Origin of the sequence: Pectobacterium carotovorum (assembly GCF_033898505.1) — a bacterium.
GTDB classification, from domain to species: Bacteria; Pseudomonadota; Gammaproteobacteria; order Enterobacterales; family Enterobacteriaceae; genus Pectobacterium; species Pectobacterium carotovorum_J.
In genome coordinates, this window is record NZ_JAXAFK010000002.1 from 114878 (window position 1) to 230220 (window position 115343).

General features: G+C 52.8%; 92 protein-coding genes, 1 tRNA gene and 2 pseudogenes (2 of these 95 running past the window's edge). 45 read left to right on the forward strand and 50 right to left on the reverse strand.

Annotated elements, in window-relative coordinates; all coding sequences use genetic code 11:
- The 6 genes from R9X49_RS12555 to R9X49_RS12580 all read left to right on the forward strand — a co-directional run.
- Nucleotides 1-515, forward strand: partial view of a hypothetical protein gene (locus R9X49_RS12555; RefSeq protein ID WP_319848725.1) — the 3' portion only. Its footprint begins 136 nt before the window's first position; the window shows 515 of its 651 coding nt (coding positions 137-651); its start codon lies beyond the left edge, outside the window; its stop codon occupies nt 513-515.
- A gap of 35 nt (nt 516-550) precedes the next feature.
- Nucleotides 551-1054, forward strand: a complete 504-nt coding sequence (locus R9X49_RS12560) for an SUKH-3 domain-containing protein (protein WP_319848727.1) — start codon at nt 551-553, stop codon at nt 1052-1054.
- Nucleotides 1055-1243: 189 nt separating this feature from the next.
- Nucleotides 1244-3514 (forward strand): DNA topoisomerase IV subunit A, encoded by a 2271-nt coding sequence (gene parC / locus R9X49_RS12565; protein ID WP_319848729.1) that lies wholly within the window; start codon nt 1244-1246, stop codon nt 3512-3514.
- Nucleotides 3515-3664: 150 nt separating this feature from the next.
- Entirely contained in the window at nt 3665-4402 is a 738-nt protein-coding gene (locus tag R9X49_RS12570; protein WP_319848730.1) for a 1-acylglycerol-3-phosphate O-acyltransferase, read from the forward strand.
- 100 nt (nt 4403-4502) lie between these two features.
- Nucleotides 4503-5918, forward strand: a complete 1416-nt coding sequence (gene ftsP, locus R9X49_RS12575; RefSeq protein WP_319848732.1) for a cell division protein FtsP — start codon at nt 4503-4505, stop codon at nt 5916-5918.
- A 334-nt stretch (nt 5919-6252) separates the two neighbouring features.
- Nucleotides 6253-6990: a GntR family transcriptional regulator gene (locus tag R9X49_RS12580; protein WP_319848733.1), complete on the forward strand. Its 738-nt coding sequence runs from the start codon at nt 6253-6255 to the stop codon at nt 6988-6990.
- 67 nt (nt 6991-7057) lie between these two features.
- On the opposite strand, the gene dkgA is transcribed toward R9X49_RS12580, so the two are convergent.
- From dkgA to R9X49_RS12595, 3 genes are all read right to left on the reverse strand, one after another.
- On the reverse strand, nt 7058-7885 hold the full coding sequence (dkgA, locus tag R9X49_RS12585; protein WP_319848735.1) for a 2,5-didehydrogluconate reductase DkgA: 828 nt from the start codon (nt 7883-7885) through the stop codon (nt 7058-7060).
- A gap of 393 nt (nt 7886-8278) precedes the next feature.
- Nucleotides 8279-9442, reverse strand: coding sequence for an alcohol dehydrogenase (gene yqhD / locus R9X49_RS12590; RefSeq protein WP_319848736.1), 1164 nt, complete (start codon nt 9440-9442; stop codon nt 8279-8281).
- Nucleotides 9443-9445: 3 nt separating this feature from the next.
- Nucleotides 9446-10186 (reverse strand): NADPH-dependent oxidoreductase, encoded by a 741-nt coding sequence (locus tag R9X49_RS12595; RefSeq protein ID WP_319848737.1) that lies wholly within the window; start codon nt 10184-10186, stop codon nt 9446-9448.
- 211 nt (nt 10187-10397) lie between these two features.
- Here R9X49_RS12595 and R9X49_RS12600 point away from each other — a divergent pair, with 211 nt between their 5' ends.
- Nucleotides 10398-11405, forward strand: a complete 1008-nt coding sequence (locus R9X49_RS12600; RefSeq protein ID WP_319848739.1) for an AraC family transcriptional regulator — start codon at nt 10398-10400, stop codon at nt 11403-11405.
- Between the two features lie 28 nt (nt 11406-11433).
- On the opposite strand, the gene R9X49_RS12605 is transcribed toward R9X49_RS12600, so the two are convergent.
- From R9X49_RS12605 to R9X49_RS12615, 3 genes are all read right to left on the reverse strand, one after another.
- A complete protein-coding gene (locus R9X49_RS12605; protein WP_039354736.1) occupies nt 11434-12093 on the reverse strand; it encodes a DedA family protein in 660 nt (219 codons plus the stop codon).
- A gap of 543 nt (nt 12094-12636) precedes the next feature.
- Nucleotides 12637-13827, reverse strand: coding sequence for a cystathionine beta-lyase (gene metC / locus R9X49_RS12610; protein WP_319848740.1), 1191 nt, complete (start codon nt 13825-13827; stop codon nt 12637-12639).
- Nucleotides 13828-14145: 318 nt separating this feature from the next.
- Nucleotides 14146-15597, reverse strand: coding sequence for a carotenoid oxygenase family protein (locus tag R9X49_RS12615; RefSeq protein ID WP_319848742.1), 1452 nt, complete (start codon nt 15595-15597; stop codon nt 14146-14148).
- 258 nt (nt 15598-15855) lie between these two features.
- On the opposite strand from R9X49_RS12615, the gene R9X49_RS12620 reads away from it, so the two are divergent.
- Nucleotides 15856-16464 carry a TetR/AcrR family transcriptional regulator gene (locus R9X49_RS12620; RefSeq protein ID WP_319848743.1) on the forward strand — a complete coding sequence of 203 codons (609 nt, stop codon included), beginning with the start codon at nt 15856-15858 and terminating at the stop codon, nt 16462-16464.
- A gap of 131 nt (nt 16465-16595) precedes the next feature.
- On the opposite strand, the gene R9X49_RS12625 is transcribed toward R9X49_RS12620, so the two are convergent.
- The 3 genes from R9X49_RS12625 to R9X49_RS12635 form a co-directional block, all read right to left on the reverse strand.
- Nucleotides 16596-17888: a TRAP transporter large permease gene (locus tag R9X49_RS12625; RefSeq protein ID WP_319848744.1), complete on the reverse strand. Its 1293-nt coding sequence runs from the start codon at nt 17886-17888 to the stop codon at nt 16596-16598.
- A 15-nt stretch (nt 17889-17903) separates the two neighbouring features.
- Nucleotides 17904-18410 carry a TRAP transporter small permease gene (locus R9X49_RS12630; protein WP_225086621.1) on the reverse strand — a complete coding sequence of 169 codons (507 nt, stop codon included), beginning with the start codon at nt 18408-18410 and terminating at the stop codon, nt 17904-17906.
- 114 nt (nt 18411-18524) lie between these two features.
- Nucleotides 18525-19502 carry a TRAP transporter substrate-binding protein gene (locus tag R9X49_RS12635; RefSeq protein ID WP_319848745.1) on the reverse strand — a complete coding sequence of 326 codons (978 nt, stop codon included), beginning with the start codon at nt 19500-19502 and terminating at the stop codon, nt 18525-18527.
- Between the two features lie 716 nt (nt 19503-20218).
- Between R9X49_RS12635 and exbB the strand changes: the two genes are divergently transcribed.
- Together exbB and exbD are read left to right on the forward strand one after the other, a co-directional pair.
- The gene (gene exbB, locus R9X49_RS12640) at nt 20219-21229 is read left to right on the forward strand and encodes a tol-pal system-associated acyl-CoA thioesterase (RefSeq protein ID WP_319848746.1); all 1011 of its coding nucleotides are present in this window, start codon (nt 20219-20221) and stop codon (nt 21227-21229) included.
- A 3-nt stretch (nt 21230-21232) separates the two neighbouring features.
- Nucleotides 21233-21658, forward strand: coding sequence for a TonB system transport protein ExbD (gene exbD, locus R9X49_RS12645; RefSeq protein ID WP_010280259.1), 426 nt, complete (start codon nt 21233-21235; stop codon nt 21656-21658).
- Between the two features lie 113 nt (nt 21659-21771).
- On the opposite strand, the gene R9X49_RS12650 is transcribed toward exbD, so the two are convergent.
- The 5 genes from R9X49_RS12650 to R9X49_RS12670 form a co-directional block, all read right to left on the reverse strand.
- Entirely contained in the window at nt 21772-22791 is a 1020-nt protein-coding gene (locus R9X49_RS12650; RefSeq protein ID WP_319848747.1) for a substrate-binding domain-containing protein, read from the reverse strand.
- Between the two features lie 30 nt (nt 22792-22821).
- Entirely contained in the window at nt 22822-24231 is a 1410-nt protein-coding gene (locus R9X49_RS12655; RefSeq protein WP_319848748.1) for a sucrose-6-phosphate hydrolase, read from the reverse strand.
- Nucleotides 24231-25601, reverse strand: a complete 1371-nt coding sequence (locus R9X49_RS12660) for a sucrose-specific PTS transporter subunit IIBC (protein WP_319848749.1) — start codon at nt 25599-25601, stop codon at nt 24231-24233. Before R9X49_RS12660 ends, R9X49_RS12655 begins: the two co-directional genes overlap by 1 nt.
- 79 nt (nt 25602-25680) lie before the next feature.
- Nucleotides 25681-27216: a carbohydrate porin gene (locus R9X49_RS12665; protein WP_319848750.1), complete on the reverse strand. Its 1536-nt coding sequence runs from the start codon at nt 27214-27216 to the stop codon at nt 25681-25683.
- 199 nt (nt 27217-27415) lie between these two features.
- On the reverse strand, nt 27416-28339 hold the full coding sequence (locus R9X49_RS12670) for an aminoimidazole riboside kinase (RefSeq protein WP_319848752.1): 924 nt from the start codon (nt 28337-28339) through the stop codon (nt 27416-27418).
- 470 nt (nt 28340-28809) lie between these two features.
- Between R9X49_RS12670 and R9X49_RS12675 the strand changes: the two genes are divergently transcribed.
- Both R9X49_RS12675 and R9X49_RS12680 read left to right on the forward strand, forming a co-directional pair.
- Nucleotides 28810-29361 carry a polymer-forming cytoskeletal protein gene (locus R9X49_RS12675; protein WP_319848753.1) on the forward strand — a complete coding sequence of 184 codons (552 nt, stop codon included), beginning with the start codon at nt 28810-28812 and terminating at the stop codon, nt 29359-29361.
- Between the two features lie 179 nt (nt 29362-29540).
- Entirely contained in the window at nt 29541-29999 is a 459-nt protein-coding gene (locus R9X49_RS12680; RefSeq protein ID WP_319848754.1) for a hypothetical protein, read from the forward strand.
- A gap of 84 nt (nt 30000-30083) precedes the next feature.
- On the opposite strand, the gene R9X49_RS12685 is transcribed toward R9X49_RS12680, so the two are convergent.
- A complete protein-coding gene (locus R9X49_RS12685; RefSeq protein WP_319848755.1) occupies nt 30084-31436 on the reverse strand; it encodes a pyridoxal phosphate-dependent decarboxylase family protein in 1353 nt (450 codons plus the stop codon).
- A gap of 279 nt (nt 31437-31715) precedes the next feature.
- On the opposite strand from R9X49_RS12685, the gene R9X49_RS12690 reads away from it, so the two are divergent.
- The 3 genes from R9X49_RS12690 (at nt 31716) to R9X49_RS12700 (ending at nt 33397) form a co-directional block, all read left to right on the forward strand.
- On the forward strand, nt 31716-32162 hold the full coding sequence (locus tag R9X49_RS12690; RefSeq protein ID WP_319848756.1) for a helix-turn-helix domain-containing protein: 447 nt from the start codon (nt 31716-31718) through the stop codon (nt 32160-32162).
- A 9-nt stretch (nt 32163-32171) separates the two neighbouring features.
- Complete coding sequence (locus tag R9X49_RS12695; protein WP_319848757.1) at nt 32172-32639, forward strand: YhbP family protein; 468 nt, start codon at nt 32172-32174, stop codon at nt 32637-32639.
- 104 nt (nt 32640-32743) lie between these two features.
- A complete protein-coding gene (locus R9X49_RS12700) occupies nt 32744-33397 on the forward strand; it encodes a hypothetical protein (protein ID WP_319849099.1) in 654 nt (217 codons plus the stop codon).
- A 10-nt stretch (nt 33398-33407) separates the two neighbouring features.
- Here R9X49_RS12700 and nrdG read toward each other — a convergent pair whose 3' ends face one another.
- The 5 genes from nrdG to pyrB all read right to left on the reverse strand — a co-directional run bounded on the left by nrdG (nt 33408) and on the right by pyrB (nt 38515).
- Complete coding sequence (gene nrdG / locus R9X49_RS12705; RefSeq protein ID WP_319848758.1) at nt 33408-33872, reverse strand: anaerobic ribonucleoside-triphosphate reductase-activating protein; 465 nt, start codon at nt 33870-33872, stop codon at nt 33408-33410.
- 81 nt (nt 33873-33953) lie between these two features.
- Nucleotides 33954-36092: an anaerobic ribonucleoside-triphosphate reductase gene (nrdD, locus tag R9X49_RS12710; RefSeq protein ID WP_319848759.1), complete on the reverse strand. Its 2139-nt coding sequence runs from the start codon at nt 36090-36092 to the stop codon at nt 33954-33956.
- A gap of 400 nt (nt 36093-36492) precedes the next feature.
- Nucleotides 36493-36879, reverse strand: coding sequence for a 2-iminobutanoate/2-iminopropanoate deaminase (gene ridA / locus R9X49_RS12715; protein WP_012773081.1), 387 nt, complete (start codon nt 36877-36879; stop codon nt 36493-36495).
- Between the two features lie 220 nt (nt 36880-37099).
- Entirely contained in the window at nt 37100-37564 is a 465-nt protein-coding gene (gene pyrI, locus R9X49_RS12720) for an aspartate carbamoyltransferase regulatory subunit (RefSeq protein WP_039482089.1), read from the reverse strand.
- Nucleotides 37565-37579: 15 nt separating this feature from the next.
- The gene (gene pyrB / locus R9X49_RS12725; protein WP_319849100.1) at nt 37580-38515 is read right to left on the reverse strand and encodes an aspartate carbamoyltransferase; all 936 of its coding nucleotides are present in this window, start codon (nt 38513-38515) and stop codon (nt 37580-37582) included.
- 522 nt (nt 38516-39037) lie between these two features.
- Between pyrB and R9X49_RS12730 the strand changes: the two genes are divergently transcribed.
- On the forward strand, nt 39038-39505 hold the full coding sequence (locus tag R9X49_RS12730; RefSeq protein WP_319848761.1) for a YhcH/YjgK/YiaL family protein: 468 nt from the start codon (nt 39038-39040) through the stop codon (nt 39503-39505).
- A 182-nt stretch (nt 39506-39687) separates the two neighbouring features.
- Here the strand turns inward: R9X49_RS12730 and R9X49_RS12735 are convergent, their stop codons facing one another.
- Nucleotides 39688-41151 carry an MFS transporter gene (locus R9X49_RS12735; RefSeq protein ID WP_319848762.1) on the reverse strand — a complete coding sequence of 488 codons (1464 nt, stop codon included), beginning with the start codon at nt 41149-41151 and terminating at the stop codon, nt 39688-39690.
- 117 nt (nt 41152-41268) lie between these two features.
- Between R9X49_RS12735 and R9X49_RS12740 the strand changes: the two genes are divergently transcribed.
- Nucleotides 41269-42294 carry a helix-turn-helix domain-containing protein gene (locus tag R9X49_RS12740; RefSeq protein ID WP_319848763.1) on the forward strand — a complete coding sequence of 342 codons (1026 nt, stop codon included), beginning with the start codon at nt 41269-41271 and terminating at the stop codon, nt 42292-42294.
- A gap of 96 nt (nt 42295-42390) precedes the next feature.
- Here R9X49_RS12740 and argF read toward each other — a convergent pair whose 3' ends face one another.
- Nucleotides 42391-43398, reverse strand: coding sequence for an ornithine carbamoyltransferase (gene argF / locus R9X49_RS12745; RefSeq protein WP_319848764.1), 1008 nt, complete (start codon nt 43396-43398; stop codon nt 42391-42393).
- Between the two features lie 161 nt (nt 43399-43559).
- Here argF and rraB point away from each other — a divergent pair, with 161 nt between their 5' ends.
- Nucleotides 43560-43985, forward strand: coding sequence for a ribonuclease E inhibitor RraB (rraB, locus tag R9X49_RS12750; protein WP_012773090.1), 426 nt, complete (start codon nt 43560-43562; stop codon nt 43983-43985).
- Between the two features lie 102 nt (nt 43986-44087).
- On the opposite strand, the gene R9X49_RS12755 is transcribed toward rraB, so the two are convergent.
- The gene (locus tag R9X49_RS12755) at nt 44088-44591 is read right to left on the reverse strand and encodes a GNAT family N-acetyltransferase (RefSeq protein WP_319848765.1); all 504 of its coding nucleotides are present in this window, start codon (nt 44589-44591) and stop codon (nt 44088-44090) included.
- A gap of 419 nt (nt 44592-45010) precedes the next feature.
- Here R9X49_RS12755 and R9X49_RS12760 point away from each other — a divergent pair, with 419 nt between their 5' ends.
- The 5 genes from R9X49_RS12760 (at nt 45011) to R9X49_RS12780 (ending at nt 51022) form a co-directional block, all read left to right on the forward strand.
- Nucleotides 45011-46192, forward strand: coding sequence for a YjgN family protein (locus tag R9X49_RS12760; protein WP_319848766.1), 1182 nt, complete (start codon nt 45011-45013; stop codon nt 46190-46192).
- A 16-nt stretch (nt 46193-46208) separates the two neighbouring features.
- Nucleotides 46209-47246: a M48 family metallopeptidase gene (locus R9X49_RS12765; RefSeq protein WP_319848767.1), complete on the forward strand. Its 1038-nt coding sequence runs from the start codon at nt 46209-46211 to the stop codon at nt 47244-47246.
- Nucleotides 47247-47597: 351 nt separating this feature from the next.
- Nucleotides 47598-48677: an alpha/beta fold hydrolase gene (locus R9X49_RS12770; RefSeq protein ID WP_319848768.1), complete on the forward strand. Its 1080-nt coding sequence runs from the start codon at nt 47598-47600 to the stop codon at nt 48675-48677.
- Between the two features lie 219 nt (nt 48678-48896).
- Entirely contained in the window at nt 48897-50516 is a 1620-nt protein-coding gene (locus R9X49_RS12775) for a methyl-accepting chemotaxis protein (RefSeq protein ID WP_319848769.1), read from the forward strand.
- Between the two features lie 194 nt (nt 50517-50710).
- Nucleotides 50711-51022 (forward strand): RidA family protein, encoded by a 312-nt coding sequence (locus R9X49_RS12780; RefSeq protein WP_319849101.1) that lies wholly within the window; start codon nt 50711-50713, stop codon nt 51020-51022.
- 99 nt (nt 51023-51121) lie between these two features.
- Here the strand turns inward: R9X49_RS12780 and R9X49_RS12785 are convergent, their stop codons facing one another.
- From R9X49_RS12785 to pepA, 3 genes are all read right to left on the reverse strand, one after another.
- Entirely contained in the window at nt 51122-53977 is a 2856-nt protein-coding gene (locus R9X49_RS12785) for a valine--tRNA ligase (protein ID WP_319848770.1), read from the reverse strand.
- Between the two features lie 12 nt (nt 53978-53989).
- Complete coding sequence (locus R9X49_RS12790; RefSeq protein ID WP_005973664.1) at nt 53990-54439, reverse strand: DNA polymerase III subunit chi; 450 nt, start codon at nt 54437-54439, stop codon at nt 53990-53992.
- A 104-nt stretch (nt 54440-54543) separates the two neighbouring features.
- Nucleotides 54544-56055, reverse strand: a complete 1512-nt coding sequence (gene pepA / locus R9X49_RS12795; RefSeq protein ID WP_010284628.1) for a leucyl aminopeptidase — start codon at nt 56053-56055, stop codon at nt 54544-54546.
- Nucleotides 56056-56338: 283 nt separating this feature from the next.
- On the opposite strand from pepA, the gene lptF reads away from it, so the two are divergent.
- The 13 genes and pseudogenes from lptF to R9X49_RS12860 all read left to right on the forward strand — a co-directional run bounded on the left by lptF (nt 56339) and on the right by R9X49_RS12860 (nt 72568).
- The gene (gene lptF, locus R9X49_RS12800; protein ID WP_319848771.1) at nt 56339-57454 is read left to right on the forward strand and encodes an LPS export ABC transporter permease LptF; all 1116 of its coding nucleotides are present in this window, start codon (nt 56339-56341) and stop codon (nt 57452-57454) included.
- The gene (gene lptG, locus R9X49_RS12805) at nt 57454-58530 is read left to right on the forward strand and encodes an LPS export ABC transporter permease LptG (protein ID WP_119880592.1); all 1077 of its coding nucleotides are present in this window, start codon (nt 57454-57456) and stop codon (nt 58528-58530) included. Before lptF ends, lptG begins: the two co-directional genes overlap by 1 nt.
- 231 nt (nt 58531-58761) lie before the next feature.
- Nucleotides 58762-58846 (forward strand) — tRNA-Leu (locus tag R9X49_RS12810).
- Nucleotides 58847-59120: 274 nt separating this feature from the next.
- Nucleotides 59121-61484, forward strand: coding sequence for a class I SAM-dependent DNA methyltransferase (locus R9X49_RS12815; protein ID WP_319848772.1), 2364 nt, complete (start codon nt 59121-59123; stop codon nt 61482-61484).
- Nucleotides 61484-62854, forward strand: coding sequence for a restriction endonuclease subunit S (locus R9X49_RS12820; protein ID WP_319848774.1), 1371 nt, complete (start codon nt 61484-61486; stop codon nt 62852-62854). The genes R9X49_RS12815 and R9X49_RS12820 overlap by 1 nt, the downstream gene beginning before the upstream one ends.
- Nucleotides 62851-66099 (forward strand): type I restriction endonuclease subunit R, encoded by a 3249-nt coding sequence (locus tag R9X49_RS12825; RefSeq protein WP_319848775.1) that lies wholly within the window; start codon nt 62851-62853, stop codon nt 66097-66099. Before R9X49_RS12820 ends, R9X49_RS12825 begins: the two co-directional genes overlap by 4 nt.
- A 57-nt stretch (nt 66100-66156) precedes the next feature.
- Nucleotides 66157-67257: pseudogene (locus tag R9X49_RS12830) on the forward strand (virulence RhuM family protein).
- Between the two features lie 321 nt (nt 67258-67578).
- Complete coding sequence (locus R9X49_RS12835) at nt 67579-67827, forward strand: ribbon-helix-helix domain-containing protein (protein WP_319848776.1); 249 nt, start codon at nt 67579-67581, stop codon at nt 67825-67827.
- Between the two features lie 3 nt (nt 67828-67830).
- Nucleotides 67831-68106: a type II toxin-antitoxin system RelE/ParE family toxin gene (locus R9X49_RS12840; RefSeq protein ID WP_319848777.1), complete on the forward strand. Its 276-nt coding sequence runs from the start codon at nt 67831-67833 to the stop codon at nt 68104-68106.
- A gap of 224 nt (nt 68107-68330) precedes the next feature.
- Nucleotides 68331-69137 (forward strand): helix-turn-helix transcriptional regulator, encoded by an 807-nt coding sequence (locus R9X49_RS12845; protein ID WP_319848779.1) that lies wholly within the window; start codon nt 68331-68333, stop codon nt 69135-69137.
- A gap of 456 nt (nt 69138-69593) precedes the next feature.
- Nucleotides 69594-70022 carry a GNAT family N-acetyltransferase gene (locus R9X49_RS12850; RefSeq protein WP_319848781.1) on the forward strand — a complete coding sequence of 143 codons (429 nt, stop codon included), beginning with the start codon at nt 69594-69596 and terminating at the stop codon, nt 70020-70022.
- A gap of 90 nt (nt 70023-70112) precedes the next feature.
- Nucleotides 70113-71234, forward strand: a complete 1122-nt coding sequence (locus tag R9X49_RS12855; RefSeq protein ID WP_319848782.1) for a cupin domain-containing protein — start codon at nt 70113-70115, stop codon at nt 71232-71234.
- Nucleotides 71235-71407: 173 nt separating this feature from the next.
- Nucleotides 71408-72568 carry a lipase family protein gene (locus tag R9X49_RS12860; protein WP_319848783.1) on the forward strand — a complete coding sequence of 387 codons (1161 nt, stop codon included), beginning with the start codon at nt 71408-71410 and terminating at the stop codon, nt 72566-72568.
- A 76-nt stretch (nt 72569-72644) separates the two neighbouring features.
- Here the strand turns inward: R9X49_RS12860 and R9X49_RS12865 are convergent, their stop codons facing one another.
- The 7 genes from R9X49_RS12865 to R9X49_RS12895 all read right to left on the reverse strand — a co-directional run bounded on the left by R9X49_RS12865 (nt 72645) and on the right by R9X49_RS12895 (nt 81475).
- Complete coding sequence (locus tag R9X49_RS12865; protein WP_319848784.1) at nt 72645-73838, reverse strand: ABC transporter permease; 1194 nt, start codon at nt 73836-73838, stop codon at nt 72645-72647.
- Entirely contained in the window at nt 73832-74947 is a 1116-nt protein-coding gene (locus tag R9X49_RS12870) for an ABC transporter permease (RefSeq protein WP_319848785.1), read from the reverse strand. Before R9X49_RS12870 ends, R9X49_RS12865 begins: the two co-directional genes overlap by 7 nt.
- Nucleotides 74947-75948: an HlyD family secretion protein gene (locus R9X49_RS12875; protein ID WP_319848786.1), complete on the reverse strand. Its 1002-nt coding sequence runs from the start codon at nt 75946-75948 to the stop codon at nt 74947-74949. Before R9X49_RS12875 ends, R9X49_RS12870 begins: the two co-directional genes overlap by 1 nt.
- On the reverse strand, nt 75945-77366 hold the full coding sequence (locus R9X49_RS12880) for a TolC family protein (RefSeq protein WP_319848787.1): 1422 nt from the start codon (nt 77364-77366) through the stop codon (nt 75945-75947). Before R9X49_RS12880 ends, R9X49_RS12875 begins: the two co-directional genes overlap by 4 nt.
- A gap of 367 nt (nt 77367-77733) precedes the next feature.
- On the reverse strand, nt 77734-79173 hold the full coding sequence (gene aspA, locus R9X49_RS12885; RefSeq protein ID WP_319848788.1) for an aspartate ammonia-lyase: 1440 nt from the start codon (nt 79171-79173) through the stop codon (nt 77734-77736).
- Between the two features lie 377 nt (nt 79174-79550).
- Nucleotides 79551-80546, reverse strand: a complete 996-nt coding sequence (locus tag R9X49_RS12890; protein ID WP_271875876.1) for a LysR family transcriptional regulator — start codon at nt 80544-80546, stop codon at nt 79551-79553.
- Between the two features lie 593 nt (nt 80547-81139).
- Entirely contained in the window at nt 81140-81475 is a 336-nt protein-coding gene (locus R9X49_RS12895; protein ID WP_319848789.1) for a hypothetical protein, read from the reverse strand.
- A gap of 616 nt (nt 81476-82091) precedes the next feature.
- Between R9X49_RS12895 and R9X49_RS12900 the strand changes: the two genes are divergently transcribed.
- The 3 genes from R9X49_RS12900 to R9X49_RS12910 are packed head-to-tail and all read left to right on the forward strand — an operon-like array spanning nt 82092 to nt 85695.
- A complete protein-coding gene (locus R9X49_RS12900) occupies nt 82092-84179 on the forward strand; it encodes an McrB family protein (RefSeq protein WP_319848790.1) in 2088 nt (695 codons plus the stop codon).
- Nucleotides 84172-85485: an McrC family protein gene (locus R9X49_RS12905; RefSeq protein ID WP_319848791.1), complete on the forward strand. Its 1314-nt coding sequence runs from the start codon at nt 84172-84174 to the stop codon at nt 85483-85485. Before R9X49_RS12900 ends, R9X49_RS12905 begins: the two co-directional genes overlap by 8 nt.
- Before the next feature lie 15 nt (nt 85486-85500).
- On the forward strand, nt 85501-85695 hold the full coding sequence (locus R9X49_RS12910; protein WP_319848792.1) for a CPCC family cysteine-rich protein: 195 nt from the start codon (nt 85501-85503) through the stop codon (nt 85693-85695).
- Between the two features lie 79 nt (nt 85696-85774).
- On the opposite strand, the gene rtcR is transcribed toward R9X49_RS12910, so the two are convergent.
- Nucleotides 85775-87376, reverse strand: coding sequence for an RNA repair transcriptional activator RtcR (gene rtcR, locus R9X49_RS12915; RefSeq protein ID WP_319848793.1), 1602 nt, complete (start codon nt 87374-87376; stop codon nt 85775-85777).
- Between the two features lie 189 nt (nt 87377-87565).
- On the opposite strand from rtcR, the gene R9X49_RS12920 reads away from it, so the two are divergent.
- From R9X49_RS12920 to R9X49_RS12930, 3 genes and pseudogenes are all read left to right on the forward strand, one after another.
- Nucleotides 87566-88801 (forward strand): RtcB family protein, encoded by a 1236-nt coding sequence (locus R9X49_RS12920; protein ID WP_413775890.1) that lies wholly within the window; start codon nt 87566-87568, stop codon nt 88799-88801.
- A gap of 37 nt (nt 88802-88838) precedes the next feature.
- A pseudogene (locus tag R9X49_RS12925) lies at nt 88839-89597 on the forward strand (nucleotidyltransferase domain-containing protein).
- 44 nt (nt 89598-89641) lie between these two features.
- Nucleotides 89642-91243 carry a hypothetical protein gene (locus R9X49_RS12930; RefSeq protein ID WP_319848795.1) on the forward strand — a complete coding sequence of 534 codons (1602 nt, stop codon included), beginning with the start codon at nt 89642-89644 and terminating at the stop codon, nt 91241-91243.
- 11 nt (nt 91244-91254) lie between these two features.
- Here the strand turns inward: R9X49_RS12930 and R9X49_RS12935 are convergent, their stop codons facing one another.
- A complete protein-coding gene (locus R9X49_RS12935; RefSeq protein WP_319848796.1) occupies nt 91255-92046 on the reverse strand; it encodes an HNH endonuclease in 792 nt (263 codons plus the stop codon).
- A 153-nt stretch (nt 92047-92199) separates the two neighbouring features.
- Between R9X49_RS12935 and R9X49_RS12940 the strand changes: the two genes are divergently transcribed.
- Nucleotides 92200-93297: a DUF1615 domain-containing protein gene (locus tag R9X49_RS12940; RefSeq protein ID WP_319848797.1), complete on the forward strand. Its 1098-nt coding sequence runs from the start codon at nt 92200-92202 to the stop codon at nt 93295-93297.
- A 49-nt stretch (nt 93298-93346) separates the two neighbouring features.
- Here R9X49_RS12940 and R9X49_RS12945 read toward each other — a convergent pair whose 3' ends face one another.
- The 9 genes from R9X49_RS12945 to rhaB all read right to left on the reverse strand — a co-directional run bounded on the left by R9X49_RS12945 (nt 93347) and on the right by rhaB (nt 107720).
- Nucleotides 93347-94816 carry a SulP family inorganic anion transporter gene (locus R9X49_RS12945; RefSeq protein ID WP_319848798.1) on the reverse strand — a complete coding sequence of 490 codons (1470 nt, stop codon included), beginning with the start codon at nt 94814-94816 and terminating at the stop codon, nt 93347-93349.
- Nucleotides 94813-95448, reverse strand: coding sequence for a carbonic anhydrase (locus R9X49_RS12950; protein ID WP_319848799.1), 636 nt, complete (start codon nt 95446-95448; stop codon nt 94813-94815). Before R9X49_RS12950 ends, R9X49_RS12945 begins: the two co-directional genes overlap by 4 nt.
- Before the next feature lie 584 nt (nt 95449-96032).
- On the reverse strand, nt 96033-97994 hold the full coding sequence (locus R9X49_RS12955) for a nitrate- and nitrite sensing domain-containing protein (RefSeq protein ID WP_319848800.1): 1962 nt from the start codon (nt 97992-97994) through the stop codon (nt 96033-96035).
- 438 nt (nt 97995-98432) lie between these two features.
- The gene (gene mgtA / locus R9X49_RS12960) at nt 98433-101144 is read right to left on the reverse strand and encodes a magnesium-translocating P-type ATPase (RefSeq protein WP_319848801.1); all 2712 of its coding nucleotides are present in this window, start codon (nt 101142-101144) and stop codon (nt 98433-98435) included.
- A gap of 437 nt (nt 101145-101581) precedes the next feature.
- Nucleotides 101582-103159, reverse strand: a complete 1578-nt coding sequence (locus tag R9X49_RS12965; RefSeq protein ID WP_319848802.1) for a methyl-accepting chemotaxis protein — start codon at nt 103157-103159, stop codon at nt 101582-101584.
- A 563-nt stretch (nt 103160-103722) separates the two neighbouring features.
- On the reverse strand, nt 103723-104037 hold the full coding sequence (rhaM, locus tag R9X49_RS12970; RefSeq protein ID WP_319848803.1) for an L-rhamnose mutarotase: 315 nt from the start codon (nt 104035-104037) through the stop codon (nt 103723-103725).
- Between the two features lie 104 nt (nt 104038-104141).
- Nucleotides 104142-104966, reverse strand: coding sequence for a rhamnulose-1-phosphate aldolase (gene rhaD, locus R9X49_RS12975; RefSeq protein WP_010285281.1), 825 nt, complete (start codon nt 104964-104966; stop codon nt 104142-104144).
- A 4-nt stretch (nt 104967-104970) separates the two neighbouring features.
- Nucleotides 104971-106233 carry an L-rhamnose isomerase gene (locus tag R9X49_RS12980; RefSeq protein ID WP_319848804.1) on the reverse strand — a complete coding sequence of 421 codons (1263 nt, stop codon included), beginning with the start codon at nt 106231-106233 and terminating at the stop codon, nt 104971-104973.
- Complete coding sequence (rhaB, locus tag R9X49_RS12985; RefSeq protein ID WP_319848805.1) at nt 106230-107720, reverse strand: rhamnulokinase; 1491 nt, start codon at nt 107718-107720, stop codon at nt 106230-106232. The genes R9X49_RS12980 and rhaB overlap by 4 nt, the downstream gene beginning before the upstream one ends.
- A 335-nt stretch (nt 107721-108055) precedes the next feature.
- On the opposite strand from rhaB, the gene rhaS reads away from it, so the two are divergent.
- Both rhaS and R9X49_RS12995 read left to right on the forward strand, forming a co-directional pair.
- Nucleotides 108056-108895: an HTH-type transcriptional activator RhaS gene (rhaS, locus tag R9X49_RS12990; RefSeq protein WP_180743131.1), complete on the forward strand. Its 840-nt coding sequence runs from the start codon at nt 108056-108058 to the stop codon at nt 108893-108895.
- 24 nt (nt 108896-108919) lie between these two features.
- On the forward strand, nt 108920-109774 hold the full coding sequence (locus R9X49_RS12995; RefSeq protein WP_319848806.1) for a helix-turn-helix domain-containing protein: 855 nt from the start codon (nt 108920-108922) through the stop codon (nt 109772-109774).
- 41 nt (nt 109775-109815) lie between these two features.
- Here R9X49_RS12995 and R9X49_RS13000 read toward each other — a convergent pair whose 3' ends face one another.
- From R9X49_RS13000 to R9X49_RS13025, 6 genes are all read right to left on the reverse strand, one after another.
- Nucleotides 109816-110070 carry a Txe/YoeB family addiction module toxin gene (locus R9X49_RS13000; protein ID WP_319848807.1) on the reverse strand — a complete coding sequence of 85 codons (255 nt, stop codon included), beginning with the start codon at nt 110068-110070 and terminating at the stop codon, nt 109816-109818.
- Entirely contained in the window at nt 110067-110318 is a 252-nt protein-coding gene (gene yefM / locus R9X49_RS13005; RefSeq protein ID WP_039324900.1) for a YoeB-YefM toxin-antitoxin system antitoxin YefM, read from the reverse strand. Before yefM ends, R9X49_RS13000 begins: the two co-directional genes overlap by 4 nt.
- Before the next feature lie 75 nt (nt 110319-110393).
- A complete protein-coding gene (locus R9X49_RS13010; protein WP_319848808.1) occupies nt 110394-112103 on the reverse strand; it encodes an ABC transporter ATP-binding protein in 1710 nt (569 codons plus the stop codon).
- Nucleotides 112100-112966 (reverse strand): ABC transporter permease, encoded by an 867-nt coding sequence (locus R9X49_RS13015; protein WP_180743127.1) that lies wholly within the window; start codon nt 112964-112966, stop codon nt 112100-112102. Before R9X49_RS13015 ends, R9X49_RS13010 begins: the two co-directional genes overlap by 4 nt.
- Nucleotides 112959-113918 carry an ABC transporter permease gene (locus R9X49_RS13020; RefSeq protein WP_319848809.1) on the reverse strand — a complete coding sequence of 320 codons (960 nt, stop codon included), beginning with the start codon at nt 113916-113918 and terminating at the stop codon, nt 112959-112961. Before R9X49_RS13020 ends, R9X49_RS13015 begins: the two co-directional genes overlap by 8 nt.
- A protein-coding gene (locus tag R9X49_RS13025; RefSeq protein WP_319848810.1) for an ABC transporter substrate-binding protein crosses the window boundary here: on the reverse strand, nt 113896-115343 show its 3' portion. 166 nt of this gene lie beyond the right edge of the window; 1448 of the gene's 1614 nt are visible here — the last part of the coding sequence; its start codon lies off the right edge, out of view — the gene reads right to left on this strand; it ends in the stop codon at nt 113896-113898. Before R9X49_RS13025 ends, R9X49_RS13020 begins: the two co-directional genes overlap by 23 nt.

A 115343-nucleotide genomic window follows, 5' to 3' on the forward strand; every position in this document is an offset into this window, starting at 1 on the left:
AATCACCCTATTTGCCCGATGGCACACACGTTGTGCCGTTAGCGAAATGGGCTGACATTGCGGGCGTTTATGCTGACGATGGGATTGAGGCGCTGGGTGTGCTGGCTGCTGAACCCGATAATGCTGCGTATGTGATCGGCCTGCTTGAAGCGCTTCAATCACATGCTGCGGTGAATGCGTTGATAGCTTTCTTTCCTGCCGTTATGCAGGCACCTGAGCACGCGCTGGAAACGGCATGGCGCCTTACCTCCACCTATAACTCGCTCTTGAGTTTCAAAGGCGGCGTTGTGGCGACGGACGAGCAGGCAACGGCGGTGCGCACTTTTCTGATGCGGCTTTTACCGCTGGCAACGTCGGAACATCATATCCTCCTGATATTCTGTGCGCTGCGTGGCGTTGGCGATTCATCCTCTCTGGAACTGCTGGCAGGCCAACGCGATCTGGCTCCACCCAATGACACAATCAGAGCAAGTGTTATACGCGCGATTCGCCAGCGACTGAAAGATCAACGCTGACTTTTCCCTTAGCCGCAACTGCGAGATGACTCACGATGTCGATTGAAATCCCCGAATCCGTGCTTCCACTGTTTCAGGCGGCGGGCTGGCCGAATGTCGCACCACAATCAGTCCCGCCGTTTATGCCTGAGAATCATCCGGCTTTTGCTATCCTGCACGCGTTTGGCGGGCTGACGGTTGGGCAGTGTGGCGCAGGAGAAGAGTGCGCTAGCGGCGATATTATTTTTGGCTGCAACGAGGATATGCAGGAGGATGAAACGCTGCTGGAGTGGCAGGGCATTCTGAATACGACGCTGATTCTGATCGGCGAAACCCATCATTCACACGGTGCTCTGCTGATGGATAGCGAGGGAGTCTGCTACGGAATGAGCTTTATACATGAGGCATTCTGGTTTGAAGGGGCCGCTTTCGGTGCTGCCGTTGAACGCATTCTGCTTGGCCGTAAGGGGAAACCGATGCTGCGGCCAGACGAACCGTCAATATCCGTATATGGCGAAACGATTACCGCCGATCATCCGAGCGTCTATCACTACCGCTAGCCCTCTTTTCTCGCCGAAGCCGGATTCACCTCAGTCATTATCGGCGTGGAGCCGCGACACGGTTCTCTGCGAGATTGTTCCCTGTGACAGCACCTCATCAGATAAGGTACTATTCCCGCCAAACATACCGCCGCTATGGCGTGCCGGAAAGCGTAACCATCGCGCCGCGATGTGAGGGAAATGAGATAAATGAGTGAGATGACTCATGACGGCGCAGAAAGCCTTGCGCTGCGCACGTTTACCGAAAATGCATACCTGAATTATTCCATGTACGTCATCATGGACAGGGCACTGCCGTTCATTGGCGATGGCCTGAAGCCTGTGCAGCGTCGCATTGTGTATGCGATGTCCGAACTGGGGCTGAATGCCAGCGCCAAATTTAAAAAGTCCGCCCGTACCGTGGGGGACGTGCTGGGTAAATACCACCCGCACGGCGACAGCGCCTGCTATGAAGCAATGGTGCTGATGGCGCAGCCGTTCTCGTACCGCTATCCGCTGGTGGATGGTCAGGGGAACTGGGGCGCGCCGGACGATCCGAAATCCTTCGCCGCCATGCGTTATACCGAATCGCGGCTGTCCAAATACGCTGAAATCCTGCTGTCGGAGTTAGGGCAGGGCACGGTCGATTACACCCCGAACTTTGACGGGACGATGCAGGAGCCGAAGATGCTGCCTGCGCGTCTGCCGAATATTCTGCTGAACGGCACCACCGGTATCGCCGTTGGTATGGCCACGGACATACCGCCGCACAACGTGCGCGAAGTCGCTGCCGCCGCGGTGATGCTGCTGGAAAAACCGAACGCCTCGCTGGACGATTTATTGCAGCATGTCCAGGGGCCGGATTTCCCGACGGAAGCCGAAATCATTACGCCGCGCGAGGAAGTGCGCAAACTCTACCAGAATGGCCGCGGCTCGGTGCGTATGCGCGCCGTCTGGAAAAAAGAAGACGGTGAAGTGGTGATTACCGCGCTGCCGCATCAGGTTTCTGGTGCCAAAGTGCTGGAGCAGATTGCCAGCCAGATGCGCGCGAAGAAACTGCCGATGATCGACGATCTGCGCGATGAATCCGATCACGAGAATCCAACCCGTTTGGTGCTGGTGCCGCGTTCGAACCGCATCGATCTGGATCAGGTGATGAACCATCTGTTCGCCACCACCGATCTGGAAAAGAGCTACCGCGTTAACATGAACATGATCGGTCTGGATGGTCGTCCTAGCGTGAAAGGGCTGGTCGAGATCCTGAGCGAATGGCTGGTATTCCGTCGCGACACCGTGTGCCGCCGACTGAACTACCGCCTCGAAAAAGTGCTCAAGCGCCTGCATATCCTTGAAGGTTTGCTGACTGCGTTCCTGAATATTGATGAAGTCATTCATATCATCCGCACGGAAGATGAGCCGAAGCCGGTACTGATGCGCCAGTTCAGCCTGAGTGAGACGCAGGCTGAAGCGATCCTGGAACTGAAATTACGCCATTTGGCCAAGCTGGAAGAGATGAAAATCCGCGGCGAGCAGGACGATCTGGCAAAAGAACGCGATCGGCTTCAGGACCTGCTGGCGTCAGATCGTAAGCTCAGCAATCTGATTAAGAAAGAAATTCAGGCGGATGCGCAAACCTATGGCGACGATCGTCGTTCGCCGCTGCATGAACGCAGCGAAGCGAAAGCGATGAGCGAACATGACTTTGTGCCGTCCGAACCGGTCACCATCGTGCTGTCGGAAATGGGCTGGGTACGTAGCGCCAAAGGGCATGACATCGATCCTGCCGGACTGAGTTACAAAGCGGGCGATAGCTTCCGCGCTGCCGCGAAAGGCAAGAGCAATCAGCCTGTGGTGTTTATTGACTCCACCGGCCGCAGCTACGCGCTGGACCCTATCACGCTGCCTTCCGCACGTGGTCAGGGCGAGCCGCTGACGGGCAAACTCACGCCGCCGCCGGGCGCGACGATTGAGCAGGTGCTGATGGCTGCAGACGATCAGCCGCTGCTGATGGCATCGGATGCAGGCTACGGCTTCGTGTGTACCTTCAACGATCTGGTCGCGCGCAACCGTGCGGGTAAAGCGATTATTACGCTGCCGGATAATGCGAAGGCGCTGGCGCCTATCGAGATCCACGGTGACGATAACCTGCTGATGGCGATCACCGCCGCTGGCAGAATGCTATTGTTCCCTGTCTCCGATCTGCCACAGCTGTCAAAAGGCAAAGGCAACAAGATTGTGTCCATCTCTTCGGCAGATTTTGCTGAAGGTAAAGACCGTCTGACCTGGCTGTATCTGCTGCCACCACAGGCTTCAGTCACGCTCTATTTCGGTAAGCGTAAGCTGGTGCTGCGTCCAAACGAGCTTCAGAAGTATCAAGGGGAGCGCGGGCGGAAAGGCACGTTGCTGCGTGGGCTACAGCGCATCGACCGGATTGAGGTGGATGCACCGCAGCAGATTAGCACTGGCAGCAGCGAAGAATAACCCCTCCGTATTGTCCTGTGCAGGTTGAGAAAGGCGGTGTAATACCGCCTTTCTTTAGTTTCCGGTTGCCATCTTGCAGCAAATTGAATCACCGTGTGTTTTAGCGCGAAATCGCTATACTAGCGGCGGCTGTCGGCTAATGAGGTTGCTATGTTATCCATTTTGCGTTTTTTTATTGTCGTTATATTTTCGATTTTGGTCTGTGTTTTTGGCTTGTTTTATTGCCTGTTCAGCCCTAGAAATCCCCGTCATGTGGCGACCTTCGGCCATCTTTTTGGACGCTTGTCCACGGTGTTTGGCCTGAAAGTAGAAATGCGGATACCGGAAGAAGCCGCGCATTACGGCAACTGCATCTATATCGCGAATCATCAGAATAATTACGATATGGTCACGGTATCCAAAGCCGTCCAGCCTCGTACGGTTACCGTGGGTAAGAAAAGCCTGCTGTGGATCCCGTTCTTCGGACCGCTCTACTGGCTGACGGGTAATTTGCTGATTGATCGCGAAAACCGCGCGAAAGCGCACGGCACCATCGCTCAGGTGGTGAAACACATTAAAGAACGAAACACGTCTATCTGGATGTTCCCCGAAGGTACGCGCAGCCGTGGACGCGGCCTGCTGCCATTCAAAACCGGTGCTTTTCATGCCGCGATTAGCGCAGAAGTGCCGATTGTGCCGATTTGCGTTTCTACGACCAGCAATAAAGTAAAATTGAACCGCTGGAATAACGGCCTCGTTATCGTAGAAATGTTGCCGCCCATTGATACCCGCGCGTATACCAAAGATCAGGTTCGCGAGCTGGCTTCACACTGCCATGATGTGATGGCGGCCAAGATTGCCGAGCTGGATGCGGAAGTGGCGGCGCGCGAAGCGGCAGACAAAAAATAAACTTACCCATCGGGTTACGTGATTATTTCTTCCGATTGTCTATTCAAGAACGAATCGGAAGTTAAACTTTGCTTACGGTTAATGGATTTACGGAGTCATTATGTCACTCAGCCGACGTCAGTTTATTCAGGCATCGGGCCTTGCGTTATGTGCGGGTATGACGCCACTGGCGGCTAAAGCCAGTGGGAATTCCGCCGCATTGCCGATACCGCCATTACTGGAGTCGCGCCGAGGCCAGCCTCTTTTTCTGACCATGCAGCGTGCCCATTGGGCATTTTCCGGCGATCGTAAGACAGCCATTTGGGGCATCAACGGCCACTATTTGGGGCCGACGGTGCGGGTGTATGACGGCGATGACGTTAAGCTGATTTACAGCAACCGACTGAACGAGCCTGTTGCGATGACGATCGGTGGGTTGCAGGTGCCGGGTCCGCTGATGGGCGGGGCTGCCCGCATCATTTCTCCGGGAACCGACTGGTCGCCGGTATTGCCTATTCGTCAGCCGTCGGCGACCTGCTGGTATCATGCGAATACGCCGAACCGCATGGCGCCACATATCTATAACGGGCTGGCTGGACTATGGCTGGTGGAAGACCGAGCCAGTAAAGCCTTGCCGCTGCCCAATCACTACGGTGTTGATGATTTCCCATTGATTATTCAGGATAAACGACTGGATAACTTTGGTGTCCCTATTTATAACCCGCCTTCTAGCGGCGGCTTCGTGGGGGATTCGCTATTAGTTAACGGCATCCAAAATCCCTTTGTTGAAGTGTCCCGCGGCTGGGTGCGCCTGAGATTGCTGAACGCGTCGAACTCCCGACGTTATGTGATGCGGTTGAGCGATGGCCGGGCGATGCATGTGATTGCCAGCGATCAAGGACTGCTGCCCGCGCCGATGGCGGTGAACCAGCTTTCTCTCGCGCCCGGTGAACGGCGTGAGATTCTGATCGACATGTCGCAGGGCGAAGAAGTCACGCTGACGGCCGGGGAGTCGGCTGGGATTATGGATCGCCTGCGCGGCTTATTTGAGCCTTCCAGCATCCTGATTTCTACGCAAATACTCACGCTTAAGCCGACGGGCCTGCTGCCATTGGTGACGGACAACCTGCCGATGCGCCTGCTGGCCGACAACATCATTGAAGGCAGCATCAGCCGCACGCGCGAATTCCGTCTGGGTGACAGCTTGCCCGGCATCAACGGTGCGATGTGGGACATGACACGTGCCGATGTACAAACTCAGCTTGGCCGCTGTGAACGCTGGATCATCCACGCCGATACGCCGCAGGCTTTCCATATTCAGGGTGTTAAATTCCTCGTGCGCAGCGCGAATGGCGGCCCTCCGGCCGTGGAAGACAGCGGCTGGAAAGATACGGTGTGGGTGGATAACGATGTCGAGCTGCTGGTTTATTTCATGCAGCCTTCCTCAATGGCGTTCCCTTTCCTGTATTACAGCCAGACGCTAGAATTGGCCGACCGTGGTTCAACGGGACAGCTCATCGTACAGCCTGCGATGTAAACCGCCTGCCATCCCCTTCCCCTCTGCCGTGACACGTGTGACGGCAGTGTTTCTGGTATCCACCTGTTTCTTAATGTGATCCACCTCTATTCAGACAAACCAAAATTAAAGATGCGAAGCCGCGCGGACGATACCTTATAGATTGATGTTGTTATGAATTAAGGGTGAATCACGTTTGAACCGCATGCTGTTCCGGATCTGACAGGTGCTAAAGAAACACGTTTTATTACAACAATTTCAGAGTCGGAGCGTTTCGTTTCGCGATGAAATCAGGTTCACTCCCTGTTTTAACCTGCACGCAGCCAGAATGCTGCGTCACTAAAAAGGCTGCACTATGCGGGAATTACTGCTTTGGGTCAGGGATCAGCTGGCTGAGGCGTCGTCGGCGCCTCGCTATATGCAGCTCGCGTCGTTGCTTGAATCAGAAATCGGCCGTCGGAAGGCGTTAGCAGGCCAATTCTTACCTGCGGAAAGATTGATTGCGCAACAGCTGGGATTATCGCGCGTAACGGTTTCCCGTTCCCTGTCGCTGTTGGAAGAAAAGGGGCTGATTGTTCGCCAGCAGGGAGTGGGAACCCGCGTCGCTCAACGGCTTCACTACGCGTTGAGCACCGAAGATGAAGGGTTCACCGCGCTGGTACTGAAACAGGGTGGCGTCGCTGGCAGCCTGTGGCTGGAGAAGACTATACAGGTTCCACCTGCTGCCATCGCGGCAAAAATGTCGCTGCCGGAAGGTGAGGCGGTTACCTATCTGCGGCGCGTGCGGCTGAGCAATGGCGAGCCTGTCTCGCTGGAAACGACCTGGATACCGCAAAAATTCCTGCCTGACCCGGAAGCGCTTGAACAGTCTCTCTATCAATATTGGATGACGGGCGGGATCACGCCGGACAAAAAGCGCTATCGTTTCAAAGCGATTGCCTGTGCGGCAGAGATCGCCGCGCGTCTTGGTATCGCGGTGGAAGCACCGATACTGTATTGCCAACTGCATGTTTATAACGAACAGGGTGAACTGCTGGAATACAGCGAAGCACATTGCCGTAGCGATGTGTATGAGATTCAGTTTGCCGATTAGAAGAAAAATGCCAGCACGGTGAATGCTGGCATTAAAGATGGAGTCGCTCTGAGTCGTGGATTAGTGCTTAGTCGTTTCTCGGTTCATCTGGGTCTGAGCCCAGTCGTTTTCCACTGTCCAACTTGGCTATTTCACCCAGCTCGTCTTTATCCAGACGGAAATCGAACACCTCAAAGTTTTCTTTGATGCGGGAAGGCGTCACTGATTTAGGAATCACCACCAGTCCGCTGTCCAGATGCCAGCGAATCACGATCTGTGCCGGCGTTTTTCCGTATTTTGTCGCCAGTTTACGGATAATTGGATGGTCAAAAACGCCCTCGCCGCCCTGCGCCAGTGGGCTCCAGGACTCGGTCTGGATATGATGCGTCGCATTCCAGGCGTGGAGCTGTCTTTGCTGGAGAAGAGGGTGCAGCTCGACCTGATCGATAACCGGCAATACGCCCGTTTCTTCTTTTAGCCGCTGTAAGTGGTGGATATGGAAATTACTGACGCCGATGCTTTTCGCCAGACCCTGTTCCTGGAGTTTGATGAGTCCACGCCAGGCATCCACAAAGGTGTTCTGTTGCGGGAGCGGCCAGTGAATCAGGTAGAGATCGATATAATCTAACCGAAGTTTTCTCAGGCTTTCTTCCAGCGCCTTCTGGGGATCGGTGTGATCGCCATTCCAGAGTTTGGTGGTGATGAAGACTTCTTCACGCGGTAGATTCGCGGAGCTTAGCGCCTGACCGACGGCTTCCTCGTTTTTATAAATAGCGGCGGTATCGATCGCCCGATAACCGATGGACAATGCTTCAGTCACGGCGATCACCGTGTCTTCACTGCTTGCTCGCCAGACACCAAGGCCCAACTGGGGCATGATATTGCCGTCCGCCAGCTTAACTTTCGGTTGCGTCATCTCATTCTCCTTTTATATCCGTTAATCCATAAAAATATCATAGAGTTAACTGGATGGACGACCTGTTCATATCACGAAAATAGCGGAACGTGATCCCTAGCAGGAACAGGCATATGATTTCATTCTAGTAGAAAAATGCAGCGGTTATGGATTGTCCGATGATAAAGGGAGCCGATTGGCTCCCTTTAACAGACACAGCATTGAGGGTATATACTCGTCATACTTCAAGTTGCATGTGCGTTGGCTGCGTTCACTCACCCGAATCACTTACTTGAGTAAGCTCATCGGGATTCCCTCGCTTGCCGCCTTCCTGAAACTTGAATTATTTAGAGTATCGATATGGTTTAAACGATAACGTTTTCTCCTGTCATTCGAATGATGGGGTGGAGAGGCTTAGCGCGCTGCTTCGTAAATCTTCTGACTTTCTTTCAGCGTAATGTCGCGGTGCTCGCCTAGCGCAGTCAGGCCATGTTCGTTGAGCTTGGCGACCAGTGTCGGAATGGAACTGCCATCCAACTGGTAGTCAGACATACGGGTCGGTACGCCCATTTTCTCGAAGAAGTCACGCGTAGCGGCAATTGCGCCGTCGATGCGCTGGTCTTCGCTGCCATCGCGCAGGTTCCAGACGCGCTCGGCGTATTGCAGCAGTTTGTCGCGCTTCTGGGCTTTTCTTGCTGTCAGCATGGCGGGCAGAACGATAGCCAGCGTCTGGGCATGGTCAAGACCGTGCAGCGCCGTTAATTCGTGTCCCAGCATGTGGGTTGACCAGTCCTGCGGCACGCCTGCGCCAATCAGGCCGTTCAAGGCCATGGTGGCGCTCCACATCACATTAGCTCTGACCTTGTAATTTTCTGGTTCTGCCAGCGCGCGCGGGCCTTCTTCAACCAGCGTCAGCAGCAAGCCTTCCGCAAAACGATCCTGTACTTTGGCATCGACGGAATACGTCAGGTACTGCTCAACGGTGTGAACGAAGGCATCAACCACGCCGTTCGCAATTTGACGAGCGGGCAGGGTGTACGTCACCACCGGGTCGAGTACGGCGAAAAGCGGCTGGGTGTAACGTGAACGGAAGGCGAGCTTATCGTTGGTCGATTTACGGGTGATGACCGCGCCGTTATTGGATTCCGAACCGGTCGCAGGCAGGGTGAGCACGGCTGCCATCGCGACACCGCGATCGATTTCCGCGCCGCCGGTTTGCAGGATATGCCACGGGTCTTGCGCGGCCTGATAATCTGCGGCGGCAGCGATAAATTTCGTACCATCAACCACAGATCCGCCGCCAACCGCCAGCAGGAAGTCAATCTTCTCCGCACGGACGACCTCGACGGCTTTCATCAGCGTTTCGTAAGTCGGGTTCGGCTCAATGCCGGAAAATTCGCGTACGTTGCGGCCTTCTAAGGCGCGATAGACCTGATCCAGCACGCCATTGTGCTTCACGCTGCCGCCGCCGTAGGTGATGAGAATACGGGCGTCGGCAGGAATTTCTTTGCCTAATTCAGCAATCTGGCCTTCGCCAAACAAAATCTTGGTAGGGGTATGAAGTGTGAAATTTAGCATAGGTTATTTGTCCAGTTTAAAGCCTTGTTGGAGGATCGCGGGTAAGACTTTCGGGAAATAAATGTGCTGATAGTAACTGGCGGTGTTATCACCCCAGTTGTCGCCGTCTGTGCGACCGGCTTGCTGCCAGTGTGCCACCAGCGTGTGGTTATATTGCTCAATCGCCGCAGGCAGAACGTCCTGATGATAGGTTTCATCATGGCGGAATGAATTCAGCGGCAGACGCGGTTTCTGATGCGCAGGGGTGTCCACGTAACCGATAGCGACGCCTGCAACGGGGAACGTCAGTTCAGGCAGCTCCAGAAAGTCGATCATCGCCTGCGGTTCGCGACGAATACCGCCAATCGGGACGATGCCCAGCCCAAATGAGCGTGCGGCGGCCATCAGCGTGCCGAGCGCAATACCGACATCCGTTGTGCCAGCGATCAGGCTTTCGAGGCTTTCATGCGCGTGCTGCTGCTTGTCGCTCATGGCAATCCCGACCTGCGTTTTATGCATGTCCAGCACCACGGTAATGAAGACGGGCGCCTGGGCAATCCACGGCTGGCCACCGGCCAATTCGGCGATACGCGCCCTACGTTCCGGGTCGCGAGTGACGATGAGCGAAACCTGCTGAGAGTTTACGGACGTGGGTGCCAAATGGGCGGACTGAATAATGGCATCCAGCACATCATCGGGAATCGCTTTATCAAGATAGCTACGTTCACTGCGGTGTGAAGTGAACAGTTCAATCGTTTTATTCATGTCTTTTCCCGGGGGATGAAGGGGCGAATGTATGCTTAGTATTGTCATCAACCCGCGAAAGCCGTTCAATGCACATTTCTGTTTGCTTATTGCCTATTCCTACAAAATACAGGAGAAAAGGGTGATAATAATTCGCAGGTATGTCATTTTGTTTCTTCTGTCAGGAGAGAGGCTTCGGGCAGGAAAAGCGAACCCGTAGCGAGATAACACCATGGTGACTCACACTCAAAGCATGTTGACGGAAAGCCAATCTGAGCCGCTTGTTCAACAACCAGCCGTTCAGGCACGATTCGCTCAGAAAGACCCAGAGCAGCAGACGGTGCGGCAACGCATCGTGCAGCAGGCTATCCGCTGTTCAACCAAAAGCTGGACCACGCCTTCGCTCGTGCCGCAGGTCAAAATTCTGTATACGGAACAGCATCATCCGCGTGTGCCAGTGATGTATGAGCCGACGATCGTCATCATTTTTCAGGGCCAGAAAATTGGCTATCTGGGCGGGAAAACCTTCCAGTATGACCCGGAAAACTACCTGTTGATGACCGTGCCGCTGCCGTTCGAATGTGAAACGATAGCCAGCGTTGAGCACCCGCTGGTGGGGATCGCGATCCGTATTGATATCCAGATGCTTCAGGATTTGCTGATCGACATTGGTGACGACGACAGCGCCGTCCGCCCTTGTTCCTGCTCGTGTGGGGTGAACAGCGCGCCGCTGACCGATGAGATTCTGTGTGCCGTGGAACGGCTGCTGGATGCGATGGATAATCCACGTGATGCCCGCGTGCTGGGCCCGACGATTGTGCGCGAGATTATCTATCATATGCTCTGCGGCGAACGCGGTGCGGCATTACAGGCGCTGGTCAATCGGCACACGCACTTCAGCCAGATTGCCAAGTCTCTGCGACGTATCGAAAACCACTATGCCGATAGCCTGAATGTGGAACAGCTGGCGGCGGAAGTGAACATGAGCGTCTCGGCATTTCACCATAACTTCAAAGCGGTCACCAATACATCGCCGTTGCAGTACCTGAAATCCTACCGCTTACATAAAGCGCGCGTGCTGATGATCAACGAGGGGCTGAGAGCGGGTGTGGCGGCCGTTCGCGTAGGGTATGAGAGCGTGTCGCAGTTTAGCCGGGAGTTTAAGCGCTATTTCGGCGCGACGCCGGGCGATGAAGTGGCGAGATTAAAGGCCAGCAATATGGCGGTTGAGGAAAGCTGAGGGCGTTAAGAAAACGTACGGCTGCCGACTAGGCGACGGCACGTTTTTTACGCCACACCACGACAGCCATGCCAATCAGGCCACTGACCAGCAAAATAATCGGGAGCAGGATCAGCGCAGTCATCACCTGATCTTCATAGCGTTTGACCAGCGGAATGTGGCTGAGCGCATAGCCGAGGGTGACAATTCCCCCAACCCACAGCAGCCCGCTGAGCCAGTTGAAAATTTGGAAGCGCGTATTATTTAACCCGGAAATGCCTGCCATCGTCGGCAGCAGCGTGCGGATAAACGCTAAAAAGCGGCCAACCAGCAGCGCCATCAGGCCGTGGCGGTGGAACAGGTGATGGGCGCGCTGGTGGTAATGAGCAGGAAGCTGCAACAGCCAGCCCTTTACCAGACGCGTATCGCTCAGCCAGCGCCCTTGGAGGTAGCTGAGCCAGCAGCCGAGGCTGGCGGCGACGGTGAGCAGAATCATCGTAGGGAAAAAGCTCATCACGCCTTTGGCAATCATGGCGCCAGTGAGCAACAGCAGGCTATCGCCGGGCAGAAAAGAGGCGGGCAGCAGGCCGTTCTCCAGAAACAGCGTCGTGAACAGAATGCCGTAAACCACCCAAATGACGTGGGGATCGGCCAGTGCACTAAAATCCTGCTGCCAGAGCGCCTGAATAATGTCGTGAACCACACTCATATTACTTCCCGCCAGTGACGATATTCACTATCTTTCAGGCAGCGGCGGTGGAACGCTGGGTTACCTGAAATCTACTGCCTATCAAGCCCTAAAATCAGTATGGGCAAAACGCTTTGCCGCATTGTTGTGAGAATACGATAAAGCTTAATGCTTAATTTTTGGTTAAGGTAACGCGGTTTTTTAGTAAGCGTTGACTCATGATTATCATAACGCATTACCCACCGCCCCGCAGGGGAAATGAAGATGTGGCGGTATTATGGCCGTCACACTTCCTATATTTTGTTTCCTGCCATACCCGTCATACTTCAAGCCGCATGTGCGTTGGCTACGTTCAAATACTCGGCCCGTCGTGGGCCTCGCCCTGAAGGGCCGCTGCAAGCAGCGTTCAAATCTGCTCCCGGCAGATTTGTCACCCGAATCACTTACCTGAGTAAGCTCATCGGGATTCTCTCTCTTGCCGCCTTCCTGCAACTCGAATTATTTAGGGTATATATTTTGTTTCCTGTCGTTTGGCTGCGGTGAGCGTGCTGATGCCTTGCCAGACTAAGCGCGCAGCCTGCTGAAACCCGCGGCCAGATCGTCGATCAGATCGTCACTGTCTTCAAGTCCAATATGTAACCGAATAAGTGTGCCGGAAAAATCCACGCCGCTCACCGGGCGGATCGCTGCGAGTTCTTCCGGCTGATTCGCCAGAATCAGAGACTCGAAGCCTCCCCAGGAATACGCCATGCTGAAGTGCTCAAAATGATCCAGATAGTGCGCCAGCGTTTCTTTGCTTAATTTCTCTTTCAGCACAAAGGAGAACAAGCCGTTGCAGCCATTAAAATCGCGCACGTAGAATTCATGCCCTTTGCATCCCGGCAGCGCAGGGTGATTAACGACGGCGACTTCCGGTCGTTCTGCCAGCCACTGCGCAATGCGAATGCTGCTTTCCTGATGCTGTTTGAGCCTGACGCCCAGGGTGCGCAAGCCACGGCTGGCGACATAGGCAGTATCGGCATCCACCATTTGCCCCATCAGATAAGAGTGCTCACGCAGTTGCGCCCAGCAGCGCTCATTCGCCACCGCCGTACCGAGCATGGCATCGGAATGGCCGACGATGTATTTCGTACCCGCCTGAATGGAGATATCAATATCGAAGTCGAGCGCTTTGAATAAAATGCCCGCTGCCCAGGTATTATCAATCATGATAACGATGTCGGGATTGATGCGGCGCACGGCTTGTACGATTGCCGGCACATCATGGACTTCCATGGTGATGGAACCCGGCGATTCGAGAAAGACGACTTTGGTATTAGGCTGGATCAGTTCGGCAATGCCGGCACCGATGAGCGGATCGAAATAGGTGGTGCTGACGTTCATTTTTTTGAGCACTTTCGTGCAGAAATCCTGTGTGGGTTCGTAGGCCGACTCCGTCACCAGAATATGATCGCCTGCCGCGACGAAAGAGAAGATCGCGTTAGAAACGGCAGCCGCTCCACAAGGATACAGCGCGCAGCCTGCGCCGCCTTCCAGCTCCACCATCGCTTCCTGAAATGAGAAATGGGTCAGCGTACCGCGGCGTCCGTAGAACAGCGCCCCTTTAGCCCGGTTAATGGTGGCATGTTTCTTATCCTGCACGGTATCGAATACCAGCGAGGAAGCGCGCTGAATAACGGGGTTGACGGAACCGTGGGTGAATTTCTTGCTGCGTCCTGCGGCGACTAACGCTGTTGCCGTTTTTTTGCTTGTCATAACCACTATTACCTTTTCTATTCAATCCTGCCGGATGACCCAATACGCCAGATATTCCCGATAGTGAAAGTGTGAGGAAACAAGGAGGCGTTATTCGATGTATTAACCCTACGTTATCACGGCTGGGGCGGCGTGTGGGTGGGTTTTGTGGCCGTCATGAACATTTCTCTTGTAGGGCTAAACAGGGAAAGGGAGGGGAATATTTGTTCAAAAAACGGCTATGACTGCTTCTCTGTGCTGTAAATCGCAGGAATGCCCCGGAAGCCCCGTGATGACATCGGGCTTTCGGGGCGGGCTACCCCATTACACGTTTTCGGTTCATTTTCCTGACCAGTTGCCGTGCAGAGACATCCGTAGACGGAAAGGAATTTTTACGCTAGCGATAGGCCCCTGAGTCCATTGGGCGGTATCGAGGACGATCAAATCCGATGTGCGTTTTCTGAGGTCGTTCATGACGCAGACGACCCATCCGTCACCTTCTGCTGCCTGAGCATGGCGTGGGATGAAGATGGGTTCCTGAAAACAGTGTGCGTCGCCTGGATACCACATTTCGCTTTCCCCTGTGACCACATTGATGCGGGCCAGTTGGTTGAAAAACTGGAATGGAGGTGCGCCAAGCGTCTCCGTATCAAATGGCAGTTGCGGATCGTAAGCCAGCGTGAAACCGTAATGATAAGGTTTACCGTTGTAGCGTTCATCGCAGCGCGGGAATTCACAGGGGAAAGGCGTGCGGGTCAGCAACTGCGGAACCACGTTCGTATCGTCCGCGTTCAGATCAAAGGTCCAGCGCATTAGTGCGGCTTTCAGCGCTTCCGGTGGTGGAACATAGCCGCCTTCTTCCGGGAAAAAGTAGAAGACATTACCGTTGGTCACGGGCATATCGACGAAAATTTTGCTGCCTTCTTCATAAGCGTTAAGCGTATGCCCCTGAAAGCCGTTTGCCGGCCCGTAGAACCAGCGTACATCATCGGCAGAACCGTCCCGCGGCACGATACCGAACAGCTGCTGTAGGTCCGGCTGCCACTGGAAGTGCTGTCCACCGCTTTTCATGCGATCAAGATCGGCAGTCAGCGGAATGATGGGGAAAACCACATAATTCTGTGTGACGGCAAAGTCGTGGATCATGGCCGCGTAGGGTGCCTGAAACCAGATCTCCCGCATCAACTTTCCTTCGGCGCTGATTTCGAAATAGGCAATATCGGGTGTGGCTTCGCCCTTGGCTTCATAGGCGAAGCAGAGCAGTGCGCCAGTATCCGGATCCACTTTCGGGTGGGCGGTGAAGGTTGCTGATGTGATCTGTCCGTGAAAATCCCATTCACCCAGCGTTTCCAGCGTATCCAGATCCATTGCCCACGGTAAGGCGTCTTCCTTCATTGCCAGCAGGACGCCGTTATGCTCGATCACTGTGGTATTGGCGGTGGTGTTATTGTCGGCGGCCAACGGATCGTTGGTATAAACATTGCGGTAAGTTCCGTTTAAGGAACGATGCTCACGTCGCTGTGCTTTCAGACGCTCGGTTTCGACATAGCGGCGTTGCAGGCTGACTCTGCCGTTCTCAAAACGAAAAGCGCTGACGATGCCATCGCCGTTGAAGAAAATATCCTTGCCCAACATCGGTGGATAGTGAGGATCGGGCGCAACCTGATAAAAGGTGCCGTTGATTGCATCGGGAAGCATGCCCTCGACTTCGAGATCGACGACGCTGACTTCAACACGACTCGGTTGATAAAGTCCGGTGAATTCGGGAATGTTTGGGAATTGCAGGCTCATATAGGTGCGCTCCATTATTATGGTTTGTCTCAGAATCAATGTGTTGCCTGCACCAGCAGCGCTGGCTCAGGCGATACGGTGCGTCATGCCTTTCATCGTTCAGTTCGTGGAAAAACGATGCGATGAATCGCGTTTCCAGTCTTTTTGGTATCCGATAAATCAATAACTGAACGATTCCGTACAATTAATCATGGCATGGATTAAAGATCAATATTTCCTGTACTATATCGTTCACAAAAAGTGCGGAAGAATAGAAACATGCGTAAAAAAACAGAGACCAGACGTTTGCAGTTCGTGATGGCGGCAGGGAAATTATTTATGAATCATGGGTTTGCTGCGGTGACGATGGAATCTATAGCGGCGGAGGCAACCAGTTCCAAAGTCACGCTGTACAACTACTTTTCCTCCAAAGAAGCACTGCTGGAAGCTTATATTCTTGAAGTGGGCAAAGGGATGGTCGAGCGCCTGCTGGATTCGTCGGTGAAGGGACAGACGCGTGAGGAAGTGCTACATCACTTAGGAAAATCCTATCTGGAGCTGGTAACTAAGCCCGATATTGTGGCGTTGAACCGCTTGACTATCGGCGAAGCGGGGCGTTTTCCTGCGCTCTCGCATCTGTTTTATGAGCTGGGCCCAAAGAGAACGCTCTCCAGTATTGATGAGGTCATGAGTCAGCTGATGGAAAAAGGGTGGCTACGTCAGGCTGAAATACGCAAGGTCTCACTGCACTTTAAAGCGCTGTGTGAGGCTGAAATGGTGGAAAGGATATTGTGGGGACTCGAACCGGTTGAGGTTGAAGCTGATACGCTGGAGGCTGCGGCGCTATCTGGCGTGGAAGCGTTTATTCAATTGTACGGTAAGGAATAGGGCAATGAAGGTACGATAGGATTGTGCAACGCTATGGTGATTAGTGCTTATCGTTCCCCTCGTCGAAGAGACGAGGGGATTGACGTAACGTATGACATCCCTATCTATAGACGCGTTCTCACCGCGGTGTGCTAACCCGTATGCACGCCGAAGAATTTGTGCAGCCAGAGCGAGATGGCCGGAATATAGGTGACCAGCATCAGCACAAAGAAGAGCCCGCAGTAGAAGGGCAGCATCGCTTTAACGACCTGTTCTATCTTCTGCTTACTCACCGCACTGGCGACGAAAAGCACTGACCCTACCGGTGGTGTAATTAGGCCGATCCCGAGGTTCACCAGCATGATCATGCCGAAATGCACCGGATCGATACCGAGCGAGAGGGCGACGGGTAGCAGAACGGGCGTCAGGATCAGGATCAGCGGTGCCATGTCCATCAGCGTGCCGATCAGCAGCAGCATGATGTTAATCCACATCAGGATGACGTATTTGTTATCCGAGATGGAGGTGAAAAACTCGGTAATGCGGGCAGGCAGCTGCATGTAGGTCATGATGGCGCCGAATGCGGCGGCGAAGCCGATCAGGATCATCACGATCGTCACGGTTTTGACCGTGCGGTACATCAGCTTGGGCAGTTCCGACCACTTGTAATCTTTATAGATAAACATGGTCACGAAGAAGGACCACAGGCAGGCGATGGCCGCAGACTCGGTCGCGGTAAAAATACCAGACAGAATCCCACCCATGATGATGACGACCGTCATCAGCCCCCATAAGGTATCGACAAAGATTTTCAGCGCCTGACGGAACGGTACGCGTTCACCTTTTGGATAACCGCGCCGATGGGCAAAGCCGACGCACATCACCATCATGGTCAGGCTGAGCAATAGGCCGGGCAGGATCCCTGCGATAAACAGCGACGCAATAGAAACCGTACCGCCAGTTGCCAGCGAATAGATCACGGAGTTGTGGCTCGGCGGTGTCAAAATGGCCTGCACGGATCCGCTGGCGGTGACGGCGGCGGAGAAGTCGCGCGGGTAACCTTTCTTCTCCATTTCCGGGATCATCACCGAACCGATTGAGGCCGTATCTGCGACGGAGGAACCGGATATCGCGCCGAAAAACGTTGATGCAACGATGTTAACCAGCGATAAACCGCCGCGAATAAAGCCGACAAAGATGTAAGCGAAGCTGACCAGCCGACGGGCGATGCCGCCTTCGGCCATGATTGCTCCGGCCAGAATAAAGAAAGGAATCGCCAGCAGCGAAAATTTGTTCACGCCGTTGGTAATCTGGATCATGACTGCTTCAAGCGGCAGATCGATCCAGAACGCGCCAACGATGGCACTCAACCCTACTGCGTAGGCAACGGGAACACCGACCGCCAGCAGCACGGCCAATGTAGCAACAAGAATAAATGCATCCATGGTATTGGCTCCGAATTAAGAACTGCCAAGCATTACCACAGGGCGTTTATCCTGCGGGCCGAAAAACATTTTTTCGATGATGAAGAGCACGGTGATTAACGAACCGATAGGCAGCGGTAAATAGCTTTCACCCGCGGTTAATAAGGGAAACTCCGCAACGGGCTGTTCCCATAATTCCAGGCAAAGCAACGTGCTGTAATAGAGAATAAACAGGCTGATTAAGAGCATCAGGAGGTTCGACAGATGAACGCAAATCTTCTTACCGGATTCTGGCAATCTGTCGGTTAACATGCTGACGGCAATATGTGAGTTGGAACGGTAACTGACTGCGGCACCGACAAAAGTAAACGTCACCATACAAATGATTGAAATGGGTTCTGGCCAGGATAATGCAGCATTTAATACATAGCGTGCGAATATTCCGACTGGAATCACGAGCGTCATAATTAATAACGCCAGACCAGAAACCCACATGGCAATACGATAGAGAACATCCATACTGGAAAGATAAGACTGTGCCATTGCGCCACCTATATTCACTTCGCTGAGTGAGCCGCGAAGGATAATTGTTAATATCGGGCAATTCATGGTGGCGGATAAATAGCAGGCTATTTATCCGCTGAGATGAGATATTGATTATTGGACGTCAGCGACGGCTTTAATCAGATCCTGATATTTGGCACCAAACTGATCGCGTACGGGCTGGGTGGCTTTGAAATAATATTCGGTATCAATATCATGGAATTGAACGCCGCCGGCCTTCATTTTATCCAGAGATTGCTGAGTATATTCATTCCACAGCACGCGCTGTTCTTGCTGCGCTTCTTTCGCCAGCTTCAGGATAAGGTCCTGATCCTCTTTAGAAAGTTTGTCCCATTTGGTTTTGGAATACAGGAACAGCTCAGGGATAATGAAGTGGCGGCTCCAGGTATAGTTTTTCACGACAGGCAGGTAGTTGTGTGCGACAAACGTTGGTGGGTTATTTTCGGTACCGTCGATCACGCCGGTTTGCATGCCGCTGAAGACTTCACTGACGCCCATTGCGATTGAGTTGGCGCCCATGGCTTTTAGCGTTGCCAGCGCGACCGGGCTACCCTGGACGCGAATTTTCATGCCCTTGAGGTCTTCTGGTTTCACCACTGGCTGCTTGGTGATTAGGTTACGCGTTCCCGCGTCCATCCAGCCCAGAAAAACCAATTTTGACTTACTGCTATGGGTAATCTTGTCACCAATTTCCTGGCCGATTTTTCCATCCAGCACTTTGTGCATATGATCTTCATCACGGAAAATATAGGGCAGCGTGAAGACTTCTATTTCCGGCAAAATAGCGGCAACGGGCGTCATGGATACGCGAATAATATCAATCGCGCCGAGCTGCGCCTGCTCAATCATTTGTTTCTCATCACCTAATACGCCGCCGGGGAAAGTTTTAATTTCCAGCCTGCCATTGGTGGCGGCTTTTAGTTTCTCTCCCATTTTCTGAACTGCGACGACATTAGGGTAACCTTCAGGGTGAACATCAGAGGCTTTAATTTGTTGTGCCTGAATCGCTTGGCTCATCAGGAGTGCAGTAGAACCCAGACAAACGCCGATCAATGTTTTCGACAGCTTCATTGAATTATCTCCAGAGGTGGGGTGACATTATCGATAATCAAATGGTGATTTAAAAATATAAACCCATGAAAAATAGAATAATGAAGAATGGGTTTAATGATGAGAATACGGCAGCCTACTAGGTATTATTGTGGCGCGCATCAGTATTCTCTGCGAGTTAAGCTAACCTATTATACAACTTCGTAGAATGACTCGTGTCACAAAAGAAAAAGCTAATATGAAATGCTGTTTTATATGGATTTTATTCCTGTTTACCTCACGGGAATATGCGTAACATGGTGTTTTTATTTATCTTATTGTGTGCTTATGTATCTATTTATTTCAGTAAACTTATCGCCCGCTATTGTGAAATGGTGTGATAACTTAATGTTGATCACAAAAAGCCGATCGTAAAAATTCGATTATAAAATCCGGGATATCACGCCGCGTTGAGGAGCGTTTTGCCTGAGATATTCCGGAATATGCCTCTTCTTTCTCGTTTTTATGCTTTTTCTGCCGATATGCAGGCAATACCCCCAAAAACCCTGTTAGAACGCAAGAAAAGTGCATTATCTTGTGTAAATAATAATGAGAACGACTATCAATTCGTTCAGGGTTTGGTATCATTTCACGCTGCGTTATTGCGGCATTATACCTGCGAATATGTGCGGATATTGTACAGAACCGATGATTGTACAGAACAGATGATTGTACAGAACGAATGGTGGAGGCACAGCGTGAAGACGGCTGTCAGTAATACAACTCAACAGGTGTTATCAACCTGGCAAAAAAAACGTGGCGCGTTCAGCGCATTTTCCCGTAGCGTGCTGGTTATCCTGCTGTGTACGGCGGGACTAAGTGGAAATGCGTTTGCGGCTCCCGCAACGGCACCGTTATCGACAGAGAATACCGCACCTGCCACTCAGCCTGCTGCGGCGTCTCCTTCTGCCCCTGTGGCGACTGATGCACTGGCGCCGACGTCAGCACTCGCATTGCCTGCCAGTGCGGCACCGGGCACCAATAACCTGATGAAAACCGATTTGTCCGTCTGGGGTATGTACCAGCACGCTGATGCCGTGGTGAAAACGGTGATGATCGGCTTGCTGCTGGCCTCCGTGATTACCTGGGCGATCTTCTTCAGTAAAAGCGTTGAGATGTCTGGTGCGAAACGCCGCCTGCGCCGCGAATATCTGGCGTTGGAACAGGCGAGAACGCTGGACGATGCGCTGGAAACGGCCGACGCGTTCAAAGCTGGCAGCGTCGCACAGCAGCTGCTGGTGGATGCGCAGAACGAACTGGAACTTTCCGCACGTTCTGATGACAACAACGGGATTAAAGAACGTACCGCATTTCGTCTGGAACGTCGCGTGGCGGCTACCGGTCGTCATATGGGACGTGGTAACGGCTATCTGGCCACGGTCGGCGCGGTCGCTCCGTTCGTGGGGCTGTTTGGTACGGTATGGGGCATCATGAACAGCTTCATCGGTATCGCACAGACGCAAACCACCAATCTGGCGGTAGTCGCACCGGGGATCGCAGAAGCCCTGCTGGCGACGGCGATTGGTCTGGTTGCCGCGATTCCTGCGGTAGTTATCTATAACGTCTTTGCTCGTTCGATTGCCAGCTACAAAGCGATGGTCGGCGATGTGGCTGCGCAAGTGCTGCTGTTGCAAAGTCGCGATCTCGACGTGGCTGCCAGCAACGATAACCGGGCGTCTTCAGCAGCGCATAAACTGCGGGTGGGTTAAGTCATGGCGATGCATTTGAAGGAGGACGTGAGTGATGACGGTGAAATGCATGACATTAACGTCACGCCGTTCATTGACGTCATGCTGGTTCTGCTGATTATCTTCATGGTGGCGGCACCGCTGGCAACGGTAGACATTCGTGTCGATCTGCCAGCCTCATCGGCAGCACCGCAGCCACGACCGGAAAAACCGCTCTATCTGACGGTAAAAGCAGATAAGCAAATGTTCCTGGGGGAAGAGGTGGTTAGCGAGCAGTCGCTGGCGCAGGTGCTGGACGCAAAAACCAGCGCTAACAAAGAAACGACCATCTTCTTTCAGGCAGATAAAAGCGTCGATTATGAAACCATCATGAGCGTGATGGATTCACTGCGTAAAGCGGGCTACCTCAAGGTTGGCTTGGTCGGTGCGGAAACCGCAGCCGCTAAATAACGGCTGAGGGTTGTGTTTCAAGAAGGAATGCGGGGTGAACATTCAAACCGCGTTCCTTTTTTTACGTCTGTAGATTTACGTCCCGATGATGGCAGGGCGCTTTGGGCGTTGGCCTACGCCCGCGAATCAGGATGACGCCAGTGAATCCGCGTTGGGATATAGCGCCGATCTTCTTCAAGCGGCTGCTGTGCAATCAGGCTGGTCACCATCTCAAAGCTGCTGCGCGCCAGGTTTTCACAATCCTGCGCCACGGTGTCGATCTTCAGCGGTAAACAATCAAACAGATAGTGATCGTCAAAGCAGCACAGTCGGATGCCGCTTTCCATCAGGTTATGCTGGTTCATGTAACGCAGCACGCCTTCCATCAGGCCACAGGCCGCGACAAACAGCGCTTTTGGCGGGCGACCCAGCGTGGCACACAGCTGAGCAAACATTTCATAACCCGCGCTGGGGTGATAGCTGCCGTGAATAATCCACTCCGGCTTGCAGTCTATGCCTGCGCGTGCCAGACCGAGCTGGAAGCCTTCCAGACGGTGGCGAGTCGGAGAAATACGCGGCTGGCCGCCAAGAAAATAGAACTCATCACGATGCTGGCGGGCGATACGCTCGACCATTTCCGCCGTGGATTCTACTGCTTCGGAAATCACCATCGGCAGTGTGGAATCACCAATCACCCGGTCAAATTGTATGACGGGCAACTGCTGATTAATTTTCTGATACTCGGTGTCGCTCAACAGGCTGGAGGCGACAATCAGACCATCGACCTGACGTTGCACCAGACTGTTGACCGCCATCATCTCCTGACTGGCGTTTTCGTCGGTGCAGGCAATCAGCAGCTGTAGCCCTGCTTCACGGCACAGCATTTCCAGTTCGCGGGAAATGACGGCAAACCCGTAGTTGGTCATTTCCGGCACCACAAACCCCAGCGTGTTGCTGCGTGAGGAACGCAGCGAACGTGCGTGAATACTGGGCTGATAACGCTGCTCATGCGCGACGGCTAAAATACGATCGCGGGTTTCATCAGAAACGCGAAACTCTTTACTGCGTCCGTTAAGTACCAGACTGGCGGTGGATTTTGATACACCGGCCAGCGCGGCGATGTCACTGATTGTTATGCGTTTAGTCGGTTTCACCGCGAGGTCTGCTATCAGAAAAAAGGGAAGTTATTCTATCACGCATGGCGCTAACAGCCAGTGCTGTAGCGTTAATCGCCCAGAGCCGCTGAATGTCATGATCGCGTCACTTTCCGGGAAATAGCGTGCAGACATCACAGCCTCGCCGTCGTTGATAAAAATTTCAATGCTGGAGCGATCGCACAGGATCTGCAATTGACTCAGCTCACCACGCCAGTAGCGATGTTCGGGTTCGCCAGTGCGGCGGTTGCGTCGGCTCAGCGTGACACGTTCCCCATCCCAACAGAGAACCAGCTGGGAGGCGAGGCTGAACTGGAATTCCCCCTGAACGGTGATGAGGATTTCCGCGCTGCTGGCATGAAGCGGAGACGCGTAGTCTGCGGCACCATGCCAGGTGTAATGCTGTCTGCGCAGCTGTTGCAGTTCACGTGCAGGGCGTTGATAAACGCGATCGCCATGCAGCGTGAGTTCGCGCGGGCAGGTCATGGTATGGATCCAGCCGTACTCGATCGTCGGTTCAAAAAATTCATTATCGTCGGGAATCGACATCCAGCCGAACAGCAGGCGTCGCCCGTCGTCACTCAGCGTGGTTTGCGGAGCGTAAAACTCAAAGCCGAGATCCAGTTCGTGGAAACCCTGATGCGGATAAGCGCCATTGTCGTAGTTAAGCGAGCCGATAAAATAGCCCGCCTGGAAGGTATTCAGATAGCGTTCTTCTTCGGCGGGAAGCCCCTGCGGGCAGCAGATCAGCACGTCTTTTCCATCCAACGGGAACAGGTCCGGGCACTCCCACATGTAGCCAAAATCCCCGAGCCCGCCCAAACGGGAACCGGCGATCTCACCGATCTTTTCCCACGCCAGCAGATCGTCAGAACGGTAGAGCAGTACTTTCCCTTGCAGGTCGAGATCCTGTGCGCCGAGCACCATGTACCAGCGGTTGTCATGACGCCACACTTTCGGATCGCGAACGTGCCCGGTGTAGCCGTCAGGGAGCGTCAGAACCGCGCCCAGTTTGTCATATTCACCGTTAGGATTCTCACGGGCGAGGCACTGAAATGCGGTACGTGAGCCATCGTCGTATTTCACGTTACCCGTATACATCAGCATGATCGCGCCCTGATCCACCACGGCAGAGCCAGAGTAGCAGCCGTGGCTTTCATAGCTTTCACTTGGCACCAATGCGACCGGTTCATGCGTCCAGTTCACCAGATCGGCGGAGCTCCAGTGCCCCCAGAATTTTGCTCCGTGGGCACAAGATAAAGGATTCCACTGATAAAACAGATGGTAACGCCCGTTGTGATGAATAAATCCGTTCGGATCGTTGAGCAGACCCACGCACGGGGACAGATGCCATTCCGGGCGATACGGGTCTTCCTGTTTCCGTGCGTGGCCTGACATCAGGGCGTGCGCCATGCGCTTTAGTAAGTGGATTTCCTTCATTATTCGCTATCCGTTTTATATTTCAGCAATAAGGACAGGGTAAAGGCGGCACCGAACGCAATAAACATCCCAATCAGGTAGTTAAGCATCGATCCTCCTTGCACAATCGCCAGACCTGGAAAACCAGTCAGCCCGACGGCCGTCATATTGACGTGATTGAAGACGACCCACGCGCCACCGAGCGCACCGCCTGCCAGTGCAGCCAGGAACGGTTTAATGAAACGTAGGTTGATACCAAATATCGCGGCTTCTGTGATACCCAGCAGACAAGACAGCCCTGCGGGAACGGCAATCGCTCGGGTTTTGGCATCACGCGTTTTGAAGTATACCGCCAGACACGCGCCACCTTGCGCCACATTCGCCATCGCCCAAATCGGCAGCAGGAAGTTGACGCCGATATTCGGGTTGCCAAGCAGGCCGGCTTCAATGGCATGGAAGCTGTGATGAACGCCGGTGATCACGATGGCGGAGTAGAGGCCGCCGAACAGCAAACCGGCCAGCCAGCCAGCGTGAGCAATCAACGTGCTGAGTAAGAAAGAAATACCGTCGCCCAGCGCGCGCCCAGCCGGACCGATGATCAGCATAGCAACGAAGCCGGAAATGATGACGGTCAGGAATGGCGTGACGATGATGTCCAGCGCATCCGGTACGATCTTACGCAGGCGTTTTTCCACGATGCTCATGAACCAGACGGCCAGCAGTACCGGAAACACGGTGCCCTGATAGCCGATCATGGCGATGTCCATGCCGAAAAAGTGCATGGTCTGGAAGCCCCCTGCGACGCCCCAGGCGTTGGTCAGCGCCGGGTGGGTCAGAATGCCGCCCAGCGTCGCGCCCAGATAGGGGTTGCCGCCGAACTCGCGCGCGGCGGTAAAACCGATCAGGATAGGCAGGATAATAAAGGCAGCGGAACTGAACATATCCAGCATCACGAAGATCGCGCTGCTGGCATCGACCCAACCGTAGGTCTTGATCATGCCGAGCAGTCCCATCAATAGACCGGACGCGATAATCGCTGGCATGATAGGGACGAAGATGTTTGATAGCAGACGCGCCAGACGTTGCAGCGGGTTCAGCTTTTTCGCGGCGATGGAGGCCGCTTCGGACTTGCTCGATTCACTGATGCCTGCCGCTTTGATGAACTCGGCATACACCTTGTTGACCAGCCCTGTGCCGAAAATGATCTGCATTTGTCCGGCGTTCTGGAAGCAGCCTTTCACGCCGTCAACGTTCTCGATGGCTTTCTTGTCTGCCAAATTGTCGTCATTCAGTACCAGACGCAGACGAGTCGCGCAGTGAGCCGCGCTGGCGATATTCTCTTTCCCGCCGAGAAGGGGGATAAGTGCGGCGGCGGTTTTGTTGATATCCATGTTATTCCTCTTTTTCAATCGGATATGCAGTTTCTTTGGCGTCGATTAGCGTGTCATCGACGCCAAGGCCGGGCAAGGGTTAGAACCAGGTTTCCATCTGGATACCGAAGTTCCATTCGCCGCCTGCTTTAAAGCCGGTGGAGCCAAACGTATCTTCACTGGAGTAATTATCCAGTCGTTTATCCCAGTCCATGTAGCTGGCAAACACGCGCAGTTCAGGGCGGCTAAAGAAGTTGCCGATATCGCCAACCTTGAACGTCGGCGCGAAGGTCAGCTTGTAGAAGCCGCCGCTCACCTGATTCAGGCTGCGATAACCGCGCGGATCGAGGTCCATGTATTGATAGCTGCCTTCATAGGCCAGTGCAAAGTTTTCGGTGATTTCCTGAATCAAGCGCGCATTAAACGTCACCCACTCGTAGCTATCGCCGTTGACGTAACGGTCTTTGCTGGTTTGCGCCAGAATAGACGGGGCGAAGCTCCAGGTCTTGTTCAGCGCGGTGGTACCGTAGGTCGCAAAGCGCCAGGTGTTGGCATCGTTGGTCAGGTTGCCATCGGCACCGATGTTTTTCACTTCGCCGCCCAGACCGTGACCGTAGAGGATCGCGGTTTTCGATGTCCCGTCGCGCAAGCCGTAGAAGCTGTCACCGTGGTAAGCCACCATCGCGTGGTAACCTTTATCGCCCGCATTGGTATTGGTGACGACGGTGTTATCACGGCTTGTACCGGTGTTTGCTTTTACATCGTTATTTTTGGCAGTTAATCCACTCAGCATGAACTGGAATGGCCCAACGTAGTTGTTGGCGGTAAAGACGTAGTTTTTGATGTCGTTATCCAGCGAGGTAATTTCGCCGAGGCTGCGGCCATACAGTGAGAAGTTACTTTTGGCGCTATCCGCCCATTTCACGTCATAGATCCCGCCACCGGTGCCCGCGAGGAAAACCACGTCGCTGTCCAGCCAGTGAATATCGAAGTTATCGCGATCGAAGCGTTTACCCGCCCACAGCGTGGTGTCCTTAAAGGCGCCGGTGAAGGTTGGCAGTGAACCCAGCTCGACGAAGGCTTCACGGATGTTCAGGTCGCTGGTGGCCGCCGTCCAGTCGTTATAGCTGCGCTGGCCATCCGCCATCATCACCTTGAAGCGGGTGGTCGCGCCGTTATCCAGCTTCTGTTTGTGCTCCAGTTTAATTTCGACGTAGGTATCGTCTTCATTGCCTAAACGACCAATATGTCCGCCAGTCTGACCGGCAGGGGACATGCCCGGCCCGATATCGGTTTTGGAACTGGTGGCGGAGTCATTGATCGACAGGCCGGAACGCGCATAGCCGTGGAATTCAAATCCATCGGCAAATGATTTTTGCTTAGCCAGCGCCGTCGTGCGCTGTTCCACCTGCTGGGTTTTCTGTTCGGTTTGGGTGGTGCGGGTGGCTAGCTGTTGGGTTTGCTTTTCAGCGGCGTCGGCTCTGGCCTCGGCGGCCTGGGCACGGGCTTCAGCCTGTTGCAAACGCTGCTCCATGGCGTTCAGGCGGGCTTCAATACTATCGGTGTTGGCAGCAGAAACATAAAACGGGGAGGAGAGTAATAATCCTATCGTCACAGCAAGGTGGCTTGGTTTCATTTTTTCGTTCTCGTCGTGAAGGAGATTTATTGTTTTTTGGATTTCTCATGTTTAGCTAAATTGCTAAACCGGTTTTTCATGAGGAAAATAAAAGCCAGCAAGAGGGTTAGCAAGAAATTTCACTCGCCCGATTCTGTAACTGTGATCCTGACTACAAAACCGGGCGGTAACCGTATTAAACGGAGGGATTAGGGCTTGGCTAAGGGAGTGCGTGCAATTGCTGAGCGTAGGGAAGCGCGGTCATTGCGCCTTTTGCTGTGGTGGCAAGTGCGCCACACCGCTGCGCCTGCGCGATAATCGGATCCCAGCTAAGCGGCTGTGACAGGTCGTCATATTGCGCCAGGCCATGCAGTAAACCAGCGACGAAGGCATCCCCCGCACCCGTCGTATCGACGGGGGTTACCGACGGCGCGGCAAAGTGCTGTAGCTGGTGGCGATCGTGCAGCCAGACGCCTTCGCTACCCAGCGTCACCAGCAATAGCCGGGTGGGGTAACGCTGCATGAACTGCTGAATCCCTGCTTCAACGTCCGGTGTTGAACACAGAAAGGCCAATTCTTCACGCGACAGTTTCACCACGTCGGCCAGCATCAGCGCTTGTGTCAGGCAGTCGCGCAGTTCCTGCTCGCTTTGCCAGAGATCGTCACGGATATTCGGGTCGAAGCTGACCCGACCCAGCGCGGCTTTTACCTGCCGCATCGCCTCAAAGGCGGTGCTGCGCGAAGGTTCCTGCGAGAGTGCGATGGAGCAGAGATGCAGCCATTCTCTTCGGTTGAACATCGGCAGATCTTCCTGCTGTAAAAACAGGTCGGCACTTGGGAGTACCATAAACGTGAAGGCGCGTTCCCCTGCTTCATCGAGGCTCACGACCACGGTTGAGGTTCGGTGGAGTTTGTCGTGCGCCATGTGATGAGTATCGACGTTCTCCTGTTCCAGCACCGTTTTTAGAAAATGGCCAAAAACATCGTCACCGACGCGACCAATAAAAGCGCTGTTTCCCCCCAGTCTGGCAATGCCGACTGCGACATTGGCCGGTGCTCCACCGGGGCATTTCAGATAGCGTTCCGCATCTTCCGGGATGAGATCGACAACCGCGTCGCCCATGACCCAAATTCTATTTGCCATAACGTTACTCTTATCAACGAGAATTAGACTGTTTGCTAAAATAGAAGAATCGGTTTAGCTAAGCAATACTCTTCATTGTAGAGACGCACCTACATCAATAAAACGCACTTTTCCCCATCGCGTTGGTGAAAATTTATGCGATAGTCATCACGTTGCCACGGTCATCGGACTAAATAAAAAGGGCTGTCATCCGATAGTTATGGAGCGTGGCTGAATTAATCTGGGATTCAAGCTGCAAAAAGGACGAATGGAGAAGGATATGCATTACCCCACCTCTTTCCGGGGCTATCCCGGTGCGTAATTACAACCTGCTTTGGGGAATATGGGCGCTATGGGCCTTGTTGGTCGTCGCCTGGCTGATTGATATTTATAGCGAATTCCCCCTTCGATATTACGGTCAGGGAGTGGCAGCTGTACTAGCCGCAAGTGCCGCGATCGCATTTTTCTATACTGTTAAAAGGAATAACACGATGTTTTCATTTGATAAAAACAAAAAAGATGCAAAAGAACCGCAAGAGCGCAGTGAAATAAACAGCTCTCCCGCTATCAGCCCATCGAACGAGTTGATTAATTCAGTGAACCCTGTGCGCGTGAAAAAAGACACCTTCATTTCTCAGGGCGCGCGTATGACGGGCTCTTTGACCGTGGATGGCAACATCACCGTGGAAGGCCGGGTAGAAGGTGACGTGCAGTGCGATAACACGATTAAAGTGGAGCACACTGGCCAGGTAAACGGTGAAATGAAATCGCAGCAGATCATCATCAACGGTCGCGTTGAAGGGCGCATAGCAGCCAGCGTCGTAGCCATTCTGGCGCAGGGAAAAGTATTCGGCGATATTTTCACCGACGAGCTCTCCATCGAAAAAGGCGGCATCTTCACCGGTCAGTCCCACCCGCTGACCCCGCCAGCGCAGAATCAGGAAAAACTGACCTACGTGGAAAAGAAAAAAGAGAAAACTGGTAAAACTCCCGCAGAGCAAGAGAACGTCGTCGCGCTAGCGAGTAATGCGCCAACGGCGTGAGGCTTACTCTTAATTTCTGAATGCCAGTGAGTCCCCCACACGGGAGCAAATCCCGCTTCTGGCTGGCGCGATGGGGGATTGCGTGTCAGTATTAAAGCACGCCATTTTTGCATTCACCGTCATGGTGATGCGTTATGCCCATCATTTTTGTCTTCCATACGTTACCGTAAGGAGGTGATATGAAAGTTGAAGCCGCAGAGTCGTCCGTTTTTGCCAGCCAGCAGGTGATGGCGAAGCGTTCCACAGAGCATGCTGAAAAAGCGGCGCTGTCCGAACAGCTCCAGTCTTATCAGGCGGGCAGCGGTGCTGTTCCAGCAGGTGAGACGACGCGATACGACTTTACCCGCATTAGCCCTGTCGAGTTGTATGAAACGGTTGAAGGTCTTGTCAGCAGTGGGCGGTTGGGACGTGAAGAAGGTTCCGCGCTGCTGGGTTTTGTCTCGTCGCCGAGAGCCGAAGGAGGAAGCATTCCGCCTTCCAATGTTTTCCAGCCGATTAATGTTTTCGACACCATTCAGCAAGGTGTCGCGGGGGCATCCTCCCGCAGCGAAGTGCAAAATACCGAAAGCCTGCAACGTGCGGCCGAGGCGCTGAACCGCTTTCAGGGACAGGTCTCCAGCATCAGCGTTTATGTCTAGAGCAGGTTGGTGCGCCGTAGCCTGATGATGTTTCTCTCTATCCCCGCGTTTGCGGGGATAGTCGCTTTATACCTTGCGCCTCGTTCAGCGTGGGGTCTGTGCTTTGATTTCCGTCAGCAGCGTGATTAGCGCCTGTACGTTGTTGTCCTGCGTGCGCCATGATGACACGCTGATGCGCAATGCCGGACGCCCCTGCCAGACGCTGCCGCCAAACCATGCTTTGCCCGAAGCCTGCAACGCCTCTCGTATTGCCGTCGTCTGGCCGTCGGTTTCCCCCCGTAGCAGAACTTGATTAAGCACCACCCGATTCAGTATCTCAAATCCTGCATGGCGTAGGCCGTCGGCGATGAAGGTTGCCTGTCGGCAGTGTCGTTCGACCATTTCTGCTACGCCGTCGCGTCCCAGCGTGCGCAGTGCCGCCCACACCGGAATACCGCGTGGCCGACGGGAAAATTCGAGCGTCAGGTTCTTCTGGGCATCTCGCGCCGCACTGGAATAAACGGCGTCTGCGTTCATCGCTTCGGCCAGCGCGTCCGCATCGCGGCAAATCGCCATCGCGCAATCGTAGGGGGTGTTCAACCATTTGTGCGCGTCGGTTGTCCAACTGTCGGCTAGGTCGATACCGTCGGTGAGCGCCGCGTGGGACGAAGCTCTGGCCCACAGCCCGAAAGCACCGTCAACGTGAACCCAGGCACCTGCTGCTTTCGCGACGGGAATGATCTGCGCAAAATCATCGAACTCGCCCGTGTTGACCTCGCCCGCTTGCAAACAAAGAATGGTGCGATCGTCCAGCGGAGGAAGCTGCGACACATCGATCTGCCCAAACGCATTCACAGGCGCGATGTGTAAATGGCGCAGCCCAAAACCGAGTATGCGCAGCGCTTTCTTCACAGTGATGTGCGTCAGCTCCGAAATCACGACCCTAATTTCAGGCGCGCCGATCAGCCCATCATTGTCAAAATCCCAGCCCTGCCTTGCCAGCAAGGCACGACGCGCAGCGGCCAGGCAGGAAAGCGTGCAGGCGGTGGCGCTGGTGCCGAAACCGACGGCGCTGTCTTTGGGTAAGTTTAGAGCATCAAGCACCCAACGGCTGGCGAGGCGTTCCAGCGTGGCGGATACCGGCGAGTTATCAAAGGTGGAGGCGCACTGATCCCAGGCGATCATTAATCGCTCAGAGGCGGCGGCGACCGGCAATGAGGCACCGATAACAAAGCCGAAATAGTTCGGGCCATTGGAGGCGGTGGTCGCCGGTGAACCGACCTCATCCAGCAGCGCCAGCGTGCTTTCGGGTGAGTAACCTTGTTGCGGTAGCACTTCATCAAAACGTGCCAGCGCCGCGAGGGCGTCTGCATCGGGGAAAACCCGACGCTGTGTAGTCTCAGCCAGATAACGTCGGCCGCGCTCGTCGGCATCAGCCAGTAACGTCAGTTCGCTCATACTGTTTCCTTATCAATAATCGTTGTTTTGCTATCACGATAGCGTGAATGCTGACTGCGCAGATGACGCGGTGCTGTAAAGATCGCATTCAGTGACGGATGACGTGGTATGAATAGGGCTGGTTTTCATAATATTAGCTTTCACTATTCATTGTTGGTTTCAAAATAAAACCAGTTGAAGCATAAATACTCTAGTTTTATTCTGCAACCAAAAACGCACGGTCAGCTTTTCAGCCTGTAGGTAAGGCAAGCTGAACAGGAAAAAGGGGAAGAAATCGTCATGGTGAAGCGCAGAAGTCTGAAAGAGGATGCGTGTCCCGTTGCCCGCGCGCTGGATGTGGTTGGCGATCGCTGGGCGCTGCTGATTATCCGCGATGCCTTCGACAATCGCCGCCGTTTCAGCGATTTTCAGCGCAGTTTGGGCGTCGCTAAAAATATTCTTACCGACCGTCTGCGCACGTTAGTTGACGAAGGTATTTTGTCCGTTCAGCCTGTTTCTGAAAGCTCGGCCTACCAGGAATATGTCCTCACGCCCAAAGGCGAACAGCTATTCCCGCTCGTCGTGGCGCTACGCCAGTGGGGGGAGCAGCAACTGTTCGCGGAGGGAGAAGCTCACTCCCTGCTATTGGATAAACACACTGGTCAGCCTCTGCAAGCCATGCTGCCGTATTCTGCGGAAGGCCAGCAAGTCGTCGGGCAAGATACATTCGTTCAGAAAGTGGATTGAGGTGCCGTAATGCAGAAAAAACTGAGAGAAACAGGCAGCGATCTTGAGGCAATCTCCCGCTATCTGAAGAAGCTGCACGTACTGACGTTATGCGTGGGTGAAAATTCGGAATTATGGTGTGCGAGTTGCTTCTATACTTATGACGATCAACAGATGGCCTTCTATCTGATGACGGAGTTGCAGACGCGCCATGGTGAAATGATGGCGAGGTTACCGCAGGTGGCGGGTACGGTCAGCGGCCAGCCGAAGAGTGTGATGCTGATTAAAGGCGTGCAGTTTCGGGGGCAGGCGGTGCAGTTGGAGGGCGATGACGCGCAGCAGGCCAGAGCGCGGTATAACACGCGTTTCCCTATTGCCCGGGCATCGCACGCGCCGATCTGGCGGCTCGATCTGACAGAAATCAAGATGACGGACAATACGCTGGGCTTTGGTAAGAAACGCTACTGGCAACGCGATGAACAGGTTCAGCAGAGATAACGTCTGTCATAAATGACATTTGCCATAAATAACATTTTCCATACATAACAACAGAAATGTCAAAAGATGGGAAAGTGAAAGACGCAGACCAAGGGGGAAAACCGATGAGCCGGGTATTGCTATTAGGTGCAACGGGGTTAGTGGGGCACGAGTTGTTACAGCTGTTGAAAGCCAATAATCGGGTAGAGACGATCTATGCGCCGACCCGTAAGCCGCTGGCGCCTTCGGAGAAAGTGGTCAATCCGCACGATCCCGATCTGTCTACCGCGCTGGCGCAATTGACTGACCCTGTCGACATTGCATTTTGCTGTCTGGGATCGACACTCAAGACGGCAGGCAGTAAGCAGGCGTTCCGCTATGTGGATTACACGCTGGTGGTGGAAGGATCAAAAGTGGCGCTGGCACTGGGCGCGACGCACCTGTTGGTGGTTAGCGCGCTAAGCGCCAATGTGACATCGCCTTTCTTCTACTCGCGGGTGAAGGGAGAAGCGGAAAGATCGCTGCGGCAGCAGGGCTGGCAACATCTGACATTGGCGCAGCCGTCGATGCTGCTGGGGGAAAGGGAAGACAGTCGCCCGCTAGAAAGCCTGGCCGCTCCGCTGTTCCGCCTGTTCCCGGCAAAGTGGCGGGCCATTGAGGGAAAAACGGTTGCGCAGGCATTGTTGAATCAGGCGTTCTCGCCGGAACCAAAAGCGCGGGTTACCGTGCTGGAATCGGATCAATTATTGTCATTAGGCAAGCAGCAACCGCTTCAGTAGCCGCTCTCGATCACCGCAGGCGGTGGACAACCTGATTACTGCTGCCGCGCCAAATCAGTGCGGGATCTTTCAGGTCTTGCACAAATTTTCCATCGACTAAGACGTTGATGAGATCGACCACCCGCTGTTGCTCCGGCGTCAGTTCTGCCAGTACGTAGCCTGTCCAGACCCAGATATCTTTGCCCGGGCATTCTGCGCGTATCCGTTCGACCAGCCGCAGGATGTCAGGCACATTCTGTGGATGAAGCGGATCGCCGCCAGACAGCGAAATTCCCTGCCGTGGAATCACCGTATCCTGAAGATCGGCGATGATCCGATCTTCCTGTTCCTGCGTAAACGGCTGGCCGGAGTTCAGTCGCCAGGTGCTTTTGTTGTAGCACCCCCGGCACTCATGCACGCAGCCAGCGACAAACAGCGTGCAGCGGGTGCCGGGGCCGTTGACGACATCAACGGGATAATACTGGTGGTAATTCATACTGTAGAGCCCATGTTATGAAGCGGGCGCGTGTTGACGGTGCCGCGAAAGGTGGGCCGCATTGCTGCAGCCCGAAAAGGATTACCCCAGTTGACCGTTGCCCAGGTGTTTAATCCGGCGCTTAACTTCTTCCTGTTTACCCGCGTTGAATGGACGTGCATCCGGACTGCCGAGGTAGCCGCACACGCGGCGCGTGACGGAAACGCGTGCCGAATCATGGTTGCCGCATTTCGGGCAGGTGAAGCCTTTGCTGGTGCACTCGAATTCACCGGTGAAGCCACACTCGTAGCATTCGTCGATCGGCGTGTTGGTACCGTAGTAAGGCACGCGGCTATAGCTGTAATCCCACACGTCTTCCAGCGCTTTGAGGTTGTGTTGCAGGTTCGGGTATTCGCCGTAGCAAATGAATCCCCCGTTAGCCAGCGGCGGATAGGGCAGCTCGAAGTCGATTTTCTGGTAAGGGTTCACCTTTTTCTCCACATCAAGGTGGAAGCTGTTGGTGTAATACCCTTTGTCCGTCACCCCTTTCACAACGCCAAACTCGGCGGTATCCAGACGGCAGAAGCGGTCACACAGGTTTTCACTCGGCGTGCTGTACAGGCTGAAGCCATAACCCGTTTCGTCTTTCCACTGCTCGGTCGCCTCTTTCAGACGAGCGATGATGGCCACGGCTTTGGCACGCAGCGCCTCGTCATCAAACACGTGCGTTTGGTCACCGAAGAGGGCATTAATCGTTTCATGCAGGCCGATATAGCCCAGCGAAATGGAGGCGCGTCCGTTCTTGAAGATATCCGCAATGCTGTCGTCCGCTTTTAAGCGTACGCCGCAAGCGCCTTCCATATACAGGATGGGCGCAACGCGGGCTTTCACGTTTTCCAGCCGTGCAATACGCGTCATCAGTGCTTTCTTCGCCAGCGCCAGACGCTGGTCGAGCAGTGTCCAGAAGCGGTCTTCATTGCCTTCGGCCTCCAGCGCGATGCGCGGCAGGTTCAGGCTGATGACGCCTAAGTTGTTGCGGCCGTCGTGAATCTGCTGGCCGTTTTCTTCATAAACGCCGAGGAAGCTGCGGCAGCCCATTGGCGTTTTGAACGAACCGGTGACCTTCACAACCTGATCGTAGTTCAGGATATCCGGATACATGCGCTTGCTGGCGCATTCCAGCGCAAGCTGTTTGACATCGTAATTCGGATCGCCTGCTTTATGGTTCAAGCCATCGCGAATCGCGAAGACCAGTTTCGGGAAGACCGCCGTTTTGTGGTTTTTACCCAGCCCGGCAATGCGGTTGCGCAGGATAGATTCCTGAATCAGACGCGATTCCCAACTGACGCCGAGCCCGAAGCCAAAGGTGACGAACGGCGTCTGGCCGTTAGCGGTGTGCAGCGTGTTAACTTCGTATTCCAGCGACTGAAAGGCGTCGTAACACTCTTTTTCCGTGCGGGTCAGGGCATAGTTTTCCGCATCGGGGATCTGCCACTCTTCCGCCACGGCTTTATGCTTTGCATGGCTGGCGGTGACAAACGGCGCCAGAATTTCATCAATGCGGTTGATCGTGGTGCCGCCATAAATATGGCTGGCGACCTGCGCGATAATCTGCGCGGTGACGGCGGTCGCAGTTGAGATCGACTTCGGTGGCTCAATCTCTGCATTACCCATTTTGAAGCCGTTGGTCAGCATGCCGTTGAGGTCGATCAGCATGCAGTTAAACATCGGGAAGAAGGGCGAATAGTCGAGGTCATGATAGTGAATCTCGCCGCGCTCGTGTGCCAGTACCACATCACGCGGCAGGATGTACTGTTTGGCGTAATGCTTGGCGACGATACCCGCCAGCAGATCGCGCTGGGTGGGAATGACTTTACTGTCTTTGTTGGCGTTCTCGTTCAGCAGCGCCATGTTGCTCTGCTCGACCAGACCGCGAATTTCCTGATTCAGCCGACCGTGGCGTTCACGCGCGATGTCTCGATCGTGGCGGTATTCGATGTAGGTACGCGCCAGCTGCTTGTAATTGCCGGACATCAGCAGGTTTTCGACCGCGTTCTGAATATCGCGGATATCCACACGCGATTTATCCTGCATTTGTTGAGCGACCGCACAGGCCACAGTTGCGCAGTAGTCTGCATCATTGACACCGGCTGCATGTGCCGCGCGTTCGACCGCCTCTTTGATACGCACTTCATCAAAAGGCACCTGGCAACCGTCCCGTTTAATCACTACTGGTTTCACGTTTTTTTCCTCTATCAATGTTATCCACAGGCGAAAACCGTAACTGACAAGGGTTACAGAGGGCTGTGGATGATATTGTGGATAAGCACTACATATGGGTCGTGTTTATAGGATAGGCACTATATATTGAAATTGCGTAGGGGTGTTTACGCTTTTATCGCCCCAAAATTGATATAGAGCAAAGAAATCTTCATGTCGGAGGGAATTTGAGCCTGTGCAAAAAATAGTCAAAAAAGGCAGTGGGAGCGGGAAGGCTTGCTACATGCGGGCTGGCAGATTTTTGCCTTTTTTTTGACCTGAAAAGGGGTTGGGAATAGCAACAATGTTGTGGTGGTGAAAGAAAGAACAGAAAAAAGCGCACGGGTTGTCGTGCGCTTTTGGGGGAGAGTCATGCCGATAATTAGCGACGAACGGCGATCGCTTCGATTTCGATCTTCACGTCTTTTGGCAGGCGGGCAACTTCAACGCAAGAGCGAGCCGGGAACGGGGCGTCGTGCTCGTTGAAGAAGGCTTCGTACGCGGTATTCACCAGGGTGAAGTCGTGAAGGTCTTTCACGAATACGGTCGTTTTCACGATATCGGAAACTTTCAGACCAGCGGCTTCCACAATCGCCTGTACGTTTTCCAGTGACTGACGGGTCTGCGCGGTGATGTTATCTGCCACCAGGCCGCTTTTCGGGTTCACCGGAATCTGGCCGGACGTGATGATCATGCTGCCGAGGTCGACGCCCTGAACATAGGGGCCGATGGCGGCAGGGGCGTGCTCAGTGCTGATAGTGCGTGACATGGTATCTCCTTGATGGGGGCGTAAAAGGAACGCGGACGTAGAATGCCAGCCACTCAAGCATGGATTTAGGGGAAACGCGGTGATGAGGTTCCCGCAGGGATGCCTCACGCCGTGGTCGCCCCGGTATCTCGATCCTTAAACGATCGGCATTACGCGGACGCAGCCATTATTCAAAAAAGCCCCGCCGCAGGCAATGTCCATCGCGGGGCAAAGCAGAAAACTAACGATCTTGCAGCACGGCCTGACGCTCAAACTCTTTCTCGCAGTACTTACACTTCAGGTGAACGTCGCCGTCGCGCTGTTTAACGCTGAACGACGACGACACCGGTTCACTGCGGCTGATGCAGTTGCTGTTCGGACAGGTGAGCACGCCAGTAATGTGGTCTGGCAGTGTCGGCACCAGTTTGCGCACGACGTCATAGTCATCAATCTGATTGACGGTCGCCTGCGGCGCATAGATTGCCAGCTGATTCGCCTGCTGTTCGGTCAGGAATATGTTCTCGATCTTGATCAGATCTTTGCGCCCAAGGTGGTTGGACGGCAAGTTCAGGCCGATGGTGATGCGCTGGTCTGTCGCGGTCAGTTTAAACAGCGTCAGCAGTTTAAAACCCACCTGCGCGGGAATGTGGTCGATCACCGTGCCACGTTTGATCGCTTCAACCTGTAATTTATTATCGTGTGTCATGATGGTTTCTTCCTCTTACAGAACCAATTCGCGATTCAGGACCAGCGCCAGCAGCGCCTGACGGGCGTAAATACCGTTGCCTGCCTGCTGGAAATAATAGGCGTAGGGCGTGGCATCCACATCAATGGTGATCTCATCGACGCGCGGCAGCGGGTGCAGCACTTTCAAATTCGGGCGGGCGCTGTGCAGGTCCGCCGCGCGCAGGACAAACTGGGATTTGATGTTGATGTACTCGGACGGATCCAGACGCTCTTTCTGCACGCGCGTCATGTACAGGATATCCAGCTCACCGACGACTTCTTCAATGCTGTTGTGCAGGCTGTAAGCAATATTTTTCTCTTTCAGCATACTCAGAATGTAGTCCGGCATCGCCAGTGCGTCCGGGGCGATGAAGTAGAAGCGGTTGCCTTCAAACTTCGCCAGCGCCTGCGTGAGTGAATGCACGGTGCGGCCATATTTCAAATCACCGACCATCGCGATATTGATGTTGTTCAGTCGCCCCTGCGTTTCCTGAATGGTGAACAAATCGAGCAGCGTCTGCGTGGGGTGCTGGTTCGCGCCGTCGCCGGCGTTCAGTACCGGAATGCCACCGGAAAACTCGGTCGCAAGGCGGGACGCGCCTTCCTGCGGATGACGCATCACGATGGCATCAACATATTGGCTGATAACGGAGATGGTGTCGGCCAGCGTTTCGCCCTTTTTCCCCAGCGAGGTGTTGTTGCTGTCGGCGAAGCCGACGACGGAGGCGCCGAGACGATGCATCGCGGTTTCAAAAGACAAACGCGTCCGGGTGGAGGCTTCGAAGAAGCAGCTGGCAATCACTTTATGTTTTAACAGCTCAGGCTGAGGCTTGGCTTTCAGGCTGGCGGCGACACGCAGCGTCAGTTCCAAATCTTCCCGACTGAGGTCGTTAATCGAAATAATATGTTTTTGATAGAGCGGATTGACCATGGTGTCTTTCTCCTCACGAGTAAACAGGAAATGTCGTATCTGGCTGCCCGAGCTGTCGGCAAAAAAATGCCTGAACGCTTTTTGATGCCACAAAACGATGCCCTGAAAGGGCGCCGTCGTGGACGATAGGGCACAAAAAAAAGCCCCTCATTGAGGGGCTTTCTTAATGGAATGATTGAGCAACGGAAAGGAAAACGCTGGCTGGCTGCCGGATGGCAGTTGTGGTTGAGAACCAACATAAGCAGCGGATTTTTTGGTGTAACAGTGCATGACCCCTCCCGGCAAACTGTCGGGAATTATACGCGCCGACTAGGCTATTTCAAGCAGAAAACGTGGTTTTTTGCGCATCGCAATCGGTTGCGGATAGGGTGTGGTATGCATAACGCTTGCAGGTGGAAGACGGTCGATGGGGAAGAGTGATGGACAGTTCACTTTTTCGTATTAACGCGCTGGCGGGCGTCACATTTGGAGAGTATAAGGATTATAAAACAGAGTTTCATTTTTTCTATTAGCGAGGTTTTTATGATTACTGGCAATGTCCACCACCTTGAGCTGGTTCCTTATCTGCCTGCCAAACTGCGTGAAGCGATTGAATACGTGAAGCAAAATATTACGGCGGACACGCCGCTGGGCAAGCATGATATCGAGGGCAACAGCGTGTTTGTGCTGATCTCCAACGACAGCACCGATCTGCTGGAAAAACGCCGCGCCGAGTATCACGCCAAATATCTGGACATTCAGATTGTGCTGTCTGGTGTGGAAGGGATGACGTTCAGTAATCTGCCTGCGGGCAAGCCGGATACCGATTGGCTGGCGGACAAAGACATTGCCTTCCTGCCTGCGGGCGAGCAGGAAAAACAGTTTGTAATGCAGGAAGGGGATTTTGTCGTCTTCTTCCCAGGGGAAGTGCATAAACCGCTGTGTGCCGTTGGTGAACCCGCGCACGTGCGCAAAGCCGTGGTGAAAATCGACGCGTCGCTGGTGGGGTAAAACCGGCGGGAAGAAGGTCAGGTTGGCAGAACTGATCTGATTGCATGGCAACGGATGGTTTATCGTTGTGGTATGTGCCTTTAAAAACTGCGCCTTTTGATTCATCAGGGCGCAGTTTTTATTGTATATTTACAAGGAGTTATTGTGCCAGACGGGATGTGACGGTGGCTAACGTTGCCACATTATTCTTCGCGCTTAACTCTGACGGTGAATTTGAAATTGAACAATAAGTGGCTCATGAGCGCCAGTACCCAAACGCCTCCCGCTCCGTATAACAGAATACTGCCGAATCCTTCTGTCAACGCTCTCGACGTCACCTCTGTGGTCAGCGTCGATACCTCTCCACCTCCGGCAATGCGTTCTGCGAGTGCATCGATACCCTCCGACACGACACCCTTCAAACCCTCGGCTACTCCTGCGACCAGTAAATTACCCATCAATGCGATGTTTATCGAAAGCGTAATCAATCGTGCGCTGATATCAATGCCAGAAGCCATTCCTGCCCGATCGCCCGAGACGGAGCCCGTCGTCGTGTTGGTCACCGGCGTATTGATTAGCCCAAGGGCGGCTCCCGCCAACAGCGCGCCTGGAAGTAGGCTCAGATGATGTGCGGCGGCGAATTGCATCAGCATAAAACCCGCGCCAATGGTGAATAGCCCTATCGGAATGACGCGCGCAGCACCAAAGCGCACCACCAGTTTTTCGCCGAGAGGCGGCATTAGCAGGGTCGGTAAGGTATAAGCCAGCAACGCTAGCCCGGTAGCGAGGCTGCTGTATCCTAGCCCGCTCTGATAATAGACGGGGAGGTAAATCATCAACGGCCAGAAGCTGAAATTCATACCCATCGAGCCCATGAGCGCGCCGGAAAAGGGACGAATGCGAAATACAGAAAAATCAAACATGGGATACGGATGGCGTTTCTCCACCCAGATAAATAACGCTGCGCTCAGTATTGTGAACAGCAGGATAAAACGTGCGGCCAGGCTGTCCCACCCCAGACTGCTACCTTGGGTAATGAGGTAGGTTGCGCCCATTACCATGCTCGACAGTGTAACTATGCCGCTGAGGTCGAGTTTTTTAACTGCACTATCACGGGATTCCACCACATTTTTCAACGTCAGAATCAGCGTCAGCAAGGCGATAAAGCCGTGTACCAGAAACACCCACTGCCAGCTTAGCCAGGCAACCAATACACCGCCGATCATCGGCCCGAACCCCAGCCCAAATCCAAACGTAATACCCCAGGCCGCAAAAGCACGACTGCGTGGTGCCCCGTGTGGAAACTGGAACGAGAGAATGGCAATCAGGCAGGTCAGCATTGCCCCACCGCTCAATCCCTGTAGGAAACGTCCGACGATCAGCCACTGCGGGCTTTCCGCTAGCCCACACATGACCGAGGTTAGCCCGAACGCGATGATGCTGATGATAAAGACACGTTTACGACCGTAGCGATCCGCCAGCGTGCCGGTCGCCATCAGTACCGTCGTGCAGGCCAACGTATAGGCATTCATAATCCACTGCAATTCCCTGAAACTGGCCTGCATCTCTTTTTCCAGCACGGGTAAAATGACTGGCACGCTGGAAATCTCCAGCCCTGACATGAGTGCAGCCAGACAGACCGCCATCAGTGCCAACATGTTCTTCATACTCAATTCCTGCAAAACGTTAAGAGGTGGCTAGCATGGAAGATTGAGGTCGTGGTGGAAATCCACGCTGATGCCATGTATCGTCAAGATCGTGCCAAAATCAGCGGTAATTCTGTTATGAACATAACCCCCCAATGTTTGCCTCCTGACCGTCCTCCTGCTCCGATAAACCGGCGATTGGTGCTGTTGGCGTATGAATGTCTGTGTACATTTGAATTTGGAACTGCGGTCGAAGCATTCGGACGTACCGATGAGGTACTGGGTGAACCGCTGTATGACCTGTCTGTTGCTTCAGTGGAAGACGGCCCTTTTGGTGCGCAAGGCGGTGTGCGGATCGTGGTTGATGGCGGACTGGAATTGCTCGAAGGCGCGGGGACTATCGTCATTCCTGGCTGGCGTAGCGTTCACGATACGGCATCAGAACGGCTCATTACCGCGCTGCAAAAAGCGCACCGCGACGGCTCGAGGATTGTGTCAATTTGCGCAGGAAGCTTTGTTCTCGGCGCAGCGGGTTTATTGGATGGTAAACGCGCTACCGCGCATTGGAACAGCACCGACATTCTGGCGCAGAGGTTTCCTAACGTGCAGGTCGAGCACGGCATGATTTATGTCGATGAAGGTAGCGTGATTACGTCTGCGGGGGGCGCTGCGGGTGTGGATTTGTGTCTGCATCTGATCCGGCGTGATTACGGAATCGATGTCGCCAATCGTACTGCTCGCCGAATGGTTACACCGCCACTGCGCGAAGGCAATCAGGCGCAGCTTCTCCAACAGCCTGTGCCGCTACGTCAGGCGAAAACGCTCGCTCCGCTGCTCGACGATTTGCGCAGTCATCTGAAAATGCCATTGGTGATTGATCAACTTGCTGCGCAGGTCGGTATGAGTCGCCGCACGTTCTTGCGCCGTTTTCACGACGCTACGGGCACAACGCCGGGCGAATGGATGCTGAGTGTGCGGCTGGAAAAGGCCTGTGCGCTGCTGGAAAACGAAAGACTGAGCATCGATCGTGTGGCAGAACAAGCCGGTTTCGGCTCGCCTGAAACGCTGCGACATCATTTTCGGCAACGGCTTAACACGACGCCGACGCGCTGGCGAAAAGCGTTTAGAGAGCGAATGAGCAGTACGCTAACCACCGGGGGATGAACATACCAGGAGCGATCGACACCAGGGGAAGGAAAGAGAACTCCCCGGACAGGCTCCGAGGAGTTGAGTAAAGACCCGAAGGATTGGTCGTGCGCGTTAATCCTGCACCAGCGTGGCGACCATCACCGCTTTGATGGTGTGCATGCGGTTTTCCGCCTGATCGAACACGATGCTGTGCGCGGATTCAAAGACCTCATCCGTGACTTCCATTCCACCGTGCAGACCATACTGTTCCGCCATTTGCTGGCCCATCGTCGTCTGATCGTCGTGGAAAGCGGGCAGGCAGTGCAGGAATTTCACCTGCGGATTACCCGTCGCGGCGATCATCGCCATGTTTACCTGATACGGTTTCAGCAGCGCGATACGCTCCTGCCAGGTTTCTTTCGGTTCACCCATGGAAACCCAGACGTCGGTATAAATGAAATCTGCGCCCGCAACGCCAGCGGCGATATCTTCCGTCAGCGTGATGTTACCGCCGGTTTGTGCCGCGGCCGCCTGACATTCCGCTACCAGACCGGCATCCGGCCAGCAGGCTTTTGGCGCGACAAGGCGTAAGTCCAGCCCGGTCAGCGCCGCCGCTTCCAACATGGTGTTGCCCATGTTGTTGCGGGCATCGCCCACGTAAACGAGCGTCATGTCTGACAGCGGTTTACCCGGCAAATGCTCCTGCATCGTCAGCAGATCCGCCAGCAACTGCGTGGGGTGGAATTCGTTCGTCAGTCCGTTCCAAACCGGAACGCCCGCGTATTGCGCCAGCGTTTCGACAATGTGCTGGCCGTAGCCGCGATATTGAATGCCGTCGTACATTCTTCCCAGTACGCGTGCCGTATCCTTGATGGATTCTTTATGGCCGATTTGGCTGCCGCTTGGGCCGAGATAGGTCACTTGCGCGCCCTGATCGTATGCAGCAACTTCGAAAGAGCAGCGAGTACGAGTCGAATCTTTTTCGAAGATGAGTGCGATGTTTTTACCTTGCAGGCGGCGGGCTTCTGTCCCGTTTTTTTTATCGGCTTTCAGTTTCGTTGACAGGGCTAAAAGATTGGCAATTTCTGCGGGTGTAAAATCCATTAACCTTAAAAAATGACGCTTGTAGAACGGTTGCATGATGTACATCTCCATGTGGCTCAACATCATCGGTTGAATTAAAATTCACTTTATATGTGTAATTATTCAAATTCAAGTGGTGATATAAAACTTTGTGGTGGAGCAAGCCGCAGGGCTGTGGGACAATAAGCAATATTACGTCGATTAATGAGGACTGAGGCATGGCAAACCGCGAATTACTGGAAGAGCAACGGGAAGAGACACGCCTGATCATTGAAGAACTGCTGGATGACGGCAGCGATCCTGACGCGCTCTATACCATTGAACACCATTTCTCTGCTGAGAAGTTTGAAGTGTTGGAAAAAGTCGCTGTAGAAGCCTTCAAGCTGGGCTATGAAGTGACGGATGCGGAAGAGCTGGAAGTGGAAGATGGCGTGTTGTTGATGTGCTGTGATGCCATCAGTGAAGTTGCGCTCAATGCGGAACTGATCGACGCACAGGTAGAACAGCTGCTGGCGCTGGCAGAACGCCACGGTGTGAATTACGACGGTTGGGGCACCTACTTCGAAGATCCAGATGGTGAAGGCGAAGAAGATGGGGATGATGAAGATTTTTATGACGAAGACGATGACGGTAAACGCCATTAAGTCATTTATCTCGAAGAACACGCCTCACTGAATGCCGCAGGAACATCCTGCGGCGTTTTTTTATTCGGCATGACAACGCCTTATTACCGTATTTTCAGCCTATTACAGCACTTTCAGCATCGTCACTTCACAATCGGTGTGGCCCGTGTTGCCCATTGAGTGCGGAATCAGCTCGAAGCCCAGCGATTCATACAGTCGGATTGCACTGGTCAGGTGGCCGGTTGTTTCCAGATAGCAGCGGCGAAAGCCGTGCTGACGTGCAAAATCAAGCGCCTGTATCGCTAACTGACGCGCCAGTCCTTTGCCGCGCGCGACGGGCAGAAAATACATTTTCTGCAATTCACACACATCTTCCTCACCTGCGACCAGTGGCGCAATGCCGCCGCCGCCAACCACGTGGCCTTCGTATTCAATCACCCAGTAGGCGCTTTGCGGCTGGCTATAAAGGGCAAACAGCGCGTCCAGATTAGGATCGGAAACGGTGTAGCCTTTATCGGCCGTCAAACCAAATTCGGCGGAAACCTGACGAATGACCTGAGCGATAGCGGCATCGTCTCGCGCGGTGATTGGGCGTACCTGAAGATTGGCGGAGGTCGCGGTTGTCATAATACGTACTCTTGCTCTTACGGTTTACGAGGGGAATGATTCTCGTCGATTGTAATACCATTTCAGGCCACATCGATGCAACGCCTATCCCCGTTCTTCCTGCAATGCTTCGAATAGTCTCTGTGATGGTTTTTATTCCATATCCACACGAACGCGCCAGCATTTTCTACTGTTAACGCCATAACATGACACCCTGAAGCTCGAATTATCTAAGATATAAGTAAAATTTCCTGCAATATCTCAGGATATAAATATTTAGCCGCGCTATTCCTTACGATTTATAAGACTACTCGGTTGTTTAATTACTGTTAACTTTTATTGTTGTCGTTAACAAGACGTGCTTAAATAAGCCGCTTTTTGTATGCCAGTAACGCTTTTAAGCGCTTTATTAGGCTTATTTCTTTTAGGATGAAAGGTCTATGACTATCAATACTTCAGAAAATAACACGCAGCATCGCGTGAAATTTCATGGTAAGGCTGGGGAATATTTTGCAATTTGGTTGGTTAATGCGTTATTAACGGCCATCACTCTGGGTATTTATTCTGCCTGGGCTACCGTACGCCGCCGTCGTTATTTTTACGGTAACACGGAAATTAACGGTGACCGTTTTGATTACCATGCGCAACCCATTCAGATTCTCAAAGGGCGTTTGCTGGTTATCGCTGGGATCATTCTGTTTTATATCATAATGGGGATGTCACCCGTTCTGGGGACTATTATCGCACTGGCATTTGCGGCACTAATTCCAATTATTGTCATCCGCAACTGGCGTTATAACGCCATTATGTCCAGCTACCGTGGCGTCCGTTTTAACTATCACTGCCAGACTGGCCGCGCGTATTGGGTGTTGCTGCTTTGTCCTATTCTACTGCTGCTGGCTTTTTATGCCGTGTTGGCTGTAGCACTGTTGATTGGCTCACAGAGCGATAGCCCGATTCTGATCGGATTCATTGTGCTGGCAGTCGCTATTCCGGGATTTGCTGCGGTGAATGGCATCATGAAAATGATGCAGCTCGATTTCTATGTTAATAACCTGTTCTTCGGCAAAACCGCATTTAAAGCGGAATTGGCAAAAGCGGCGTTTATTAAGTTCGCCCTGATTAGCCTGCTGATTTTTGTTCCTTTCCTAATCGCATCGCTGTCATTCATGAGCTCATTCTTTTTCACGCTGTTCCAAACGATTATGATGGGCGGCGGAAATGAAGATCTCGTACTGATGATGCTGCTGAGCAACGTCTTCAATATGATCATGATGTTCGTTGTGGCGTTGCTGGGTGTGCTGGTTTCCAGCAGCTATCTGGTGGTCGCACAGCGTAACTATCTGTTTAACCAGACGTCGCTGAATGGCGGTGTGAAATTGCACTCTTCCATGCAAACGCTGTCTTACATGGGGCTGCTGATAACCAATAGCCTGATCACTATTTTCTCTTTTGGTTGGGCAGCTCCAGTGGCAGAAATTCGTCATGCACGCTATATCGCAAATGCGACAGCGGTTGAAGGCGATCTGGCACTGCTGCACGTTCAGGCACATCAGGACACAGCAAACAGCGCACTGGCCGAAGAAGCTGTGCAGGCGCTTGATTTGGGTGTTGGCCTGTAAGCTATAAGGCAGGAATATGAATATTGAGGGGCATTATCAATACCCCGGATTGGCGGCCCGCGTGGCCGCTTCTCTTCATTTAATGGACAACGGTTCGATGATGGTGCTGAACACCGGGTCATCGAACACGACATTTGCGCTGGAGCAGGTTACGGTTTCCGATGCGCTGGGTTCCATCCCTCTGACACTCACGTTTCCCGACGGTGGTCGCTTTGTGCCTGCCGACGATCCCACCTTTCGTGCGTGGTATTCCGCACGCCGCCGTCCGGGGCTTGTCCATCGTCTGGAACGCCATAAGCGCGGTGTTATTCTCACGCTGTTCGCCACGATCTTGCTCGTCATAAACTACGTTTACGTGGTGCTACCTTGGGCGAGCTCCGCGCTGGCGCTACGCATGCCTACCGCTATCGAACAGCAACTGGGACAAAATACGCTGATGCTGTTGCGGCACAGTGATTTTAAGCCCTCCAAACTGCCTGTTGAGCGCCAGCAGGCGATGCAAACGCTGTTTCAGCAGGTTATGCCGCCTGATATGCGGGAAGATAAAACGCCGCTGCGCCTGGAGATCATGTCTGCGCCTATCGGGCCGAATGCCTTTATGCTGGCGGATGGTACGCTGATTATCAGCGACGATCTGGTGACGCTGGCGAAAAATGACAACGAGCTGGCCGCGGTGATGCTGCATGAAATGGGGCATCACGCTTACCGCCACCCAATGCGTATGGTCGTGCGATCATCGCTGGTATCGCTGACGTTCATGTGGATGACGGGAGATGTTAGTGGCATAGGGGATACCTTGTTGCAGTCTGCTGCTTTCATCAACGAGATGCAGTTCTCCCGCGATATGGAACGAGAAGCTGATGCATGGGCAATAGCAGAAATGCAGCAGCAGGGACGTTCGCTACAGTCGATGCAGGCGATGTATCAGGCTCTGGTCACTAACGACCGCAGCCATGATGAAGTGGAATCTCTGGATTTGCCTGACTGGCTGAGCACGCACCCAGATATGGATGAGCGGCTGAAAGCGATTGAAAGAGAGATGAATAAGCACTAATTCTCTGTTTCCGATTATCAACCCCGATTTAACCCCTGTCTTATGTTGATCGTGTGCGGTGTCACCGCGCACGATTCTTTCCTTGCTAGAAATTCGAGCGAAAAATACGCGATACGCTATTTTTATGCGCATTTTTTTCAGGTTGAAGGTATGGAAAACGTGGTAAAGCGCTTAGGCAGGAATGCGTTAAATATCATCCTATTAAAAACTTCATGTAGAATCTTTCGTAATAAATAAAAAATTCAGAGAATAATCTCTTTTTATTATTAGTCCGCTTATGTTTATTGGGATTTTTCCTAATAGACATTAGAATCGCGGCTTCACGACTTCATGATTACCGAAGAGTTATTTATGGTTAATCGAATACTATCAGGGGTGGTGGGCGCATTTCTGTTAATGCTGTCACCATTAACGCATGCACAGGCCAATTTCCCAGAGCCCAAAGAAGGCGACTGGATTGCGCCGGAATTTACCTTCAACAGTGGCGAAAAATTAAAAGATCTGCGTATTCACTATTACACGATCGGTGATAAAACCAAGCCTGCCGTCTTATTGCTACATGGAACGAACCAGCCGATTAAAGCGCTGCTTGCAAATGGCTTTGGCGGAGAACTGTTCGGGCCGGGTCAGGCGCTGGATAGCAGCAAATACTTTATTATCATGCCGGAGAGCATTGGTTCTGGAAAATCTTCCAAACCGTCAGACGGCCTGCGGATGAAATTCCCGCAGTACGACTATAACGATATGGTGCAGGCACAATATCGCTTAGTAAAAGAAGGCCTGGGTGTTAACCACCTGCGGCTGGTGATGGGATATTCCATGGGCGGCATGCAAACCTGGCTCTGGGGTGAAAAATACCCGGACATGATGGATGCACTGGTGCCAATGGCGTCGCTGCCAAATGAACTGTCTGGCCGTAACTGGATGATGCGTCGCATCCTGATTGAATCCATCAAGAACGATCCAACCTGGAATAATGGTGAGTACACGCAGCAACCGCCAACGCTGAAAACGGCCAGCATTATGTTCAGTATCGCCACTACTGGCGGCACGCTGGCATACCAGAGCAAAGCGCCAACGCGTGCACAGGCGGACAAACTGGTCGAAGATCGCCTTGCGGCCCCTTCGAACAGCGATGCGAATGACTTTATTTATATCTGGGGTTCGTCCGCAAATTATAACGCGGCACCGGAACTGAATAAGATTAAGGCACCAGTTCTGGTGATTAACTCTGCGGATGATGAGCGTAATCCTGTTGAAACAGGCATCCTGGAGAATGAGCTTAAGAAAATTAAGCATGCGACGCTGTTCCTTATTCCTGCCAGCAAAGAAACCAGCGGGCATGGCACAATGATGTCGGCGAAGTTTTATAAAGATGAGCTGCAACGTTTCTTAGAAAAAAATCCGTCTCAGAAAAATAATAAAAAATAAATCTTAATGACCGACAGAAAGTCTATTTTCTTTCGGTCATCGTTTTCTTTATCTGTTTATTTATACGTTTCTTTATTTTATTACGGTTTTATAACGAATTTATTTCGGTTCGTGGATTTAACACGCCTGGAAAAATAACGACCATTACGTAAATAACTGAACGGCTCCGCTGTAGAGCTGGCGCTCACCCTCTCTTATTTCAGACCACAGGGACAATTTATGTTTCGTAAGATAAAGATCCGTACTGCACTCAGCATGATGGTGTTTTCGTTAGCGGCGTTACTGCTTTTTGTCGGCATTCTAGGGTTGGTTGCGGTTCAGTCAGGAAACAAATCATTTGCCCGTGTCGATATGGAAGTGCTGCCAGGGCTGGTCGCGCTGAATGACAGCTCTGAACTGCTGTTGCGTGGTCGGTTGGATTTGCGTCTGTACGAATCATTAATGGGGAAAGGGGATGTCGAGGCGGCTAAAGTTGCGCTGGGACGCGCCAGAACCAAAGTCGATGGCGCCAGCGAAAAATGGCAGGAATATCTGAAATACCCTCAGTCCGAAGAAGAAAAAGTGATTTCTGCGGATATGGCCGAGAAGCGCAATACGCTGATGCAGGATTTTATCGATCCGGCATTTGCAGCGCTTAATGCAGGAAATCTGGATGAATATCGTCAGCGTGCTGGGAAATCGACAGTGCTGTATGCCGCGTTTGATAAATCTTCTAAAGCGCTGGTGGCCTTTAAGCTAAAGAGTATTGATGAAGCCTATGCGGATTCAAATGGGCGTGTGAATCTGATGGAAGGCATCCTGTATGCGGCGATCGCGTGTGCATTGCTGCTGGCGGTGCTGGCCTGGTCTGTCATGACCAATATGATCGTGAAGCCGCTGAATCAGGCTATTTCCGTCTTTGACCGCATTGCTGAAGGTGACCTGCGTGCACAGATTGATAGCAGCGGAAAAAATGAAATTGCACACCTGTTTGCTGCGGTTCAACGCATGCGTGATGGGCTGGAAAACATGGTACGTGTGGTGCGTAACGGAACCGATGCGATCAGTGTAGGGGTTGAGGAAATTGCCTCCGGCAACATCGATCTCTCCAGCCGTACCGAGCAGCAGGCGGCCTCGTTGGATGAAACGGCTTCAAGTATGGAGCAGATCATGTCGACGGTGAAAAACAACGAAGACAATACGCGTAAAGCCAACGATCTGGCGCTGAAAGCCTCTAATTCTGCGTCTCGCGGCGGTAATGTCGTTTCCGAAGTGGTGGATACCATGCGTTCCATCAAGCAGAGCTCTGCCAAGATCTCCGACATTGTTGGTGTGATCGACGGCATCGCCTTCCAGACTAACCTGCTGGCTCTGAACGCCGCAGTGGAATCGGCGCGTGCGGGTCAATACGGTAAAGGCTTTGCGGTGGTTGCGTCTGAAGTGCGGATGCTGGCGGCACGTAGTGCGACGGCAGCGAAAGAGATCGGCACCATGATCGATGATTCTCTCAGCCGTATTGAAAAGGGTGCGGGTCTGGTTGAAGTTGCCGGCAACACCATGGACGAAGTGCTGATGGATGTGAAAAAAGTGGTCGATATCATGGATGAGATCACGCTGGCTTCCAGCGAGCAGAGCCGCGGCATTTCGCAGATCAATATCGCCATCAATCAGATGGATGGTGTGACTCAGCAGAACGCATCGTTGGTATCAGAAGTGGCAACCTCGGCGAATGCGCTTCAGGAGCAGGTTGTTAACCTGCAACAGTCCGTTTCCCGTTTCCAGATCGCAAGAGAAAACATGGGTATGGATAACGTGCTGCCCAGCTTGCGTCAGAACATTGCTCTGGCCGATGCCCGCTAATCATTAAATACCTATAGCGTCTGTTTTTCCTGACGATAAACAATCATGAGTACATCACATCGATGTACTCATTTTTGCCATTTACATCTGTATAAACAACCAGTACATTTAATCCACACAAAAAAAGTGGAGATGGTGCTGTGATTACTCGAATAAAAACACAATGTAAAGACGACACGTGCCCATCCTGTGTCGTGGCGGGCGGTTTTATCTTTCTTGCTCACCACTCAGGAGGACATGAAAAAGATGACGTCGAGTTTCAGGTCAGGGCTTCTCTGAATGCATTACGCAAAACGCTACAGTCCGTTAATACAGATTTGGCGGATCTCGTTCAACTCAATCTTTACCTAAGGCATCGCGCCGACTTTAGTAAAGCAAGAGACATATTTCGCGAGTATTTTACCGAACAGAAATTTCCAGCCAGAACGACAGTATTTACTGACTTCGTCAATGAGCGTTGTCTGTGCATGCTAGATGGTGTTGCGTATAAACCGAGTGATGCGTAACAGAATACGTGTTGGAACATGCCATTAATGAAAAAGCCCCGTTTTGCAACGAGGCCTTTGTACTTACCCGACTACCGACCGCTGGAAATCGGTTAGCGCTTACAGCGCAGCGATGACCGCTTGCTGTTCCAGCAATTTGGCTTTTGCTACGGCGTAGCCGTCCAGTTTTTCACGCTCTTTGGCGACAACTGCTTCCGGTGCGCGCGCCACAAAGCCTTCGTTGGACAGCTTGCTTTCGATGCGGCCAATCTCGGCTTCGATTTTCGCCACTTCTTTCGCCAGACGATCCAGCTCTGCCGCTTTGTCGATCAGACCCGCCATCGGGATTAACAGCTCGGCGCCATCAATGAGTTTAGTGACGGAAACCGGACCTTTATCGCCCGCAGGCAGCAGCGTAATGCTTTCCAGACGCGCCAGCGTTTGGATGAAGCTGCGGTTCTCTTCCACGCGACGCTGTGCTTCAGCCGTGGCGTCACGCAGTAACACTTCCAGCGGTTTGCCCGGCGCGATGTTCATTTCCGCACGAATGTTACGCACGGCGATAATCGCCTGCTTAATCCACTCCAGATCGTTCAGTGCCAGCGTATCTTCCTGCGCAGCGTCGAACTCAGGGAACGGCTGTAACATGATTGTGTCGGCGCTAATGCCTTTCAGCGCTTTAACGCGTAGCCAGATGGTTTCGGTAATGAACGGAATAATCGGATGCGCCAGACGCAGCAACGCTTCCAGTACGGTAACCAGCGTATGGCGCGTACCGCGCAGTTCCGCTTCTGAGCCGCCATTCATCACAGGCTTCGTCAGCTCCAGATACCAGTCGCAGAACTGGTTCCAGGTGAATTCGTACAGAATACCGGCCGCAATATCAAAGCGATAGCCGTCCAGCGCTTCGCGATAGGCTTTCACCGTACGGTTGAATTCTGCCAGAATCCAGCGGTCAGCCAGCGACAGCACTTTCTCGCCTGCGCCAAAACCACAGTCCTGATCTTCGGTGTTCATCAGCACAAAACGGCTGGCGTTCCACAGCTTGTTACAGAAGTTGCGGTAACCTTCCAGACGCTTCATATCCCAGTTGATGTCGCGGCCAGTAGAGGCCAGCGCCGCCAGCGTAAAGCGCAGGGCGTCTGTACCGTGAGGCTCGATGCCGTTCGGGAACTGCTTCTCGGTACGTTTGCGGATTTTTTCCGCCAGCTGCGGCTGCATCATGTTGCCGGTACGTTTTTCCAGCAGCGCTTCCAGTGAAATACCGTCCACCATATCCAGCGGGTCGATGACGTTCCCTTTGGATTTGGACATTTTCTGGCCTTCCTCATCACGGATCAGGCCGGTCATGTAGACGGTGTGGAATGGCACCTGCGGTTTGCCGTCTTCGTCTTTGATGAAGTGCATGGTCAGCATGATCATGCGGGCAATCCAGAAGAAGATGATGTCGAAGCCGCTCACCATCACGCTGCTTGGGTGGAACGCTTTCAGATCCGGCGTTTGCTCTGGCCAACCGAGCGTAGAGAACGTCCACAGACCGGATGAGAACCAGGTATCCAGTACGTCTTCGTCCTGATTCAGAACGACATCATCAGCGAGGTTGTTTTCACTGCGAACTTCCGCTTCGGTACGACCGACATAAACGTTGCCGTTAGCATCGTACCAGGCTGGGATGCGGTGACCCCACCACAGCTGACGGGAAATACACCAGTCCTGAATGTCGCGCATCCAACTGAAGTACATGTTTTCGTACTGTTTTGGTACGAACTGAATGCGGCCATCTTCCACCGCTTCTACCGCGGGTTTAGCCAGTACGGCAGCGCGTACGTACCACTGGTCGGTCAGCATCGGTTCAATCACCACGCCGCCACGGTCGCCGTAAGGCACGGTCAGATCGTGCGCCTTGATCTCTTCCAGCAGGCCGAGTTCATCGAATGCGGCGACGAGTGCTTTACGTGCGGCAAAACGTTCCAGACCCTGGAAGGCTTCTGGAATGTCGCTGCTGTAAACGGTGCTGGCTTCGCCATTGGTATCAAACACTTCAGCGTTCTGACGGATATCACCGTCGAACGTCAGGATATTTACCATCGGCAACTGATGACGTTTACCGACTTCGTAGTCGTTGAAGTCGTGTGCTGGTGTGATCTTCACGCAGCCAGTGCCTTTTTCCATATCGGCATGTTCGTCGCCAACAATCGGAATACGACGGCCAATCAGCGGCAGGATCACTTCTTTGCCGATCAGATCTTTATAGCGCGGATCTTCTGGGTTAACGGCGATACCTGTATCACCTAACATGGTTTCCGGGCGGGTGGTCGCGACAACCAGATAGTCTTTCCCTTCGGCGGTTTTCACGCCATCGGCCAGCGGATAGCGCAGGTGCCACATCGACCCTTTCACTTCGCGGTTTTCTACTTCCAGATCGGAAATCGCAGTGCGCAGTTTTGGATCCCAGTTCACCAGACGCTTGCCACGGTAAATCAGGTCTTCTTTATACAGACGGACGAACACTTCTTTCACCGCGTTGGACAGGCCTTCATCCATGGTGAAGCGCTCGCGCTCCCAGTCAACGGAATTGCCCAGACGGCGCATTTGGCGGGTAATGTTGCCGCCGGATTCGCCTTTCCACTGCCAGATTTTGTCGATGAATGCTTCACGGCCGTAATCGTGGCGAGTCTTGCCTTCTTCTGCGGCGATTTTGCGCTCAACGACCATCTGCGTGGCGATACCGGCGTGGTCGGTACCTGCCTGCCACAGGGTATTTTTACCCTGCATACGCTGATAGCGAATCAACGTATCCATAATGGTTTGCTGGAAAGCGTGACCCATATGCAAGCTGCCGGTGACGTTGGGCGGCGGGATCATGATGCTGAAGCTTTCTTTACTCGTGTCGCCGTGCGGCTTGAAGTAGCCTTGTTTTTCCCAGTGTTCGTAGAGCGGCTGCTCGATATCTTGCGGGTTATATTTCGTTTCCATTATGCTCAAAATTCAGTGAGTTGGCGGCGTAGCCGTGGTCAATTGGAAGCCGACGCTGCGATAGGTTTTATAGCGGTCGCGCGCCAACTGTTTCAAGGATTCTTCGTAAGGGACAAAGTCTATCACTTCATGGAAAGCGGTGGCAAAATCTGCGAACTGCGGCAATAGGCTGATCAGCAGATCCCGTGGCGCATTGCCACGCCGCTGCGGCCAGGCCAGTTCGACCGGCGCACCGTGACGCGGCCCTTCGCCTGCGAGATTATGCGGCACGAACGCATTAGGATCGCGCTGCCACAGCGCCTCATCGAGCCTGATGGCCTGTTGCTCATCCTCACAGGCAATCAGCACGCGCTTTCCTGCTCGCCAACGTTCTGCCGCCAGATCGCATGCCAGTGCCTCATGGGCGCTGAGCTCACCGCTTTTGCTGTCGTGTTCGAGAAGATAGAACGTTGCGTTTTTCATTGTTTACACTATTGAGAAGGGCCGGAATGTCCGGCCCATAAGGCAATGACTTGATAAGGATAAGACAATCGCTGGCGTTGGTCATCGCCGTTGACGCGAAAGCCTTATTCTACGTCGTTCTGTCCGGCGCGGTTAAGCAGGAACTGTGATAACAGCGCGACCGGGCGACCCGTAGCCCCTTTGGCTTTGCCGGAACGCCAGGCGGTGCCCGCGATATCCAGATGCGCCCAGCTGTACTTACGCGTAAAGCGCGACAAGAAGCAGCCTGCGGTAATCGCACCGCCCGGACGACCGCCAATATTCGCCATATCGGCAAAATTGGATTCCAACTGTTCCTGGAATTCGTCGGTCAGCGGCAGACGCCACGCGCGGTCGCCAGACTGTTCGGACGCGCTCAACAGCTCATGCGCCAGCGGATTGTGGTTCGCCATCAGCCCGGTGATGTGGTGTCCCAGCGCAATCACGCACGCACCGGTCAGCGTCGCGACGTCAATGACGACATCCGGCTCATAGCGCTCAACGTAGGTCAGGGTATCACACAGGACCAGACGCCCTTCTGCGTCGGTGTTCAGCACTTCTACCGTTTGACCGGACATCGTGGTCAGCACATCACCTGGACGGTAGGCGCGACCATCGACCATGTTTTCACAACCTGCCAGCACGCCGATGATGTTCAACGGCAGCGCCAGTTCGGCCGCCATGCGCATCACGCCGTAGACCGTGGCCGCGCCGCACATGTCGTATTTCATTTCGTCCATGCTGTCGGCAGGCTTGATGGAGATGCCGCCGGAATCGAACGTCAGTCCTTTACCTACCAGCACAATCGGGCGGGTTTCCGGGTTTGGATCGCCTTTATATTCGATCACGGACATCAGCGATTCATTCTGCGATCCCTGACCCACGGCCAGATAGGCATTCATACCCAGCTCTTTCATCTGCTGTTCGCCAATCACGCGTGTGATGATGTTCTGGCTGTAGGTATCGGCCAACTGACGAGCCTGCGAAGCCAGATAGGCGGCATTACAGATATTTGGCGGCATGTTGCCGAGATCTTTCGCGGCTTTGATGCCCGCAGCAATCGCCAGCCCGTGCTGAATGGCGCGCTCGCCGCTGGTCAGTTCACGGCGCGTTGGCACGTTGAAGACCATTTTGCGCAGCGGACGGCGCAGCTCGACCTTGTTGCTCTTAAGCTGATCGAAGGTATACAGCGTTTCTTTGGCGGTTTCGACCGCCTGACGCACTTTCCAGTAGGTGTTACGGCCTTTCACGTGCAGTTCGGTCAGGAAGCAGACCGCTTCCATCGAACCGGTTTCGTTCAGGGCGTTGATCGTTTTCTGAATCACCTGCTTGTACTGGCGCTCATCAAGCTCACGCTCTTTTCCGCAACCAATCAGCAGGATGCGTTCGGAAAGAATGTTAGGTACATGGTGCAAGAGCAGTGATTGCCCCACTTTGCCTTCTAATTCACCACGGCGAAGCAACGCGCTGATATAGCCGTCGCTGATTTTATCGAGTTGTTCGGCAATAGGGGACAGACGACGCGGTTCAAACACGCCGACGACAATGCAGGCACTGCGTTGTTTTTCCGGGCTACCGCTTTTTACGCTGAACTCCATGTACTCTCCTGAATCTTAAAGACAAAGGCGGGGGCAACGGCTAGAATGTGACACTCCGTAATACTTTCCCGCCGTTGCGTTAACATAACCTGTGTTAATCTTAACGACGTAGCGAACCTGTTTTAGTGACTAATAAGCAGGTTCTGATACAACTGCTCAAACGCAATGTGTTGTAATACTGTTTTAGCTAAGAGGGCTGCCAAAAATGAGTATAAATGGCGCGTTAGCGAAGAAACTATCGATTTTCCTGCAAAAAGACAAGTTTTCACAGGCGTAATTAAGCGTGATCATCATTCGATATCTGGTACGGGAAACCTTTAAGAGCCAACTGGCCATCCTTTTCATTCTGTTACTGATTTTCTTTTGTCAGAAATTAGTGCGGATACTGGGCGCCGCGGTTGATGGTGAAATCCCGACAAATTTGGTTATCTCCCTGTTGGGATTGGGCGTGCCAGAGATGGTGCAGCTCATCCTGCCATTGAGCCTGTTTCTTGGCGTATTGATGACGTTTGGCCGCCTCTATGCGGAAAGCGAGATCACCGTTATGCACGCCTGTGGGCTGGGCAAGCGCGTGTTGCTGAAAGCCGCGCTGGCCCTGGCGGTATTCACCGCCATCATCGCCACCATTAACGTCATGTGGCTCAGCCCGTGGTCGTCTCGGCATCAGGAAGAAGTGCTGGCGGAAGCGAAGGCGAACCCCGGCATGGCGACGCTGGTCGAAGGGCAGTTCCAGTCTGCGCAGGGCGGTAACGCGGTGCTGTTTGTTGGCAATGTGAAAGGCTCTGAGTTTGAGCACGTCTTTCTGGCACAACTGCGCCCCAGCGGTAACGCGCGGCCTTCTGTCGTCGTCGCCGATCGCGGTCATATCAAACAAAACGAAGACGGTGCGCAGGTCGTGACGCTGGATAACGGTTCGCGTTACGAAGGCACGGCGCTGCTGCGTGATTTTCGTATCACAGATTTCACCAACTATCAGGCCGTGATTGGCCACCAGAGCGTGACGCTAAATAATAGCGACGTGCAGCAAATGGATATGCAAACCCTGTGGCATTCGGACGCACACGATGCGCGCGCAGAGTTCCACTGGCGCCTGACGCTGATTCTTTCGGTGCTGCTCATGGCGCTGATGGTGGTGCCGCTGAGTGTGGTGAACCCACGTCAGGGCAGGGTACTGAGTATGCTGCCTGCGATGCTGCTGTACCTGATTTTCTTCCTGCTACAAAGCTCGCTGCGTTCTAACGCCAGTAAAGGAAAAATCGATCCGATGGTATGGGTCTGGCTGACCAACCTGGTGTATTTCGGTATCGCAGTGATGCTTAACCTCTGGGATACCGTGCCGATGCGCAAAGTGCGCGCCCGCTTTAAGCCTCGTACTCTTAGAACACAAGGAGCGGCCTGATGTTTGGTGTATTAGACCGCTATATCGGCAAAACGATTTTTACCACCATCATGACGACGCTGTTCATGCTGGTGTCGCTCTCCGGCATCATCAAGTTTGTCGACCAACTGCGTAAAGTCGGGCAGGGCGAGTATTCGGCGCTGGGCGCTGGGCTGTACACGCTACTCAGCGTACCCAAAGATATTGAGATCTTCTTCCCGATGGCGGCGCTGCTCGGTGCGTTGCTCGGGCTGGGCCAGCTTGCGACCCGCAGCGAACTGGTGGTGATGCAGGCTTCCGGCTTTACCCGCTTGCAGATTGCGACGGCAGTAATGAAAACTGCGATTCCGCTGGTGCTGCTGACGATGGCGATTGGCGAATGGGTGTCTCCGCAAGGAGAACAGATGGCACGCAACTACCGTTCTCAGATGATCTCTGGTGGGTCGATGATCTCTACGCAGGGCGGACTGTGGGCAAAAGACGGCAATGACTTTATCTATATCGAACGAGTGACGGGCGATAAAGAGCTGTCTGGCGTCAACATCTACCACTTCGACGATAAGAACAAACTGCTATCTGTGCGCTATGCGGCCTCCGCCGAGTTTGAAGATGACAGGAATGTCTGGAAGCTCTCGCAGGTTGATGAATCTGATTTGAGCGACGGCAAACAGATTGGCGGCAGCCAGACGTTCAGCGGCGAATGGAAAACCAACCTGACGCCAGATAAGCTCGGCGTGGTGGCGCTGGAGCCGGATGCGCTGTCGATCCGTGGGCTACACAATTACGCCAAATACCTGAAGCAAAGCGGGCAAGAGTCGAGCCGTTACCAACTGAACATGTGGAGCAAAATCTTTGCACCGGTCTCAGTCGCGGTAATGATGCTCATGGCGGTTTCTTTCATCTTTGGCCCGCTGCGCAGCGTCTCGGCGGGGTCACGCATCGTGATCGGTATCAGCTTCGGCTTCCTCTTCTACCTGCTGAATGAGATTTTCCGCCCGCTCAGCCTGGTCTATGGCATTCCGCCGATTCTGGGCGCTATCTTGCCGAGCTCGGTGTTTCTGTTCATCAGCGTGGCGCTGCTGCTGAAACGCCGATAGCGCCAGTTAAACCAGAGAAAGCGCCGAGTGGATTTCCCCCTCGGCGTTTTTTATTGTGCGTGACAAATTGCCATCGGCAACGCCCACTGCCACATAATCGTGAAGGTAAAAAAGTCATAACATGTTGCTAAAGATGATTTTTTCAGCACTTAACCGAATGCGGAGTGGATTAACGTTGCGCGTGGGCCGTCAAACGGTATAATGCACCCGTTTTCCGCATACTACTTCTGTGCCGAAGTGGCGAAATCGGTAGACGCAGTTGATTCAAAATCAACCGCCGCAAGGTGTGCCGGTTCGAGTCCGGCCTTCGGCACCAACAGTATGAAAATCAAGTCACCTTAGGGTGGCTTTTTTTATGCCTGAAATTCAGTAGCTAAGCGATTTTTTCTCCCCATTACCGAGCGATGAATCGCGGGTAATATCGCTGCTTTATTATGTGTCATACACCTGTCGTATCTATCCCGCCTGAGAATGTTTACCAAAAAATCGATTACCAAAATCCCGTTTCAAAACGACGGGAATCAATGCCGTGCGATGCTAGCTGGCTTATGTATAATCACCTCTATTCGTTACACTCTTTGGTAATCCTCATGTCTAACACTAACTTCTCTCAGACGGCTGCCTTTATCTGGTCCGTTGCTGATTTGCTTCGTGGTGATTTCAAACAATCCCAATATGGGCGCGTGATTCTGCCTTTTACTCTCCTACGTCGGCTTGAGTGTGTGTTAGTCGCGAGTAAAGAGGCGGTGTTAGCAGAAGTCGAAAAGCTGAAGGCTAGACCGCTGCCAGAAGAAGGACGAGATAAGTTTCTGTTACGTGCTACCAATGGTCTGTCGTTCTTTAATACCTCGCCGATGGATCTCGGCAAGATGGGTCAGAACGACATTAAGGCGAATCTGGAGAATTACGTTCAGTGTTTCTCAAAGGATGCGCGTGAAATCTTTGAACACTTCAAATTCAGTGAGTTCGTTGGCCTGCTGGATGATGCCAACCTGCTGTTCAAAATCGTCAAAAAATTTGCCACCACAGATCTAAGCCCGAAGGCTATTTCCAACCATGAAATGGGGCTGGTGTTTGAAGAGCTGATTCGTCGTTTTGCGGAAAGTTCAAATGAGACTGCCGGGGAACACTTTACTCCACGCGATATCGTGCGTTTAACGACCTCACTGGTGTTTATGGAGGATGATGAAGCGTTGTCTAAAGACGGCATCATTCGTACCATTTACGACCCGACTGCGGGAACGGGCGGCTTCCTCTCTTCCGGCATGGAATACGTGCATGAGCTTAACCCGAATGCGGTAATGCGAGCTTTTGGTCAGGAACTTAACCCAGAGTCTTACGCCATCTGTAAAGCCGATATGCTGATTAAAGGACAGGATGTTAGCCGTATCAAACTGGGCAACACCCTTTCCAACGATCAGTTACCGCAAGACCAGTTTGACTATATGCTGTCGAACCCGCCGTTCGGTGTGGACTGGAAAAAGATTGAAGGTGAGATTAACGACGAGCATCAACTGAAAGGCTTTAATGGCCGTTTTGGCCCCGGTTTACCGCGTGTGTCCGATGGTTCTCTATTGTTCCTTCTACATCTGATCAGCAAAATGCGTGATACCCATAATCCTGATGGTTCAGTCAGTGATGGTGGGCGTATCGGCATTATCCTCAACGGTTCTCCGCTGTTTACCGGTGGTGCGGGTAGCGGTGAGAGCGAAATCCGCCGCTATATTCTGGAAGCTGATTTGTTGGAAGGGATTGTCGCGCTGCCGATGGATATGTTCTACAACACGGGGATTGCGACTTACGTCTGGATTCTGTCGAATAAGAAAGCCGCGGAACGCAAAGGCAAGGTCCAACTGATTGATGGCACCAACCTATGCGGCAAGATGCGTAAGTCTCTGGGTTCCAAGCGTAACCTGATGGGCGAGGATGATATTAAGCTTATCACCCGCACGTTTGGTGGTTTTGAGGTGGTTGATGCGATTTCTCTTGAAGCCTTAGGTCTTGAAAAAGCACCGGAGCAAAAATCCAACCGTGGTCGCCAGTCTGCTACGGCTAAAACCGAAGCGCCAAAAACCTTTGCCAGCAAAATCTTCAATAGTACCGATTTTGGCTACCGTCGCCTGACCATTGAGCGCCCGCTGCGTTTATCCGCACAGATTACAGATGACGCGATCGCTGCTCTGCGCTTTGCACCGAAGCCGTTTAACGCGCCGATGGAGCGCCTGTTTGAAGTGTTTTCCGCACAGTGGCAAAGCGATAACTATGGCAATTTTGCAGACATTGAAGTTGAAGCGCGTGCCATTATCAAAGCGGAATTTGCCGAGCTGAAAGAGAAGCAAATTAAAGACTTGCTCGACAGCAAACTGTGGCTGGCGCAGCGCGAATTAATGGAAAAAGCTCAGCAGATTCAAACCGTGCTGGGAACTCAAGCGGGTGGCAAAACGCAAGTCAGCAACGACTTTAACCAGTTCCAACTTACCCTGAAAGGGGCGATCAAAACCGCAGGCGTTAAGCTCGATACCAAAGAGAACAAGCAGCTTATTGACGCGATCACCACGAAAAACCCAGATGCAGAACCGGTGGTGAAAAAAGTGCTGAAAGAAGCCGCTCAGCCGCTGTACGGTGCGTTTGAGTATCAAGGCAAAGTGGTGGAATTCGAGCAGGATGGCGATCTGCGTGATAACGAGAATGTGCCGTTGAATCCAGCGCTCTCTACCAGTGACCTGATCGAGAGCTATTTTAAAGCGGAAGTGCTGCCGCATGTGGCCGATGCTTGGATTAATGCCGATAAGCGCGATGCCAAAGATGGTGACATTGGCATTGTCGGCTATGAGATTCCGTTTAGCCGCCATTTCTATGTGTATCAACCGCCGCGTCCGCTGGAAGAGATTGATGCCGATCTGGATGCGGTCAGCGCCGAGATTATGAAGCTACTACAGGAGGTGCATTCCTGATGGCTAAATATAAGGCGTATCCGGAGTATAAAGAGACGCGGCTTGGTTGGTTAGCGGAGATTCCCGCCCACTGGGATGCGAAAAAATTAAAATATTTAGGGCAGGCAATTATAGGGTTAACCTATTCGCCTGATGATGTTGTTAATGAGGCTGAGGGAACTCTAGTTTTACGTTCTTCTAATGTTCAAAATGGGAATCTAGATTTTTCAGATAATGTGTATGTAACGAAAAAAATCCCATTCCAACTTAAGGTCAAAGAAAATGATATTCTTATATGTGCACGAAATGGTAGTCGAGCACTAATTGGGAAAAATGCAAGAATAACCAAAGAAGCTGAAGGGATGTCCTTCGGTGCTTTTATGTCAATATTCCGTAGTCACTATAATAATTATCTATCCAAGGTCTTCAATTCTGCGTTATTCGAATATCAGTCAGGCTCTTTCTTAACAGCAACGATAAATCAGCTCACTACCTCTAATTTGAATAGTTTCGAAATACCACTTCCGCCAAAAGAAGAGCGAGATCATATCGTTCACTTTCTGGAGCACGAAACTGCAAAAATCGATAACCTGATCGAGAAACAGCAGCAACTGATTGAAATGATAAAAGAAAAACGTCAGGCAGTGATTAGCCATGCCGTTACCAAAGGGTTAAATCCTGATGTGCCAATGAAAGATTCTGGCGTTGAATGGTTGGGAGAAGTGCCAGATCATTGGGATAAAATAAAACTAAAACATATCACAAGAAAAATAATTGATGCTGAACATAAAACGGCACCGTATTTTGATGATGGTGAGTATTTGGTTTGCCGTACAACAAATGTTAAAAATGGTAAATTATATTTAGAAGGCGGTTTATATACAGACCAGAATACTTACAATGAATGGATTAAAAGAGGGAAGCCAGAGTCTGGAGATATATTATTTACTAGAGAGGCTCCAGCAGGGGAGGCATGTGTTTATTCTGGAGATATTCCTCTTTGTTTAGGACAGAGGATGGTTTTATTTAAACTAGAAAAAAACAGAGTTGTTCCTGAGTTTGTTTTACATTCAATTTATTCAGGCCTATCTGACGATTTTGTTAAGCAACTATCTCAGGGAAGCACAGTTTCTCATTTTAATATGTCTGATATTCAGAATTTGCCTTTATATGAACCACCGCTCTGTGAACAAAAAGAAATAAAAGAATATTTAGAATGTAATTTATCCAAACATGATAACTTGATTGTATCTGCACAAGATATGATTTCCCTTATGCAAGAACGCCGCACCGCCCTTATCTCCGCCGCCGTCACGGGCAAAATCGACGTGCGCGGTTGGGTTGCACCTGACACGCAGGACATTGAGGAATCACAGGAGGTGAACGCATGAGCATGGACTCCACCAAAGAAGCGATCTTCCAGAGTGAAATGATTGCACAGATGGTTGAACATGGCTGGATTGTCGGCAAAGGTGATGGCTATGACCGTGAACGTGCGCTGTATTCGCAAGATGTGCTGACCTTCGTTAAAACGACTCAACCGCAGGAGTGGGAAAAGCTGGTTAAGGTTTTCCCTACCGATACCGAGCGCCATTTCCTCGATGCGCTGGTGGTACAGCTTAAAAAAGCCGATAGTAACGCCACCGATAAACTCTCGCGCACCTACGGTACGTTGGGTGTATTGCGTAATGCGCTAAAAATCCGCAATGCGCGTTTTACGCTATGCCAGTTTAAACCCGAGCACAATTTAAACCCGGAAACGCTGGCGCGTTATCAGCAGAATATCTGCCGTATTGTGCCGGAACTGGTTTATAGCCCGTATGCTACTAAAACGGCGTTTGAAGAAACGGGCTTAAAAGCTAAAAAATGGCGTATCGATCTGGTGCTGTTTGTTAACGGCCTGCCGGTGGCGACGCTTGAGCTGAAATCCGAATTCAAACAGGCGGTACAAAACGCGATTAAGCAATATAAGAAAACGCGTTTGCCGAAAGACCCGTTAACCAATAAACCTGAACCGCTGCTGACCTTTAAACGCGGGGCGCTGGTGCACTTTGCCGTCAGCCAGTATGACGTGTTTATGGCGACGAAATTAGCCGGTGATGACACCTTCTTCCTGCCCTTTAATAAAGGTACGGCGGACGGCGGTGCAGGGAATGTCATTCCTGAAAATGAAAACGAGTACGCCACCAGCTACCTGTGGAATGAGGTGCTGCTGCCGGACAATTTGCTAAACATTCTCGCGCGTTTTGTGCATTTGCAAATTGAAGAGAAAGAAGACTGGAACGGGCTGAAGGTTAAAAAAGAGAGTTTAATTTTCCCTCGTTATCACCAGTGGGATGTGGTGAATAAACTGATTCACGCTGCCACGAAAGAAGGCACCGGTAATAAATACCTTATTCAGCACAGCGCCGGTTCCGGTAAGTCCAATTCGATTGCCTGGACCGCACACCAGCTTTCTACACTTTATGATGATAAGGGGGAAAAGCAGTTCCACTCGGTGATTGTTGTTACCGACCGAACGGTATTAGACGACCAGCTTCAGGATACTATCTACCAGTTTGAGCATCAGGACGGCGTGGTCGGGCGCATTAATAATAAAGAAGGCGACGGCTCTAAATCAGAAAAACTTGCCAGTGCGCTGGAAAACTCACAGCCGATTATTATCGTTACCATCCAGACCTTCCCGTTTGTGCTCAAGGCCATCGAAAACAGCGTCAGCCTTAAGCAACGAAAATATGCGGTAATTGCGGATGAAGCGCACTCTTCCCAAAGTGGTTCCACGGCGCGTCAGTTAAAAGAAGTGCTGATGACAGAAGAATCGGATGACGATGTGGTGTTGTCGTCGGAAGATATTTTGGATGCCACCGTTGCCGCGCGAAAAGGCAGTAATAATCTTAATTTTTATGCGTTTACCGCCACGCCAAAAGCCAAAACGCTGGAGCTATTTGGCCGTCGACCTCATCCGCTTGAACCCGCATCCAAGACTAATAAGCCGGAAGCATTCCACGTTTATTCGATGCGCCAGGCGATTGAAGAAGGCTTTATTCTTGATGTGCTGAAGAATTACACCAACTACAAAGTGGCGTATAAGCTGTTGCAAAAGCTGGACGATCCTGACCGGGAAGTGGACAGTAAAAAAGCTAAAATTAAGCTGAACCAGTGGGTTACGCTGCATGAACATAACGTCTCGCAAAAAGTAAAAGTGATTGTCGAGCACTACCGAAAACATGTCATGCATTTACTCGGCGGACAGGCGAAGGCCATGGTCGTGACCAGTTCGCGTAAAGCGGCGGTGCGCTACAAGCTGGCGTTTGATAAGTATATTGCTGCGAACCACTACCAGAAAATTAACGCCATGGTGGCGTTTTCAGGTGAAGTGGAATTTGTTGAAAGCGATCAAAATAGTCTTGCGTTGTTAAACAAGAAATTCACCGAAATCAATATGAATCCGGGGCTGAAAGGCCGGGATATGCGCAAAGCCTTTGATAGTGATGATTATCAGGTCATGCTGGTTGCGAATAAATTCCAGACGGGGTTTGACCAGCCAAAGTTGTGTGCCATGTATGTGGATAAGCCGCTTGGCGGGGTGGAGTGCGTGCAAACACTCTCACGCCTAAACCGTATCTACCCGAGTAAAGCGCAGTCCGGCACCTTCGTGCTCGATTTCTACAATGACCCGGATGATATTCTGGGGGCTTTCCAGCCTTACTATCAGACTGCCGAGCTGACAGATGTTAGCGACCCGCAGTTAGTCTTCGAGCTATTTGAGAAGCTCCGCGCCAGCGGTATTTTCCTGTGGAATGAGGTTGAACAATTCTGCGAAGCGTTCTTTACCAAAAATAAATCCAACGCGGCAATTAGTAATATTTGTAAACCCGCTGTTGAGCGCTGGAAAAAACGCTATACCTCGGCCATTGATGCCTATGTGTTGGCGAAAGAAATTTTTGAACGTACGAAGAAAACTAACGATGTAGTGCTGATTACCAATGCTGAAAATAGCTTTAAAAGCTGTAAGCAAGAGAAAGACAAGCTGGATATCTTCAAGAAAGATCTCGGCAGCTTTGTCCGTTTCTACGAGTTTATGTCACAAATCGTTGAGTACGATGATAAAGAACTAGAGAAGCTCAGCCTGTTTGCCCGCCATCTACGGCCAATGCTGCATGAACAGAATGTTGAAGAAGATGAGATTGATTTAAGTAATGTGGAAATGAGCCATTACCGCTTATCAAAAATTCATGAGCAACATCTGAAACTTCAGGAAGATGCCGAAGAATACAAAATAAAGCCGGGCAATGACATTGGTACTGCCAAGCCGAAGGATAAGAAAGAAGAATTTCTGTCACATATTCTGGCGCGCCTTAACGAGCTGTTTATTACGGATAATCTGACCGATAAAGACATGATTAATTATGCTTTTAGCGTGCGTGACAAGTTATCGGAAAATCAGGCGGTGATGACGCAGATTGCGAATAACACGCGCGAACAGGCCATGCTGGGGGATTTCCCTAAAGCGATTGATGACGCGGTGTTGGACAGCAATGACGCGCAGCAGGAGATGATGATGCAATATCTGTCTAATCCTGAACTGGCAAAAGGGTTTGCCCGGGTGGTGTTTGATATGTTGAAAGGGGCTTGATTTTTTCACTGACAGGGCATCACCATTCAGCCGATGGCGCATAAAAACAGAGGCACCATGACAGATAAACATTTACCTCAAGCCCCAGTCGGTGAATTCATCATGTTTACCAGTCAGGATGGCAAAATACGTATTGAATGCCGTTTTGAAAACGATACGTTATGGTTATCGCAGGCGATGATCTGCGAATTGTACGGTAAAGCCAAAGCCACCATCAGCGAGCATATCAAAAACATCTTTGAAGAAGATGAATTGGATGAAAATTCAGTTGTTCGGTTTTACCGAACAACTGCCAGCGATGGGAAAAGCTATCAGGTTCAGTACTTTAATCTGTCATTGGTACTGGCCGTCGGTTACCGCGTCCGTTCAACCCGGGGCACCCAGTTCCGCCAGTGGGCCACGCAAACCTTGCAGGAATACCTGATTAAAGGCTTTGTGATGGACGATGAGCGGCTGAAAAATCCGCCGGTCGGCCCGTCGGTGGTGCCCGATTACTTTGGCGAGATGCTGGAACGCATCCGCGATATTCGTGCCAGTGAAAGGCGCGTCTATTTACGGGTACGGGAAATTTTTGCTCTCGCAGCGGATTATCAACCCTCACTAAAAGAAACCACGCTTTTTTTCCAGACTATCCAGACTATCCAGACTATCCAGACTATCCAGACTATCCAGACTATCTAGACTATCTAGAATAAACTGCATTTCGCCTGTACCGGGAAAAAGGCTGCTGAGCTCATTCACCAACGTGCCGATGCCAGTCTTCCTCATATGGGGCTGACCAGCTTTAAGGGTGATGAAGTGCGTAAAGGGGATGTCACCGTCGCTAAAAATTATCTCAATAAAAGCGAAGTTGATGAACTGAACCGCGTGGTCAACATGTGGCTGGATTTTGCTGAAGATCAGGCCAGACGTCGGCAGCAGATATTTCTACGTGACTGGCAGGAAAAATTAGATCAATTCCTGCAATTCAACGATCGTGATGTATTAAAAGGTGCAGGTACGATCAGTAAGGAAATGGCGGATGATATGGCTCAGGCCGAATATGAACAGTTTGCCGAGCAACAGCGCCGTATAAAAGAAGCAGAGGGCGAACGGGATATCACTGAGCTATTACAGTGGCAAGTCAATCCGAAAACTAAGGATGAGCCAAAATCCTAGGAAGAATGCAGCGCTAAAATTCCGGCGCTGACATTTCGTTTCACCTGCATTCCGTGACCTCAGGCCGTGGGGTGCTTTCTGATTAAAGTGCATCCAGATTGCCGTGTGGTTATGTGATTCTGTAGTCCCTCCGGTTTTTAGTACCACCGCCAATGAAGGTCTCCGACCAGTTTTTGCCTTGCATAGATAACAGGTGGCACATCACCCAGTGAGCGTATGACATAGCAGGGATGCTGATGTGGTACTTGCCACAGGTAGTGACGCTAACAGAATCATGCTATTTTAATAAGTGTTATTAACTTTCATTAAAAGGTGATGCTCATGGGACAACCAGCGAAACAGACGATCAGTGCTCAGATACCCGCCGAACTTGCGGCTGCGGTTGAAAGCCTGGCTATTGAACTGGATAGATCCAAAAGTTGGGTGATTAAAGAAGCGTTGACCGCAATGATTGAAGAGAGAGAGCGGCGGCATCAGCAGATTTTGAAAGGCCTTGCTGATGTCGATGCGGGAAGGGTGGTAAGCCATGCAGATGTGATCGACTTCGCCAACAAACTGAAAAAGTCATAATCAATGAAAATACGTTGGACGCGAAAGGCACAGGATGACCTGGAACGTATTTACGGGTTTGCCAGTCAGTACAGTCGGCAACATGCTGACGAGGTGTTAGATCGCTTGATCATCGGCACCACGGGGCTTGCTGACCACCCGAGAATCGGCGTATCTCAGGCAAGATATGAACCACGCGAGGTGAGAAAGATCTTGTTTGATGATTATGAAGTTCACTATGAAATTCAGCACGATACTATTTATATCGTCGATCTTTGGCATACACGAGAAGATCGCTGAATTTTGTTGTCCTTCGATAGAAACCCCACCAAACTTTAAAAATTGCTTATCGTAGGAACAGCAAGCTCAATGAATAAGTTGAGTACGTTAGCACTTCTCTCCATCTGTAACCCTGCCTTTGCTGCTGCACTTGAAGCAACAAGACGAAAACACAAAACACTATTTTGTGTTTTTTACTCAATACTGTGTTTTAATGGTGTGAATTCTATATGGAGTATTGCACTATGCCACAGAATAAGATCAAGCAACTTCGCACCCAGCTATCCATCACTCAACGTGAGCTGGCAGAAAGAGTGGGAACTAGCCAGCAGCAGATTCAGCGTATAGAGGCTGGTAAAGTTGCCGCCAAACTAGGCTTGGCGCAGGCGATATGCGCTGTTTTGAATAAGCCGTTAAGCGCAGTGTTTCCCGACGGTGATGAAGTGCTGAAGGAATTCCGTACCTATCGTAGTCAAACTGATGAAGATTTGAATCATTTTGCAGCCAAAGGCATTGAGATCGATAGCTGTGCTTGGTCTGTAAAACTCTATCTTAGGGGGCACCAAGATCCGCTCTGGTTAGCGATATCTGCGGCTGATAAACGTCGATTCTATGCTTATTTCCAGGAGAAAACGTATCCGGGAGTAGAACGCTTTTTTGTGTTCGACTCAGACCAGTATCGCTATGCGTTAAATACTCGTGAAGTAGTATTTCACCAATTCCTATTTGAACCTGTTGCCCCCATTTACAGTAATGGAGATGAGAATAGGGATGACGATTTCTATTATAATGTCCACATTACCCTGGAAAATGGTGGCCCGATTATCGGACTGAGTGTTGAGCCAGATGAACCTGAATCTGAAGATATTGAGGATATAGGTCAGTTAGGCGCATTCTTTGAGATATTGGAGTGTGACCCAGAGACAGCGGAACGTTATGTGATCACCGATATGGATGGCGAGGACGCCTTTATCCGCATTGGCTCAATCGCTATGGTGAAGGTTTCGCTTGATGCGTTAGAGCCTGCTGAAGATGGCGAAGATGAAGTTTAATTAATTGATTTATATCGCTTTTAAAATAAATGAAGATGAGTATATATGTGAGTATACAATCTAATAGATCTGGTTTTTAAAATTATATTTATCAGTTGCTTACGTTGTAAAATTCGGTCCGGTCTTGACCATAGTATGAAAGTCAAGTCACCTCAGGGTGGCTTTTTTTATGCCTGAAATTCAGAAGATTGTATCCTTTTCCTGACATCCTTTCCCCAAAACACTCTCAAACTACCTAGTCTTTCTTTTGTAAGCACACACGCTTCTGTTGCACACGGAGAAGCCTAATCGCCATGCAGAGAGTCGTGTACCGAAAGGAGGATTGTGCTTATGCTGAAACGCAGTGCCTGCGTTGGGTTGCGTGCAGAAGCTCGGGGATCTCTGAAACCATATTTCCAGCGGCGCGTTATTCATGCAACCTCATGATTTTTAATAAACGGGAACCTAGGAGGGCGAGTGGAATTAATCGTGACGCACGATATTACCGATAGCGATCGGGAAGAGCTTTTTGCGGGCCTGAGAAGCTACAACCATCGGTTTATTAATCCTGCCTCTTTTGGGCAAATCGGTATTTTTCACCGAAATAGTGCCGGGACTATGCTTGGCGGGCTGATCGCAATGCGTAAAGGGTTATGGCTGTGTATTGATTATTTGTGGGTGAGCGAAGAATCCAGAGGTTTGAAGTTCGGTAGCGCGTTGATGAAGGGAGCGGAGCAGGAGGCGATGCGTCTTGGGTGTCGTCATGCGCTTGTGGATACCTTTAGTTTTCAGGCGCTTCCTTTCTATGAAAAGCAAGGTTATCAACTGCAAATGTCTTTACCTGATTTTCCTGAGGAAGGCATGTTAAGACACTATCTAATAAAGAAGAATATGCAGGCTGCATGATAGTTATCCGCCCATTGACCAATGACAAAGTAGATAAGGCGTGGCCTTCTTTATAATCAGGCTCGTTTCTCTTCTCACTGGTGTGGACGCATGGCTTACCAACTTAACCTTAACTGGCCAGAATTCTTAGAAAAATACTGGCAAAAACAACCTGTTGTACTGAAGAGCGCTTTCCCTGATTTCGTCGATCCGATTACGCCGGATGAGCTGGCAGGTCTGGCGATGGAGGCGGAGGTCGATAGCCGTCTGGTCAGCCATAAAAATGGTCAGTGGCAGGCCAGCAACGGGCCGTTTGAGCATTTTGATAATCTGGGTGAAACCGGTTGGTCGTTGCTGGCTCAGGCGGTGAATCACTGGCATGCGCCGTCTGCCGAACTCGTGCGTCCGTTTCGCGTGTTGCCGGATTGGCGTTTGGACGATCTGATGATCTCCTTTTCCGTTCCGGGTGGCGGTGTTGGCCCGCATATCGATCAGTATGATGTTTTCATCATTCAGGGGATGGGTAGCCGCCGCTGGCGAGTGGGTGACAAGCTGCCGATGCGCCAGTTCTGCCCGCACCCTGCGCTGCTGCATGTCGATCCTTTCCCGCCGATCATTGATGAAGATCTTGAGCCGGGCGACATTCTCTATATTCCGCCAGGTTTCCCGCACGATGGCTTTACTCACGAAACCGCGCTCAACTACTCCGTGGGGTTCCGCGGGCCGAACGGCAGAGACTTAATCAGCAGCTTTGCTGACTACGTGCTGGAGAACGATCTCGGCGGTGAGCATTACAGCGACCCGGATTTGACCTGTCGCGAGCATCCGGGGCGGGTTGAAGACTATGAGTTTAACCGCCTGCGCGAGATGATGATCGATGTGATTAATCAGCCAGAAGCGCTTAAACAGTGGTTCGGTCGCTTTGTGACGACGCCGCGTCACGAGCTGGATATCGCTCCGGCAGAGCCGCCTTACGAGCAGGACGAGATTGTGGGGGCGCTGATGGACGGTGATGTGTTGACGCGTCTGAGCGGGCTGCGGGTGCTGGAAGTGGGCGGTAGCTACTTTATCAACAGCGAACGACTGGACACGGTCGATCCGAAAGCAGCGGATGCGTTATGCCGCTATACCGTTCTCGGTAAAAAAGAACTGGGCGAGGCGCTGGAGAATCCGGCATTCGTGGCTGAGTTAACCGGGCTGGTTAATCAGGGCTACTGGTTCTTCGACGAATAACAGGCTTCTCACAGGCGGCTTCTGAGAACACACGGCAGGTGTGGCTCGAGGCCGCATCTTAGCCTACGAATGGCCTGCTATTGCTCGCAATTAGTTATTGATTGAATTAATTGGCAATGGGTAAGTGAGCTATCTTTTAGGGTGATGTGAAATCAACCTCCTGGAGAGACGTCATGTTCCATTCACCCCAGATACAGCGAAGCGTATTGACGTTATTTTTTGTTATATCGTTCGGCATGTTGCCTCTGCGTTCTTCAGCAGAGGCGGACACACCCGGTTCTTTGATAGAAAAAACGACGTTGGATGCGAAAAATGGCTTACAGGAAGCAGCTGAACAGTATCTGATTCGATACCGTTCGTTGAGCGGCGTGGATGGGAAAAGTCCACGGGAAGACACCGGTGCCGTGTTCATCCCGAAAGGCGAAACGCCAAAAGGGGGTTGGCCCGTCGTGGTATGGGCTCACGGGACGGTCGGTGTGCAGACAAGCTGTGCGCCTTCTCTTAACCCGCGTTCAGCGCGTGATGCGCAGTATCTGAATACGTGGCTGTCGCTGGGGTTTGCCATCGTGGCCCCGGACTATGCGGGGCTCGGATCTTCCGGGTTGCATCACTATCTCAATGCGCGGGGGGAAGCGTGGAGCGTTCTGGACGGTGTGAAAGCCGCGCTTGGCGCATTCCCGTTACGCAATCAACTGACCATTGTGGGGCAGTCGCAAGGGGCACACGCGGCTTTTGCGAGCGTGGGCTACCAGCCTGACTATGCGCCGGATCTGCATATTGTCTCAACCGTGTTGACCGGCACGCCTTATTTTGATGACAAGACCTCTGCGGCGGCACTTTTCGCCGGGGGCGGTGGGGCGAAAGAGGGCGGCGATCCAAAAATTCCCTATGCGATGTACATCTATCTGTCGGCAGCCGATACGGAAAAAGGGCTGAATGTGGATGATTATTTCACGCCGAAAGCCGCTGCTGATGTGTCCGCCGCGCGTGAAATGTGTATCGATGAGTTAACGAAAAAAGTGATGGATGATGGCCTGAATGCGGGTAATAGCCTGAAGCCTGCAACACAGGGCTTACTGGAAAGTCAGACGGCCAGTTTGCGCTATAACACCCTGAAAATCGCCCATCCGGTATTTATTGGTACCGGGACGCAGGATATTGACGTGCCCGCCATCATGCAGCGTGCATTCGCGCGTGATGTCGCTAAAGCCGGAACGTCAGTTGACGTGCATGAATATAAGGGGATGAACCACAGTGAAACCGTTAATGTTTCACTGCGTGACTCGGTTCCTTTCGTACTGAAAAATCTGCACGCTGACGCGAAAAAACACTAAGCGACACTTTTACATCAACGTCCCGGTGAGCCTCCGGGACGTGATGCTTCCCGTTATCGGTTACTTTTTCTGTTTATCAAACACGTGCCAGCCATCGACGCGCGGCCTGATTCTCCCGACGGTATTGTCGTTGCCGATACCCTAGAATGCCCCACGCCAGCAGGCCGTACAGCGCGGCCAGCATCCAGAGATGCCACCAGAATGCGCCGATCTGAGAAAAATCGGCACCCATCTGATTGAGGCGCAATATTCCCTGAATCGTAAAGACGGCAGGTACCCACTGCGCAAACCAGTTCAGAGGCGCAGGGATCATTTCCACGGGCCAGATGAAGCCAGAAAGAAAGACAATCGGAATGGAAGACAGCAGCACCGCCTGACTGGGGAGATCTTTGCGCGTAAAGGCTGCCCCCAGCACCACACCGAGCCATAGCGTCGAGAGCAGAAAGGGCAGCACAAACAGCAGCAGCTGGCTCATGCTGGCTTCACGCGCGATGCCATAGGCGTCGAGACAAAAGCCGAGCATGTAGAGCAGTGAGAGCAAATAGGTCCCGCCCACAACGAGTGTGCGCGCCAGCAGCAAACGCCACGGTGTGGCGTATTGCCAGTAGCGCACCTCGCCAGATCGTGTGCGCTGATTTTGTCCGGCACCGAGCAGGCCGCATCCCATCAGCAAAATCTGGTGCAGTATCAACATGAAAACGCCGGGAACCACGTAATCGACATAGCCCATGGTGGGATTGAATACCGGAACGGCATTTAGAGAGGTTGCCTGCCACTGTGAGCTTGCCGCGGGTATGCCTTCCCCCTGAGCCAGCAGCCGTGCGACTTTAACCTGTGCGCCTACGGTACCGCCGACTGTCGCCAGAGACTGTGCGATCGCGCCGTAGATCAGGAAGTAGCTGGCATCTGCTGAATAGCTTACCGTGACGCTTTTTCCCTGCATGATATCGCGGTAGAAATGGCGCGGAATGTAGAGAATCCCTTTTGCTTCGCCGTGCAGCAGCAGCGCTTTGGCTTCATCCAGCGTGTTGCGCTGTGCCACCAGGCGTACCTCCGGCGTGGAATCGGCCATAAATGCCAGACGGCGTGAGAGCTGAGTGCCATCTTCATCAACCAGCACCACCGGCAGTTCGCGTGGCGTCTGGGCGAGGTAAGGCCGCGGATAGAGAAAGGAATAGAGCAGAATCCCGCCGAACAGCGTGAGCAAGATTGTCGGATCGCGTAGTAAGCTGCGTAGCTCAAACCGGATGAGGGTGGCGAGGGTCAGCATGCTACCTCCTTATCACGGGGTCGATAGCGCCAGAGGGTGAGCGGTAACAGCAGCCAGAATAGGGCGAGCGCTGTCAATGCGGGCGCGATCTGAACGACTCCTGCACCGTAGCTGGTGATGGCAATCGCGATATCGCCATAGTGAGCGACGGGCAACAACTGCCGCCAGAATGTGGCGAACGTCTCCATCGCTGCTGCCGGAAAGGTGATGCCCATAAACGCCAGTCCGGGAGCCATTAGCGCCCCGACAATGGAAACGGCACGTGCCGGGTCACGAATCAGCGCATAGAAGGCCATACCCAGTGCCACGCAGGCGCCGGCGGTCACGCCGATTGAGACAAAGAGCAACAGCGCTGAGCCGTTAAGCGGGTAATCGAGCAGGCTATACAGCCCGTAGCTCCATAGGCCGCCCCACGCCCAGCCTATCAGCCAGTGCGTCAGGAATTTGGCACCGATGGCCGCGTGGTTCTCCGGCATCCAGTGTGCTCCGTGCCGATCCTCCCGAGCCAGCGTATTCAGGCCGTATAGTGCGAGCAGAATCGACCAGATCGAGGGGATAATCGCGTTCAGCAAAAACTGGGCGTAGTTGGAGTTTTGGTTAAACAGCGCGGTAATCTGTCCGCCAATTGGTACCGCCAGCCCTTTGGCTTCAGGAATGGCTGCCCCCTGAGCCAGCGCCTGCACCACGGCGATCTGCCCGTTGAATGTTCCCGCCACCAGCGCCAGCGAGCTGTTGATGACTTTCGCAACCAAAACGAATTGCCCGTTATTCCAGGCGGTGATGGTCGGTGATGTTCCCTGCCGGATATCACGCTCAAAGTGACGTGGGATGACCACCAGCGCATAGATCTCGCCGCCGCGCAATGAGGCCGAGCCTTCCGCCACTGTCGGGAACTGGTGGTTCAGGTTAAAAGAGGGGGATGCATGCAGCTCTCTGGCAAACTGGCGCGACATCGTGCTGTTGTCCAGATCAACCAAACCGATGGGGAGTTCGCGGACAATGGCGCCGGATAGCGTCCACCAGGTCATCAGCATCGTGACGAGCGGCAACCAGAGCGCTAAAGCCATCCCCCAGCGGTCATGCCACAGCGCTCTCCATTCGCGCATCATCACATTTCTACCAGCGCGCTCATGCCGACGCGCAGCCCGTTAATCGGTTGAATCGGACGCGCCTCGACTTCGAACGTTCGCATGTCGAATCCTTGTCGGGTATCCGTTGCGCGCCACGTGGCGAAATCCCCCATGACGGAAACGTAAGACACCTTAAACCGGAATGTTTGGTTGTTCAGCGCCGGGATACGCGCCTCAAACTCGGTGCCCATCGCAAAGCGCTCAAGGAGATCCTCACGTACCGCCAGTTGGATCCAGATATCGCTCATGTCCAGCAGCGTGACCACGGGAAAGCCCTGTGGCGCAATTTCGCCGCTGCGCAGCAGCACATTGCTGACTTCGCCGGTGTGCGGGCTAACGACGCGCGCCTCTGCCAGATAGGCTTCCACCTCGGCCACGGAACCGGCGGCCATACGGGCTTTTTCCTCTGCGGCTACCTGGGTTTCTTTCCGTGTGCCTTCCAGCGCCATTTGATATTCCTGCCACGCCATCCCTTCGGTATAGCGTGCGGCATCCCATGAGGCTTTGGCTTCATCCCGTTTTTGCAGCGGCAGCACGCCTTCCTGATAGAGATTTTGCACGCGCAGATAGGTCTTATGGCTTAGCTCGGAACCGGCTTTGGCTTTTTGCCACTGATCTTTGGCGGCGGCGATCTGCTGCTCACGGGCACCTTTTTTGGCCTCCAGCGCCACCGCGCCCGCTGCGGCTTCACCCGCTTTTGCCTGCTCTAGCTTCGCGTCCAGTTCCGGCGTCAGGAGCGTGAAGACGAGATCGCCGACGTCAAGCTGCTGGCCTTTTTGTACTGGCACTTCTGCAATACGGCCAGCCACTTTTGACGACACCGAATACTGCTGCGCTTCGATTTGCCCCTGTAAGCGAATCGGTTCGGGCTGATAGGCGAGCCAGAAGCGATACGCTATCCAGACAACCACAATCAGCAGGATGGCCTGAAGAAGCCATTTGCGTGTTGAACGTGAAGAGGGCTGGCGGGGTTGGGTCATGGCGTCACCTGTATGGCGTATTGGGTCTGGTAGTCAGAGAAGCGGTTTATCTGGCCGGAAATGGCCATTAATCTGGCGATGGAAACCACGTAACGATAGGCTGCGGAGGCACGCTGTGTTTTGGCACCGGCCAGCTGGTTTAGTGCATCCACGACGTCCAGTGAGGTAGACATGCCCTGCGTAAACGCCTTGTTGCGTAACCGGACGTTCTCTTCGGCCAGTTTTTCTGTCGAAGACAGGGAGTTGAACTCTTCCAGCGCCTGTCGGGCTTCTCGCCACGTGCTTTCGACCACTATTTCAAGATTTTGCCGCATATCGGCTTCCAGATGGTTAACCTGCATTTCTGCGCTTTTCGCGGCGGCGATATTATCGGAACGGCCTTCTCGGCTGATGAGCGGGACGGAAACGCCGACGCCCACCATCCAGTCCGGTGTGGTTCTGGCGGCCAGCGTGTCCTGCTCATAGAGCTGGTAATTGCCAAACAGGAACACGTCAGGAGCGTATTTGGCGCGTTCAATACGGATAAGATCCTTGGCCTGATCGCGCTTGGCAGAGAGCACCTTTAAGCCGGGATGCGTGTTGAGCGTTTGTTTCACCAACGCAGACAGTTCCGGGAGCGTTTTATTGACGAACAGCGAAGAAGAGGGGGTTGCACCTTCTGTCTTGATGAGCTTTGCGAAGACCATTTCGGTGGTCTCCATATTTCGCCGTGCCTTTTGTGTTTCGATACGCGCCATGTCATAAGCGGATTGCGCGGACAGCACCTCGACTCGGGCGATCTGCCCCTGCGCTTCCAGCTTGCGGGCATGGTCATAGTGTTGCGCCATGCCTTTCTCGATATCCTGACGCGTTTTCATCACCTGATGTGCCATCACCACGCCGTAGTAAGTCTGTGCCAGCGCCTCAAACTGCGCCAGCGTGCGGACGATCAGCATCTGCTCCGCCTCATTGACCTGTGCGGCACGGATCGACTGCGCTGCATCAATCCGGCCTCCGGTGAATAACGGCCAGACGACCTGAACGGAGCTGGTGACCACATTTTGTTCTGTGAAGCGGGTGACGAAGGGATTGCCGCTGATATTAATCAGCTGATTGAGCGCGGCGAAGATGTCCCGGTGATTGGACAGCGGGTTTAAGTCGCGTGCGTCCAGCTCGACAGGTTTATCAAGGCGCGTATAGCTTGCGCCCACGTTGATCTGTGGCCAATAGAGGCCTTTAGCCGATTCTTTTAGGGACTGCGCGCGATCGACCCCGGCGTGTTCTGCGGCAATGCTGTCATCGCTTTGCAGCAGGCGAACCCAGGCCTGACTAAACGACAGGGGTTGCCCAAACGCTGTGGGCGACCAGCACTGCAACAGCAGCAGCGCGGCGGGGAAATAAGTCAGAAGCCGGATTTTTTTGTGTGTTATTCGAGGCATGTTAGGTGAAATCATCCTTTTACCCAAATACCGACAAATTGATAAAAATAAGCCTGTGGAAAAAAGCACAAGGCTTGTCTGTTTGCACATCGTGAGAATGGCTGTAAAAAACGTGTCTAATGTCAGGTAAACAAACCGCGTATTACGGGTGATGTATTCCGTATTATTTTTCGGGGATGATTTAGTGTTGGTCTAAATTCCCAATTATTCAAATAATAGAAGGGGTTAAATTGGAGAATTTATTGGAGCGGAAATAAAACTGGTGGAACCACGTTTATTATGCGGATAACAATGATTATTTCTTGGTAAATAATTAGCCAGAAAAGGCCCGGAGTGTCCTCCGGGCCAGCGTGACGGAAAACGAAAATTAAACGGCTTCGTTTTCGTCGGTGTAGCGTTTGGCTTTGTAGGCCGGGTGCATCAGGTTCTGGATGGAGAAAATGTCGTCCAGCTGTTCTTCGGTCAGCAGGCCGCGTTCCAGCACCACTTCGCGTACGCTCTTACCGGTTTCGGCACAGATTTTCCCGACGATATCGCCGTTGTGGTGGCCGATGAACGGGTTCAGGTAGGTCACGATACCGATAGAGTTGAAGACGTAAGCTTCACACACGTCTTTGTTAGCGGTGATGCCGTTGACGCATTTTTCCAGCAGGTTGTAGCAGGCGCTTGACAGAATCTGGATGGATTCGAACATCGCTTGTCCGATAACGGGTTCCATCACGTTCAACTGCAACTGACCGGCTTCTGCCGCCATGGTGACGCAGGTATCGTTGCCGATGACTTTGAAGCACACCTGATTGACCACTTCTGGTACGACCGGGTTAACTTTGGCTGGCATGATGGACGAGCCCGCCTGTAATTCTGGCAGGTTGATTTCGTTCAGGCCAGTGCGCGGGCCGGAAGACAGCAGACGCAGGTCGTTACAGATCTTCGACATTTTAACCGCGACGCGTTTCAGGGCGCTGTGCATCATCACGTAAGCGCCGCAGTCGGACGTCGCTTCGATCAGGTCTTCAGCCGGTACGCAAGGCAGGCCGCTGACTTTTGCCAGATGTTGAACGGCCAGCTTCTGGTACTCATCTGGCGTGTTCAGTCGCGTACCGATGGCGGTTGCGCCCAGGTTCACTTCCAGCAGCAGCTCGGCGGTGCGCAGCAGGTTACGGTTTTCTTCTTTCAGCAGCACGTTGAACGCGTGGAATTCCTGACCGAGGGTCATCGGTACGGCGTCCTGCAACTGGGTACGGCCCATTTTCAGGATATTTTCGAACTCTTTCGCTTTGTGCTCAAAGCCATCGCTCAGTTGGGTAATCGCTTCAACCAGTTTCAGGATAGAGGTGTACACCGCGATGCGGAAGCCAGTCGGGTAAGCATCGTTGGTGGACTGGCATTTGTTCAAGTGGTCGTTCGGGTTCAGGTATTGGTATTCACCTTTCTGGTGACCCATCAATTCCAGACCGATATTTGCCAGCACTTCGTTGGTGTTCATATTAACTGACGTACCTGCACCGCCCTGATAGACATCGACAGGGAATTGGTCCAGGCATTTACCGTTATTCAGCACTTCATCACAGGCTTGCAGAATAGTGTCGGCAATTTTACGTGGGATGGTTTGCAGTTCTTTATTCGCCAGCGCGGCTGCTTTTTTTACCATCACCATGGCGCGGACAAATTCTGGAATGTCGCTGATGGTGCTATTGCTAATATAAAAGTTCTCAATCGCACGCAGCGTATGGATACCATAATAGGCATCAGCAGGGACTTCACGGGTACCTAACAGGTCTTCTTCAATACGGATATTCGTTGACATGGATCTTCTTCCTTTTTTCTTGTTCGATGTACATAGCATCGCTTTCAATATTAAGACTATGATTTTTTAGGGTTTGTCTTTCCTGCTTTTTGGTTTTCAGGTAACACGAACCCATCACGATTTGTATAAAATCATGACTAAAAAGCGTTCTCGGGGAGACGAACATTGAATTAGCATCGTTAAATGGCTAGTGGTGGATATATTCCTCCATTTATGTTTTGTCTCCCAATCGTAAATAGTTATACCCGTCATACTTCAAGCTGCATGTGCGTTGGCTACGTTCATTCACCCGAATCACTTACCTGAGTAAGCTCATCGGGATTCTCTCTCTTGCCGCCTTCCTGCAACTCGAATTATTTAGGGTATATCCCTAATGGTTATTCCGTATTATCCGGGTTGATCTCAACCAGCTTTTCTATTCCACGGTTCAGCGTTTTCAATTTCGGAATAAATACGGTTTTGATAATGTCATGTGTGACATCACACGCTTCTTCAAAGAACGCGCTGTATTCATCACGGTGCCCGACAATATACAGCGAGCGCTTGATATTCAGTTGTTCCGGCATATGCGTTAGCACTTCGCGGGAGTGCGCAACGGATTGCAGGAAACTCAGCGGGGTCGTTACCGCCCACCCGATGCCTGCCGCCACCATCGACGTTAAGGTATCCGCATTATCAAATTCGAGCATGTTCGGTACGCGGACATCAATGCGGCGTAGGTAGCGCTCAATCTGCATCCCAATCTGCGAGTTCCGGTTAAAGCGCACTAGCGGCAGCGCGGCGGAAAGCTCGCGGATGTCCTCAACCGTTTTGATGCGTTTGCGGTAATCCGGCGGCGTGATAATGAAATAGCCTTCGGAAAACAGCTGGTGACGCACCACGCTATCGCTGTCGATCAACGGGTCGCTGGTAACGATCATATCCAGCTCGCGGCGCATTAGCGCTTCACCCTGCTGCGGACTGAGTCCGGTACGAATCAACAACTGCGACGAACTTTTCATCAAACTCTTGGTAAACACTGAACCGCAGGTAATCGCGAATGAATCCACCAAGCCGATACGCAAGTCGGGTTTAATCCCTTTCCCCGCTTCCAGCACCTGTGCCTTTAGGTTTGCGATCTCTTCCGTCAGGATTTCTCCGCGGTTTTTCAACGCAATGCCGTAGGGCGTCAGGACAAAGGGGCGGCGAGCCCGGTTAACCAGTTTGACGCCGAAATCTTCTTCCAATAACCGAATCGTCTGCGAAATGGCAGAGGGTGTCAGGCCTAGCCGCGCGGCGGCTGCCGTCATGCTTCCTGCTTCCGCCATCGTCACAAAGACATAGACGGCGTACATATCGATCGATTTATTGGCGGACACTGTGCGTTTAACCATGTGAGTTTGCCTACGCTGCAAGGTGGATGTCGTCGAAATATGAAGCGTTAGTCTATCTCATCTCGCTGACTACGACCTCGCTAACTGATGTCAGAATAGTCGGCTAACTTCAGAAAAAATACAGGTTGTATCACTGATTAATTTTTTCTTATTTCTAGCTTTAGCGGATCTGAAGATGAAATGAATGACATGATGTGATGGCTAGTGCGTCGGTTGTATTTCTCCCTCTTGTTCGTGATGTTTTTATACATAAATACAGGATGATTGCGGGTTTTGCTGTTATCCGGCGTAAAAAATTATGCTGAGGAGATAGCTGGCTTCGGATGAGCCGCAGGATGCGGCGAAAGCTTGCGCCACGTAGGGAACGTGTCGCAAGCGGTCCGCTAAGTCAGATACCGACGAAGGTACCGCGTCAGCGGCATAATTTCCGCCGAAAGCCTGGGGTCACGGGGCGAGCGGCGTGTGAGCCGTCCCGTGTCGGGCGCGTGCTACGAAGTCGCATGAAAATGACGTCATTATCGCGCACGAAATTGCCTCAGTAGCAGCATAAAAGTTTGGCTAAGGCCAATCTTGCCAGTTATAACGTATTGTTTTTACTGCGTAGTGAGACGCGAATCACCCACTAGTGTTGCTGTACGAACGTGACGTTCAGCCTGTTCGCACATTTCCAGCAGTGCCGGTATCAGGTGTGCGGTGGCGTTGAGGCAAGCGCCGAGCTGGCTGAGGCTTTCCTGTGGCAGTTCAACGTCATTTTGCAGCGTATCACCGAGGTAGTGCAGACCGAGGCACAGGCCCTCAACAGATTCGGCGGCAATCGCGCCGAGGTCGCAGAGCTGAACGTCATCTAGCTGCGCGAAAGGCAGGTTGGCGATCAGGTCGCGGAAAATAGTAATGGTGCTGTCAGCGGGTGTGGCGTGAGTGTCCGTCATGATTAACTCTTCCATAGCTAGATAATTATTTCGTCACGCCTTCAGGTTCCAAACTAAAGGTGTGACCCAGACAGGGTTGGAACACCGGATCTAGCGACCGGCCAACCTTGCGGTTGCCCTGCCTGAGCCACGGATTAGAGTGTGCACGTAGCCCCTGAAAAAACAAAGCGTTTTCAGTTCTAGATAGTCGGGGTTCCAAGCCCGGCTGCGGATGTTGCCGCAGCACAGAGACTGTATTCCAACGACGAAAAACGTGAAATAGGGTGGATGGATTTACAGTGGAATTACAGCGCATTTTGGAATGGTGTTCGCAGAAATAGTCAGGATCCTGCATGAGGATGCGCATAGACAATCTGATATCACTCAGCGTAAGACGAAAGCTTATAACATGTAATGTTAACGGGGGCTTGGATAAGTTTTCGTTACAATGCTACTTTTTATTCCTTGAGTTAGATGTATTTTTATAGTGATTACAAGTAGTAGAGCTTACCACTGCTGCAAGTTGAACAAGTAATGAGCACTACCTAATAACATATTCAAAACTTACCGGCTCAACCCTGTCAGCCATGTTGACGTATCAAGGGTACTGAGTAGCACAGCAAAGGAATGATTACCGATGGATATTATTGCTCAAGTTGAAAAAGGCCAATTGTCTCTAGATTCATTCATGTCTCAGCTTCTTGAATATATTAATAAAGAATATTCTGAGTGGAAGCGTGGATATCAAGAATTAACCTCCACTGTGCAAGAGGTTCGTTCTTTTCTTGATCCTGAGGCGGACGACCTATTGAAACGTCTTTGGTATGAGCGCGATAACGGCATTGCCAATATTCGCCAAGGCGTTCCGTCGTTAGCGGAATTTCAACAGTCAATACCGTTATTACGTGAATTAACGGAATTGATCCGCAGCAAGCCTGATGAATCAACCTATCAGTCGATTACTGAAAAGATGTTACAAGCAAAACAGGATGGGCTGTTTCGTCGTATGTATTGGGCGTTGAGAAACCGTGTATTTGCTGCCTTTGCTCCAGAGAACTATACGACGACTGTTGACTATGGTTCTTTTAACTATGCCGCACAGTTCATTAATCAACACTTTTCACTCGGTCTGTCTCTTTCTGGCTCTTGGTTGGGAAACAATCAGGAATTAAAACAGGCGTTGGCAGTGCGCGTTAAAAATATCGATCACTATGACCTCAATATGACGATATGGGCCCTCTATGAATTATTGCGCAATCGAGATAATCAAAATGCGCAAGAACCTCCAGATATTGAGATTGTAACGGAGAGTGATAAATCATCGTCCCGTGATGTTTCCCTGCTTCTACGTTCTCCCTCCAACCAAATTTTCTTCGGCCCGCCGGGTACGGGTAAAACGTATACCCTGCAAAAAAAAATGGCCGAATATACCGCGCAGGCAACGTCAGAAGATTATGACGTTTGGCTGGATTTTCGTCTTGCGCCACTAAATTGGATGCAAGTTACGGCGCTGGTATTAGTGGATTTGAACAAACAGGCAAAAGTGCGCCAACTGACCGAACATGCCTGGTTTCAGCGCAAAGCGTTATTAAATGGACGCAGCAGTAATCTGTCACAAACCGCCTGGGCGACACTACAAGCGTATACCGTACCGGAATCAACCACGGTTGATTATAAGAATCGTCGTGAACCCGCTATCTTTGATAAAACAGCGAACAGTGAATGGTTTTTGGTCGAGTCTCAGTTGGAGCAGATTGAGGATTTGGTGACCCTCTACGATGCGTTAAAACGCGGGCCTGAACAGGGAGAGAAGATCCAGCGTTATTCTACGGTCACATTCCATCAATCCTATGGCTATGAGGAATTTATCCAGGGGATACGTGCTCGGTCTGATGGCAATGGTAATGTTTCCTACTCGACCGAGCAGGGAATATTCTTGCAACTCTGTGACAGAGCCAAAGCTGATCCTGAGCATCACTATGCGATATTTATTGATGAGATCAATCGCGGAAATATCTCAAAAATCTTCGGTGAACTGATCGCGCTTATCGAAACGGATAAGCGAGCAGGAATGAAGAATGCACTGAGTTTGCAGCTTGCCTACAGTGAAAGTGGAGACCTATTCAGCGTACCCGCGAATGTCGATATTATTGGTGCCATGAATACTGCTGACCGTTCTCTGGCGCTCATGGATACCGCATTGCGGCGGCGTTTCGAGTTTATCGAAATGATGCCAGACTTGTCATATCTCAGCGGCGCCAAGGTTCAAGGTATAGAGCTCGAATCTCTGTTAGAAAAGCTCAATAGCCGTATTGAGGCACTTTACGACCGTGAGCACATGTTAGGCCATGCATTTTTTATCCCAGTGAAAACGGCACTGGAAGAGAAAGGAGAAGAAAGCGCATTCAAGGTACTTCAGGCGGTGTTTAAGAAGAAGGTCATCCCACTGTTACAGGAATACTTTTTCGATGACTGGAACAAGATTCGGCTGGTGCTGGCGGACAATCAGAAAAAAGCTGATCGCTTGCAGTTTATTATTGAAAAAGTTGACGATCTGGACGAACTGTTTGGCGACGATCACGGTTTACGTCGACACAATCAGAAATCGACTGCGTATGAATTGAAAGATTTTGAACAGAGCGTCTGGAGCGAGCCGTTGGCTTACCGTGCGATTTATGAGCCAAAAGTCGCCGATATTTCCGATACGGATGAACGTAATGGATGAGGTCGTGTCAGTTTTTGAATATGGCTTGCTGGGGGTAGGTAAATCGCTCCCCCCAGCGATAACTGCCATTTCGCCTGAGGTATTCGGCTATCTGGAATCCTTGGCGTTGGATGAACAGGGTTGCTCATTCCTCCGTCTGACATCGCGTTCCGGCCATCGGATTCTCCAGGTACAGAACTATGCGGGTGTGTTGTACACCCCTTATGGCGTGCAGTTGGAGATTCTGCCTAAGGTGGGGAGAAGGTTAACGCCGGAGCGTGCGCGTGAAACCTTGCTGGTCATGCTGAGCTATTTGTCGGGTTTCCGCCATATTGAAACTCAGCAGGCGTCCGTTCAGGCAAAGAATATGCCGCTGCTGGAAATCTTCGTCACCCAGTTTCTACATAGCATCAGCCGGTTACTAAAGCAGGGGCTGCGGGCGGAGTATGTTCGTGAGCAAGATAATCTCTCGTTTATTAAGGGAAAACTGATGTTTCCCCAACAGCTGCGCCATAATTTGGTCAATCGGCACAAATTCTGGGTGGATTACGAAGAGTATTTACCGGATTGTCCAGCAAATCGCTTGTTACATGCGGCGTTAGTGCGGCTTAGCGGCGTGCGTTTATCTGCAGAGAATCAGCGCGGGTGTCAGGAACTGCGTTTCGCGTTTGAAGGTATTACGCCGAGCCAGGATATCGAAGGAGATATTGCTAGGCTACGGCCTGAGCGCGGGTTGTCTCATTACGATGAGCCGCTAGCATGGGCGCAACTGATTCTGCAAGGAATGAGTCCGCTTGCGCTGCAAGGTGATACCAAGGCGCTGTCTCTTTTATTCCCGATGGAGGCGGTGTTTGAATCTTTTGTTGCACAGACGATCTCTGAAGAGCTACCCCAGCATTTACAGGCCAAAATACAGTTCTCCGGCCAGACATTGGTTCACCACGCGGGTAAAGACTGTTTTAAACTTCGTCCTGACCTTCTGATTCAATCTCGGCATCCCGCCAAAAACAAAATGGTATTAGATACTAAATGGAAGTTAGTGAGCAATGTCACCAAGGGGCAGTCGTTGTATGGACTATCCCAAGACGATTTTTATCAAATGTTTGCTTACGGCCAGAAGTATTTGGAAGGCAAAGGAGATTTATACCTGATCTATCCAGAACATGATGGTTTCACCCTCCCTGTCGCACAACATTTTGAATTTTCTGGGGATCTGCGATTATGGGTTGTGCCCTATCGTGTTATGGCGTTGCCGGGTGAAAGGATGGCATGGTGTAAGTCGGACTGTTTGAAGCAGCACGTTGTGGTGGAGCCATTTTCAGAATAATGAAGAGGGAAATCTATGCCTGATGATCCGGGATGCTCGTGCTGTGGTTCTGATTCGGTAGAAGGTGTGGGGGAGCATGAAATTTGTTCCCGTTGCCGATGGGAGGACGATCCTTTTCAGGCGATTAATCCTGACAGAAGTGGGGGAGCGAACCGGATGAGTTTGAATCAGGCGAGATTGGCTTTCGGACATGGGAGACTTGTCGAGTAAAACACCATATCATTTGATTTTCTACACTCTTGGTCTCTGGGCCTCCTCATGTATTGCGCGTGAGGAGGTTTCTTCTTTGTTATTTGCTTTCCCGCTTCAACCCCTCCCAACTCAGCCCAAAACGTGCCAGATATTTACGCAGCCGATCGGCATCGTTGGGCTTTTGTTTTTGCTGGCGTGAGACGGCGAACAGGAGGCGGCCGGCTTCGGAGAGCGAATTGGTGGTGCGGCAGACATCAAGCACGGTTTCAAGCTGACGCTGTTCGAAGAGGTCGATGTTAGCGAATTCGGACGGTAGCTCGGATAGCTCGGATAGCGCGGTTGTCGGGGCATCACTTTGCCAGCTTGCTCGCAGGCGAGCAACTTCTTCCTCGACCAGTGCAACCGTGATACGCCCTTGTTCCGCCAGCGTCGCCATTCGGGCGATGGAGGAACCGAGTTCGCGGAAGTTACCGCGCCACGCGGCCTGCGGTGAGCAGGCAAAGGCGAGGTAGCGCTGTCGCGCGTCTTTATCGAAGCGGATCTGTGTTTGGTGATCGCGAGTGAAGCGCTGGAGTTCATAGTCAATATTCGGTTCGATATCTTCCCGACGCTCCGCCAGCCCCGGCAAGGGGAAGGTCCACATGTTGATACGGGCGTAGAGATCTTCACGGAACTTGCCCTGTGCGATCCACTCGTGCAGGTTGCGGTGCGTGCCAGCGATCAGTTGGAAATCGCTGCTGACCTCTTTATCCGAACCAAACGGTAAAAAGCGTTTTTCTTCAATGGCCTTGAGCAGCATGGCCTGCTCATCGAGCCCGAGTTCGGCGATTTCATCCAGAAACAGCATCCCGCCGTCCGCTTCACGTAGCAGTCCGGTTCTCGCCTGCAACGCGCCGGTAAACGCGCCTTTTACGTGGCCGAATAGCGTCGACATGGCGTTGTCGCCGCGCAGCGTGGCACAGTTAACCGCGACAAAGCGGCCACTGACCAGATGACGTGACTGGCGTAGCTGGTAGATACGCTGTGCCAGAAAGGATTTCCCCGCACCGGTCGGGCCGGTTAAGAGCATCGGTGCAGTGGAGCGCAGTGCGACGCGTTCAATCTGGTCGATCAGCGCGTTGAACGTGCTGTTGCGCGTTTCGATACCCGATTTCAGGAACGAGACGGAGCGCTCCTGCTCATGCTGGAAGCGGCTGGTGAGGGTCGCGTAGCGGCTGAGATCCAGATCGATAACGGAGTAGATGCCCTGCGGTGCCGGACGATCCGCTTTCTCCCCCGGTGCGGTTTGCAGCAGCTTGGCGGGCAGGTAGCGGGCTTCGGTCAGCAAGAACCAGCAAATCTGTACGACGTGAGTACCAGTGGTGATGTGAACGAAATACTCTTCGTTCTCGGTATCGAACGGGTAGCGGCTCGCAAAGTCCAGAAAGGCGCTGTAGACCTCTTCCAGATTCCACGGGTCGCGCAACTCAACGGTCTGAAGCGTGACCCGCGTGGCGGGTGACACCACGGCGATATCCTCCGCCACCTGCTGTGCCATTCCTTCATTGCGTGACTGGTGCAGCAGTTCCAGACGGTCGACCGGAAAATCTGGCTGCTGGCATAAGCCAATAGTTGGCCGCCATTTTGTCCAGCGATTTTCCCGTTTCCCTCGTTTGTCCAGCGTGGTGCCCAGCACACCAATGACGACGCGACGCTTCATGCTATACCTTGTTATAAATTATTATCCTATAGGATAAATTTACTGTTTATTTTTCTTCGTTGCCACTTTCTATGTGATTTTTTTATTCTTTTATTATCAATACATTATATTTTTGTTTTGTGTTTTTAATAAATCTGGCACGCCTTTGGCAATATCTATAGTGAACAACGACAAACAAAGAGAATGAAAATGGAAGAGATGAAAACGCAGGATTACGACATGATGTCGCCAGTGAATAGCGCACCGGTAAAAATGTGGACGCAGGGTGTACCTGTGGAGCCGGAGGCCCGTGACCAACTGCTTAACACGGCCAAAATGCCGTTCATTTTTAAACATCTGGCGGTGATGCCGGATGTGCATCTGGGAAAAGGATCGACGATTGGTAGCGTGATCCCCACGCGTGGCGCGATTATCCCGGCGGCGGTCGGCGTGGATATCGGTTGCGGGATGATTGCGGTGCGTACGTCACTGGTTGCCAGCGACCTGCCGGATAACCTGATGGGGTTGCGTAGCGCGATTGAACAGGCGGTGCCGCACGGACGTAGCGTAACGCGTTCCAAACGTGATGTCGGTTCCTGGCATACTCCACCACAGACGGTGGATGCGCACTGGTCGCTGCTGGAACCGCGTTTTAAACGTTTGACGGATAAATATCCGCAGTTGCTGAAAACCAACAACTATCAGCATTTGGGAACCCTGGGAACGGGTAACCACTTTATTGAAATCTGTCTGGATGAAGTGGATCGCGTGTGGGCGATGTTGCATAGCGGGTCGCGTGGTGTAGGGAATGCGATTGGGTCGCTGTTCATCAAGCTGGCACAGGAAGATATGCAACAGCACATCGCGAACCTGCCAGACCGTAACCTGGCGTATTTCGAAGAAGGCAGCCTGCACTTTGACGATTACATAGAAGCGGTGGAATGGGCGCAGGATTTTGCTCGTCATAATCGTGAAGTGATGATGTCGCATACGCTGGCGGCGCTGTCCCGTATTGTGACGAAGCCGTTTACCACCCAGCAGGAAGGCGTGAACTGCCACCATAACTACGTGCAGCGCGAAACGCACTTTGGTGAATCGGTGTTGATCACCCGTAAAGGAGCGGTGTCGGCACAGAAAGGCCAGATGGGGATTATTCCGGGGTCGATGGGCGCGAAGAGCTTCATCGTGCGCGGATTGGGGAACGAAGAGAGTTTCTGTTCCTGTAGCCACGGCGCGGGGAGAACCATGAGCCGTACCGCCGCGAAAAAACGCTTCACCGTGGAAGACCAGATTCGCGCGACCGCACACGTCGAGTGCAGAAAGGACAGCGACGTTATCGATGAAATCCCGATGGCGTACAAAGATATCGATAAGGTGATGGCGGCGCAGTCATCGCTGGTGGAAATTGTGCATACGCTGCGTCAGGTGGTGTGTGTGAAAGGATAAAATCATGATGGAACACGATTATCGCGTTGATGCAGCCATGCGCACGCGGGTTAAATTAGTCTTACAGGATGTAGAAGAACGCTATCAGGTGAAGGTGCTTTATGCCTGTGAATCGGGTAGCCGTGGCTGGGGATTTTCGTCCCCAGATAGCGATTATGATGTACGTTTTCTCTACGTGCATCGGCCAGAGTGGTACCTGCGCGTTGAGCCACAGCGCGATGTAATAGAGCTGCCCATCGACGATGAACTGGATGTTTGCGGTTGGGAATGGCGTAAAGCGCTTGGCCTGCTCAAGCGGGCTAACCCGACGCTGATCGAGTGGCTGGATTCGCCCGTTGTCTATCAGGAGGATCGGGAAACGACGTCCGCTCTACGGGCAGCGGTGCCGACGTGGTTCTCCCCGTCCAAGGCACGCTGGCACTATCTGTCGATGGCGCGCAAAAACTTTCGCGGCTATCTGCAAGATGAAACGGTGCGCCTCAAAAAGTATTTTTACGTCCTGCGTCCGCTGCTGGCGGTACGCTGGATAGAGGCAGGCAAGGGTATGCCGCCCATGCGTTTTTCGCAGTTGATTGCAGGAACGGTAGACGACCCATATCTGCTAGCTGAAATCCATCAGTTGCTGGAGATCAAACAGCGTTCGGGCGAAGCTTAATATGGCCCGCGTCGGGAGGTGATCCACGCGTTCATCACGAAAATGCTGAACGATGCTGATAACCCTACTGTTTTACCAGACAGTCAGTCTATTGACGATACGATGCTGGATGCACTGTTGTATCGGACGGTGATGGCGTAATTGGCCGTGTTCCTGCTGCTAGATAAAAGATATTAAGGATAAAAATGAAAACATGGTTAGCGCGTTTATTGGGTAAGGGAAATGCCCCTGTTTTTCCGGTGGTGTGGGAACGCACGCGGCCATCAATTTATGACTGGCTTGCTCCTTATGCGGATTCTGGTGACATTTTGCCCGATAGTGCACAGACATTACCGGATGAGTTACCTGTGAAAAAGGGCGAGATCCGTTGGTCGGCGGGAGCACTTGATGGCGCGATGGGCCACCATTTTGGTTCATCAGATGATGCGTCATCCGCAGAAACGATTGTTAAGGCGCTTGAAGCGGTGCTGGCTCGGCCTGAGCATGAGAATATGGCTCGGCTTTATCACCTGCTACAGGGTGACTCACCGCTGGATTACATTGATACATTATTGAAAATGATAGCGGAAAATCAGCGTGTTCCAGCAGAAGCATTATGCCGACTGGTGGAATGGATCGCGATAAAAAGCCCCGATCGGAATGCCGTAAAATTTGCGATGGCTCTGCTGGCCTTTTTCCCAACGCAGAACAGCGTGCAAATATTGAAGGTTCTGGGGGTTCATGATGAATTTACACTCTATGCGATTGTGGCGTTAGGCTCGATTCTGGACAGTGATGAATATGAGCGTGAGAGCCTGACGTTAGCGAAACGTGTGGATGGCTGGGGACGTATTCAACTGATTGAGCGTTTACCAGAAACCGTAACCAAAGCGACGCGTGACTGGTTATTACGTGAAGGTTATGTCAATGCGGTGATGTATGAGTATACGGCGTGGCACTGTGCGACAAAGGGATTACTGGTTGACGCGCTTAAACAAGAAAACGATGCGCCATTGTTGTTAGGGGCTGGGGAAATTCTACAGGCGTTAATCAATGGCGGGCCTGCTCAGGATATGCAGGACTATCCTGATGGTGCAGAAGCGTGTCAGCGATACCTTGAGCAAATGCAGGCGAGCTTTCAGCATGATATTCGCCACTATCTGGCGATCAGCGATATTCGCCGTTTTGCCTCAGAGCAGCAAAGTGAAGAGGGGGACTGGGAGCCAGCATTGTGCAGCGAACTTATTGATCGAGCAACGCTGTTAATGGACCGGCCAGAATGGGAGAGCATTATTGCCGATTGCCTTGAAGGGGAGGATAAATACCACTTCAACCTTGCGCTGTCGGCCAGCCGTTTACGTCATAGCGATCCCTGGACGTTTATTTATGCCAGGCAGCGTGATAATCCTCAGGACGATAACTGGTATCAACTGATGCAGACGGATAATCCTGAATATATTGCCAATGTTATTGCGTTGGCGGAACAACAGTTGGATTTACAAAGCATTGCTTCAGGACCTGACAACTGTATGGGTATGGGGCCTGAATATCGGCAGCATCATGCGTTGGACTTCGTGCTTCAGGACTTGAAACGATTTCCGGGGATGGGGTGGTCATTAGTCGAGGTCGGTTTACAAAGTCCAGTTATCCGTAATCGTCATATGGCGATTAATGTGCTGGAAGTTTGGCCTACGTGGGATGACGCGATTGCACAGCGTATTGTTGAATGCTTGCGTCAAGAGCCTGATGAGCAGGTGCGAGAACGCCTAAGCGCCCTCACAACCGTATTTGGGGGAATGATGGGCTAACGGTGTTGAAGTTACCCCCGTCCCAAAAAAATATGCTCACGATGGTAGGCCATCTGTGACAGGTCGGGCGGGTAGGCGTCTGGCAAGTGGATTTGTTTGCCTTCGTACTGGGCGAAGTTGACGTCGCTGATGGTGCTTTTCAGCTTTTTGATACGCGGAGAAAGTAACATTTCCAGCGAGTCGTTGAAGCTAATGAGTCCCATATCAAAGGCTTTGTCATGCAGGTTGGACAGGCAGAGACCGTTGCTGGGGTTGAGGCGGTGTTCTGCTGCCGTTTTCCACGGGCGAATGTGGCTGGCGACCAGCAGCGCGGGTTCTTCCAATCCGGTCACGCAGCAGCGCTCTCCATAGTTGCTGAGCACGCGTTTGCGGAATAGCTGCTGCCCAATACGTGTTTTCACCTGAGCGAGGCGTTCACTGCCGTGATAGTCAAGGATTTCGCTCTCGTTAGCTTGGAACGGTGATGGGGTTGGCATCGGCGGCGTCGCTCCTGCTTCGAGCGATACCATTACCTGTTGGCACTGCTGTTCAAATAACTCGGGATTGCTGTCCATCTCCTGCCACAGCGCGCGGTCAGCGTTGGATGCGCCGCGCAAGCCAGTACGACCTGAATCGATAATAAACGGATCAAGACTGGCGAGATTGACTAGCTTCATCGCCAGTGCGGAAGGCGTGCGGTTAATCAGCTTGGCGTAGCGGATAATATCGGGATTACGCGAATGCAGTCTGCCAAACGGTAGCTGACTGTACAGGGTGAAGGCGATCAGTAACTGATCTCGCGTCCAGTGGTTGGTGGCAGCCATGCGTGTGTCGTCCGTTCGTTAGCGCATTCGGTTAGTGATAGCGCTAACTATGCCAGGTCAGCCGGTAAAATGCATGTGCTTGACTCCGGCTGGATAATTGGTGCGGGCTGCGCTAACGTTCTGACAGTTTCCCTATCATGATGCCGAGAGACTATGTTCCGTACTTCTATTCCCTTATTTCGTCCCCTGTGTGCATTGGCTCTGCTGGTGCTGGCCGGCTGTGCCAGCAAGACTACGACGATGCCAGAATCGCGACCCGCGGATGTTCGTGCCCAGCTACTTAAGCTGTTGCCTGACAACGTGAAAGATCGTCAGGGTTGGGCGACCGATATCGCCACGGCATTTACTGCGCAAGGTCTTGAACCCAGTAATGAAAACCTGTGTTCGGTACTGGCGGTCACCGAACAGGAGTCGACGTTTAACGCCGACCCACAGGTGCCGAATTTATCGAAAATTGCCTGGCAGGAGATCGACCGCCGTGCGGAGCAGGTCCATGTGCCAGCGTTTCTGGTGCGTACTGCACTGCTCATCAAATCCCCTAACGGAAAAAGCTACAGCGAACGGCTTGATAAGGTACGCACGGAAAAAGAGCTCAGCGCGATCTTTGATGATTTCATCGACATGGTGCCGATGGGGCAGACGCTGTTCGGTCGGTTAAACCCGGTACATACCGGCGGGCCAATGCAGGTGAGTATTAAGTTTGCCGAAACCTATACAAAAGGCTACCCGTATACCGTTGATGGCACGATTCGTCAGGAGGTGTTTAGCCGTCGTGGCGGGATGTACTTTGGCATCAAACACCTGTTGGGCTATCCGGCGCATTATCCGCAGTCGATATACCGATTCGCCGATTTCAACGCGGGTTGGTATGCGAGCCGAAATGCGGCGTTCCAGCGTGCTGTTAGCCGTCTGACAGGGATCAAACTGGCGTTGGATGGTGATTTAATCAACTATGGTTCGGATAAAGCCAGCGCTACGGAACTGGCGGTGCGCGCGTTGGGGAAACGGTTGGATATGAGTGATAGCGCAATCCGTCGTGCGCTGGAGAAGGGCAATAGCCTAGATTTTGAAGACACCAGCTTGTATGAGCGCGTCTTTGCGCTGGCGGATAAATCGGGCACGAAGGCACCGCGAGCCATCCTCCCGGGAATCACGCTGGAAAGCCCGAAGATCACCCGTAAACTCACCACGGCGTGGTTTGCTCAACGGGTCGATGAGCGCCGCCAGCGGTGTTTAGCGAGAGCTAAATAGGCAAACACCCTCTACCGAGGGCGTTGCCGTTATTACGGTGGGACGTGTATTAAACCGGCCACTGGCTGAGTTTGATGCCGCGTTCTTGTGCGTTCTCGCGGAAATCTTCCAGCATCGTGCGGACATCGGGGTCGATGTAGTCGGCGTTGTCGTGCTCGACAATTACAACGCTGTTGGCGGGGATCTTGTTGAGCAAGCCTTGCAGACGGGGGTTGTGTACAAACGTCAGATTCTGCTGAAAGCTCAGGACAAAGTGATCGCCGTAGCGTGTGAGCTGCATCGCGTTGCGGTGGCTTTTATAAATGCTGAACGCCAACTGGGTCATGATGCCAAGCCCGATGCCTGCCAGCATCCCAAACACGATGATCCCGATGACGGTCGCGGCGAAAGGCACGAACTGCTGTAACCCCTGACGCCACAGCAGCAGGAACTGTTGCGGAGAAGCCAGCTTATAGCCGGTATACAGCAACACGGCTGCCAGACTGGCAAGTGGGATGACGTTGAGCAAATCGGTCATGAACAGGCCGCAAAGCAGCAGCAGCGCGCCGTGCAGCAGGATGGAGAACTTGGTACGCGCGCCTGCGCTAACGTTAACGGAGCTGCGTACGATGACGGCTGTAATCGGCAGTCCCCCCAGAAAACCACTCACCATATTCCCGATACCCTGTGCGCGCATCTCTTTATCCGGTGAGGGCGCCGGATGCTGCGGGCGTATTTTCTTCAGCGCTTCCTGACTTAATAACGTTTCCAGACTCGCCACCAACGCCAGCGTCACCGCGACGACATACACCGCCGGGTTCTTCCACGCCTGCCAGTCAGGGCGGGTCATCTCTCCCATCAGCTGTTCCAGATTGCCAAATTCCGGCAGGACAATACGTGGCAGGTTATTGATCATTTCGGGGGACAGACGATCGCCGTAGACGGTAAACAGTCCACCAAAGAGAACGGCGACCAGCGGGCCGGGAAGCCAGCTCAATGCGCTGATTTTCTGCACCGGCTTGGTGGTCCAGAGCCAGAGAATCGCCAGCCCGATCAGACAGACAGTCTGCGCGCTGGCGGAGAATCCGGGTTCGGAAGCGTCGAAGAGCGATGTTAAATCGTCCTCGCCGTCCGAGCCGAAGGCGAGCGGGATTTGCTGAATAATCAGCAGGATGCCGATGGCAGACAGCATGCCTTTAATCACGGTGCCGGGGATGAGCGTAATGAAACGCCCGGCGCGCAGCAGGCCCAGAATGCATTGCAGCACTCCTGCGAGCATGATCGCCAATAGCAAGGCTGAAAACGATCCCAGGCTGGCGATAGAGCCGGAGACGATAGTGACCAAACCGGCGGCTGGGCCGCTGACGGCATAGCGAGACGGGCTGAATAGGGTGACGACGATGCCGCCGACGACGCCGGTCAACAGACCGACAAAAGGAGGAAGACCACTGGCCTGCGCGATACCGAGGCTCAGCGGCAGGGCAACAAGGAAGACGACGAGCCCTGCGGGGATATCATGTCGGAGTGTACTCAGGTTCATGGGGATGCCTCCTGTTCCTGGGCGTGACGGTGGATGAGTTCTTTCAGGTGACCGCTATGCAGGTCGTAGACGCAGCCGAAAACATCAAGTTCGACACCATTGCGCCAGGCTTTCTGCACCGGTTCACAGGCGATCAGGTGGGCGAACTGTGCCAGCACGTTGGCTTCCACCAGCTGGTTTTGGCGTGTGTTTTCATCGGCACCGCTATCTTGCGAGGCGACAATATGCGGTGAAAGCGCCTGACGCAGATCTGTGATGCGGCGGGAAAGGGCGGAATCCTCCTGAGCGAGCCCCATGTCGGGTAGGTTCACCGCCGCCTGAACACCGCCACAGCCATAGTGGCCGCAGAGCACGATACGGGAAACATGCAGGTATTCGAGGGCATATTGCAGCACGCTCATGAAGTTATCGTCATCAGCGACCACCATATTCGCAATGTTGCGGTGAACAAAAAGCTCGCCGGGCGCAGAGCCCGTTAGCACTTCGGCAGGCACTCGACTGTCTGAACAGCCGATCCAGAGTGAATGGGGCGTCTGGCCCTGCGTGTGCTTTCTGAAATAGTGGGGATGGCGTTGGCGACGCAGCGTAGCCCAACTGCGATTTTTGGCTAATAGGGGTTTTAATGTCGTCAAATTAAACTCTCTTTTTTAGAAAACACAGGGATATTTCCCGCTCAGTTGAGTAGGAAGAGGGAACCATTAATTCTTAGCCTCCACTTAATTAAGTTCGGCATAATTAAATTTAGTTCTGGTGTTTTCTAAACTGTGATGCTTATTGAGATTTTTCTTATGTTTTATTTGTTTATTATATAAATGATAATTTATTCAATTCATTTAAAAACAATGTCTTGCAATTTAATTTCTTGTTATAAGAAAAAGCTATTTTACGTCGCCTGATTTTAAATTAGGTATTTAATGTTGCATTGATATGGCAATTTATATTCTTATCACCGTGCCTTTTTATATAAAGTAATGCGTTATTGACATCCACTTTAATTAGTTAATTAAAGCGACTGGGGTACCAATTACAATTATGTTTGGAAATATAAAATAGATTTTATCTCTATTAACCCAATATAAAGTGTGGAAATAAAGAGAAGAGATATAGAGGGGGAAATGATGAGGGATATACGGGATATATCGTCTAAATAATGTGGTGGAGCCGGGCTATATTGCCCGGCTAAAAGGGCAGAAGACGTCTGTTGTTGGTTTATGACCTACCTTGATAGCAGTGCTTGCTGCAAAGGTTGTTGTAACGTCTGCTGTGGTGCGCTGTCGTCAACCTTGAAGCGGCTGACCAGCGATTCCATTTCAATCGCCTGCTCATCCAGCAGTTGGCTGGCAACGGAGGCCTGAGAAACCAGCGTCGCATTCTGCTGCGTGACCATCTCCAGTTGGCTGAGCGCTTCGTTAATCTGTGCGATACCCAGTGACTGTTCATCGGCGGCGACGGCGATTTCATTCACTAGATCGCGCACTTTACGCGTGCCGGCGACGATATCGTTAATCCCCTTGTTCGATTGGTTCACCAGCTTCGTGCCTTCGCTGACGCTGGCAATACTGTCGGCGATGAGCGCGCGGATTTTGCCTGCTTCGTCTGCACTGCGTTGTGACAGTTGACGTACTTCCGCCGCAACGACCGAGAACCCACGACCATGCTGGCCCGCCCGCGCGGCCTCGACCGCTGCGTTCAGCGCCAGCAGGTTGGTCTGAAAGGCAATGGCGTCAATAGCGGTAACTACCGCGTTCACGCGCTGGCTGGCATCCTGAATTCTTTCCATCGCGCCGCTGGCAGATTCGGTAATGGTTCCGACGCGGTGCGCCTGATCGTCCACCTCCGTCGTCAGTTGGCGTGCTTGTCCGGCAAAGTCAGCGGTTTGTTTTACTGTGACGGTAATCTCTTCCATGCTGCTGGCGGTTTGCACCAGCGATGCGGACTGTTCTTCGGTACGCTGCGCCAGATCCTGGTTGCCGTTAGCGATCTCGCTGCTGGCGCGCCCGATGGTCTGCGAGCTGTGCTTAATACTCACCACCATATCGGCGATGTTTTCCAGCGAGGCGTTATACGCCTGATTCAGCTGCGAAAGCTCGTCGGTGCCCGGCACGCGTAGACGGCGTGTAAGATCCCCACCCATTTCACGAATGGTGGTCAGGGTTTGCTGCAGTTGCTCGTTGATGCTGCGCATAACCATGGAAGCAAGACCAAGCGCCATGAGCAGAGAAATCAGCGCGCCGGCCAGATAGCTAATCCAGGACTGACGGGCCTCGGCGGCTAAGGCATTCACCTGTGCTGCCAGATCGTTGGTGGCGAGTTGTTCAACCTTTTTCAACTCATCGATTTTCGCCGTTTGCTGGTTAAACCACTGGCTGGCATCAATGCCAAAGTTACCGCCAGGAGAAGCGATGGCCTTATTGCGCATCTGAAGTGCGTTTTGTGCGGACGGATTGCTGAGCGCCTGTTCAAAAGCCTTGCGCAGGTCGGCATTGGCGAACATGTTATAGGCCGTGATGTAAGCGTCTCCCCGGCCAACCATCTGATTCAAACGCTCGAACATACCGGTAGCAAAGCTATTGGCAGAGAATGTGTTGGAGAGCACGGCGCGTTCGAGTCCAGCCTGCTCTTTAACATTCAGCAGGTTGTAATAGGCCGCTAGCCGTTGGGCAATACCGCCGTCGCTGACCAGATGAGTCATATCCCCGACAATATTCAGCAGATAGCTGACGGAATCGGAATAGTAGCCGAGCGCCTGAGTGACAGATATCGATATGCTATCGACATTGCGGCGATGTTCGCCGATCTGTTGCACTTTCTGCGAAATTTTGCTGAGTTCTTCGCTGACTGCCGCCCCTAATTCATCCTGACTCAGGTTAGCGGTAGTTTGCTCTAGCTCCTGCTGTGCCCGATCGGTGGCCTGCCGCTGAGTAGCAAGCTCTGGACCAAAATTTTTCCCCTGACTGCCAAAATAGCCCGCGCTCAAACCGCGCTCACGCTGTAGCTGGTGGGCGAACTCGCCCGCGTCGCGCGCCAGCGTAATGAGTTTCGCCATCCGCATCATTTCATTTTCGGTGCTGCGGCGCTCCATTACGCCGGAAAAACTGAACCACAACAGAGCAAGGATGGGAGGGAGAAGGGCAAGAATGAACTTACTACGGATTGAGATGTGATGAAGGGATTTCATAGGTGTGCTCCATAGCCTGCAAGTAGTCCGTTCCTGACATGTGCAGTGTGCAAAAGTAGACAGGGGTTTATTTTAGTTTCGGCCTAATAAGGCAATGGTTTAGCGCTCACCCCATCATTCCCTTAAAAAAACCATGCCTATTTTTCTTACCACCATGACAATGAAAATATATTACTTATTATTTAATTAGTTATATTCTCATTTCTCTTTTTTTTGCAACAAGATCGTTAACTTATAATACGCATAAGGTGGTATTTATTTTTGCCACTGTATAGGTATTTTTACAGACTAGATGACGGTAAGCAGCATTGTGATGTTAACCAGTGAAATCAGGGCCAGAAAAAAGATAACGATCTGAAAGGCGTAGCGAGAAGGTTTCATAGAGACTCCTGATACGGCGGGCGACAGCGCACCCGCCGTGAAGAGGTAAAGAAGGGATCAGAACCATTGGCCAAAGCGGCGGATATAGGCGCGTTTGACCAACTGAGCGACGGTGCAGTAGCCAATCAGCGTGGCGGCCAGCCAGGGGAAATATTCCCACGGTAGCGGCTGCAACCCGACCAGCGGCCCCAGCGGAGAGAACGGCAGATAGATGCCCATCGCCATCACCAGCCCGGTCATCAGCATCACTGGCAGCGCTGCTGTACTCTGAATGAACGGGATCTTCTGGGTGCGCAGCATGTGCACCACCAGCGTTTGTGACAGCAACCCCTCAACGAACCAGCCTGACTGGAACAACGCCTGATGTTCTACGCTGTTGGCGGCAAATACGAACCACATCAGCGCGTAGGTGGTAATGTCAAAAATCGATGACGTCGGCCCGATACACAGCATGAAGCGACCAATATTTTTGGCATCCCATTTACGCGGTTTACGCAGGAATTCCTTATCCATTTTGTCCCACGGCAGCGACAGCTGGGAGATGTCATACATCAGGTTCTGAATCAGCAGATGGATCGCCAGCATCGGCAGGAACGGAATAAAGGCGCTGGCGACCAGCACCGAAAACACGTTGCCGAAGTTGGAACTGGCGGTCATGTTCAGGTATTTGATGATATTCCCGAACGTTTCGCGCCCTTTGATGACCCCTTCCTCCAGCACCATCAGATTCTTTTCCAGCAGAATGATATCAGCCGACTCTTTGGCGATATCCGTGCCAGTATCGACAGAAATCCCGATATCGGCATCGCGCAGGGCGGGTGCATCGTTGATACCGTCGCCTAAAAAACCGACCGTATGACTATTGCCTTGCAGCGCTTTCAGCACGCGAGATTTTTGTAGCGGCGTCAGCCGGGCAAAAATAGTGCGCTGTTCTACCAGTACGCCGAGCTGCTCATCGCTGAGCGCATCGATAGCGTTCCCCTCCAGTACCTCACCCGGTTCTAGCCCGACATCGCGGCAGATTTTGCTGGTAATAATCGCGTTATCGCCCGTCAGGACTTTAACCGTCACGCCGTTTTCATGCAGGGCGCGAATGGCGGCAGAAGCGCTTTCTTTTGGCGGATCGAGGAACGTCAGCAGGCCGCAGATGGTCAGGCCGCGTTCATCCTCGGCGCTGAGCGGCAGCGTGCTGCCCACCGGACTCAGCTCACGGGTGCCGATCATCAGCACGCGAAACCCTTGCTGATTGTAGCTTTCTGCCAGCGTTTTCAGCGTATTACGGCGTTCATCGTCCAGTTCATAGCGCTGTCCGTTTTCACTCACGTGCGTGGCGACAGACAGCATTTCTTCTACCGCGCCTTTGCAAATCAGGCGTTGCTGGTCATACTCATCGGCAACGATGATGGACAGGCGGCGGCGAATAAAATCAAACGGCAGTTCATCGATTTTGCGATAGCGGCCCAGCGCGGCAATAGCGGAATTACGGCGACCAAACTGCATGATGGCCTGATCCATCAGGTTTTTCATGCCGCTCTGGTGTGCGCTGTTGAGCCAGGCGAGTTGCAGCACGCTCTCATCGATCTGACCCTGCGTATTCAGGTGATGCTCAAGGATGATGCGATCCTGCGTTAACGTGCCGGTTTTATCGGTGCACAGCACATCCATCGCACCAAAGTTCTGAATCGCGTTCAGGCGTTTGACCACGACTTTACGCCGCGCCATGGCAATCGCGCCTTTTGCCAGATTGGACGAGACAATCATCGGCAGCATTTCCGGCGTCAGGCCGACCGCGACCGCCAGAGCAAACAGGCTGGCCTCCATCCAATCGCCTTTTGTGAAGCCGTTAATCAGCAGCACGACGGGTACCATCACGATCATAAAGCGGATCAGCAGCCAGCTTACGCTGTTCACGCCGCGATCGAAGGCGGTTTGGGAACGGGTGCCGACGATGGATTTTGCCAGAGAGCCAAAGTAAGTATGGCTGCCGGTCGCCACGACGATGGCCGTTGCTGTACCGCTGGAAATGTTGGTTCCCATCAGGCAGATGTTGGATAACGCCAGCAGATCGCTTTCGCCGACGCAGCCCGTGGGCTGGCAGCCTTTGGCGCTGATATCGCTGAACACGTCGTATTTTTCGATCGGCAGTGATTCACCGGTCAGTACCGCCTGACTGACGAACAGATCGCGTGATTCCACCAGCCGAACATCCGCTGGCACCATATCGCCGGCGGAAAGGGTCAGAATATCGCCGGGCACCAACTGCTGAAGCGGGATCTCCTGCATGACGGCGGTGGCGCTGGCATGAGGGCGGCGCAGTACGGTGGCCGTTGTCCGCACCATGGATTTCAGCGCTTCTGCGGCTTTATTGGTCCGAAATTCCTGCCAGAAGCGCAGCAGGCCGCTCAGACTCACCATCACCAGAATGATGATCACGCCGGTGAGCGACGTCTCTTCGTTATGGCGCAGCGGTAGCCAGTAATCGGTGAAAAAGCTGATAGCGGCCAGCGCTGTCAGCACGTAAATAAATGGGTTATTAAACGCGGCGGCTAACTGCACCAGCGCGTGCGGCGCTTTCTCGTGGGCGACGCGGTTTTCGCCATAGGTTTGCTGACGCTCAATGACGTCATCATGGCTTAAGCCGTGCAGGTGGGTATTCAGGTTAGCCAGCGTTTGGTCGAGGCTGTTTTGCGCCTCGCGGGCAATCGCAAAAGTGGCCGTGGGGGTTTTACGGGCGCGGCGATACCCCGTTTGCGTGATCATATCGGTCATGATGCTGCTCTCTTAATGTTGCCTGTCCGCCACGCACGGGCGCGCATCCCGGATAAAGGGACGTAAAGCGGAGAAGAATAAAGGTATTAAGGGAGGTAAACGGCGCAGGCAGAGAGAACAGAGGGGTCGAGGAAGAAGACGGTCCTTATTCTAACGGATGCGGTTTACCGGGCCATCGAGGGTGCTCGTCCATGTTGTCTCCTTATCGCCGTATGGCGAGATATAAAATAAACAGCGTCGTCGGCTGATGAAACACATTACCTAGAAACAAAGTACGTAGAAATTGAGTACGTAAAAATTGAGTACGCAGAAACACTGTACATAGTTTAGTGGTGCAACAATAACCCCGTTTGCCTAAACCGTACGTCAACGTTTGTTCATGAGTCAGATCGAATGGACTTGTCGCCCCGCCGGGTAGCCAACGGGGCGGATGGGGATTAGTGAATTCTCAGTAAGTTGTCCTGATTGACTTTGAAGAAACGAACCGCATCGCGCAGTTGTTCGCCCTGCTCCGTCATGGCGTGCGCCGCCGTGGCGGATTCTTCAACCAGCGCGGCGTTCTGCTGGGTAACCCGATCCATTTGTTCTACTGCCACGCTAATCTCTTTGATGCCGATATGCTGCTCGTTGGAAGCCTGAGAAATCTCCGCCACGATATCGGTGACCTTTTTCACTGACAGTACAATCTCCGACATCGCCTGGCTGGCTTTGTCTGCTCGCGCAGAGCCGTCGGTAATCTTCTCGACGGTGCCTTCGATCAGCGTTTTGATCTCTTTGGCGGCGTTGGCGCTCTTCTGTGCCAGTGTCCGTACTTCGCCCGCCACAACGGCAAAGCCTTTCCCTTCGCTGCCCGCTCTGGCTGCTTCTACTGCGGCGTTCAGGGCAAGGATATTGGTCTGGAAAGCGATCCCTTCGATCACGGCGATAATATCGACGATCTTCTGTGAACTGTCGGAGATCTCATGCATGCGCTTGAGCATGTCGTCCACGATAAGCCCACCCTGAGAAGCGGTTTCCGAGGTTTGCTGCGCCAGCTGGCTGGCTTCCTTGGCGTTATCCGCATTCTGGCGCACGGTGTGTGTCAACTGCTGCATATTGGCCGATGCCTGAATCAGCGAGGCAGCCTGCTCTTCGGTACGCTGCGACAGGTCGCTATTGCCCTGAGCAATCTCGCTGGATGCCAGCGAGATGGATTCACTGCCGCTCATGATGGTATGCACGATGCCCATCAACTGTTGGTTCATGTAGTTGATAGAAGCCAGCAGGCTGCTGTTGTCCCCTTGGCGCAGTTTGATTTCCGTTGTGAGATTACCGGAGGCAATCTCGGTCATGATTTCCTGTGCGTAATGTGGGTCGCCGCCGAGCTGGCGTGAAATATTGCGTGAGATAATGGTGGCGATAACGGCGGTCGTCAGCAGAGCGAGCAGCAGCAATCCCCAAACATAGTACTGTGATGTCCGATAAGTCGAATCGGCGCTGGCGACGATATCTTTTGCCGTCGCCACCTCCATATCCACCAGCTTGGCCAGATCTTTCATTAGCTGGCTACGATACTTAGAGGAGCTTGCGCCGCTGATTTTGCTCGCCTCTGCCAGATCGCCCCGGTTCACGGTATCAATCAGCGTGGCATTGACCGAGTTAAAGCCGGAGAAATTATCGCCGATGATTTTGATCAGCGCTTTTTTATCCTCGCTGTTGGCAACGGTTTGGTAATTCTTAAACGCAGCAAGGAAAGCATCGGCGTTTTGCAGTAATTCTTTGCGGTGGCCTTCGCGCTCTTCGGGCGTTTTGGAGTCGATATACTGTATTTGCTGTAATCGCGTTTCAGACAATGTGCCGCGCATTTCCAAACTATATCGCACGCCAGGCAGGCTGTTGCTGCTTAATTCAACAATACGGCTGTTATTAACGCTAAGCTGAAGTAGTGAGACCACACCTAATAGTAGCATCATGGCTACCAGGACGGAAAACCCGAGTAATAACTTAGAAAATACTGTGAGTTGAGAAAATTTCATCGCTATTCTTATTGATTATTAGAGAGAAGGTAATAGTGATAACGGCAAATAAAATAAGATCTTTATAATGCGTAATTCGATAAAGAGAGTAGAGGATGTAAACGGGATTTAATAATAAAAAACTTAATTTTATCGATAGTAAATTCTGATTGTTTTTTGTTTTTAACTATTTTATTTTAAATTGAGCGAATGGTTGTTAAACATTGTTTTAATAAATTTTTTTATTTTTAATGTGAAGGTTGGATAATTCACAAATAGGGAAAATAAAATGTGATAGCCATCAATAATCGATAATTATTTATACCCGTCATACTTCAAGTTGCATGTGCGTTGGCTGCGTTCAGTCACCCGAATCACTTACTCAAGTAAGCTCATCGGGATTCCTTCGCTTGCCGCCTTCCTGAAACTCGAATTATTTAGGGTATGTGACTTAAAAATAATGATAATAAGTAACAGGATTCATTAGTTAAATGACAAATTATTTCTTTTTGATCGCTTCAACAATAATGACACAGCGGTAATGTCATTACCGCTGCACGATGATGCTTAGCGCAAAGTATGCCTTAGTCCAGATAGAACACCGGTTCCAGCGCATCGCTAACCGGGCTGTTATCGGGATTGGAGGGCATGACGTCGCTCATGTGCTTCCACCAGCGCTGGCAGACTTCCGTTTGTGCAATCGCTTCCCAGCGTGCTTCGGATTCGACCTCGACATAGCCGAACAGCAGATTGCGCTGTTTATCCAGAAAAATACTGTAGTGGTGCGCGCCGTGGTTTTTCAGCACTTCGGCCAGTTCCGGCCAGATAGGGTTGTGGCGATGTTGGTATTCATCGTGGCAGTCAGGAAAAACCGACATCACAAAAGCCTTACGCAACATGGATGAGTCCCCTGTAATCGTTAGCAGAACGCCACGACGTGAGGCCGTGGCGGTTTGAGGTTGAAGGTCATTTTATGCTGAAAATAATTTATGCTTAAAACTCGCTACACGCGCAGCGCGGCTTCCATGGGGGTGACGCCGAAACGTTTACCCAGTGCGATAAGCTCTTCGGTTGAGATTGTCTGCTTCTTACCGCCCATCGATATCACTTTCACCATCACTTCGGCGGATTTTTCTGCGGTATCGATCAGGCCGAAGGCCTCGTCCAGCGTCGGGCCGGTGCCGAAGATGCCGTGGAAGGGCCACAGAACCAGTGAATGACGCTTCATTTGCTCGGAGGTGGCATCGCCAATGGCGTCGGTGCCCGGCACCATCCACGGCACAATGCCCACGCCGTCCGGGAAGACCACCAGACACTCTGTGCTGCCTTCCCACAGTTCACGGGTGAATTTAGCCGTATCCAGCTCCAGCACATAGCTCAGGGCGATCAGGTTGGTCGCGTGGCAGTGCATGATGACGCGGTCGCGCCCGTGGGTCACGCCCATACGCACAATGTGCGACTGGAAATGCGAAGCCAGTTCAGACGTCGGCAGGCCGCCGTTGGTGAGCCCCCAAAAAATGCGGTAGCCTTTGCCGTCACTATCAACCTGCAATACCACCAGCGAATCGGCGGGATCCAGTTGAACGTTGCGGAAAAATTTGCCGGAGCCAGTGACGATAAACCAGCAGTCTGCCAGCGCCGGCATCGGCTGTGATAGCGCTTCATGGCGCGGCTGCGGGTAGAAATCGCTTTCATAAGGCGTCACATCCTCAGCCGTCAGGCGCAGGCTGACGTTACCGCCGTTACGTTCGTCCCAGCCTTTGAGCCACATGTCGCTGGTGGCTTTAATCATTCCCTGTACAAACCAGGAAGAGAGAATTGCTTGCATAGTCTTACCCTTGACGTTGAGTGAGGATGGTTTCTTCATACTGACGCACCTGTTGCAGCCATTCGCTGCCCGGAAGTACGTCATGACGCTGGCAGTAGTGTTCCCACACTGCCTGCCACGGCAGCGATTTTTGCTCTTCCAGTAGGGCCAGACGCGCGGTGTAATCGCCGTTTTGTTCCAGTTTGCGCAGCGTTTCCGTGGGTTCCAGCAGCGCACGCAGCAGGGCTTTCTTCATATTGCGTGTGCCGATAACCCAGGCGGCGATGCGGTTGATAGAGGCATCAAAGAAGTCGAGCCCGATATGCACGCGATTAAGCAGCTTATGGCGTACGATTTCGTGTGCGATGGCCTGCGTTTCGTCATCCAGCAGCACCACATGATCGCTGTCCCAGCGTACCGGGCGGCTGACGTGCAGCAGCAGGCGCGGGACGTACAGAATGGCACTGGAGATCTTGTCGGAAATCACTTCGGTCGGGTGGAAGTGTCCGGCATCCAGACAGAGCGCAGTGCCGCGACTGGCTGCGTAGCCGAGGTAGAATTCATTGGAGCCGACGGTAAAGCTTTCCGCGCCGATTCCGAACAGCTTACTTTCCACCGCGTCAATATGGTGTGCCTGATCGAGCGGTTCAGCGATGATCTCATCCAGTGCGCTGAGTAGCCGTTGGCGGAACGCCAGACGATCGATGGTTAAATCTTTCATGCCGTCCGGCACCCAGATGTTCATCACGGATGGCGTACCGAGTTCGCGACCGAAGTAGGCAGAAATCCGGCGGCTGGCCTGACAGTGTTCAATCCAGAAGCGGCGTACTTTTTCGTCCGGGTGCGACAGGGTAAAACCGTCTGCGCTCAGCGGATGAGAAAAGCAGGTCGGGTTAAAATCCAGCCCGAGCTGGTGGCGCTTGGCCCATTCAACCCAGGTGCGGAAATGCTCGGGGGCTATCTCGTTACGGGCGACGGGCTGCGCGGATTCCAGATAGATGGCGTGCAGGTTCAGCCGCTTGGGGCCGGGGATCAGCGCAAAGGCCTGTTCCAGATCGGCACGCAGTTCATCCGGCGTACTCGCTTTGCCGGGGTAGTTGCCGGTGGCCTGAATGCCGCCAGTCAGCGGCCCGCCAGTGTTCTCGAATCCGGCCACATCATCACCCTGCCAGCAGTGCATTGATACCGGAATCTGATCGAGCTGTTCCAGCGCAGCTTCTACGTCAATATTCAGGCTGGCGTAACGCGCTTTCGCCAACTGCCAGGCGGTTTCAATTGGTGTGCTCATTGCGTGGTCTCCTTTTTGCCCTTTGGGGCGGTTTCTGGCTGGCTGAGCGCCTGAAAACGACGCCAGTGCCCGGCAAAATCACTCTCCGCACGCGGGATATAGCGATGCAGAGGGAAGTTATGAGTCAGCATGTGCCGGAATGCGGCAAGGTCGGCGACGGCGCCCAGCGCCATCAGCTGGCAGCCGATATTGCCAAGCGTCGAGGCTTCGACCGGCCCAGCCAGAACCGGAATCTGGCACACATCGGCGCACAGCTGGTTCAGGAAGGCGTTCTGGCTGCCGCCGCCGACAATGTGCAACTGGCGGATCGGTGCGTGGCGCAGTTCGCCCAGTTCCAGCACCACCTGTCGGTAGAGCAGCGCGAGGCTGTCAAAGATGCAGCGTGCCAGCTCGGCATCGCTTTGGGGCACGGGCTGGCCGTGCTCACGGCAATAGTCGCGGATCGCCTGATGCATAGACGGTGGATTGATAAAGCGCTCGTCATTCGGGTTAATCAGGCTGGCGAAGGCGGGCAGGGCGGCGGCAGACTGAATCAGCGCGCCTAACTCCTTGATGTCACGTTCCTGGCAAACCCGCTGTAGCAGCCACAGGCCCATGATGTTTTTCAGCACCCGATAGGTACCGTCCACGCCACCTTCGTTGGTGATATTGGCGGCCAGCGCCTGCGGACTGTTAAACGGCGTGTCGCTCTCAATGCCCATCAGCGACCAGGTGCCGGAGCTGAGATAAGCGCTGTCACGGCTCTGCAATGGCGCGCCGACCACCGCGCTGGCGGTATCGTGCGTGGCGACGGCGGTGACGGGAATTTGCCGTCCGCTCGGTGCTGTCCAGTTTCCCACTGCGTGCCCCGGCTGCACGGGTTCGCTCAGCCAGCGGCGTGGGACACCCAGATAATCCAGCAGCGTGCCGTCCCAGGTTTTCTTTTCCAGATTAAGTAGTTGGGTCGTACTGGCGTTGGTGTATTCGCAGATCAGATTCCCCGTGAGGCGATAGTGAAAATAGTCAGGGATCATCAGCAGGTGTGCTATCTGATTCAGGTTTTCAGACGGCGCATCGCACAGCGCTTTAAGCTGGTACAGCGTATTAAACGGCAGAAATTGAATACCGGTACGCTGATAGATCGCCTCACGCCCCAGTTCGGCAGTGACGGTAGCCATCACGCCGTCGGTGCGGTGGTCGCGATAGGAATACGGCAAACCAATGCGCTGCCCGTCCTTATCGAGTAGCACATAGTCCACGCCCCAACTGTCGATCCCAATGCTATCCGGAGCGATACCCATGGCATCGATTTGGTGTAACCCCATGAGGATATCGCGTTCCAGCGCGGCGAGATCCCACTGGTGATGGTTGTCCTGAAACACCAGCGTATTGCTGAAACGGTGAATTTCTTTCAGCGTCAGATGCTGCGTTGCGGTGTGTAAGGTTGCCAGCATGACCCGACCACTGGATGCACCTAAATCCACCGCCACGATATTCTTCACCGCCATAGCCGCACTCCTTATTGTTGGATGTGTTGCAGTGTAAAGAGCGGCAACCGCAGCCACCTTCCTATGAGTGCCATCAACAACAGGCGGCTGGCAAAATGACAAAGCTGACCGTGAAAGGGCTCACAATCTGGGAAATTATTCAGGAAATAACCACGAAAAAATCAGGGGAAAAGCGGTGTGATCCTTACCACACTTCAATCAATTGGGCGGTGCGATCTTAAAAAAAGAGCAGCCAGACGGCACGTGGGTGACGGTAATTGAAGGTCGGTTCTGTGGCTTCTGGCTACCCTTTTTCAAAGGCCGCATTTTTGCCAGAGGCTGAATGGAGAACTGAAATGACGTTACTTCGTGGTGATGATTTTTTTACTTCGCGTGCCGTAACGGTTGCGGTAGAACCGCGCACGCCGCAAACGGCGTTTCCTGAGCACTACCATGATTTCTGGGAAATTGTGCTGGTGGAACAGGGCGCTGGCGTCCATGTGTTTAACGATCAGCCCTATGCGCTGTGCAGCGGTTCGGTGTTCTTTGTTCGCGATAACGACAGGCATCTGTTTGAAGACGTGGAAGGGCTGTGCCTGACCAACATGCTGTACCGCTCGCCGCGCGGGTTTCGCTTCCTTTCCGACATCGCCGCATTCTTGCCATATGGCCCGAACGGCGAGTGGCAGGGGCAGTGGCAGGTGAATGCGGTGGGGATGCAGCAGTTGAAGCAGTCCTTGAACAGCCTGGCTGAATTAGCGCAGAGCGATGCGCCGGAAGCGATTGCCGCCAGTGAGAGCCTGTTTCTGCACATTCTGGTGCAGTTGCGTCAGCAGTGCTTCCAGACGCAGGCCAATGGCTCCGAGCGTCAGGGAGTGCAGGCGCTGTTGGGCTGGCTGCAAAACAACTACAGCGAAGAGGTGAACTGGGGCAGTCTGGCCGATCAGTTCTCGCTACCGCTGCGCACGCTGCATCGCCAGCTCAAACAACACACTGGTATGACGCCACAACGCTATCTGAATCGGTTAAGATTACTGGAGGCTCGTCGGCGGTTGCAGCAGAGTGATGACTCTATCACCACCATTGCGCACGCCTGTGGATTTAGCGACAGCAATCACTTCTCGACGCAATTCCGCAAGGCATTCTCGCAGGCGCCTAAATCACTACGCCATCAGGCGTTTTCTCGTGAAGAGTAGGTAACGGCAACGACGGGTGAGGGAATGGCGACAGCAGTACGGGGTTTGAAATTACAGACTGAAGACTATTTCCTCACCGACAAGAATGCCGTGATGGTTGCCGAACGGCACCCGCAGCCGGCGTTTCCGTTGCATCATCATGATTTTGACGAACTGGTGATTGTCTGGCGTGGCAATGGCCTGCACCTCTGGAACGATGTGCCTTACCGCATTACCCGTGGCGATATGTTCTATGTCTCCGCGAACGATCGCCACAGCTATGAGTCCGTCAACGGGCTTGAGCTAGACAACATCCTCTATATCCGCAATCGTCTGACGTTATCTGCTGACTGGCAAATGTTACTGCCGGGCGGAGAACGTCCACAAAGCCAGCGTCACTGGTGTTTAGGCTCGGAAGGCATGGATACCCTTCGCGAGAAAGTGGATGCGCTGAGGCAGGAGTGCATGAAGTCGGATGCGCTGTCGTTGCAACTGAGTGAAGCGCTGCTGTTGCAGATTGCGCTGCTGGCGGCGCGCTACCGCCACACGCCGGATAATCCACAACTGGCCGATGCGCACCAGCTAGATATGTTGATGAATGCGCTGCGTGCCAGCATTGCAACACCGTTCCGTTTTGAAGCCTTCTGCGAACAGCACCACTTCAGCGCCCGCAGTTTACGTTCGCGCTTTAAAGAACAAACCGGCATGAGCGTGCCGCATTACCTGCGTCAACTGCGGCTATGCAAGGCGATGGAACTGCTGCGTTATGACCTGCAACCTATTGGCGACGTTGCCGCGCTGTGCGGTTTTGAAGACAGCAACTACTTCTCTGTGGTGTTCCATCAGGCGTTCGGCGTCTCACCCAGCGCCTACCGTCAGCGCTTCCTGAATGTGGAGTGACGGCGCTTTTTAGCTATTGGGTGCGATGAATCAATGACGGGTTAATAGTGGTAGCGGCAGGCGGCGAGCATCATGGCGTCATCGGTGATGGCATAAACCAAACGATGTTCTTCGGTGATACGGCGCGACCAGAAACCAGCAAGATTATGTTTAAGTGGCTCTGGTTTTCCTTTTCCCTCAAAAGGTGTTCTGCGCGTTTCTTTTATTAATTCATTGATCTTTTTGACCATCCGCTTATCGATGTCCTGCCAGTACAGGTAGTCTTCCCATGCTTCTTCTGACCAGATTAGTTTCACTCAATGATATCTCTTTCTTCGCCATTGCCAGCCTTAAGGCTCTCGATTGAGTTCATCAGTCTTTTTGCATTTGCTGGTGAACGCAGTAAATACGCGGTCTCCTCTAGAGAGTTATACTCTTCCAAAGACATCAGCACGCAGGCTTCACCATTCTGTCGGGTGATAAGTATGGGAGCACGGTCTTCGACCGTTTTCATCATGGTCGCCGATAGATTTTGTCGGGCTTCACTGTAGCTAATTGTACGCATTTTTACCTCCTGATATGTACTTATCATTGTACAATGTCGCCGCGTTTTTAACCACCCAATCTTTCTTCAACAGCGCTACTCCGCCACCGTTGAAAGCAGCAGGCGCGTGTAAGGGTGCTGTGGCTGATTGAAGATCTGCTCGACCGGCCCCGTTTCTACGATATCCCCATCTTTCATGACCGCGATGCGGTGGCTCATATGTTGTACCACACCCAGATCGTGGGAGATGAACAGCATGGTCAGCCCCAACTGGCGCTGCAACGCCACCAGCAAATCCAGCACCTGCGCCTGTGTCGTGACGTCCAGCGCCGATACCGGTTCGTCGCAGATCAGAATCTCGGGTTCTGAAGCCAGCGCCTGTGCGATGGAGACGCGCTGACGTTGCCCGCCGGACAGCGCTCTTGGACGGCGGCTCAGCAGATCGGGCGTCAAGCCGACATACTCCAGCAGCGTCAGAATGCGCCGCTGTTTCTCATCGTCGCTCAAATCGCGGCGCAAACGCAGCGGCTGGTTCAGAATCTGGGCGACGGTAAATTGCGGATCGAACGAACTGAGCGGATCCTGCGTGATCGTCTGAATGCGCGCGCGTAGCGGTCGGCGCTCGCGTTCTGTTAACGTACTCCAGGCATTGTCCGTGAGTCGAACTTCGCCGCTATCTGGCTTTTGCAGCGCCAGAATGACTTTCCCCAGCGTGGTTTTGCCGGAGCCGGATTCGCCGACGATGCCCAGCGTTTCGCCGCGTTTGATCTGGAGAGAAACCTGATTGACGGCCTGCATCCGGCTACCGTCTGGGCGCTTGAACGACACCGCAATCTGTTCCGCCGTCAGGACGATAGCGTCGTCGGTGTTGGTGTGATCCGCTGCCAGAGACGCAGGTGACGGCGCAATGCCGCTCTGCAACGGGTCGGCACCGGCCAACCATTTTCCACGGGTAGACGCGGTGGGTATCGCCGCCAGCAGCTTGCGGGTGTAGGGATGTGTCGGCGCTGACAGAATCTGCCGCGCCTCACCGCCTTCTACCAACGATCCTTGTTGCATGACGATGACGCGATCCGCCACCTCAGCGACGACGGCAAGATCGTGGGTGATCAGTAAAACGCCGTGCCCTGCCTGCGCCAATGCCGTGAACACCTTCAGCACCTGCTTTTGCACCGTGGCATCCAGCGCGGTGGTCGGCTCATCGGCAATCAACAGCTGTGGACCCGCCGCCAACGCGGAAGCGATAAGCGCACGCTGGCGCAGCCCGCCGGACAGCTCATGCGGATACTGCGCCGCGCGATTCTCTGGATCGGGAATGCCTGCCTTCGTCAGGAGTTCAGCGACGCGTGCGGGAACCTGCTGGCGAGGCAACAGGTGATGGGTCAGAATCGGTTCGGCGACTTCCTGCCCGATCTTGCGCAGTGGGTCGAGAGACACCAGCGCATCCTGCAAAACAAAGCCGATTTCACGGCCGCGAATCGCCCGCCAGTCGCGATCGGTCAGATAGCGTAAATCACATAGACTGCCGTCATGGCGCGTGAGCTCAATCGCGTTTGCCTGTACGTCAACGTTTTCACCGGCCAGACCCACCAGCGTGCGAGCGGTGACGGATTTCCCTGAACCCGATTCGCCGACCAGCGCCAGAATTTCTCCGGCATTCACCTGAAAAGAGAGGTTTTTAACCGAACGAATGGGGCCGAAAGGGCTGGGGAAGGTAACGCTCAGGCCGTCTACGCGCAGCAGCGGCGTCTTCGCGGACGCTTCTGAGGATGAATGAGAGGGGTGAGGAAGTGTATTCAGGCTCATCGTGCCTCTCCTTTTGCCAAAATGGCCTGTAAACGACGCCCCAGCAGCGTGATGGAAATCACCGACAGTGCGACGACGCTGGCGGGCAGCAGGCTGACCCACGGTGCGATATCAAGGAAGTTGCGTCCGTCAGCCAGTAGCGCGCCCCATTCGGCGGTCGGTGGCACGACGCCCAAGCCCAGAAAACTCAGCGCCGAGGCGGACAGCACCGCGTGGCCGACGCCAATGGTGGCGACAATCAGCAGCGGGCGCAGCGTATTGGGAATGATATGGCGGAAAACGATATACAGCGGGTGTTCACCCAATGCAATCGCGTGTTCGACATAGCCGGATAGCCTGACTTGCAGCACCTGAGAGCGAATTAAACGCGCATAGCCGGCAATCCCCGCCAGCCCAACGGCCAGCATGGTGTTTTCCGGTCCGCGTCCCAGAACGGCGATCACCAGCAGCGCCAGCAGTAGATCGGGAAACGCCAGCATGATATCCAGCAGGCGCACCAGAACCTGACGGATGCGCAGCGGCGCGAGCACTGATAGCGTGCCAAACAGCACGCCGCCGAAGCAGGCGATCAGCATCGCGCCGACGCCGATGCCCAGCGACAGCGAGGTGCCGTGCACGATGCGGGAAAAAATGTCGCGTCCCAGTTGATCGGTGCCGAACCAATAGGTGGCGTTCGGCGGCTGAAATACCGCGCCCATATCCATTTCATCGGCGGTACGACTGGTAAACAGCGAGGGGAAAAATACCGCCAGCGCCAGCAGGAAAACGATAGCGGCAGGCAATAGCGTCGCCGTGCTTAGCCACGGGCTGCGATAGGTTTTTCTTGAGGGCGTCTGCGTAAAGGGCATCGGTTCACTACTCATGGGCGCTCGCCTTCTTGCGTAAGCGGGGATCGATGATGAGATACAGCGCGTCCACCAGCAGGTTGATGACGACGAACAGGAATGCGGACAGCATGACGACACCCAGCACCAGCGGCATGTCGCGGTTTTCAATCGCGCTCAGCGTGACCTGCCCGATACCCGCGCGGCCAAAGACGGTTTCAGTCAGCACGGAACCACCAAGGACGCTTGCCAGTAAGGTGCCGGTCAGCGTTGAGGCCGCCAGCGCCGCATGGCGCAAACCGTGGCGGAAACGTAACCGGATTTCACTGACGCCGCGTGTGCGCACGGTGAGCGAGAACGGTTGGGAGAGTGCCTCTTCCAGACCGTCACGCAGTACCTGACTCAGAATCGCGGCAATCGGTAGACTCAACGTGATAACCGGTAGCACCAGCGACATCACGCCATCGTTGCCGGTGACCGGAAACCATTGCAGACGAAAGCTGAACAGGCTCAGCAGTACGATACCAATCCAGTAGACCGGCGTGCTAAGCAGCGTCAGCTCCAGCCAGGAAATGGTGGTACGCAGTGCACCATAGCGGCCTGCGGTCAGCAGCGCGCTGGTGATGGCAAGGAGCAACGCCAGAACCAGGCCGCCGAGCGCCAGCGGCAGGGTTTCATGCATCGCATCGCTAATCACGCTGCCGACCGGCAGACGATAGAGATAGCTGACGCCAAAATCACCCTGTAGCGCCTGTCCGCAGTAGCGCAGATATTGCACCCACAGCGGCTGGTCGAGCCCGAATTGTTTGATGAGTACGGCGCGATAGGCTTCATCCACCACGTTATCGCCGCCGCTAAGAATGGCGACCGGATCGCCGGGGATCAGTTTGACGGCAATAAACGTCAATGTGGCTGCGCCCCAGAGCACAGCCAGAATGGTGAAGAGACGTTTGCCTAACGCGGACAGATTAACGTTTAATCCAGACATCATAGAAGTTCGGTTTTGCGTTGGTGGCCCAGCCTATGCCCTGTACCTGCTTGGACAGGCCGAGTTGGTAGGCAGGAATGTACAGCGGAACCACATACGCCTGATCGATGACCTCACGCTGTATTTCGCTATAGAGCTGTTTACGCTCTGCTTCGCCCGCGCCGATGGCTTTTCTCAGCTTGTCATTCAGCACGCTGATGCGCGTAAAGTTGTTGCCGTTCGGTGGCGCATAGGCCGAATCGAAAACGGTACGCAGAATATCCGGTTCTGCACGCACGAAGAAGTTGGAGGCGATATCATACTCATTGGCATTGGTACGCGTGGTGAATTCACCCGCATCAACCGGCGTCAGTTTGACTTCAAAGCCCGCCTGCTTCACCTGATATTGCACGGCCTGGAACAGTGCGACATCTGCGGCTTCAACGTTGGTTGAGGCGTAAACGAAGCTGACGCTCAGGCGCTTGCCATCTTTGGTTCGGAAGCCTTCGCCGTCTTTCTGTTTCCAGCCTGCGTTATCCAGCAGTTCGTTGGCTTTTTTCACATCGAAGCCCCAGCGGGAGGCGACGCTCGGATCGTAGTACAGCGTGGCGGGGCCGAGAACGTTATCAGCGGCTTTCAGCGTACCAAAGAAAGCGACTTTCACCGCCGCGTTGGTATCTACAGCACTCTGGAATGCCTTACGCACCGCGACATCCTGGAAAGGGCCTTTGGTGGTATTGAGATAGAGCACGCGGTTAACGCCCGGGTTCTCATAGGTGATCACTTCCAGCTTCGGATTGCGCTTCACCGTTGGGAAATTGGCGGGTGGCACGGCGTCAATTGCCTGAATCTGACCGCTGCTCAGTGCGCCAAGGCGAACCGATGCTTCCGGCAGATATTTGAACACCAGACCGTCCAGATAGGCTGGACCCGTGTGTTTGGCATAACCCGGTCCCCAGTTGTAATCAGGGCGTTTCGTCAGCTTACTGCCGCTGCCTTTTACAAAGGAATCGAGAATAAACGGCCCGGAACCCACCACGGTGTTACTGGTATTTGGCGTGTTCTTCAGGTACGTCGGTGATTGAATGCCCAGATAAGGCAGGCTCAGCCCCTGTAGCAGCGCCGCAAACGGTGAGCTGTAGTGGATCACTATCGTATAGTCATCCGGCGTTGAGATCTTGTCGATAGGGCCTAACAGCGATTTCGCGTAGCTGGAGGTGGTTTTCGGATCGAGAATACGCTCGATGTTGTATTTCACCGCTTCGGCGTCCAGCTTGGTGCCGTCGCTGAACGTCACGTCTTTACGCAGATGGAAGGTGTATTCGGTGTTGTTGTCGTTAATTTTCCAGCTTTCCGCCAGCCAGGGCGTAAAGCGGTTATCTTCCGCCTGTCCTACCAGTGAATCCACCACGTTACGTGCAATCAGTGCTGTTACACCGTAGGCCGTAA

Excerpts from the sequence above, each read along its gene's own strand:
- R9X49_RS12735 (WP_319848762.1), bottom strand. The coding sequence starts at position 41,151 with ATGAAGAACATGTTGGCACTGATGGCGGTCTGTCTGGCTGCACTCATG.
- R9X49_RS12700 (WP_319849099.1), top strand. The coding sequence starts at position 32,744 with ATGAGCCGGGTATTGCTATTAGGTGCAACGGGGTTAGTGGGGCACGAG.
- R9X49_RS13015 (WP_180743127.1), bottom strand. The coding sequence starts at position 112,966 with ATGAGTAGTGAACCGATGCCCTTTACGCAGACGCCCTCAAGAAAAACC.
- R9X49_RS12765 (WP_319848767.1), top strand. The coding sequence starts at position 46,209 with ATGAATATTGAGGGGCATTATCAATACCCCGGATTGGCGGCCCGCGTG.
- R9X49_RS12910 (WP_319848792.1), top strand. The coding sequence starts at position 85,501 with ATGCCTGATGATCCGGGATGCTCGTGCTGTGGTTCTGATTCGGTAGAA.
- pyrI (WP_039482089.1), bottom strand. The coding sequence starts at position 37,564 with ATGACACACGATAATAAATTACAGGTTGAAGCGATCAAACGTGGCACG.
- R9X49_RS12570 (WP_319848730.1), top strand. The coding sequence starts at position 3,665 with ATGTTATCCATTTTGCGTTTTTTTATTGTCGTTATATTTTCGATTTTG.
- dkgA (WP_319848735.1), bottom strand. The coding sequence starts at position 7,885 with ATGACGCAACCGAAAGTTAAGCTGGCGGACGGCAATATCATGCCCCAG.
- R9X49_RS12670 (WP_319848752.1), bottom strand. The coding sequence starts at position 28,339 with ATGGCAAATAGAATTTGGGTCATGGGCGACGCGGTTGTCGATCTCATC.
- R9X49_RS12680 (WP_319848754.1), top strand. The coding sequence starts at position 29,541 with ATGAAAGTTGAAGCCGCAGAGTCGTCCGTTTTTGCCAGCCAGCAGGTG.
- R9X49_RS12965 (WP_319848802.1), bottom strand. The coding sequence starts at position 103,159 with ATGAAATTTTCTCAACTCACAGTATTTTCTAAGTTATTACTCGGGTTT.
- R9X49_RS12580 (WP_319848733.1), top strand. The coding sequence starts at position 6,253 with ATGCGGGAATTACTGCTTTGGGTCAGGGATCAGCTGGCTGAGGCGTCG.
- ftsP (WP_319848732.1), top strand. The coding sequence starts at position 4,503 with ATGTCACTCAGCCGACGTCAGTTTATTCAGGCATCGGGCCTTGCGTTA.
- R9X49_RS12560 (WP_319848727.1), top strand. The coding sequence starts at position 551 with ATGTCGATTGAAATCCCCGAATCCGTGCTTCCACTGTTTCAGGCGGCG.
- R9X49_RS12835 (WP_319848776.1), top strand. The coding sequence starts at position 67,579 with ATGGGACAACCAGCGAAACAGACGATCAGTGCTCAGATACCCGCCGAA.
- R9X49_RS12940 (WP_319848797.1), top strand. The coding sequence starts at position 92,200 with ATGTTCCGTACTTCTATTCCCTTATTTCGTCCCCTGTGTGCATTGGCT.
- R9X49_RS12630 (WP_225086621.1), bottom strand. The coding sequence starts at position 18,410 with ATGGCACAGTCTTATCTTTCCAGTATGGATGTTCTCTATCGTATTGCC.
- R9X49_RS12820 (WP_319848774.1), top strand. The coding sequence starts at position 61,484 with ATGGCTAAATATAAGGCGTATCCGGAGTATAAAGAGACGCGGCTTGGT.
- rtcR (WP_319848793.1), bottom strand. The coding sequence starts at position 87,376 with ATGAAGCGTCGCGTCGTCATTGGTGTGCTGGGCACCACGCTGGACAAA.
- metC (WP_319848740.1), bottom strand. The coding sequence starts at position 13,827 with ATGACAAGCAAAAAAACGGCAACAGCGTTAGTCGCCGCAGGACGCAGC.
- R9X49_RS12905 (WP_319848791.1), top strand. The coding sequence starts at position 84,172 with ATGGATGAGGTCGTGTCAGTTTTTGAATATGGCTTGCTGGGGGTAGGT.
- pepA (WP_010284628.1), bottom strand. The coding sequence starts at position 56,055 with ATGGAGTTCAGCGTAAAAAGCGGTAGCCCGGAAAAACAACGCAGTGCC.
- ridA (WP_012773081.1), bottom strand. The coding sequence starts at position 36,879 with ATGTCACGCACTATCAGCACTGAGCACGCCCCTGCCGCCATCGGCCCC.
- R9X49_RS12760 (WP_319848766.1), top strand. The coding sequence starts at position 45,011 with ATGACTATCAATACTTCAGAAAATAACACGCAGCATCGCGTGAAATTT.
- R9X49_RS12730 (WP_319848761.1), top strand. The coding sequence starts at position 39,038 with ATGATTACTGGCAATGTCCACCACCTTGAGCTGGTTCCTTATCTGCCT.
- R9X49_RS12615 (WP_319848742.1), bottom strand. The coding sequence starts at position 15,597 with ATGAGCCTGCAATTCCCAAACATTCCCGAATTCACCGGACTTTATCAA.
- mgtA (WP_319848801.1), bottom strand. The coding sequence starts at position 101,144 with ATGACCGATATGATCACGCAAACGGGGTATCGCCGCGCCCGTAAAACC.
- R9X49_RS12665 (WP_319848750.1), bottom strand. The coding sequence starts at position 27,216 with ATGAAACCAAGCCACCTTGCTGTGACGATAGGATTATTACTCTCCTCC.
- R9X49_RS12945 (WP_319848798.1), bottom strand. The coding sequence starts at position 94,816 with ATGAACCTGAGTACACTCCGACATGATATCCCCGCAGGGCTCGTCGTC.
- rhaM (WP_319848803.1), bottom strand. The coding sequence starts at position 104,037 with ATGTTGCGTAAGGCTTTTGTGATGTCGGTTTTTCCTGACTGCCACGAT.
- R9X49_RS12920 (WP_413775890.1), top strand. The coding sequence starts at position 87,566 with ATGGAAGAGATGAAAACGCAGGATTACGACATGATGTCGCCAGTGAAT.
- R9X49_RS12785 (WP_319848770.1), bottom strand. The coding sequence starts at position 53,977 with ATGGAAACGAAATATAACCCGCAAGATATCGAGCAGCCGCTCTACGAA.
- R9X49_RS12860 (WP_319848783.1), top strand. The coding sequence starts at position 71,408 with ATGTTCCATTCACCCCAGATACAGCGAAGCGTATTGACGTTATTTTTT.
- R9X49_RS12845 (WP_319848779.1), top strand. The coding sequence starts at position 68,331 with ATGCCACAGAATAAGATCAAGCAACTTCGCACCCAGCTATCCATCACT.
- R9X49_RS12815 (WP_319848772.1), top strand. The coding sequence starts at position 59,121 with ATGTCTAACACTAACTTCTCTCAGACGGCTGCCTTTATCTGGTCCGTT.
- R9X49_RS12600 (WP_319848739.1), top strand. The coding sequence starts at position 10,398 with ATGGTGACTCACACTCAAAGCATGTTGACGGAAAGCCAATCTGAGCCG.
- R9X49_RS12890 (WP_271875876.1), bottom strand. The coding sequence starts at position 80,546 with ATGGTTAAACGCACAGTGTCCGCCAATAAATCGATCGATATGTACGCC.
- R9X49_RS12740 (WP_319848763.1), top strand. The coding sequence starts at position 41,269 with ATGAACATAACCCCCCAATGTTTGCCTCCTGACCGTCCTCCTGCTCCG.
- rraB (WP_012773090.1), top strand. The coding sequence starts at position 43,560 with ATGGCAAACCGCGAATTACTGGAAGAGCAACGGGAAGAGACACGCCTG.
- R9X49_RS12870 (WP_319848785.1), bottom strand. The coding sequence starts at position 74,947 with ATGATGCGCGAATGGAGAGCGCTGTGGCATGACCGCTGGGGGATGGCT.
- R9X49_RS12660 (WP_319848749.1), bottom strand. The coding sequence starts at position 25,601 with ATGGATATCAACAAAACCGCCGCCGCACTTATCCCCCTTCTCGGCGGG.
- R9X49_RS12790 (WP_005973664.1), bottom strand. The coding sequence starts at position 54,439 with ATGAAAAACGCAACGTTCTATCTTCTCGAACACGACAGCAAAAGCGGT.
- lptG (WP_119880592.1), top strand. The coding sequence starts at position 57,454 with ATGTTTGGTGTATTAGACCGCTATATCGGCAAAACGATTTTTACCACC.
- R9X49_RS12685 (WP_319848755.1), bottom strand. The coding sequence starts at position 31,436 with ATGAGCGAACTGACGTTACTGGCTGATGCCGACGAGCGCGGCCGACGT.
- R9X49_RS12995 (WP_319848806.1), top strand. The coding sequence starts at position 108,920 with ATGGCGACAGCAGTACGGGGTTTGAAATTACAGACTGAAGACTATTTC.
- R9X49_RS12895 (WP_319848789.1), bottom strand. The coding sequence starts at position 81,475 with ATGACGGACACTCACGCCACACCCGCTGACAGCACCATTACTATTTTC.
- R9X49_RS12930 (WP_319848795.1), top strand. The coding sequence starts at position 89,642 with ATGAAAACATGGTTAGCGCGTTTATTGGGTAAGGGAAATGCCCCTGTT.
- R9X49_RS12690 (WP_319848756.1), top strand. The coding sequence starts at position 31,716 with ATGGTGAAGCGCAGAAGTCTGAAAGAGGATGCGTGTCCCGTTGCCCGC.
- rhaB (WP_319848805.1), bottom strand. The coding sequence starts at position 107,720 with ATGGCGGTGAAGAATATCGTGGCGGTGGATTTAGGTGCATCCAGTGGT.
- rhaS (WP_180743131.1), top strand. The coding sequence starts at position 108,056 with ATGACGTTACTTCGTGGTGATGATTTTTTTACTTCGCGTGCCGTAACG.
- yefM (WP_039324900.1), bottom strand. The coding sequence starts at position 110,318 with ATGCGTACAATTAGCTACAGTGAAGCCCGACAAAATCTATCGGCGACC.
- R9X49_RS12695 (WP_319848757.1), top strand. The coding sequence starts at position 32,172 with ATGCAGAAAAAACTGAGAGAAACAGGCAGCGATCTTGAGGCAATCTCC.
- R9X49_RS12865 (WP_319848784.1), bottom strand. The coding sequence starts at position 73,838 with ATGCTGACCCTCGCCACCCTCATCCGGTTTGAGCTACGCAGCTTACTA.
- R9X49_RS12775 (WP_319848769.1), top strand. The coding sequence starts at position 48,897 with ATGTTTCGTAAGATAAAGATCCGTACTGCACTCAGCATGATGGTGTTT.
- R9X49_RS12620 (WP_319848743.1), top strand. The coding sequence starts at position 15,856 with ATGCGTAAAAAAACAGAGACCAGACGTTTGCAGTTCGTGATGGCGGCA.
- R9X49_RS12625 (WP_319848744.1), bottom strand. The coding sequence starts at position 17,888 with ATGGATGCATTTATTCTTGTTGCTACATTGGCCGTGCTGCTGGCGGTC.
- R9X49_RS12655 (WP_319848748.1), bottom strand. The coding sequence starts at position 24,231 with ATGAAGGAAATCCACTTACTAAAGCGCATGGCGCACGCCCTGATGTCA.
- R9X49_RS12825 (WP_319848775.1), top strand. The coding sequence starts at position 62,851 with ATGAGCATGGACTCCACCAAAGAAGCGATCTTCCAGAGTGAAATGATT.
- nrdG (WP_319848758.1), bottom strand. The coding sequence starts at position 33,872 with ATGAATTACCACCAGTATTATCCCGTTGATGTCGTCAACGGCCCCGGC.
- R9X49_RS12840 (WP_319848777.1), top strand. The coding sequence starts at position 67,831 with ATGAAAATACGTTGGACGCGAAAGGCACAGGATGACCTGGAACGTATT.
- R9X49_RS12955 (WP_319848800.1), bottom strand. The coding sequence starts at position 97,994 with ATGAAATCCCTTCATCACATCTCAATCCGTAGTAAGTTCATTCTTGCC.
- R9X49_RS12980 (WP_319848804.1), bottom strand. The coding sequence starts at position 106,233 with ATGAGCACACCAATTGAAACCGCCTGGCAGTTGGCGAAAGCGCGTTAC.
- rhaD (WP_010285281.1), bottom strand. The coding sequence starts at position 104,966 with ATGCAAGCAATTCTCTCTTCCTGGTTTGTACAGGGAATGATTAAAGCC.
- R9X49_RS12675 (WP_319848753.1), top strand. The coding sequence starts at position 28,810 with ATGTTTTCATTTGATAAAAACAAAAAAGATGCAAAAGAACCGCAAGAG.
- R9X49_RS12900 (WP_319848790.1), top strand. The coding sequence starts at position 82,092 with ATGGATATTATTGCTCAAGTTGAAAAAGGCCAATTGTCTCTAGATTCA.
- exbD (WP_010280259.1), top strand. The coding sequence starts at position 21,233 with ATGGCGATGCATTTGAAGGAGGACGTGAGTGATGACGGTGAAATGCAT.
- R9X49_RS12875 (WP_319848786.1), bottom strand. The coding sequence starts at position 75,948 with ATGACCCAACCCCGCCAGCCCTCTTCACGTTCAACACGCAAATGGCTT.
- R9X49_RS12755 (WP_319848765.1), bottom strand. The coding sequence starts at position 44,591 with ATGACAACCGCGACCTCCGCCAATCTTCAGGTACGCCCAATCACCGCG.
- R9X49_RS12770 (WP_319848768.1), top strand. The coding sequence starts at position 47,598 with ATGGTTAATCGAATACTATCAGGGGTGGTGGGCGCATTTCTGTTAATG.
- yqhD (WP_319848736.1), bottom strand. The coding sequence starts at position 9,442 with ATGCTAAATTTCACACTTCATACCCCTACCAAGATTTTGTTTGGCGAA.
- R9X49_RS12855 (WP_319848782.1), top strand. The coding sequence starts at position 70,113 with ATGGCTTACCAACTTAACCTTAACTGGCCAGAATTCTTAGAAAAATAC.
- R9X49_RS12880 (WP_319848787.1), bottom strand. The coding sequence starts at position 77,366 with ATGCCTCGAATAACACACAAAAAAATCCGGCTTCTGACTTATTTCCCC.
- R9X49_RS12605 (WP_039354736.1), bottom strand. The coding sequence starts at position 12,093 with ATGAGTGTGGTTCACGACATTATTCAGGCGCTCTGGCAGCAGGATTTT.
- R9X49_RS13020 (WP_319848809.1), bottom strand. The coding sequence starts at position 113,918 with ATGATGTCTGGATTAAACGTTAATCTGTCCGCGTTAGGCAAACGTCTC.
- aspA (WP_319848788.1), bottom strand. The coding sequence starts at position 79,173 with ATGTCAACGAATATCCGTATTGAAGAAGACCTGTTAGGTACCCGTGAA.
- R9X49_RS12595 (WP_319848737.1), bottom strand. The coding sequence starts at position 10,186 with ATGAATAAAACGATTGAACTGTTCACTTCACACCGCAGTGAACGTAGC.
- R9X49_RS13010 (WP_319848808.1), bottom strand. The coding sequence starts at position 112,103 with ATGAGCCTGAATACACTTCCTCACCCCTCTCATTCATCCTCAGAAGCG.
- R9X49_RS12935 (WP_319848796.1), bottom strand. The coding sequence starts at position 92,046 with ATGGCTGCCACCAACCACTGGACGCGAGATCAGTTACTGATCGCCTTC.
- R9X49_RS12635 (WP_319848745.1), bottom strand. The coding sequence starts at position 19,502 with ATGAAGCTGTCGAAAACATTGATCGGCGTTTGTCTGGGTTCTACTGCA.
- argF (WP_319848764.1), bottom strand. The coding sequence starts at position 43,398 with ATGCAACCGTTCTACAAGCGTCATTTTTTAAGGTTAATGGATTTTACA.
- parC (WP_319848729.1), top strand. The coding sequence starts at position 1,244 with ATGAGTGAGATGACTCATGACGGCGCAGAAAGCCTTGCGCTGCGCACG.
- pyrB (WP_319849100.1), bottom strand. The coding sequence starts at position 38,515 with ATGGTCAATCCGCTCTATCAAAAACATATTATTTCGATTAACGACCTC.